104 protein-coding genes, 7 tRNA genes and 5 pseudogenes (2 of these 116 running past the window's edge) are annotated in these 115,343 nt (G+C 39.7%); 71 read left to right on the top strand and 45 right to left on the bottom strand.

The genetic code is table 11. From position 1 onward, the window contains the following. Positions 1–316, bottom strand: partial view of a YceI family protein gene (locus tag AYS37_RS06525; RefSeq protein WP_000709816.1) — the 5' portion only. It extends 233 nt beyond the left edge of the window; the window shows 316 of its 549 coding nt (coding positions 1–316); its start codon is at positions 314–316; the stop codon falls past the left edge of the window. Positions 317–440: 124 nt separating this feature from the next. Between AYS37_RS06525 and AYS37_RS06520 the strand changes: the two genes are divergently transcribed. The 3 genes from AYS37_RS06520 to AYS37_RS06510 all read left to right on the top strand — a co-directional run bounded on the left by AYS37_RS06520 (position 441) and on the right by AYS37_RS06510 (position 3,841). Continuing rightward, complete coding sequence (locus AYS37_RS06520) at positions 441–1,178, top strand: 5'-nucleotidase, lipoprotein e(P4) family (protein ID WP_001874750.1); 738 nt, start codon at positions 441–443, stop codon at positions 1,176–1,178. Positions 1,179–1,245: 67 nt separating this feature from the next. After that, positions 1,246–2,286 carry a glycosyltransferase family 9 protein gene (locus tag AYS37_RS06515; protein WP_000348228.1) on the top strand — a complete coding sequence of 347 codons (1,041 nt, stop codon included), beginning with the start codon at positions 1,246–1,248 and terminating at the stop codon, positions 2,284–2,286. Between the two features lie 97 nt (positions 2,287–2,383). Beyond that, positions 2,384–3,841: a glycosyltransferase family 9 protein gene (locus tag AYS37_RS06510; protein ID WP_000838768.1), complete on the top strand. Its 1,458-nt coding sequence runs from the start codon at positions 2,384–2,386 to the stop codon at positions 3,839–3,841. A gap of 73 nt (positions 3,842–3,914) precedes the next feature. Here AYS37_RS06510 and AYS37_RS06505 read toward each other — a convergent pair. Beyond that, positions 3,915–4,208: pseudogene (locus tag AYS37_RS06505) on the bottom strand (adenine specific DNA methyltransferase 2 domain protein); the annotation flags it as partial. A gap of 29 nt (positions 4,209–4,237) precedes the next feature. Between AYS37_RS06505 and AYS37_RS08345 the strand changes: the two are divergent. The 4 genes and pseudogenes from AYS37_RS08345 to AYS37_RS06495 all read left to right on the top strand — a co-directional run. Next, positions 4,238–4,399: pseudogene (locus AYS37_RS08345) on the top strand (site-specific DNA-methyltransferase); the annotation flags it as partial. A gap of 94 nt (positions 4,400–4,493) precedes the next feature. After that, entirely contained in the window at positions 4,494–5,060 is a 567-nt protein-coding gene (locus AYS37_RS06500; RefSeq protein ID WP_001874747.1) for a type II restriction endonuclease, read from the top strand. A 2-nt stretch (positions 5,061–5,062) separates the two neighbouring features. Next, entirely contained in the window at positions 5,063–5,335 is a 273-nt protein-coding gene (locus AYS37_RS08900) for a type II restriction endonuclease (protein WP_001874746.1), read from the top strand. Continuing rightward, on the top strand, positions 5,335–6,240 hold the full coding sequence (locus AYS37_RS06495; RefSeq protein WP_000978429.1) for a DNA adenine methylase: 906 nt from the start codon (positions 5,335–5,337) through the stop codon (positions 6,238–6,240). The genes AYS37_RS08900 and AYS37_RS06495 overlap by 1 nt, the downstream gene beginning before the upstream one ends. 216 nt (positions 6,241–6,456) lie before the next feature. On the opposite strand, the gene AYS37_RS06490 is transcribed toward AYS37_RS06495, so the two are convergent. Beyond that, positions 6,457–7,719, bottom strand: a complete 1,263-nt coding sequence (locus AYS37_RS06490) for a glycosyltransferase family 9 protein (RefSeq protein WP_000194124.1) — start codon at positions 7,717–7,719, stop codon at positions 6,457–6,459. A 161-nt stretch (positions 7,720–7,880) separates the two neighbouring features. Here AYS37_RS06490 and AYS37_RS06485 point away from each other — a divergent pair. The 7 genes and pseudogenes from AYS37_RS06485 to trpA form a co-directional block, all read left to right on the top strand. Continuing rightward, positions 7,881–8,144: pseudogene (locus AYS37_RS06485) on the top strand (glycosyltransferase family 9 protein); the annotation flags it as partial. Between the two features lie 232 nt (positions 8,145–8,376). After that, positions 8,377–9,879, top strand: a complete 1,503-nt coding sequence (gene trpE / locus AYS37_RS06480) for an anthranilate synthase component I (RefSeq protein WP_000609072.1) — start codon at positions 8,377–8,379, stop codon at positions 9,877–9,879. Then, the gene (locus AYS37_RS06475) at positions 9,876–10,460 is read left to right on the top strand and encodes an aminodeoxychorismate/anthranilate synthase component II (RefSeq protein WP_000688257.1); all 585 of its coding nucleotides are present in this window, start codon (positions 9,876–9,878) and stop codon (positions 10,458–10,460) included. The genes trpE and AYS37_RS06475 overlap by 4 nt, the downstream gene beginning before the upstream one ends. Then, complete coding sequence (trpD, locus tag AYS37_RS06470) at positions 10,457–11,464, top strand: anthranilate phosphoribosyltransferase (protein WP_000658911.1); 1,008 nt, start codon at positions 10,457–10,459, stop codon at positions 11,462–11,464. The genes AYS37_RS06475 and trpD overlap by 4 nt, the downstream gene beginning before the upstream one ends. Beyond that, complete coding sequence (trpCF, locus tag AYS37_RS06465; RefSeq protein WP_001141378.1) at positions 11,457–12,815, top strand: bifunctional indole-3-glycerol-phosphate synthase TrpC/phosphoribosylanthranilate isomerase TrpF; 1,359 nt, start codon at positions 11,457–11,459, stop codon at positions 12,813–12,815. Before trpD ends, trpCF begins: the two co-directional genes overlap by 8 nt. Before the next feature lies 1 nt (position 12,816). Next, on the top strand, positions 12,817–13,998 hold the full coding sequence (gene trpB / locus AYS37_RS06460; protein ID WP_001072035.1) for a tryptophan synthase subunit beta: 1,182 nt from the start codon (positions 12,817–12,819) through the stop codon (positions 13,996–13,998). After that, positions 13,995–14,783, top strand: a complete 789-nt coding sequence (trpA, locus tag AYS37_RS06455; RefSeq protein ID WP_001270382.1) for a tryptophan synthase subunit alpha — start codon at positions 13,995–13,997, stop codon at positions 14,781–14,783. The genes trpB and trpA overlap by 4 nt, the downstream gene beginning before the upstream one ends. A 250-nt stretch (positions 14,784–15,033) precedes the next feature. Here the strand turns inward: trpA and AYS37_RS06450 are convergent, their stop codons facing one another. The 22 genes from AYS37_RS06450 to secG all read right to left on the bottom strand — a co-directional run bounded on the left by AYS37_RS06450 (position 15,034) and on the right by secG (position 36,409). Then, the gene (locus AYS37_RS06450; RefSeq protein ID WP_000377994.1) at positions 15,034–15,408 is read right to left on the bottom strand and encodes a hypothetical protein; all 375 of its coding nucleotides are present in this window, start codon (positions 15,406–15,408) and stop codon (positions 15,034–15,036) included. A 212-nt stretch (positions 15,409–15,620) separates the two neighbouring features. Next, positions 15,621–16,997 (bottom strand): phosphomannomutase/phosphoglucomutase, encoded by a 1,377-nt coding sequence (locus AYS37_RS06445; protein WP_000355129.1) that lies wholly within the window; start codon positions 16,995–16,997, stop codon positions 15,621–15,623. Between the two features lies 1 nt (position 16,998). Beyond that, positions 16,999–19,404, bottom strand: coding sequence for a DUF7494 domain-containing protein (locus AYS37_RS06440; RefSeq protein WP_000266326.1), 2,406 nt, complete (start codon positions 19,402–19,404; stop codon positions 16,999–17,001). Then, complete coding sequence (nuoN, locus tag AYS37_RS06435; RefSeq protein ID WP_000904265.1) at positions 19,394–20,866, bottom strand: NADH-quinone oxidoreductase subunit NuoN; 1,473 nt, start codon at positions 20,864–20,866, stop codon at positions 19,394–19,396. Before nuoN ends, AYS37_RS06440 begins: the two co-directional genes overlap by 11 nt. After that, positions 20,853–22,391, bottom strand: coding sequence for an NADH-quinone oxidoreductase subunit M (locus AYS37_RS06430; protein ID WP_001159921.1), 1,539 nt, complete (start codon positions 22,389–22,391; stop codon positions 20,853–20,855). The genes nuoN and AYS37_RS06430 overlap by 14 nt, the downstream gene beginning before the upstream one ends. 3 nt (positions 22,392–22,394) lie before the next feature. After that, the gene (gene nuoL, locus AYS37_RS06425) at positions 22,395–24,233 is read right to left on the bottom strand and encodes an NADH-quinone oxidoreductase subunit L (protein WP_001200285.1); all 1,839 of its coding nucleotides are present in this window, start codon (positions 24,231–24,233) and stop codon (positions 22,395–22,397) included. Between the two features lie 2 nt (positions 24,234–24,235). Continuing rightward, complete coding sequence (nuoK, locus tag AYS37_RS06420; RefSeq protein WP_000579759.1) at positions 24,236–24,538, bottom strand: NADH-quinone oxidoreductase subunit NuoK; 303 nt, start codon at positions 24,536–24,538, stop codon at positions 24,236–24,238. Then, a complete protein-coding gene (locus AYS37_RS06415; RefSeq protein ID WP_000464199.1) occupies positions 24,535–25,083 on the bottom strand; it encodes an NADH-quinone oxidoreductase subunit J in 549 nt (182 codons plus the stop codon). Before AYS37_RS06415 ends, nuoK begins: the two co-directional genes overlap by 4 nt. Next, positions 25,076–25,738, bottom strand: a complete 663-nt coding sequence (gene nuoI, locus AYS37_RS06410; RefSeq protein ID WP_001118562.1) for an NADH-quinone oxidoreductase subunit NuoI — start codon at positions 25,736–25,738, stop codon at positions 25,076–25,078. Before nuoI ends, AYS37_RS06415 begins: the two co-directional genes overlap by 8 nt. Before the next feature lie 10 nt (positions 25,739–25,748). Further along, positions 25,749–26,738, bottom strand: coding sequence for an NADH-quinone oxidoreductase subunit NuoH (gene nuoH / locus AYS37_RS06405; RefSeq protein ID WP_001277281.1), 990 nt, complete (start codon positions 26,736–26,738; stop codon positions 25,749–25,751). Beyond that, on the bottom strand, positions 26,735–29,296 hold the full coding sequence (locus tag AYS37_RS06400) for an NADH-quinone oxidoreductase subunit G (RefSeq protein ID WP_000632157.1): 2,562 nt from the start codon (positions 29,294–29,296) through the stop codon (positions 26,735–26,737). Before AYS37_RS06400 ends, nuoH begins: the two co-directional genes overlap by 4 nt. Beyond that, entirely contained in the window at positions 29,293–30,279 is a 987-nt protein-coding gene (locus AYS37_RS06395) for a hypothetical protein (RefSeq protein ID WP_000012652.1), read from the bottom strand. The genes AYS37_RS06400 and AYS37_RS06395 overlap by 4 nt, the downstream gene beginning before the upstream one ends. Before the next feature lie 2 nt (positions 30,280–30,281). Further along, a complete protein-coding gene (locus AYS37_RS06390) occupies positions 30,282–30,512 on the bottom strand; it encodes an NADH-ubiquinone oxidoreductase subunit E family protein (RefSeq protein ID WP_000819168.1) in 231 nt (76 codons plus the stop codon). Further along, positions 30,509–31,738 carry an NADH dehydrogenase (quinone) subunit D gene (gene nuoD, locus AYS37_RS06385; RefSeq protein WP_000068229.1) on the bottom strand — a complete coding sequence of 410 codons (1,230 nt, stop codon included), beginning with the start codon at positions 31,736–31,738 and terminating at the stop codon, positions 30,509–30,511. Before nuoD ends, AYS37_RS06390 begins: the two co-directional genes overlap by 4 nt. A 1-nt stretch (position 31,739) precedes the next feature. Continuing rightward, positions 31,740–32,537, bottom strand: a complete 798-nt coding sequence (locus tag AYS37_RS06380; RefSeq protein ID WP_001874740.1) for an NADH-quinone oxidoreductase subunit C — start codon at positions 32,535–32,537, stop codon at positions 31,740–31,742. Continuing rightward, the gene (locus AYS37_RS06375; protein WP_001183508.1) at positions 32,537–33,016 is read right to left on the bottom strand and encodes a NuoB/complex I 20 kDa subunit family protein; all 480 of its coding nucleotides are present in this window, start codon (positions 33,014–33,016) and stop codon (positions 32,537–32,539) included. The genes AYS37_RS06380 and AYS37_RS06375 overlap by 1 nt, the downstream gene beginning before the upstream one ends. Continuing rightward, entirely contained in the window at positions 33,016–33,417 is a 402-nt protein-coding gene (locus AYS37_RS06370; RefSeq protein WP_001183540.1) for an NAD(P)H-quinone oxidoreductase subunit 3, read from the bottom strand. Before AYS37_RS06370 ends, AYS37_RS06375 begins: the two co-directional genes overlap by 1 nt. Before the next feature lie 104 nt (positions 33,418–33,521). Then, on the bottom strand, positions 33,522–34,211 hold the full coding sequence (locus tag AYS37_RS06365; protein ID WP_000793912.1) for an SIR2 family NAD-dependent protein deacylase: 690 nt from the start codon (positions 34,209–34,211) through the stop codon (positions 33,522–33,524). Continuing rightward, positions 34,208–34,663 carry an RDD family protein gene (locus AYS37_RS06360; RefSeq protein WP_000201667.1) on the bottom strand — a complete coding sequence of 152 codons (456 nt, stop codon included), beginning with the start codon at positions 34,661–34,663 and terminating at the stop codon, positions 34,208–34,210. Before AYS37_RS06360 ends, AYS37_RS06365 begins: the two co-directional genes overlap by 4 nt. Beyond that, positions 34,653–35,258 carry an orotate phosphoribosyltransferase gene (gene pyrE / locus AYS37_RS06355; RefSeq protein WP_000351566.1) on the bottom strand — a complete coding sequence of 202 codons (606 nt, stop codon included), beginning with the start codon at positions 35,256–35,258 and terminating at the stop codon, positions 34,653–34,655. Before pyrE ends, AYS37_RS06360 begins: the two co-directional genes overlap by 11 nt. A gap of 3 nt (positions 35,259–35,261) precedes the next feature. Beyond that, positions 35,262–35,819 carry a ribosome recycling factor gene (gene frr, locus AYS37_RS06350; RefSeq protein WP_000938331.1) on the bottom strand — a complete coding sequence of 186 codons (558 nt, stop codon included), beginning with the start codon at positions 35,817–35,819 and terminating at the stop codon, positions 35,262–35,264. Then, on the bottom strand, positions 35,819–36,409 hold the full coding sequence (gene secG, locus AYS37_RS06345) for a preprotein translocase subunit SecG (protein ID WP_001874739.1): 591 nt from the start codon (positions 36,407–36,409) through the stop codon (positions 35,819–35,821). Before secG ends, frr begins: the two co-directional genes overlap by 1 nt. A 121-nt stretch (positions 36,410–36,530) precedes the next feature. On the opposite strand from secG, the gene AYS37_RS06340 reads away from it, so the two are divergent. From AYS37_RS06340 to babB, 12 genes are all read left to right on the top strand, one after another. Then, positions 36,531–37,268, top strand: coding sequence for a methyltransferase domain-containing protein (locus tag AYS37_RS06340; protein ID WP_000376985.1), 738 nt, complete (start codon positions 36,531–36,533; stop codon positions 37,266–37,268). Positions 37,269–37,338: 70 nt separating this feature from the next. Further along, positions 37,339–38,319, top strand: coding sequence for a tryptophan--tRNA ligase (gene trpS / locus AYS37_RS06335; protein ID WP_001874738.1), 981 nt, complete (start codon positions 37,339–37,341; stop codon positions 38,317–38,319). Further along, on the top strand, positions 38,320–40,098 hold the full coding sequence (locus tag AYS37_RS06330) for an extracellular solute-binding protein (RefSeq protein ID WP_000697385.1): 1,779 nt from the start codon (positions 38,320–38,322) through the stop codon (positions 40,096–40,098). Continuing rightward, positions 40,095–41,141, top strand: a complete 1,047-nt coding sequence (locus AYS37_RS06325) for a microcin C ABC transporter permease YejB (RefSeq protein ID WP_000562622.1) — start codon at positions 40,095–40,097, stop codon at positions 41,139–41,141. The genes AYS37_RS06330 and AYS37_RS06325 overlap by 4 nt, the downstream gene beginning before the upstream one ends. A gap of 8 nt (positions 41,142–41,149) precedes the next feature. After that, complete coding sequence (locus AYS37_RS06320; RefSeq protein WP_000846038.1) at positions 41,150–41,737, top strand: SH3 domain-containing protein; 588 nt, start codon at positions 41,150–41,152, stop codon at positions 41,735–41,737. A 7-nt stretch (positions 41,738–41,744) separates the two neighbouring features. Next, positions 41,745–42,536 (top strand): shikimate dehydrogenase, encoded by a 792-nt coding sequence (locus tag AYS37_RS06315; RefSeq protein WP_000769588.1) that lies wholly within the window; start codon positions 41,745–41,747, stop codon positions 42,534–42,536. Continuing rightward, positions 42,536–44,470, top strand: coding sequence for an RNB domain-containing ribonuclease (locus AYS37_RS06310; RefSeq protein ID WP_001161376.1), 1,935 nt, complete (start codon positions 42,536–42,538; stop codon positions 44,468–44,470). The genes AYS37_RS06315 and AYS37_RS06310 overlap by 1 nt, the downstream gene beginning before the upstream one ends. Next, the gene (holA, locus tag AYS37_RS06305) at positions 44,460–45,482 is read left to right on the top strand and encodes a DNA polymerase III subunit delta (RefSeq protein ID WP_000285892.1); all 1,023 of its coding nucleotides are present in this window, start codon (positions 44,460–44,462) and stop codon (positions 45,480–45,482) included. The genes AYS37_RS06310 and holA overlap by 11 nt, the downstream gene beginning before the upstream one ends. Positions 45,483–45,828: 346 nt before the next feature. Next, entirely contained in the window at positions 45,829–46,251 is a 423-nt protein-coding gene (gene rpsF, locus AYS37_RS06300) for a 30S ribosomal protein S6 (RefSeq protein ID WP_001216689.1), read from the top strand. A 9-nt stretch (positions 46,252–46,260) separates the two neighbouring features. Further along, positions 46,261–46,806: a single-stranded DNA-binding protein gene (locus AYS37_RS06295; RefSeq protein ID WP_000482457.1), complete on the top strand. Its 546-nt coding sequence runs from the start codon at positions 46,261–46,263 to the stop codon at positions 46,804–46,806. 22 nt (positions 46,807–46,828) lie between these two features. Continuing rightward, complete coding sequence (rpsR, locus tag AYS37_RS06290; protein WP_000440196.1) at positions 46,829–47,086, top strand: 30S ribosomal protein S18; 258 nt, start codon at positions 46,829–46,831, stop codon at positions 47,084–47,086. 450 nt (positions 47,087–47,536) lie between these two features. Further along, positions 47,537–49,666: a Hop family adhesin BabB gene (gene babB / locus AYS37_RS06285; protein WP_000716301.1), complete on the top strand. Its 2,130-nt coding sequence runs from the start codon at positions 47,537–47,539 to the stop codon at positions 49,664–49,666. A gap of 661 nt (positions 49,667–50,327) precedes the next feature. Here the strand turns inward: babB and AYS37_RS06280 are convergent. Beyond that, the gene (locus tag AYS37_RS06280) at positions 50,328–50,558 is read right to left on the bottom strand and encodes an HP1242/YdcH family protein (protein ID WP_000468320.1); all 231 of its coding nucleotides are present in this window, start codon (positions 50,556–50,558) and stop codon (positions 50,328–50,330) included. Between the two features lie 119 nt (positions 50,559–50,677). On the opposite strand from AYS37_RS06280, the gene alaS reads away from it, so the two are divergent. From alaS to AYS37_RS08995, 4 genes and pseudogenes are all read left to right on the top strand, one after another. Continuing rightward, the gene (gene alaS, locus AYS37_RS06275; protein ID WP_000354717.1) at positions 50,678–53,221 is read left to right on the top strand and encodes an alanine--tRNA ligase; all 2,544 of its coding nucleotides are present in this window, start codon (positions 50,678–50,680) and stop codon (positions 53,219–53,221) included. A gap of 1 nt (position 53,222) precedes the next feature. Beyond that, positions 53,223–53,795: a septum formation inhibitor Maf gene (gene maf, locus AYS37_RS06270; RefSeq protein ID WP_000420270.1), complete on the top strand. Its 573-nt coding sequence runs from the start codon at positions 53,223–53,225 to the stop codon at positions 53,793–53,795. 112 nt (positions 53,796–53,907) lie between these two features. Continuing rightward, complete coding sequence (locus AYS37_RS06265; protein ID WP_000233336.1) at positions 53,908–54,384, top strand: hypothetical protein; 477 nt, start codon at positions 53,908–53,910, stop codon at positions 54,382–54,384. 146 nt (positions 54,385–54,530) lie between these two features. Beyond that, positions 54,531–54,782: pseudogene (locus tag AYS37_RS08995) on the top strand (hypothetical protein). Between the two features lie 79 nt (positions 54,783–54,861). Here AYS37_RS08995 and AYS37_RS06255 read toward each other — a convergent pair. The 5 genes from AYS37_RS06255 to AYS37_RS06235 form a co-directional block, all read right to left on the bottom strand. Continuing rightward, the gene (locus tag AYS37_RS06255; RefSeq protein WP_000534781.1) at positions 54,862–55,866 is read right to left on the bottom strand and encodes a formamidase; all 1,005 of its coding nucleotides are present in this window, start codon (positions 55,864–55,866) and stop codon (positions 54,862–54,864) included. Positions 55,867–56,031: 165 nt separating this feature from the next. Further along, positions 56,032–57,159: a glutamine-hydrolyzing carbamoyl-phosphate synthase small subunit gene (gene carA / locus AYS37_RS06250; RefSeq protein ID WP_000624824.1), complete on the bottom strand. Its 1,128-nt coding sequence runs from the start codon at positions 57,157–57,159 to the stop codon at positions 56,032–56,034. After that, a complete protein-coding gene (locus AYS37_RS06245) occupies positions 57,159–57,710 on the bottom strand; it encodes a DUF507 family protein (RefSeq protein ID WP_001237417.1) in 552 nt (183 codons plus the stop codon). The genes carA and AYS37_RS06245 overlap by 1 nt, the downstream gene beginning before the upstream one ends. 78 nt (positions 57,711–57,788) lie before the next feature. Continuing rightward, on the bottom strand, positions 57,789–59,036 hold the full coding sequence (locus tag AYS37_RS06240; RefSeq protein WP_001177334.1) for a hypothetical protein: 1,248 nt from the start codon (positions 59,034–59,036) through the stop codon (positions 57,789–57,791). Positions 59,037–59,039: 3 nt separating this feature from the next. Further along, positions 59,040–59,936 (bottom strand): DMT family transporter, encoded by an 897-nt coding sequence (locus AYS37_RS06235; protein WP_001246300.1) that lies wholly within the window; start codon positions 59,934–59,936, stop codon positions 59,040–59,042. Positions 59,937–60,301: 365 nt separating this feature from the next. On the opposite strand from AYS37_RS06235, the gene AYS37_RS06230 reads away from it, so the two are divergent. Continuing rightward, positions 60,302–60,763 carry an HP1233 family protein gene (locus tag AYS37_RS06230; protein WP_000301325.1) on the top strand — a complete coding sequence of 154 codons (462 nt, stop codon included), beginning with the start codon at positions 60,302–60,304 and terminating at the stop codon, positions 60,761–60,763. Between the two features lie 87 nt (positions 60,764–60,850). Here AYS37_RS06230 and folP read toward each other — a convergent pair whose 3' ends face one another. The 6 genes from folP to AYS37_RS06200 form a co-directional block, all read right to left on the bottom strand. Further along, positions 60,851–61,993, bottom strand: coding sequence for a dihydropteroate synthase (gene folP, locus AYS37_RS06225; RefSeq protein ID WP_000636091.1), 1,143 nt, complete (start codon positions 61,991–61,993; stop codon positions 60,851–60,853). Beyond that, positions 61,990–62,646 carry a DNA polymerase III subunit delta' gene (locus tag AYS37_RS06220; protein ID WP_000798414.1) on the bottom strand — a complete coding sequence of 219 codons (657 nt, stop codon included), beginning with the start codon at positions 62,644–62,646 and terminating at the stop codon, positions 61,990–61,992. Before AYS37_RS06220 ends, folP begins: the two co-directional genes overlap by 4 nt. Continuing rightward, positions 62,643–63,185 carry a DNA replication regulator HobA gene (hobA, locus tag AYS37_RS06215; RefSeq protein WP_000788302.1) on the bottom strand — a complete coding sequence of 181 codons (543 nt, stop codon included), beginning with the start codon at positions 63,183–63,185 and terminating at the stop codon, positions 62,643–62,645. The genes AYS37_RS06220 and hobA overlap by 4 nt, the downstream gene beginning before the upstream one ends. After that, a complete protein-coding gene (locus AYS37_RS06210; protein WP_000909649.1) occupies positions 63,182–64,399 on the bottom strand; it encodes an aspartate kinase in 1,218 nt (405 codons plus the stop codon). The genes hobA and AYS37_RS06210 overlap by 4 nt, the downstream gene beginning before the upstream one ends. Position 64,400: 1 nt before the next feature. Next, complete coding sequence (locus tag AYS37_RS06205; protein WP_000902567.1) at positions 64,401–64,868, bottom strand: RNA pyrophosphohydrolase; 468 nt, start codon at positions 64,866–64,868, stop codon at positions 64,401–64,403. A gap of 160 nt (positions 64,869–65,028) precedes the next feature. After that, entirely contained in the window at positions 65,029–65,319 is a 291-nt protein-coding gene (locus tag AYS37_RS06200; protein ID WP_000755869.1) for a c-type cytochrome, read from the bottom strand. Between the two features lie 95 nt (positions 65,320–65,414). Here AYS37_RS06200 and hemW point away from each other — a divergent pair, with 95 nt between their 5' ends. Next, complete coding sequence (gene hemW, locus AYS37_RS06195; RefSeq protein ID WP_001874728.1) at positions 65,415–66,452, top strand: radical SAM family heme chaperone HemW; 1,038 nt, start codon at positions 65,415–65,417, stop codon at positions 66,450–66,452. Between the two features lie 46 nt (positions 66,453–66,498). On the opposite strand, the gene crcB is transcribed toward hemW, so the two are convergent. From crcB to AYS37_RS06180, 3 genes are read right to left on the bottom strand one after another with little or no spacing between them, the layout of a single operon-like run. Then, positions 66,499–66,891 carry a fluoride efflux transporter CrcB gene (crcB, locus tag AYS37_RS06190; protein WP_001011992.1) on the bottom strand — a complete coding sequence of 131 codons (393 nt, stop codon included), beginning with the start codon at positions 66,889–66,891 and terminating at the stop codon, positions 66,499–66,501. A gap of 46 nt (positions 66,892–66,937) precedes the next feature. Further along, the gene (locus AYS37_RS06185) at positions 66,938–67,618 is read right to left on the bottom strand and encodes a uroporphyrinogen-III synthase (RefSeq protein WP_001209511.1); all 681 of its coding nucleotides are present in this window, start codon (positions 67,616–67,618) and stop codon (positions 66,938–66,940) included. A 2-nt stretch (positions 67,619–67,620) separates the two neighbouring features. After that, positions 67,621–67,953, bottom strand: coding sequence for a rhodanese-like domain-containing protein (locus AYS37_RS06180; protein ID WP_000888794.1), 333 nt, complete (start codon positions 67,951–67,953; stop codon positions 67,621–67,623). Between the two features lie 71 nt (positions 67,954–68,024). Here AYS37_RS06180 and AYS37_RS06175 point away from each other — a divergent pair, with 71 nt between their 5' ends. The 15 genes from AYS37_RS06175 (at position 68,025) to AYS37_RS06105 (ending at position 83,647) form a co-directional block, all read left to right on the top strand. After that, positions 68,025–70,865 carry an FAD-binding and (Fe-S)-binding domain-containing protein gene (locus tag AYS37_RS06175; protein WP_001874725.1) on the top strand — a complete coding sequence of 947 codons (2,841 nt, stop codon included), beginning with the start codon at positions 68,025–68,027 and terminating at the stop codon, positions 70,863–70,865. A gap of 39 nt (positions 70,866–70,904) precedes the next feature. Continuing rightward, positions 70,905–71,609, top strand: a complete 705-nt coding sequence (locus AYS37_RS06170; RefSeq protein WP_000370671.1) for a di-trans,poly-cis-decaprenylcistransferase — start codon at positions 70,905–70,907, stop codon at positions 71,607–71,609. Next, positions 71,603–72,289 carry an ABC transporter ATP-binding protein gene (locus AYS37_RS06165; protein ID WP_000959615.1) on the top strand — a complete coding sequence of 229 codons (687 nt, stop codon included), beginning with the start codon at positions 71,603–71,605 and terminating at the stop codon, positions 72,287–72,289. The genes AYS37_RS06170 and AYS37_RS06165 overlap by 7 nt, the downstream gene beginning before the upstream one ends. A gap of 313 nt (positions 72,290–72,602) precedes the next feature. After that, positions 72,603–73,877 carry a phosphoribosylamine--glycine ligase gene (gene purD / locus AYS37_RS06160; RefSeq protein ID WP_000654419.1) on the top strand — a complete coding sequence of 425 codons (1,275 nt, stop codon included), beginning with the start codon at positions 72,603–72,605 and terminating at the stop codon, positions 73,875–73,877. A gap of 48 nt (positions 73,878–73,925) precedes the next feature. After that, positions 73,926–74,405, top strand: a complete 480-nt coding sequence (locus tag AYS37_RS06155) for an RDD family protein (RefSeq protein ID WP_001257430.1) — start codon at positions 73,926–73,928, stop codon at positions 74,403–74,405. Position 74,406: 1 nt separating this feature from the next. Continuing rightward, a complete protein-coding gene (locus AYS37_RS06150) occupies positions 74,407–76,668 on the top strand; it encodes an LPS-assembly protein LptD (RefSeq protein ID WP_001874722.1) in 2,262 nt (753 codons plus the stop codon). A gap of 13 nt (positions 76,669–76,681) precedes the next feature. Continuing rightward, the gene (locus AYS37_RS06145) at positions 76,682–77,386 is read left to right on the top strand and encodes a phosphoribosyltransferase (RefSeq protein WP_001090682.1); all 705 of its coding nucleotides are present in this window, start codon (positions 76,682–76,684) and stop codon (positions 77,384–77,386) included. 2 nt (positions 77,387–77,388) lie between these two features. After that, the gene (locus tag AYS37_RS06140) at positions 77,389–79,455 is read left to right on the top strand and encodes a polyribonucleotide nucleotidyltransferase (protein WP_000345875.1); all 2,067 of its coding nucleotides are present in this window, start codon (positions 77,389–77,391) and stop codon (positions 79,453–79,455) included. Between the two features lie 132 nt (positions 79,456–79,587). After that, positions 79,588–79,905, top strand: a complete 318-nt coding sequence (locus AYS37_RS06135; protein WP_000669961.1) for a F0F1 ATP synthase subunit C — start codon at positions 79,588–79,590, stop codon at positions 79,903–79,905. 73 nt (positions 79,906–79,978) lie between these two features. Next, positions 79,979–80,065: transfer RNA gene (locus AYS37_RS06130), tRNA-Leu, on the top strand. Between the two features lie 53 nt (positions 80,066–80,118). Next, a tRNA-Leu gene (locus AYS37_RS06125) sits at positions 80,119–80,205 on the top strand. A gap of 290 nt (positions 80,206–80,495) precedes the next feature. Further along, positions 80,496–81,011 (top strand): serine O-acetyltransferase, encoded by a 516-nt coding sequence (gene cysE / locus AYS37_RS06120; RefSeq protein WP_000886351.1) that lies wholly within the window; start codon positions 80,496–80,498, stop codon positions 81,009–81,011. A 94-nt stretch (positions 81,012–81,105) separates the two neighbouring features. Further along, a complete protein-coding gene (locus AYS37_RS06115) occupies positions 81,106–81,792 on the top strand; it encodes an HNH endonuclease (RefSeq protein WP_001043203.1) in 687 nt (228 codons plus the stop codon). Positions 81,793–81,800: 8 nt separating this feature from the next. After that, on the top strand, positions 81,801–82,790 hold the full coding sequence (locus AYS37_RS06110) for a DNA adenine methylase (protein WP_001106556.1): 990 nt from the start codon (positions 81,801–81,803) through the stop codon (positions 82,788–82,790). A gap of 188 nt (positions 82,791–82,978) precedes the next feature. Further along, positions 82,979–83,647, top strand: coding sequence for an HAD family hydrolase (locus AYS37_RS06105; RefSeq protein WP_000242385.1), 669 nt, complete (start codon positions 82,979–82,981; stop codon positions 83,645–83,647). Positions 83,648–83,657: 10 nt separating this feature from the next. Here the strand turns inward: AYS37_RS06105 and AYS37_RS06100 are convergent, their stop codons facing one another. After that, the gene (locus AYS37_RS06100; protein WP_001074883.1) at positions 83,658–85,394 is read right to left on the bottom strand and encodes an ABC transporter ATP-binding protein/permease; all 1,737 of its coding nucleotides are present in this window, start codon (positions 85,392–85,394) and stop codon (positions 83,658–83,660) included. Positions 85,395–85,584: 190 nt separating this feature from the next. Here AYS37_RS06100 and AYS37_RS06095 point away from each other — a divergent pair. From AYS37_RS06095 to fusA, 17 genes are all read left to right on the top strand, one after another. After that, positions 85,585–85,661: transfer RNA gene (locus AYS37_RS06095), tRNA-Thr, on the top strand. Positions 85,662–85,688: 27 nt separating this feature from the next. Next, a tRNA-Tyr gene (locus tag AYS37_RS06090) sits at positions 85,689–85,773 on the top strand. A 16-nt stretch (positions 85,774–85,789) separates the two neighbouring features. Next, positions 85,790–85,866: transfer RNA gene (locus AYS37_RS06085), tRNA-Gly, on the top strand. Positions 85,867–85,896: 30 nt separating this feature from the next. Further along, positions 85,897–85,971, top strand: a tRNA-Thr gene (locus AYS37_RS06080). 126 nt (positions 85,972–86,097) lie between these two features. Further along, positions 86,098–87,297: an elongation factor Tu gene (gene tuf, locus AYS37_RS06075; RefSeq protein ID WP_001040574.1), complete on the top strand. Its 1,200-nt coding sequence runs from the start codon at positions 86,098–86,100 to the stop codon at positions 87,295–87,297. 33 nt (positions 87,298–87,330) lie between these two features. Continuing rightward, positions 87,331–87,489 (top strand): 50S ribosomal protein L33, encoded by a 159-nt coding sequence (gene rpmG / locus AYS37_RS06070; protein WP_000865159.1) that lies wholly within the window; start codon positions 87,331–87,333, stop codon positions 87,487–87,489. Positions 87,490–87,528: 39 nt separating this feature from the next. Further along, positions 87,529–87,604, top strand: a tRNA-Trp gene (locus tag AYS37_RS06065). A 142-nt stretch (positions 87,605–87,746) separates the two neighbouring features. Beyond that, entirely contained in the window at positions 87,747–87,926 is a 180-nt protein-coding gene (gene secE, locus AYS37_RS06060; protein ID WP_000362123.1) for a preprotein translocase subunit SecE, read from the top strand. A gap of 29 nt (positions 87,927–87,955) precedes the next feature. Then, positions 87,956–88,483, top strand: coding sequence for a transcription termination/antitermination protein NusG (gene nusG, locus AYS37_RS06055; protein ID WP_001874720.1), 528 nt, complete (start codon positions 87,956–87,958; stop codon positions 88,481–88,483). 21 nt (positions 88,484–88,504) lie between these two features. Then, positions 88,505–88,930 carry a 50S ribosomal protein L11 gene (rplK, locus tag AYS37_RS06050; protein WP_001085997.1) on the top strand — a complete coding sequence of 142 codons (426 nt, stop codon included), beginning with the start codon at positions 88,505–88,507 and terminating at the stop codon, positions 88,928–88,930. A gap of 44 nt (positions 88,931–88,974) precedes the next feature. Continuing rightward, on the top strand, positions 88,975–89,679 hold the full coding sequence (gene rplA, locus AYS37_RS06045; protein WP_001085840.1) for a 50S ribosomal protein L1: 705 nt from the start codon (positions 88,975–88,977) through the stop codon (positions 89,677–89,679). Positions 89,680–89,789: 110 nt separating this feature from the next. Then, positions 89,790–90,284 (top strand): 50S ribosomal protein L10, encoded by a 495-nt coding sequence (gene rplJ, locus AYS37_RS06040; protein WP_001171774.1) that lies wholly within the window; start codon positions 89,790–89,792, stop codon positions 90,282–90,284. A 47-nt stretch (positions 90,285–90,331) separates the two neighbouring features. Continuing rightward, positions 90,332–90,709 (top strand): 50S ribosomal protein L7/L12, encoded by a 378-nt coding sequence (gene rplL, locus AYS37_RS06035; protein WP_001018219.1) that lies wholly within the window; start codon positions 90,332–90,334, stop codon positions 90,707–90,709. 222 nt (positions 90,710–90,931) lie between these two features. Further along, positions 90,932–99,604 carry a DNA-directed RNA polymerase subunit beta/beta' gene (locus AYS37_RS06030; RefSeq protein WP_000037788.1) on the top strand — a complete coding sequence of 2,891 codons (8,673 nt, stop codon included), beginning with the start codon at positions 90,932–90,934 and terminating at the stop codon, positions 99,602–99,604. Between the two features lie 88 nt (positions 99,605–99,692). Beyond that, positions 99,693–100,100, top strand: coding sequence for a 30S ribosomal protein S12 (gene rpsL / locus AYS37_RS06025; RefSeq protein ID WP_001142321.1), 408 nt, complete (start codon positions 99,693–99,695; stop codon positions 100,098–100,100). Between the two features lie 15 nt (positions 100,101–100,115). Then, positions 100,116–100,583 (top strand): 30S ribosomal protein S7, encoded by a 468-nt coding sequence (gene rpsG, locus AYS37_RS06020; RefSeq protein WP_001254357.1) that lies wholly within the window; start codon positions 100,116–100,118, stop codon positions 100,581–100,583. Positions 100,584–100,594: 11 nt separating this feature from the next. Then, positions 100,595–102,673 carry an elongation factor G gene (gene fusA, locus AYS37_RS06015; protein ID WP_000101825.1) on the top strand — a complete coding sequence of 693 codons (2,079 nt, stop codon included), beginning with the start codon at positions 100,595–100,597 and terminating at the stop codon, positions 102,671–102,673. A 574-nt stretch (positions 102,674–103,247) separates the two neighbouring features. Here the strand turns inward: fusA and AYS37_RS06005 are convergent. Then, a complete protein-coding gene (locus tag AYS37_RS06005; protein ID WP_000867431.1) occupies positions 103,248–104,576 on the bottom strand; it encodes an RNA-guided endonuclease InsQ/TnpB family protein in 1,329 nt (442 codons plus the stop codon). Between the two features lie 36 nt (positions 104,577–104,612). Here AYS37_RS06005 and tnpA point away from each other — a divergent pair, with 36 nt between their 5' ends. Next, entirely contained in the window at positions 104,613–105,029 is a 417-nt protein-coding gene (gene tnpA / locus AYS37_RS06000) for an IS200/IS605-like element IS606 family transposase (protein WP_000717710.1), read from the top strand. A gap of 149 nt (positions 105,030–105,178) precedes the next feature. Here the strand turns inward: tnpA and AYS37_RS05995 are convergent, their stop codons facing one another. Further along, entirely contained in the window at positions 105,179–106,168 is a 990-nt protein-coding gene (locus AYS37_RS05995; protein WP_001187427.1) for an aldo/keto reductase, read from the bottom strand. Between the two features lie 216 nt (positions 106,169–106,384). Here AYS37_RS05995 and AYS37_RS05990 point away from each other — a divergent pair, with 216 nt between their 5' ends. Continuing rightward, positions 106,385–106,657, top strand: coding sequence for a hypothetical protein (locus AYS37_RS05990; protein WP_000744165.1), 273 nt, complete (start codon positions 106,385–106,387; stop codon positions 106,655–106,657). A gap of 192 nt (positions 106,658–106,849) precedes the next feature. On the opposite strand, the gene waaF is transcribed toward AYS37_RS05990, so the two are convergent. After that, positions 106,850–107,899 carry a lipopolysaccharide heptosyltransferase II gene (gene waaF, locus AYS37_RS05985; protein WP_000115530.1) on the bottom strand — a complete coding sequence of 350 codons (1,050 nt, stop codon included), beginning with the start codon at positions 107,897–107,899 and terminating at the stop codon, positions 106,850–106,852. Between the two features lie 61 nt (positions 107,900–107,960). On the opposite strand from waaF, the gene hisS reads away from it, so the two are divergent. From hisS to AYS37_RS05970, 3 genes are all read left to right on the top strand, one after another. Then, complete coding sequence (gene hisS / locus AYS37_RS05980; RefSeq protein WP_000632437.1) at positions 107,961–109,289, top strand: histidine--tRNA ligase; 1,329 nt, start codon at positions 107,961–107,963, stop codon at positions 109,287–109,289. After that, a complete protein-coding gene (gene asd, locus AYS37_RS05975) occupies positions 109,276–110,316 on the top strand; it encodes an aspartate-semialdehyde dehydrogenase (RefSeq protein WP_000860951.1) in 1,041 nt (346 codons plus the stop codon). Before hisS ends, asd begins: the two co-directional genes overlap by 14 nt. A 412-nt stretch (positions 110,317–110,728) precedes the next feature. Further along, positions 110,729–111,832: a DUF874 family protein gene (locus tag AYS37_RS05970; protein WP_000446614.1), complete on the top strand. Its 1,104-nt coding sequence runs from the start codon at positions 110,729–110,731 to the stop codon at positions 111,830–111,832. A 234-nt stretch (positions 111,833–112,066) separates the two neighbouring features. Here the strand turns inward: AYS37_RS05970 and AYS37_RS05965 are convergent, their stop codons facing one another. Next, entirely contained in the window at positions 112,067–112,810 is a 744-nt protein-coding gene (locus tag AYS37_RS05965) for a carbonic anhydrase (protein WP_001874719.1), read from the bottom strand. A gap of 277 nt (positions 112,811–113,087) precedes the next feature. Between AYS37_RS05965 and AYS37_RS05960 the strand changes: the two genes are divergently transcribed. Both AYS37_RS05960 and AYS37_RS05955 read left to right on the top strand, forming a co-directional pair. Beyond that, positions 113,088–114,263: a sugar transporter gene (locus AYS37_RS05960; RefSeq protein ID WP_000973630.1), complete on the top strand. Its 1,176-nt coding sequence runs from the start codon at positions 113,088–113,090 to the stop codon at positions 114,261–114,263. Between the two features lie 165 nt (positions 114,264–114,428). Then, positions 114,429–115,343: pseudogene (locus AYS37_RS05955) on the top strand (HP1184 family multidrug efflux MATE transporter) (it continues 464 nt past the right edge of the window).

Genomic DNA, 115,343 nt, shown 5'->3' with positions numbered 1-115,343 from the left:
CGTATTTGGTCATTTTAAAGCTCCCTTTGGGGTATTTCATGGCATCAAAAAACTCTGCTGTTTTTAGGTGGTCATCTCTTTTTTTGTTCCTAGTGTTAATGCTTTTAATATCAATTTTGCCTTCAAAAACATTGAGAGCCTTGGTATTAGGATCGGCATCAATTTTGCCATCAAAACTATCAAACACGCCTCTTGTTTCATTGAATTTGAAGTGTTTGACCTCAAACCACACGCTAGAGTTTGCCTTATCAATCGTATAAGGTTTTGCAAACGCCAGACTAACGCCTAAAAGAGTGAACATTAACGCTTTTTTCATTGTTTCCTCACTTCATTTTGAATTAAAAACGCCAACTATACAACAAATTGGTTAATGGTAAAACACTCCTAATCGTCTGTTTTTAAGGTATAATACAAAAAATCCCCATTAGGTAGGTGTTGTTATGGTAAAAAAGACCCTTGCATCAGTTTTATTAGGATTGAGTTTGATGAGTGTGTTAGACGCTAAAGAGTGCGTTTCGCCGATAACAAGAAGCGTTAAGTATCATCAGCAAAGCGCTGAAATTAGAGCCTTGCAATTGCAAAGTTACAAAATGGCGAAAATGGCGCTAGACAATAACCTCAAGCTCGTTAAAGACAAAAAGCCAGCCGTCATCTTGGATTTAGATGAAACCGTTTTAAACACTTTTGATTATGCGGGCTATTTGGTCAAAAATTGCATTAAATACACCCCAGAAACTTGGGATAAATTTGAAAAAGAAGGCTCTCTTACGCTCATTCCTGGAGCGCTAGACTTTTTAGAATACGCCAATTCTAAGGGCGTTAAGATTTTTTACATTTCTAACCGCACGCAAAAAAATAAGGCATTCACCTTAAAAACGCTCAAAAGTTTTAAACTCCCCCAAGTGAGTGAAGAATCCGTTTTATTAAAAGAAAAAGGCAAGCCTAAAGCCGTTAGGCGAGAATTAGTCGCTAAGGATTATGCGATTGTTTTGCAAGTGGGCGATACTTTGCATGATTTTGACGCGCTTTTTGCTAAAGACGCTAAAAACAGCCAAGAACAACGAGCTAAAGTCTTGCAAAACGCTCAAAAATTCGGCACAGAGTGGATCATTTTACCCAACTCTCTCTATGGCACATGGGAAGATGAACCCATAAAAGCATGGCAGAATAAAAAATAAAATTTATCCATCGCATAAGAACGATTTTTGCTAACATGACAAAAAATTTGATCTCTTAGGCGGAGTTATGGATTTTGTAGGGTTTGAAGATTTAAAATGTAAAGATAAAGAAAACTCTCAAAAAGTTTTTGTGATCCGTAACGATAAGTTAGGCGATTTTATTTTAGCCATACCCGCTCTAATCGCTCTAAAGCAAGCTTTTTTAGAAAAAGGCAAGGAAGTGTATTTGGGCGTGGTTGTGCCTAGCTATACCACCCCAATCGCTTTAGAATTCCCTTTCATTGATGAAGTCATTATAGAAGACAACCATTTGAGTGCTACTCTCAAAAGTAAACCCATTGACGCTCTTATCTTTTTATTTTCTAATTTTAAAAACGCCAGACTCGCTTTTAGTTTGAGGAAATTTATTCCTTATATCCTAGCCCCAAAGACTAAAATCTATTCTTGGCTGTATCAAAAGAGCGTGCGCCAAAGCCGATCGTTATGCTTAAAAACTGAATACGAATACAATTTGGACTTAATCCATGCGTTTTGTAAAGATCACAACCTCCCTAACGCTCAACTTAAAAAAATCGCATGGAAGCTTAAAGACAAATCCAAAGAGCGATCCATCATCGCTTCAAAACTCAACGCTGATGTTGGTTTGTTGTGGATTGGCGTGCATATGCATAGCGGAGGCAGTTCGCCCGTATTGCCTGCTTCACACTTTATCAAACTGATTGATTTTTTACACAACAATTTAAGTTGTGAGATCATTCTTATTTGCGGGCCAGGCGAGAGGAAAGCCACAGAAGAACTCCTTAAAAAAGTCCCTTTCGCCCATCTCTATGATACGAGTCATAGTTTAGTGGATTTAGCCAAATTGTGCGCGAATTTGTCCGTCTATATCGGGAACGCTTCAGGCCCTTTGCATGTGAACGCTTTGTTTGACAACCAATCTATCGGGTTTTATCCTAACGAACTCAGCGCCTCTATTGCCAGATGGCGGCCTTTCAATGAGCGTTTTTTAGGCATCACCCCGCCTAATGGCTCAAACAATATGGGTTTGATTGACATTGAAAAAGAGGGTGAAAAGATTGTGGGTTTTATCAATTACCGTAGGATGTAGCTTTGATAAGAGGCTTTTTGCTATAATTACACACTTGTTTATTCTTAATGTTTGCGTGAATTTTACATTATTGAACGCTAAAAAATAGGAGCTATTTTTGAAGTCTTTACTCTCTTTGTTTTTAAGATCAAAATTATCTTATCTTTATTATTACCCTTATATAGCTTTCGTTTTGATGGTTGCAACCATTGCAAAAATTCCTCTTATTCAAAAGATCCCTGTTATTAGAAGGTTCTTTAACAGTCGTTATTCCTTTCAAAAAGATAGCCTTATTCGCATCCAAAACCAACTAGACAGATTGCTCACTCTTACAAAGCCTACTCCTCCACCCATTCGTAAAAAAACCTTATGTTTTATCCGCTTGGACATTATTGGAGATTATATACTCTATCGCAATTTTTTACCTCTTTTTAAAAAATATTTTGAAGATTATGAAACCACCTTTATTGGAAACGTTACTATCAAGGATATGGCAACCCATTGCGATTCTCAATATATAGATAAGTTTATCTTTTTAGATAACATTTACTGGGAAAAATACTTGCGGATTGGTGTTAATGGATCACGCCTTTCAAAATTAAAAGAATTGTTATTTTTTCTCCCAAAGTTCATGAGAAAACGCTACGAAGATGTTTCTAATTTGAGAAAAGAAAGCTATGAGATATGCATTAATAGTTCTATGTTTTTTTTTTCAACTAAAGAAGACGCTATTATAAAGCACTTGATTGCCGAAAATAAAGTGGGGGTTTTTTGCACCCACCCAATAGAATCTTTCTTTAGGACCGATTATAGAAAGAGAGGGGAAATTAGAAAAAGCTTTTACACGCATTTATTCTATCCTAAAGAAGTGCCGCAATTTCTCTATGATTCCAATCAAGATTTTTTTCAGTCTTTTTTTAAGCATTTTAAAGGCGTGGATATAGGGTTTGTTGGACTTGAATTAAAACTCCCCATCGCTTTTGAATATGAAAAGTTTAAGAATATTCTAAAACCACCTTATGGCGTGTTGAATCTCGGAGCTAGCGATGATTTTAGAGTGTATAAACGCTTTGATGAGATGATCTATTTTTTAAATCCTGACTACCAACTCATTCTTTGCGGGAATTCTAAAAAAGATGAAAAGCTTGCCGATTCCATTCTAAAACGCCACAAAAATGCTATTTCTTTAGTCAATCAAACCGGTTTGATAGAATACCTCCATCTTTTAAAGAACGCTAGTTTTGCGATGGGCAATGAGTCTTCCATCACGCATTTAGCCGCTTGTTTGAAAATCCCTCATGCGTTCATAGTCTCTTCAGGTCTCTCAAGCCCAAGATTCCACCCCTACCCAAAGGAAATTGGCCCTAATATCCACATGATCTATCCAAGGGATTTTCAAAAAATAATTTCTAGGTCTAGCAACTGGATGTTCAAAGCCATGACTATGTCGCACCCGCCAGTGGATTTTGTGAACCCGCAAGATATTATTAGTGCCATTAAACGTTTTGCACCCCATCTCTTGAAAGAAGATGCACCATCTAATACCAACGAAACAACCTATTTTGAACGAGTTTGATTGCGTTACAAGTTTTTAGAAGATAACTTTAGCATTTAAATGGAGTAAATGGTTGATTTATGAGTGGTTTTTGCTATTCTAAACGATACAACAAAAACGCATAACTCCCCGATCCATTCACATGCAAATCACAAAGCATGCTCGTTACAAAAACATTAGAAATGGGGCTTACTTTAGAGCCTCTATCGCAAATGAGAGCGAGATTAGACAAGGCAGAATAAAGGGAAGACTGAACCCCCACCTCCGCAATAGATGTTAAGATCGCTTGCTTCTTTGCTGATGAATGCGGCATCAAAGTCAAGGTCTCCGATGGCTTTGGCTTGGCGCGATAAGATAAGGGCGATATTGGTATTAAATGGGGGGGCGATAACTTTGTAGCGAGTATTATTTGGAAACAATTTAAACGCGCTAGAAAAAATGGGCGTGGATATTAAAGAGACTTTAGAAAATTTATGGGGGGTTGGAGTGGAGTTTTTCAATGAAAAGGTGGTGAAATTTAAAGGGAATGATAAAGAAGTAGAGATTTTAAAAGCCTTAAAAGAAGCGCTCATTTGGTAAGGAAAAGCAAATCTTTACGACACTAAAAGCGATAATTTTCGTGTTATAATCAGTTGGATACATTTGATAGCAATTGCGTGTTTGAAAGGTGGTTATGGAGTCAGTCAAACAAAATTTTATTGAAAAACTTAAGGTTTTTGCAACAGAATTAACTGACCATGTTACAACTCAACTGGGAGATTGGAAAATTAAAGGATTTATTGATACAGATAAAAATATTTATACAATTCCATCAGATACTAAAATTATTTCAAAAATTCTTGAAATCCAGCTTTTCCCTAGGTTTAAAACATTTGCTAATGAAAATGGGTATGAAATTATTATTGCTGAAAAACAAAATTGGTATCCCGATCTATCTTTTGTGTGCGAGAAAAATCCAAACATAAAGTTTGCTGTAGACATAAAAACAACTTATCGCTTAGATGATTGCTTGGGTTTTTGTAATGGTTTTACATTGGGTTCGCATGGTGAATATTTTAGGAATCGCACTAGCACAAAAAATATCCAATTCTCTTATTCTCATTATTTGGCTCATATTTGTTTGGGTATTTTATACACACGATCTGCCTCTAGCGGTATAGACGAAACAGAAATTTTACAATTAGAAAAGTTGGATAATATTACTTCTGTTATCAAAGATTTTACATTTTTTGCTGAATAGAAATGGAAAATCGCAGCGATAAAGGCGGGAGTGGTAATACGGCTAATATTGGTAGCATTCAATATATTGATGATATTTTGCAAGGGAATGTCGTGTTTAAAAATCTTGGCGAACAAATTTTTGATGAATATTGGATCAATCAAGGCGTGTTAATGATACCTGATTTAAAAAATCAAGGTAGTTTTAAGAAATTGACAAAATTAGCTGATTTCCTTGAGTTTAAGGGAATTGATATTCAAAAAATCAATCCTGTAAAAAATAGGAGCAAATCTTAATGATGAAAACACTGATCCCACCCATAAAATCCCAAGGCATTAAGACGAAATTAGTAGATTGGATTAAAGGGATTTCAAAAAAGGTTGCATTTGAGCGTTGGGTTGAGCCGTTTATGGGGACAGGCGTTGTGGCTTTTAATATCCAACCTAAAAGAGCGTTATTATGCGATAGCAATCCGCATTTAATCCGTTTCTATCAAGCCATTCAAGATGAAAAGATCACCCCAAAGATTGTGAGGGAATTTCTCAACGAAGAAGGTTTGAAATTATTGCAAAGCAATGGAGAATATTACTATGAAGTGAGGGAACGATTCAATAAAGATTGTGATCCTCTTGATTTTCTATTCTTAAATTGCGCGTGTTTTAATGGCATGATACGCTTCAATCAAAAAGGGAAATTCAATGTGCCGTTTTGTAAAAAACCGCAGCGTTTTGCCCAAAGCTTGGTTACTAAGATTGTCAATCAAGTAGAAAATACAGCAAAAATGATTAAAAGCAATCATTATGAATTCAAGTGTCAAGATTTCCAACAAACTATTTTAGAAACGAACAAAAGCGATTTGATTTATGCTGATCCCCCTTATATTGGAAGAAATGCAGATTATTTTGATTGCTGGAATGAAGAAAATGAAGTTGCATTGCAACAAGTGTTGTCAAAATCCAGGTGCAATTTCATTCTTTCTACATGGTTTAGCAATAAATATCGTAAAAATGATTATATTCTTTCTATTTGGAAAAGTTACCCTATCGTAACTAAAGAGCATTTTTATCATGTTGGAGCTAAAGAAAATAATCGCAACATGATTTATGAAGCATTATTATCCAATATACAGATGAGCGATACAGATTTAAGTAGGGGCATTAAAGACGCATTGACGCACAGATTAGAGATTAGCGCTCTATAACATGCATGCTAAACTTCTAATAAGGTAATCATCGTTATAATCTTTCTCATGTTTTTTAAGGAGCGTTATAATGAAAACGAACGAAGTGCAATTTTATTTGGAACAGACCTAATTGCATAATTACAACCTCTATTTACACCCCTTATCTAGTTAGCCACCCTAAAAGCAAGGATGGAAAACGGCGTTAGAATAATAGATGGCGTTGTTTGGACTGCTTCACACTTCTTCTATGAAGTAATCTTTATCAATATCATCAGGAGTGTTCTCTTTTAATAAATGTGGGGCGTGTTCTTTGATGCTTGCTATCACGGCACTAGGTTTTATCGTATTCACATCTCGTTGTTCCCAAATTTTCTTTGATTCTCTAAGATTTGCAAATTCAATGGGATAAATCATATGATGGGTAGCGCAAAGCGTTTTAGGATAAGGGTGAAAGGTTGCATAAGAACTGCCATTGCTTAAAATAAAGATGTAAGGCACTTTAAGAGCCGCTGCAAAATGAGCGATACTGGATTCATTCCCTAATGCAAATTCAGCGCCCTTAATGATATAGGCGTATTCCAATAAGCTAGTTTTCCCTACTAACGATATGGCATTTTTATGAGCTTTTACCAATTTAGCAGCTTCTTTTGCTTCTGTGGGCGTCGTCCCGCAAATCACTAGCTGAATGTCTTCATTCAAATAACGCACAATCCTATTAAAATACCTATAACACCTAAAAAAATCGCTTGATCCCAAATTCAACACGCCATAGCGAGAACTCAAACCATTGAGTAAATTTTGCGAACTTTCTTTAAGAACTGAAGATGGTGGCAATTCCATGCCAAAAGATACAGGAGCTAAATCCACTCCTTTAAAAGTTTTGAAAAAAGCAGAAAATAAGTCTTGATGGAATTCAAATAAGAATTTGCTCACCTTAGGGATATTGAAAAGATGGGTGTAAAAATGACTGATTTTCCCATCGCTAACATAGACATAATGATGGCCCCTATCCACAAAAGGTTCATGCCTTACGCTAACCTTAAAAGAAGCGTCTAAGTGTTTCATCACTATATCATCTCTTAAAATGTCACCCCAAGGCAAAATGGGGCTAATGGCAATCTCATAATGCGTTTTTTTAAGCATCAACAATTCATTGTAGCGCTTGATGAAAAATTTGAGCAAATAACGCAGAAATCTAAAGGCATGTTGCCTGCTGTGAATGTATCCATTATATTGATTCCAAATGGAATGATCTAAGAAAATAAATTCATCAATATAAGGGCTATCGGCAACCACACTCAAATCTTTGATGATTGAATTGCCAATAAAAACAATTTTATAATCTTTGTAATACTCTTTGAAGGGGGCAAAAAAATTGCGCGTTAAAATATAATCCCCCACCACATCTAGTCTCACAATACACAAGGCTTTTTCTGTGGCGTTTTGGCGTTTAATGGGAGCGATAGAAAGCAGCTTGTCAATCAGGCGTTGCGTCATTTCAAAGAGCCTAAGAGGCCAATCAGAAGTCTTTCGGTTAAAATAAGCGTATAACAGCACAATAGGTAATAGTAGTATGCAAATATATATATATATATATATATATATAGTAGTTTCAAAATATTCATAAAATCCTCAAACCTAAAAATTTATCTTTTAGTATAACATGTTCTTTGTCCGTCTATATCGGGAACGCTTCAGGCCCTTTGCATGTGAACGCTTTGTTTGACAACCAATCTATCGGGTTTTATCCTAACGAACTCAGCGCCTCTATTGCCAGATGGCGGCCTTTCAATGAGCGTTTTTTAGGCATCACCCCGCCTAATGGCTCAAACAATATGGGTTTGATTGACATTGAAAAAGAGGGTGAAACCATCCTTGAATTTATCGCACCAAATCTTTCTTGCCACACGCAAGAAAGATAACGGCAACAAGCGCCACACAAACAACCTTAACAATACTCAAAAGTTTAATCTGATTAAAGTGGTTTTTCGCATTCCTAATTAAAATTTCTAATTTCCTCATAAATTGATCCTTGAAAAATCCAATTTGAGTTTAAGTTAGATTAGCCCTTGCAAGCTCTATAAGGCTATTAATTTATTTTCTATTTATTTATTTCTTGTAAAATGCAAGCTTATTTTTAGCGTAAAGAAATTGATGATCAATCTCATAGAAAAAGCCCCTTACATTCCCTATCCCCTAGCTCTTTATGAAAAATTAGAGCAACCACACACCTTGCTTTTTGAAAGTGCTGAGATTGAGAGCAAAGCGCACACCAAATCCCTTTTAATGGCTAAAGCCTGTTTGAAGCTCATTTGCAACCACAATATCGTAACTATCACTAGCCTAACACCTAATGGTGGGGCGTTTTTGCAAAAACTGAGCGCGTTTTTAAAAACGCCTATACAAGACAATGCCCTAATTTTAACCTACACCAAAAGTAAAAAAACGCAAGATGAGTTTTTAAAACTCTTTGAGCCTAGCCCTTTTGACGCTTTAAGGGGGCTTTTTAAAAGCGTTAAAACAAAACCCAAACACCCCTTTACGCTTTTAAGCGCGGGCGTTTTTTCTTTTGAAATGCTCAATTTTTTTGAAGACTTGCCTCACTTAAAAGCACAAGACAACACTGCGCATGACTTTATATTTTATGTCGCACAAAATTTGATCATCATAGACCATAAAGAAAAAAGCGCTGAAATTTTGGGGGCGTGTTTTGATGAACGCTTTAAAACAGAGATAGCCCAAGAATTACAAGACTTAAAAGAGTTGGCTAAAAGCATCAAAAGCGACTTTATCCCTAAAAAATCCAAGCAAAGCACAGAAGTTAGCGTTAGTTGTGATGATAGCGAGTTTGAAAAAAAGGTGCTATCCTTACAAGAAGAAATCAAAAAAGGCGAGATTTTTCAAGCGGTGTTGTCGCGCAGCTTTTATATGGAGTGCTTGGAGGGTTTGAGCGCGTATTATCATTTAAAACTAACTAACCCTAGCCCCTATATGTTTTATATTAAAGACAGCGATTTTATTCTTTTTGGGGCAAGCCCTGAGAGCGCCTTAAAATACAATGCCTTAACCAATACGGCTGAAATTTATCCCATTGCTGGCACTCGTTTAAGGGGTAAGGACAAACAAGGGAACATTGATTACGATTTGGATAGTAAAATGGAATTTGATTTGCAACACGACTATAAAGAAAGGGCTGAACACATCATGCTAGTGGATTTAGCCAGAAACGACATGGCCAGAGTTTCAAAAAAGCGCTATTGCGATAAGCTTTTAAAAGTGGATAAATATTCCAATGTCATGCATTTAGTTTCAAGGGTTGTGGGGGAATTGAAAAAAGGGTGCGATAGTTTGCATGCTTACAGGAGTTTTATGAACGCCGGCACGCTCAGCGGAGCGCCTAAAATCTCTGCGATCAAGCTCATTTACCAATTAGAAAAGCAAAGGAGAGGCTCTTATGGGGGGAGCGTGGGGTATTTAAACAGCGAGAGTTCTATGGATTCTTGCATCACCATCCGTTCGTGTTTTGTCAAAAACAATAGGGCCGTGATCCAAGCAGGAGCTGGTATTGTGTTAGACAGCGTGCCGCAAAACGAAGCGAATGAAACAAGAGCCAAAGCGCAAGCCCTTATTGATGCGATCAGGAAAACAAGCTTATGAAAATCTTTTTTATAGATAATTTTGATTCTTTCTCTTATAATTTGGTGTATGAATTAGAGTGTTTGGGTTATGAAGTGGCCGTTTATCAAAACGATATTGATCCGAGTTATCTTATGGGTTTAATGAATGAAGAATCAAAAACCCCTTTATTGTTCATCTCACCCGGGCCTGGTAGCCCTAATAGTTCAGGCAATCTTTTAAAAATCATTGAAATGGCTAAAAAGAAATTCCCTATTTTAGGGGTTTGTTTAGGCTTACAGGCTTTAGCGCAAAGCTATGGGGCTAAAATCATAAGGAGCAAAGAAATCGTGCATGGCAAAGCGACGACTATCGCGCTCAAAAAGCATGCCGTTTTTAAAGGTTTAGGGGAAAGCATGGTGGTGGGGCGTTACCATTCTTTAATGGCAAGCGGATTGCCTAAAAATTTAGAAGTGATCGCTGAGCATGACAATATCCCTATGGCTATTGTCAATGAAGAAGATAAAATTTTAGCCTATCAATTCCACCCTGAAAGCATCATGACTTTACAAGGGAGGGCGTTGTTAGAGCAAAGCGTGGGATTTTTAGAAGGGTTATTATGAAAGAGATTTTAAACGCTCTATACCATCAAAAAGACTTGAACGATGAAGAGGTCAAAAAGTTATTCACCCTCATTATCCACGAAAAAGTAAGCCCAGCGCAACTTGGGGCCATTTTATGCGCTTTAAAAATCAAGGGCGAGAGCTTTAAGGAAATTAGCGTTGCTGCAGCCACGCTTTTAGAGCATGCCCCTAAGCCTTTTAACAGCGGCTTGGATTTAATAGACAATTGCGGCACAGGGGGCGATGGGCTAAAAACGATCAACATCAGCACGATTGCTGCGCTCATTGCCAGCTCCATGGGATTACCTATGGCTAAACACGGATCAAGGAGCGTGTCCAGCCATAGCGGGAGCGCGGATTTGTTGGAAAATTTAGGCGTGAATATTGAAATGAACCCCACGCAGTTAGAAAATTGTTTCAAACAAACGCATTTTGGGTTTTTATTCGCGCCTTTATACCATCAAAGTTTTAAAAAATCCGCCCCTTTAAGAAAAGAGCTTTTCACTAAAACGATTTTTAATTGCTTAGGGCCTTTAATCAACCCCTTAAGGCCAAAAATCCAGCTTTTAGGCGTGTATGACAAATCTTTGTGCAAGACTATGGCGCTAGCGTTAAAGGCTTTGGGCGTTAAAAGGGCGATGGTGGTTAATGGAGGGGGGACAGATGAAATCGTGTTGCATGATATTACGCATGCGTGTGAATTGAAAAATAATGAAATTTTAGAGTATGACTTGAGCGCTAAAGATTTTGATTTACCCCCCTATGATTTGAAAGAATTACAGATTAAAAACGCACAAGAAAGCGTTCAAGCGTGCTTAGATATTTTAGAAAATAAAGGCAAAGATTCGCACACAATGGTGGTTGTGTCGAATGTGGCGAGTTTGTTGTATTTAAGCCATAGGGCTAAAGATTTAAAAGAGGGCGTGGGCATGACTTTAGAGCATTTAAAAACCAAAGCGCCTTATGCGCATTTGCAAAAAATCATAAGGTTAAGCCATGCCTAGCGTGTTAGAAAACATCCTTAAAGACAAGATCTTAGAAATCGCTACACTCAAAAAAAATCATGCTTTACCGGTAAACATAACCCCAAGCGATAGGGATTTTAAAAAAGCGTTACTAGAAAAAAAAACCAACTTTATTTTAGAATGCAAAAAAGCATCGCCCTCTAAAGGTTTGATCAGAAAAGATTTTGATCTGTTAAAAATAGCCAAGACTTATGAAAAATTTGCCTCTTGCATTTCAGTTTTAGCCGATTCTAAATATTTTTTAGGCTCTTATGAAAACATTAAGATTGTTTCGCAACATTCCAATAAGCCTGTTTTATGCAAAGATTTTATCATTGGTGCTTTTCAAATCAAACTCGCTAGAATGATGGGGGCTAATGCGGTGCTTTTAATGTTAAGCGTATTAGATGATAAAAATTATTTAGAGCTTTTTAACCTCGCTAAATCCTTAAACATGAGCGTGCTGACCGAAGTTTCCAATAAGCAAGAAATCAAACGCTTGCTCAAACTCCAATACGACATTATAGGTATTAATAACAGGGATTTGCACACCCTAACAACCGACATCAACAACACGCTCAAATTACGCCCCCTTTTGCCTAAAGACGCGCTCATTATCAGTGAGTCCGGTATTTATTCGCATGCGCAAATCAAAGCCCTAGCCCCTTATGTGAATGGCTTTTTAGTGGGCAGCTCTTTAATGAAAGAAAAGGATTTGAAAAAAGCGTGCACTAAATTGATTTTAGGCGAAAATAAAGTGTGCGGGCTTACAAGGATTAAAGACGCTAAAGCCGTTTATAAAAACCATTTTATTTATGGGGGTTTGATTTTTGAAAAATCTTCGCCCAGATACATCAAGCCTAAAAAAGCCCTAAAAATCACAAAAGCGGTTAAAAAATTGGATTTTGTGGGCGTGTTTGTGAAAGATAGCATTAAAAAAATTCAAAAAATCGCTAAAAAGCTTGATTTAAAAGCGGTGCAGCTTTATGGCTATTCGCAAAAAGAAATCGCTCAATTAAAAAAATCGCTCCCTAAAACTTGCGCGATTTGGCAAGTAATAAGCGTGATGAGCGCTAAAGATTTAGTGCCTAAAATTCAAGAAGCCTCTCTGATTTTATACGACACTAAGGGGGATAAAATGGGAGGCAATGGCGTGAGTTTTGATTGGGGTATTTTAGAAAATGTCAAAACGCCTTTCATGTTAGCTGGTGGGCTTAATTTGGATAATATTCAAAAAGCCTTGAAAGTTAAAGCGTTGGGATTGGATTTCAATTCCGGTTTAGAAATAAGCCCTGGGATTAAAAATAAGGATAAAATCAAGCGGTTAGCCCGCATTTTAAGAGAGTATTAAAATGAATCAAAAAGCGTATTTTGGGGAGTTTGGAGGGAGTTTTGTTTCGGAGTTGTTAGTGCCTGCATTAAGAGAATTAGAACAGGCGTTTGATGCGTGTTTGAAAGATGAAAAATTCCAAAAAGAGTATTTTCGTCTTTTAAAAGATTTTGTGGGCCGTCCCAGCCCTTTAACCTTGTGTCAAAATATCGTTTCTAACCCTAAAGTCAAGCTTTATTTAAAACGAGAGGATTTAATCCATGGCGGGGCGCATAAGACTAATCAGGCCTTAGGGCAAGCCCTTTTAGCGAAAAAAATGGGTAAAACAAGGATTATTGCTGAAACGGGTGCTGGGCAGCATGGCGTTGCAACGGCTATCGCTTGCGCGTTATTGAACTTAAAATGCGTGATTTTTATGGGATCTAAAGATATCAAGCGCCAGGAAATGAATGTTTTTAGAATGCGCTTATTGGGCGCTGAAGTGAGAGAAGTCAATTCAGGGAGCGCGACGCTTAAAGACGCCGTGAATGAGGCCTTGAGAGATTGGGCGAGCAGTTACAAGAACACGCACTATTTGCTAGGCACAGCCGCCGGGCCGCACCCTTACCCCACAATGGTTAAAACCTTTCAAAAAATGATAGGCGATGAGGTTAAAAGCCAAATTTTAGAAAAAGAAAACCGCTTGCCTGATTATGTGATCGCATGCGTTGGAGGGGGGTCTAACGCTATAGGGATATTCAGCGCGTTTTTAAACGATAAAGAGGTCAAACTCATAGGCGTAGAGCCAGCCGGTTTAGGGCTAGAGACTAACAAGCATGGGGCGACTTTGAATAAAGGGCGTGTGGGGATTTTGCATGGGAATAAAACCTATCTTTTACAAGATGATGAAGGCCAGATTGCAGAAAGCCATAGCATTAGCGCCGGGCTTGATTATCCAGGGGTGGGGCCAGAACACAGCTATTTAAAAGAGATTGGGCGCGCGGTTTATGAAAGCGCAAGCGATGCTGAAGCGCTAGAAGCTTTCAGTTTGCTATGCCAAAAAGAAGGCATTATCCCAGCACTAGAAAGCTCGCACGCCTTAGCGTATGCCTTAAAACTCGCTCAAAAATGTGCACAAGAAAGCATTATTGTAGTGAATTTAAGCGGTCGGGGGGATAAGGATTTAAACACCGTTTATAACGCTTTAAAAGGAGATTTAAAATGAGGTATCAAAACATGTTTGAAACCTTAAAAAAACAAGACAAAATGGCGTTTATCCCGTTTGTAACCTTGGGTGATCCCAATTATGAATGGAGTTTTGAAATCATTAAAACCCTAATTATTAGCGGGGTGAGCGCTTTAGAATTGGGCTTTGCTTTTTCCGATCCAGTAGCGGATGGCGTTACCATACAAGCGAGCCATTTAAGGGCGTTAAAACACGCTAGCATGGCTAAAAATTTCCAGCTTTTAAAAAAGATTAGAGGTTACAACCACAATATTCCCATAGGGCTTTTAGCGTATGCGAATCTCATTTTTTCTTACGGCGTTGATGGCTTTTACGCTCAAATCAAAGAATGCGGCGTGGATAGCGTTTTAATAGCGGACATGCCCCTAATAGAAAAAGAATTAGTCATCAAATCCGCTCAAAAACACCAAATCAAGCAGATCTTTATCGCCAGCCCTAATGCGAGCAGTAAAGATTTAGAACAAGTTGCTATGCATTCGCAAGGCTATATCTACACTTTAGCCAGGAGTGGGGTTACAGGGGCGAGCCATACTTTAAAAAATGACGCAAGCACTATTATTAAAACCTTAAAAACCTTTAGCTCTACCCCAGCTCTACTGGGCTTTGGCATTTCTCAAAAAGAACACATCACAAACGCTAAAGAAATGGGCGCTGATGGCGTGATTTGCGGCTCAGCGTTAGTCAAAATCATAGAAGAAAATTTAAACAATGAAAACGCCATGCTAGAAAAAATTAAAGGGTTTATAGGAGGAATGATTTTTTAAGGCTTTTTGGCTTTGTTGCGTCAAAAAATTAAAGATCACAGATTAACAATCATCAAGCTTTATTATATGCGCGTTATGGCGTTAGCGTAGGAAATACTGCCATAAGCCTAACAACAAGAGATAGCCTTGTAGTGTGGTTGATAGCGGCTAAAATCGCAGGTATTTTGATAATAAAAAAGCTAATTTTGATATATTAAGCCATAAACTCTTTATAATACTTTTAAAAAGAACTATTGGTTGCTTAGTCCTTTTAATCTTCGGGTTCTATGTCTATTGTGTCATCATGTTCAATTTTAGGTTTATTTTTTTGTGGTAAATAACCATTGTTGTAACAAATTTCTAGAATTTCTCTTTCAACTTGAAATCCTTTTTCCATGAGTTTCTTTTCTTCTTCAAGAGATTTTCGTTCTCTTTTAAAAGATTCTCGTTCTTTCTTCCTTGATTCTTCTTCTATTTCAGCCTGGATTTCCTTTTCTGCAAGTTGTTTTTTTCTTATATCATTCAGCTTATCTACCTTTTGTGTTATGAGAGCTTTCATGCTTGCCGTTTGAAGATCTCCATGGTTTTTTTTCATTTCGTGAGTGAGATGAGAAGCGTTTTTGTTGTTATTTTTGTTGCTATCCATTAAAATCCTTTACGATTAATTTAAAACTTTTCATTATAATAGGCTTAGGCTTAGGCTTAAATAGCGTTCAATTTTTGGATAACTAGGGGGCTTACTCACAAATCTTTTTAGAAAGACATGGCTGTTAGCTTTAAGTTATTTTGATCTTTTTTAAAACTTAAAGCGTTTATTAAGCCAAATAAGGCTTAATTGGTATTGACTGGTTTAGAGCCTTATTTTTCTAGCAAATTGAGCAACGCCCTTTTATATTCTAACGCCGTTATTTCATCCTTGCCTTCAAAGCGGCTGACTAAATAGGGGGTGGTGTTGCTTGCGCGAATAAGCCCAAAACCATGTTCAAAAACCACTCTCACGCCATCAATGCTGATGATTTCTTTGATTTTAGGGAAATGACTTGGCGGGTTTTTAAGCGCTTTTTGCATGTTATGAATGATTTCAAATTTTTCTTCTTCGCTCACGGCGATTTTTTCTTCAGGCGTGGTGTAGGAATAAGGGAGGTTTTTAATGGTGTTTTCCAAATCGCTTGGACTTTGTTCGAGCAATAACTCTAAAGCCCTTAAGCATGCATAAAGAGCGTCATCATAGCCAAAATAGCGCTCTTTAAAAAAGATATGCCCGCTCATTTCAGCCGCAAAATGCGCATTGGTTTCTTTGAGTTTGATTTTTAAATTGCTATGCCCGGTTTTATACATGAGCGTCTTGCCAAAAGTATTAATCGTGTTATACATCACTTGAGAGCATTTGACTTCGCCGATCACAAAGGGGGTGATGCCTTGAGCATGCAAGCGTTTAGCGAATAAAATCGCTAATTCATCGCCCGCATAAATATGATGAGAGCTTAGCATCGCAATCCTATCCGCATCGCCATCAAAAGCAAAGCCTATAGAAATAGCGTTTTCTTGCATGTGTTTTTCTAAATCTTGTAAGTTTTTCGCTTCGCTGGGGTCTGGGTGGTGGTTAGGGAAATTCCCATCAGGATCGCTATAAAGGCTGCTAAAATCAATGTTCAAAGCCTTTAAAATAGGTTCTAATCCTAACGCCCCCACGCCATTACCAAAATCCAATGCGATTTTGTATTTAAGGTTTTTCAAATGCTGAAAATCCTTGATCAAATAGCGCTGATACGCTTCTAGGGCATTGGCTTTCTCTGGTGTTTCTTTTAGGGGTTTTATTTCATGCTTGGCGTTTAAAAGCGTGTCTTTTAAAGCTTGAATGTCCTTGCCATAAAACGGGTTTTGGTTGAGCGTGATTTTAAAGCCGTTGTATTCTTTGGGGTTGTGAGATCCAGTAATCATGATAGAATTAGGGCATTTAATGCCATTGATTTCATTAAAGGCTGCAAAATACGCTACCGGTGTGGGGATTAGCCCTAAATCATACACTTTCAAGCCGCTTGATTGCAGCCCCGCGCTCAAAGCTTCAAACAAAAAGCGCCCATGCGTTCTCGCATCATGCCCTACAAACACGCTTTTATCGCATTCTCGCATGATTTTCCCCAACTCCACGCCAATACTAAAAGCGCTCTTCTCATCTAAAGTGGTGGGGTAAATGCCTCTAATATCGTATTCTCTAAAAATGCTAATGTCCATGTCATGACTCCTTGTTTTTGAATAAATTTAAACCCTGTTCGCATAAATTTTGCCATGCGTTTGTTTGATCTTTTTGTTTTAATTGAACGCATTTTTCTAAACTGGCTTTAGATTTTGCTTTTTGATTGGTTAGATCTAATAAGCTGGATTGCAAGTATAAGGCTTTTTGGTGATCTTCTAAAGAAAGCCTGCGATCTAAAAGTTTGTCTAGCATTTCTAACGCTTTTGAATAGTCTTTGGTGGTTCTGTAAGCGTCAATGAGAGCAAATTCGCTAAAGGGCGTGTAAGAATAGTCCTTATAAGCGTCTTGGAGTTTGAGCAAGCTTGTGGCATAAATTTTGACGCTTTTAGGGTCTTTTTCATTCTCTAATAATTTAAAATAAACCAACGCCATGCGTTTATCGTCTTTGAAATGCTTTTCTAAAAACGCATACAAATTGAGGGCCAATCCTTTTTCATTGTTTTGCATGTAATCTGAAAATAAAACAAAAGCAATATCATAGAATTCTTTTTTATTCAAGTTTTGAGCGAGAATCAAAGCGTCTTTAGAAGCCAGAGTGGAATTTTTAAAATCCCCTAAGCGGTAGTAATTGCGCCCCAAACGATAAAGCCATACCAATTTCTCGCTAGGGGTTTTAGCCGCTTTTAAAGCGTTTAGGGCAATAATTTGCGCTTTTTCTTTGAGCGATGCGAAATACAAGCAATCAAAGGCTTGGATTTCTTCTTGGGGGTTAAATTCAAAGGCGGTGATTTGGGATAAGTATTTTAAAGCTTCTTTGCAACGATGATCCTCTAATGGGGTTTTAGCAAGGACATTGAGCGTTTTTTGGATCAAGGGAGAATCTTTGGGTAAATTTTTTTGCATGCCTAAAACTTCAGCATAGCGCTTATTGTCAAACAAGAGTTGGGCTTTCAACTCTAAAGCTTTTTGGGCTTCATTAGAATTAGGGAAATTTTGAATGATTTTATCGTAGTGGGCGATTTTTTCTTGCGTGTTCCCCTCCATGGAAAAAAGGGCTTTTTCATCGCGCGCTCTAACGACAGAAGCCCGCTCCAATTCCGCATGGTCTTGCAAATATTGCAGGTTGTAAAGGTGGGCGTTCTTAAAATCCTTGATCCTTGCATACAACGCCCCTAAATCATAAAGCGCTTGCTCTTTAGCTTTCAAATCATCATCTTGATTAAAGAGCAAGTGAGCGATCTCAATCGCGCTTGCATTCATCTGGTTTTTTTTCAATAACTTGAGCAAGTCTAGGGCTGATTCGCTATGCGTAGAAATATAATCTGGGTTGGATTGGACCACCTTATCAATGAGGTATTTAGCGTTATTAAAGTTTTGATAGTTTATCTCTGCTTCAGCCCAATTAAGTGCGATTTCACTCGCGCTCTCTTTGTCTTTGGCGTTAGAAAAAGCTTCTTTGAAAAGCATGTTAGCGCTGCTCAAATCAGAAGCTTCAGCCGCTTCAATGGCTAAACGCATTTGGGCTAAGGGCGCGTAGCGGGAATTTTTGTATTCTAAAAGAATGCGTTTGTAATAGCGCATGGCCTGTTTGTAATTGTTGTTTTCATCTAAAGCTTTGGCGACATAGTATAACGCTTCAGGGATATTGGGGTCAGTCGGGTAATTTTTAATCCATTGGGTGCCAATATCTATGAGTAAGGATTTTTTAATGCCTAATTTACCTAATGCGATAATTTCCAATAAATACAAGTCTTTTTTAAACATCGTTTGAGGGTAGTTTTTAAACGCACGGCTGATCGTGCGTAAGGCGTCAAAATAGGCTTGCGAATCCATTTGTTTTTTAGCTTCTAAATAGGCGTTTAAATCATAGCCCTTTGTGGTGAGTAGGGGTTTGTTATTCACATCCAGCTCTTGAATGATAGGGGTTTGAGCGTCTTTAATGATAATGGGGAAATTCAAGCCTTTTTGAGCGTTGTCTTTTTCGCTCAAAAAAGGGATTTTTTGATCATAGCCTACGATTTGCCACATTTTGGCTTTAGAGTCGTTTTCCACAAAAAGGGGGACAGCCTTTTTATAATCCCTATCAAAAGAAAAAAGGGTGAGCCTTCGCATCACTTTGGGTTTGATGTGTAAAATGAATTGTTGTTGGCGCATGGAATAGGTGATATTGAAAAAAGCGTTTTCTAAAGGGGTAAAGCCCTCTTTAGGGATAGAGTCTATCACGCATTCTATGGGGCGTTTAGCATGCATGATAGATAAAGACGCTTCAATCCCGCTTGGCGGTTTTTCATTAACGTAAGAGCAAGAAAACGCCTTATTGTTTCGTAAGGTTAAAACCGAAAAATCTTCCCCCCCTTCTTTGCCTTGCGTGAGCGTGAGACTTAAAGCGTTGAGTGAATGGGAGAGCAAGCCCATTAAAAGAAAGAATTTTGACTTAAGCCACAAACTCTAAAAGCCCTCGCATCATAAACACAGAGAATAAGCACGCTAACGCCATAGCAATAATGACCGCATAAATGGGCATGGTAGCGTTTTGGGTGTAAATATCGTTTTGAGCGTAGCTTTGTAAGGGCTTATTGAAAAACATCGCCACGAGCCAACGGAAATAATAAAACGCAGCCACCGCGCTATTAACTAACATCACCACCGCTAAAAGAATGTGATTGCTCTCTAACGCGCTTTCAACGGCTAAAAATTTCCCCCAAAACACGCTAAAAGGCGGGATCCCTGCAAGCCCAAAAACAAAAATAGCGCCTAAGATCGCCACTAAAGGGTGGGTTTTGATAAGGCCGTTGAATTTGGAATAAGGGTGATCGTAGCGTTCATCCCATGTTTTTTCCCGGCTTTTTAAGAGCCATAAAAGGCCAAAAGCCCCAATGTAAGTGAAGGCGAACATGAACCAATAAACAAACATCGCTTGTTGGCTATCTTCAGTGTGGATGAACACGCATGCTAAAGCGAACCCAGAATGCGAAATGGAACTATAAGCGAGCATTCTTTTGACATCTTCTTGCCATAAAGCAATGAAATTAGGGATGGTGATAGTCATAAGAATCAAAACATAAAAAATGTCTTCTACCCAAGCGATGCGAGTGTCTATAAACGCCCCAAAAAGGCGAGTCGCTACCACAAAGCCAGCGATTTTAGGCACAATGGAAATATAGCTCGCAAAGACCGGATTATTGCCCTCATACACATCAGGCATCCAGGTATGGAAAGGCACTAAAGAGACTTTAAAGCCAATCGCTCCAATCAAAAAAATAGCACCCATCGCAAAGAGCATGGGGTTTGTGATACCTTCAGTGTGTAAGTATAGGCTAATGACTTCAAGATTCAAGCTCCCTGTGAGCAAGTAAAAAGCCATCGCGCCCATAGCAAAAAACGCGCTCGCCATAGCCCCCATAGTGAAATACTTGATCCCTGCTTCCAAGCCGTAGCGTTTATCGCTCAACGCCATTAACACGCAAAGGGGTAAGGACGCTGTTTCTAACCCAATAAGGATTAACAATAAATGGTTGCTTGAAACCATGAACTGAAAGCCAGCAACAATAAACAAGTATAAGGAATAAAATTCAGCGGTTTGAAATTCGTTGAAGCGCTCTTTTGAAAGGGCTAAGAAAATGAGCAAAAAGGCTGAAATCAAGACAATGCTTTGAGAGATGAGCGAGAGGGTATCCAAGCTCAAAAACCCAAAAAAGGCGTTTTCTTGCTCTTCTAATCCTAAAACCACCAAAAAATCCAAAACCAAAAAGAGCATGCATAAAAACACATTCAAATTGCGTGAAAACCTGGAAGTGAAAGCGTTGATTAGGAGCGTGAAAATCCCCCCACACACCAACACCAGCATGGGTAAAACGCTCTCAAAATTAAAGCTATCAAAAGAGATATGGAGACTATCTATTAACATAAGAGACCTCTTTTATCTTAGTATCCAATGAACCTAAAAAAGGGAGCGAGCGGATTTCTATCACCTCTAAAAGCTGCTTAGAGCCTTGCTCAATCGGTTTTAAAAGGATTTTAGGGTAAATCCCTAAAATTAAAATCAAAGCTAAAATCACGCTCAAAACCCCTACCTCACGAGCGTTCAAATCTTCAAACACGCTGATTTGATTGTTCCCGGCTTTCAAATTACCAAAGAAAACATCTTTATATGAAGTGAGCATGTAAATTGCTGAGAGAATGATGCTTGTCCCGGCAATGATAGCTAAAAGAGGGTAAGTGGCAAAAAACCCTAACAAGCTTAAAAACTCTCCCACAAAACCAATGCTTAAAGGCATGCCCACATTCGCCATTAAAACGATCATAAAAAAGGCTGCAAAAACAGGAGCGCTTTTAGCGATCGATCCAAAGCGAGCGATTTCTAAACTGCTGGCACGTTCTTCCAAGATACCAGCGAGCAAAAACAATCCCATGACGATAATACCATGCGCAAACATCATAAACACCGCCCCTGAAACCCCTTCAACATTGAAAGAAAAAACCCCAAGCACCACGACTCCCATGTGCGAGAACGAGCTATAAGCGATGAGAGTTTTTAAATCTTTTTGAGCGTAGGCTAGAAAACCTCCATAAATGATCATGCATAGCGCCACAATGGCTATAGGGGTTAAATAAATCTCTGAAAGCTCAGGAAAAAGCGGGAGCAAGAAGCGTAATAAAGCGTAAGTCCCCATTTTAGAAAGCAAAGCTGAAAGCATGACAGAGCCTAAAGTAGGGGCGTTAGAATACGCATAAGGCAGCCATGTGTGTAAGGGAAAGAGCGGGATTTTAACCGCAATCCCTATTAAGAAAGCCACAAAGAGCCAGGTTTTAACCCCGCTAGAAAAGTTCAATTGATACCAGTCTAAAATATCAAAACTCATCATGCCGTAATTGCTAGCGTAGTAATACCCAATGTATAAAATGCCTAAAAGCATGCATAACGACGCTAAAAAGGTGTAGAGAAAAAACTTCATGCCAGAATAGATCTTATTATTACGGCCAAAACGACCGATGAGGTATAAAACCGGCAAGAGCGAGATTTCCCAAAAAGCGTAGAAAAAGATCATATTGAGAGAAGAAAACACGCCCATTAAAATCCCCTCTAACAACAACAAACAAATCGCAAAGTCTTTACGACGCTCTTTGACATAAATCACGCACAATAACACCACGATAGCGTTTAAGAGCAACAAAAAGAGCGCGATGCCATCAACGCCCACATGGTAATTCACGCCAATTTGATAGACTAATTCCTTCATTTCTTCAAACTGCATGCCGGCTGTTTGAATATCAAACCCATGCCACAACAACAAGATTAATAACAATTCAATCAAAGCGATGACAATCGCATACGCCCTGCTCGCTTGATCGCTCATAAAGAACGCTAATAGCGCGCTCAGCATGGGGAAAAAGATCACCACACTTAAAAGATGCGCATGTAAAAACTGCATTTCTTATCTCCCAAAAAAAGCTACAAACGCCAATAAGATTAAAACCCCGGCCACCATGAAGCGCAGCATGGAGGTTAAATTCCCATCTTGACTGATTCTAAACACGCGCCCTATAACAAAAACGCTTCTTCCTATAGTATCCACTATCGTATCAATGATCCTTAATTCCACGACCTGGTGCAAGAATGAAGCGATGGCGCTAAAAACTTTTGCAATCCCTTGATAGAGTTGCGGGATATAGTATTGGTTGAGCAAGAGCTTGTATAAAAAGCCCCTCTCTTTTTTGGAAGTGATACCATTTTTATATTTAAATATGGCATAGGCGATGCTCAATAATACCACTATGGTGGTGATACTGATTAAAAGAGCGAGCGGGACTAGATACTCTCCAACGCTAGGGATTACTTGAGAAATAAAATGAAAAAACGGCTCTTCAAAAAACCCGGCAATGACCGCTAAAATCCCTAACGGCAGCATGCTTAAAAGCATGAAATTTTGAGCCTCATGGGGGTGGTTGATTTCGTGCTGTTTGGGTGCAAAAAACACCAGCATGATGAGCCTGAAGCTATAAAAAGCGGTAAAGATCGCTCCAATTAGAAGAACAAACCATAAAATGTGGTGGTGCATCCCAAAAGCCACTTCTAAAATTTTGTCTTTAGAAAAGTATCCTGCGAAAGGGTAGATCCCGCACAAAGCCACTGAACCTATAATCATAAAGATCGCTGTGATTTTCATAGGCTTGTATAAAGCGCCCATTTTAGTAATATCCAAATTGTCTTCCATCGCATGCATGACATTCCCTGATCCTAAGAAAAGGAGGGATTTGAAAAACGCATGCGTGAAGAGGTGGAAAAGCGCGATCGCATAGGCCCCAAGACCGGCCGCTACAAACATATAGCCTAATTGAGAAAGCGTGGAATAAGCCACAATGCGTTTTAAATCCTTATTGACTAAAGCCATGCTCGCTCCAAAAAGAGCCACAAACGCCCCTAAACATGCGATGAAATAGCCCACTTCAAACACCGCGCTATACAAGGGATTGGCTCTAATGACCAGATACACCCCAGCGGTTACCATTGTCGCTGCATGGATGAGAGCGGACACAGGGGTAGGCCCCTCCATAGCGTTGGCTAGCCATGTGTGCATAGGGAATTGAGCGCTCTTGCCCATAGCGCCAATGAAAAGAAACACGCTGATGAAAAAGAGCATGGAATAATCGGCGTTATTGAGCATGCTAAAGACTTCTTTATATTGGAGGGTGCCAAAATTCCAAAAGATCAAAATAATCCCCATGAGCATGCCTAAATCCGTGATCCGATTCATCACAAAGGCTTCAATAGAAGCGTTGTTCGCGCTTGTTTTATGATACCAAAAGCCAATGAGCAAGTAAGAACATAGCCCCACCCCTTCCCAGCCAATGAAAAGCCCTAAAAAATTATCGCTCAACACCAACACCAGCATGGAAAACACAAAGCCGCTGAGGTAGGAAAAATAGCGGTTAAACCCTGTATCATGCTCCATATAGCCTATAGAATACACATGCACTAAGAAAGAAACTAAAGTAACCACGACAATCATGACTGCATTGATATTGTCCAGCATGAGGGAAAAGCCGACTTTAAAATTCCCTACCACGATCCAGTCAAATAAATATTTTTCATAGCTTTGATGATGCCATGCTTGAATGAAAAGAACCACCGCACCAATGAAAGAAACCAGCACGCACAAAGAATTGAAAACGCCCACATGCAACGCTTTAGCTTTAGCCCCAAACAGCCCCGCATAAACTGCGCCGATTAAAGGCAAAAACAACACCACTGACAGCAAAGAAGAATACTGCATGCTCAACCTTTCATAGCGTTTAAAGAATCAATGTCTAAGCTCTTGTATTTCTTAAACCACAAAATCACCAAGCCCAAACCAATAGCCACCTCACTAGCGGCAATAGCGATAATAAAGAGCGCGAACATCTGCCCGTCTAAATTATGCGTGTATTTAGAGATCGCTACAAAACCGATATTGATCGCATTGAGCATGATTTCTGTAGAAAAAAAGAGTAACAGAATATTTTTGCGTTTCAGCATGCCCGCTAAACCAATGCAAAAGAGTAACCCTGAAACAATCAAATAGTGGTTTAACCCTATCATAGAGATTCCTTTATAAATTGCGTGTGATTTTTCCCATGGATTTTTTGAATCCCTGTAGCGATGCCTCCAACCATAGCGACTAAAAGCATTAAAGCCGCCGCTTCAAAAGGGATGAGGTAATTAGTAAAAAGCACATAACCAATCGCTTTAATGTTAGGGATTTGCGCATCAATAGCGTTAGAATTGACTTGATTAGAAAGGTTTTCGCCAATGCTAGGAGCGCTTAAAATCAAGGTGAGTAATAGCACCACGCCAAATGAAAGAACGCACAAGATTTTAGGGCTTTGCTTGCGTTCAATGACTTCTGCAGCGGAGTTGAAAAACATCATGCCAAACGCATACATCACAATGACCGCCCCCACATACACCGTGATTTGCACCACGCCCAAAAACTCAGCGTCTAGTAAAAAGAAAAAAGCGGAAATAAAAACCATGCTGCTAGCGAGAGCGGTAATGGCATAGAGAATATTCGTGGTGGTGATCACCACTAACGCCATGCTCAAAGTAAGGATCGCAAAGAAATAAAAGGCAATGGTTTCAAACATTTTCATCTCCCTTATGGCTTTCTGGGTTTGTTGGAGTTTCTTCTTGTGATTCTTCTTTTGAAGGCTCTTGGACATAATCTAAAGGGGTGGCTTGCATGCGTTCGTTGTAATTAGGGCTTACCGCACCAAAGCCTAAAAATTCGGCATGCGAGCAGTTTTTAGCGTCTTGTTCGTTCGTTAGAAACTCGCTTTTAGAGCCGTATTGGGAGCGTTGGGTGCTAGCGTTTTCAAATCGATTCCCCATAACAATCGCCAATTCTGGGCAAACTTCCGCGCACAACCCGCAATAAATGCAACGCCCCAAATTGATCGTGTAAGAATCGATCTTTTTGCGGTTGTCTTCGCCTTTATGCGTGATGATCCTTATGCAATTGCTCGTGCAAATCTTTTCACACAGCCCACAACCTATACACCTTTCAGAGCCTGAGTCTAAAAGCCGTTGCAGATTATGCACCGCGCGATAGCGTGGGCTTAAAGGGAGTTGTTCCATAGGGTAATGGATGGTTACGCTTGGGCTAAAAAATTCCTTGATCGTAAGCCCTAACCCTTTGAATAGATCCAAACCCAAGCTCGTTTTAACGGTGTCTTTAAACTGCTCGGTCGTGCTATGGACTTCGGCTCGTTTAGGAAGTTGCTTGTATTCTTGTTTGGCCATAAAACCTCCTTTAAATTAAAATGATAATGCCCGTTAGCACAATGTTCAATAACGCTAAAGGCAGCATGATTTTCCAGCACATATCCATCAGTTGGTCTGGGCGCACATGCGGATAAGTCGCTCTAACCCACATGGATAAAAAGACAAAAAAGCCCGCTTTAATCAAAATCGCTAAACCTCCAGGGATAAAGCCCCATGCGTTAAACCCGCCAAAAAACACAATAGAAATCACAAAAGAAAAAGCGAATAAATGCGCGTATTCCGCTAAAAAGAACATGCCCCATTTCAAGCCGCTGTATTCGGTGCAATACCCTGCCACGATCTCGGCTTCATGCTCTAACAAATCAAAGGGGGTTCGATTCAATTCAGCGTAGCTTGCGATCAAAAACAAAACAAACGCTAGAGGCTGCTTAAACACAAGCCAGTCTAAAAATCCACCGCTTTGGTAATGATTGATTTCCACTAAAGAGAGCGATCCTACCACCATTAAGGGGGCTAGAATGGTTAAGGTGCTGACCACTTCAAAGCTGAGAAGTTGGATTGTCGCTCTTGCGGAGCCAATTAAAGAGTATTTGTTATTAGAGGCAAGCCCGGCTAAAATAGGTGCATAAATCCCTGCTGAACCCACGGCTAAGAAAAACAAAAAGCCAATGTTGATGTCAGAAATAAGGGGCTTGATCTCATAGCCAAACAGAGTGAAATTAGGGAAAAAAGGGATGGGTGCCATGGACACAAACGCACTTACCATCGCAATAATGGGCGCTAGCGTGAAAATGAATTTATTTGCGCCTTGGGGGATAATGTCTTCTTTGGTGAAAAGCTTAATGCCGTCTGCTGCGACTTGCAAAAGCCCAAAAGGCCCCACATAGCAAGGCCCTAAACGGCGTTGGAAATAGGCTAACACTTTCCTTTCAATATAAGTGGCAAAGCCTCCTAAAGCCGAAAATACAGCGATTAAAATCAAAATTTTAATCAGGGTTTCAATGATATAAGCGCTCATGCTTGCTCCTTTAAATCCACGCTATCAAACACACCCTCTCTAAAAAAGCTAGAATGGTTTTTCAAAAGAGAAGGCGAGATGACAAACACTTCCTGATCCAAGCTTTCATCAAGATACAAAACGCCTGTTAATTCCTCTTCTTCTTTAAATAAAGTGATGTTTTGCCCCACTTCTTTATCCAATTTTTTTAAGAAAGCTTTAGACACATAAATACCAGTCTTTAATTGCAAATTCTCGCTTTTATGGGTAGCGTTATTGAATTGCGTTTCTGGGTATTTTAAATACGCGTTGAAAACGATTTTTTCTTTTAAAGGCTTGATAGGCTCGCATTCTGTGGTTTCGCATTCTTTAGCGCTTTTTTCAAAATGGCTTGTTCCTAATAAATAGCCTCTGTGATTGACTCTGTCGTTAGTGAAATAGTTGGTTAGATAATCAAATTCTATGGCTTTAAAGCCTGCTTCTGTAGGGAGTTTGTGGGTGCATTCTGTGAGATTTTCTTCCACAAAACCAAAGCCTTGCATAATATCGCTCAAGTCATAGCCCTCAAACCTCAAAGCCGGTTTTAAGGGCAACACACGCCCTTCAACATTAGTGATCGTGCCTTCTATCTGGTTGAGACTGGGCAAAATAAAATCCACTTTGCTGACAGCGTCTTTCCCAAAAACCCTATCGTCGCTATTGATAGTGAAATCCCCTTGAGCGCGAATGCCTACAATTTTTTCATGTTCAAAAATTTCTTCGCTCAATTCGCAAATAGAAGCGATGCCTAAAGCGTTCGCGCTTGGAGGGATAAGAATGAGTTTAATAGCGCTTTTTTGGGCTAACAAACGCAACATTTTAGCGATGTTATGGGCTTGTTTGTGGCTATAAATTTCTTCGCCAACCACTAGCAGGGTGTTATTTGACTTTTGCAAAAGAGCGAGAATTTTTTCATAAGTTTCTAAATTGATGCCCGCTTCTTCAAGCAACAAATAAGTGGTTTTGGTAGGGACTTCAATTTTTTCTTCTTTAACCTCTGTCTTGTTTTCTGTTTGATTTTCTTTTGGAGTAGTTGCTTCTTCTTGATTTTCTTTTGGAGTAGTCGCTTCTGTTTTATCCTCTTCTTGATTTTCTGCCTTATTTTCTCCAATACTGCACCCTTGTTCGGCTTGTTCTAAAGCTTTTTTTCGCTCTTCTTCTAAGGCTTTAAGAGCCGCTTCATCTACAATGCTTTGTTTGGAATCTTCTAAGCTTTTTAGAGCCGCGCTTTCAATGTTAAGCATTTTTAAAAGCATGCCTAAAAGGATTTCTTCAGCCCCCACTTCATGGGTGATGCAAAAAGAGCTTCGGCACAAATTCGCTAGCGCGTTATCCTTAATAGGGTGCATAGCGATCAAAGAAGCTTTATTGAGTTTGAGAGCGTTATTAATGGCATAGCGCACCAAAGGGTTTTCTGTTTTGATAGAAGATCCTATCGTAACGACCAAATTGGAAGTTTTAATCTCTTCAATGCTGGGGCGTTTAACTTCACCCAATACTTTTAAGAATTGCTGGAAATGATACGCTTCTTGATTGTAGATTTTAAAATCAAGCTCTTTCCTCAAACGCTCTATTAAAAACGCCTCTTCATTCGTAATATCCCCACCTATTCGCACCGCTTCGCATTCTTTGAGGGCGTTTTGCGCTTCTTTAAGATTAGCGCTGCCTTTAGGGCTAGAGCTCACGTCAAAAGCGAAACGGCCTGCCCCACAAATAGGGTTATGGTAAAAATCATTAAGCACCCTAAAAATCTTAGATTCTTCGCCTAGAGTATCAAAATGGCGCACATCATAAGAAATCAAACACCCGGCTGAGCAATGCGAACAGGTAGAATGGATCTTTTTGAGTTCCCATGCGTTAGCCGTGTAAGCGAAATCTTTATAGCTCAAAGCGCCCACAGGACACACCGCAATGCATTCCCCACAATCATAGCAAGGCACGCTGCCAACAAAAGAAATAATGCCTTTTTGCTTACGACTCCACACGCTAAAAGCGTCTTTGGACATGCTGTCTTTAAATTTATCCGGAGCATGCAAATCGGCTTTAGTGGCTTTAAGGTTGTTTTCGCCCACATTGTCCTTACAAGTGGTTACGCACCTTTCGCACATGATGCACAAATTAGGGTCATACAAGGCTTTTGCCCATGAATCTAGCGCTTTAAAATCATCAGCCACCGCATAGGGTTGGTGCTCCACGCCGGTTAAATGCGTCATGTCTTGCAATTCGCACTCCCCGCTCTTATCGCACACGCCACACTCTAGGGGGTGGTTGACATCATAAGTTTGCATGATGCTTTTTCTTTCATCCATGAGCGTGGGGGTGTTAGTGAGAATGGTGGCGTTATTTTTGGCTTTCGTGTTGCAACTATAAACCCGTTTGCCATCCATTTCAACCATGCACATTTTGCATGCGACTGTGGGCGAGCAACCGCTTAAATAGCAAATGGTAGGGATGTAGATCCCAGCGCTCCTAGCAGCCTCTAAAACGCTTTGTCCCTCTTGGCATTCAATCGTTTTGCCATTGATATTCATTGTGATCATGAAATTCCTTGAGAGTGGGATAAAATAGGGATATAAGGGTAAGCGTCAAAAAACGCCCCTTCTAAAATCGCAATCAAACCCTTCAAATGGGGGCTTTCTTCTAACTCGCATTCTAGCGTTTTATTGGAGATTTGAAACCCCGCTTTAGAATGCTGGATCTTATTAGCGATCTTAAATTGTTTGGAAAAAGATAATTTGGGGGTTTCAAGGCTCTTGTAAGAAACATAGACAAACGAGCCGTTAGCCTCACCCATTCGCTCTAAAAACTCTAAATCTTTTGATTGGAGTTGTGATTCAAAAGGCAAAATGCCCTCTTTAAAGGCTGTTTCTAGCAGCCATTCTTGATCTTTAAAATCATAAAAAGCGGTTGTTGCGTTTGAATCGTTGCAAGGGATATGCAAAATTTCTAGGTAATTTTGCAACTCGCTTAAAAGGGTGTATAAAAAGGCGCTATCCGCATGCTTAGTGATTTCTCTATTTAAAACAAGCACCCTTTTTTTTGCTTTAACAATAAGTGCGATGAGATCTTGTAATTCCTCTTCGCTCATGTTCGCTTCAGAGCTTAAATACCCCACATCTATTTTTTCTAAAACATGCCCTTTTAATCGGGAAGTTTTTTCTAAAATGCCCCTTAAAATCAAAGCCAAAATTGCCGCTTCCGTGTTGATTTCATACGACGCAAAAAGGCAATTTTCTTGCAAGTCTCTTGTATCTTGTAAGGGTCTTAATAGAGCATAGGGGCGTTTTGATTGGTTAATGCTTCCTAAAATCCATCGTTCGTTTTCATTCAAACAAGCGTTTGAAAAACCCCCAAACAAAACGCACAAATCGCTTTTTTCTAAAAGGTTTAAGCTATCTTTTGTCATTTTGTAATGGATTTTAAACCCTTTTTGAAGAGATAATTTTTCTAAACAATAGGCTTCTTTCAAGCTAATTGAAGAGCTTGCGATTAAGGGAGAATTTAAGGGGTTAAAGCCGCTCAAAATCAAGCCTTTTTTCTCACGACAATCGTCCAATCCGCTTGATTGAAACGCAAAGAATTGAGGAGCTCATGCCCTTTAGATTGGATAAATTCAGCGCTCTTAGGGATATTAGAAAAATCCCCCACTTCAAACATGAAAATAGCGACTTCATTAGGTTGCATTTCTTTTTCAATCAATTCTTCCAAGCGTTCAAAAATACCCGCTTTTAAGGGGCGTAAATCAAAGCGTTTCATCTATCCACCTCGCCAAACACCGCATTGGTTGATCCAATCACGGTTACCGCATCCGCTAAATATTGCCCCACTAAAATATCGCTCAAAGCCCCAATGTGATAAAAGCTAGGGGCTCTGATTTTTAATCTATGAGGGTAAGGCTCGCCCTCTGAATGGATAAAAAACCCTAATTCCCCTTTAGGGCTTTCTGTGGGGGCATACACTTCCCCAACGGGCGGGCGCATGCCTTGAGCCACTAAAACAAAATGCTGCATCAAGGCGTAGTTTTGCGTCATTATATCTTCTTTTGGGGCGGAAATGTAATGCGGGTTTTGGGCCATGATAGGCGTATCGGTTTTAGCATACATGGGAATGAGTTGCTCAATGATGCGAATGCTTTCATCAATTTCTAACATATACAAACAATACCGATCATAACTATCGCCATAATTGCCCACCGGCACATCAAAATCAAGCTCTTTATAAAGCTCATAAGGTTCTTCTTTCCTAATATCATAAGCGATCCCAGTCCCTCTTAACATGATACCGCTCATGCCCCAACTTTGCGCCATTTTGGGCGTTACAACGCCCACATTTTCCAAGCGCATCCGCCAAATGCGATTCTTATCCAATAAGCCTTGAATGAGTTTTTTGCATTCCCTCATTTCGCCTAAAAACTTTTTCAAGCCCTCCAACCAATTAGGGGGTAAATCCAAAGGCACGCCCCCAATCCTTATAGCGTTATGCGTGAGCCTAGCCCCGCAATAATCCTCCATCAAATCCAACCCGTATTCCCTCGTTTTAAACGCATACAAAAACACGCTCATCGCCCCCACATCTAAAGCATGCACGCTGATAAAAAAGATGTGTGAAATCATGCGGTTAAGCTCTAGTAAAATCGTGCGGATCACTTGCGCTCGGCGAGGGATTTCTAAGTTGAGTAAGGTCTCTACCGCATAAGCGTAAGCGTAATTATTGCTGGTAGAAGAAGTGTAATCCAACCTGTCAGTAGTGGGCATGTATTCGTTATAGGTCATGTTTTCGCCTAACTTTTCACAGCCTCTATGCAAGTAGCCAATTTCAGGGGTAGCTTTAATGATTTTTTCGCCCTCTAATTCCAAAATCAAGCGCAATTGCCCATGACTACTGGGGTGTTGGGGGCCAAAGTTTAAAATCATTTGGTTGTCGTCATGTTCAAAAATGATGTTTTCAAACTGGGGGTTGAGTTTCGTGAAATTTTGAGCCATTTTATAGCCTCTTTTTTAAGATAGTGGGGGCGATTTTGTGCAAATCTTTGACAAAAGGGATTTTCTTAAACGCATGCTTTTCTTCTACTTCTTTTAATTCTTCACCCTTGCCCTGCTCATAGCCAATTTTAGCGAAATTGAAAGTGTCTTTTTCATCCACTCTCGCGCTGTCTCTCTGCTCTTTACCCACCACTTCTCGGTATTCTTTGCCAAAAATTTTATCCACTTCATACCATTGGGCGAATTCATCGCCTTTGAGCGGGTAAGAGCGCAATAAGGGGTGGCCTACCCAATCATGTGGCATGATAAGGCGTTTCAAATAGGGGTGTTTGTCAAACACAATACCAAGCATGTCATACGCTTCCCTTTCGCTCCAATTAGCCGAGCGGTATAAAAAACTCAAAGAATCCACGCTCTCATTAGGCAACAAAACGCACTTCATGCGCACCCTACGGCGGTTCTTACAGCTATCGCTAAAGCCCACGAATTGATAAAACAATTCAAAATGCCCTTTTTTAGCGCACAAATCTATCGCGCTCATTTCGCTCAAACACTCATAACCCAAATGCCTTAAAGTCGTAGCGACAGAAAAAATATCGTCTTTTTTGATCCAAAACACAGCCGTGTTAGTCTCTATGTATTTGTCTAAAATCTCATGTTTGTAAGAAAGGTGGTTGTAAATGACCTCATAAGCGCTGCCCTCTAAGTATTTTTTAGGGGTGGGTTCTATGATTTTATAGGGGTCATGCTGGCGCGATTGTTTTTGCACATCTTCATAGGGGGATTGTTTTCTTACCATCACACTAACCTTTTGGGAGCGTCTTGTTTGATCGCTTTAGAGCGTCTGATTTTATCTTGCAAAACCATAAGAGCGTATTGTAAAGTTTCTGGGCGCGGTGCGCAACCGGGCAAGTAAATATCCACAGGAACGATCCTGTCTGCTCCTTGAACGGTCGCATAAGTGTTGAACATCCCGCCCGTGTTAGCGCAACTCCCCATAGAAATCACCCATTTAGGTTCAGGCATTTGATCATAGAGCCTACGCATGAATTCGGCATGCTTTTTAGTGAGCGTGCCAGCGATGATCATCACATCAGATTGCCTAGGGCTCGCTCTAAAAATCGTGCCAAATCTGTCAAAATCAAACCTTGAACCCCCTGTTGCCATCATCTCAATCGCGCAACACGCCAAGCCATAAGTTAAGGGCCAGAGCGAATTAGAACGCCCCCAATTCAATAATTTATCCAAAGTGCTTAGAACAACCGGTGCTTGTTGCATTATTTCACCTCTAATTTCTGCCAGCTCAAAGCGTTTCGCTTTAAAGCGTAAATAAAACCAATGGTTAAAAAGAAGACAAAGCCTAGCATTTCAACGAGCCCAAACAAGCCTAATTTTTTAAAATCAATCGCCCAAGGGAACATGAAAACGATTTCTACATCAAATAAAATAAAAAGCATGGCCATGATATAGAAATGGTGCGACACTCTATTAGGCTGCTTGAGAGCCACAGGCCCGCATTCATAGGGAGCGAGCTTGAGCTTTTCGCCCTTTTTTTGAGCCATTTTACGGCTTAAAAACCTTTGGATCCTTAAGGTTAAGTTAAACACCCAAAAGGTGAATACCAACAAAACAAAAACGCCAAAATAGGGGTGATTCAATGCTTCTGTGGCTTGTTGCATTAGGCTCTCAAACTCCTTTAATTATTCGCAAATAATGATGAAGCCAATTAAACCATGTTTTTGCTAATCGTTAGCTGAAAAAATAAAAATTATTTTAACATCTCTTAAGAGGCCATTTCTATGAGTTTGGGCATTAAATCTTGCATGGCATGCACTGCACTTTCATTAATGCATTGGATATTTTGGGGCAAATGGGCGTTTTTAGCCTTAGGGTCAATGTAATAAATGAGGGTGTCTTTGCTCGCATGCGTGTAGAGACTAGCGGCCGGATAGACTTGCAAAGAAGTGCCAATGATGATTAAAAGGTGCGCTTGTTTGACTAAAGAAATCGCTTCCTTAAGCAAAGGCACCTCTTCGCCAAACCACACAATATCAGGGCGTAATTGCGATTTGTCTTTAGCCAAGTCGCCTAAATTCAAGTCCTTTTCCCACCTATAAATTAAATTAGGATCTTTTTCGCTGCGAACGCTTAACAATTCCCCATGCAAGTGCAAAATGCGAGAAGAACCCGCCCTTTCATGCAAATCATCTACATTTTGGGTGATGATATGGACTTGATAGTGTTTTTCCAATTCCGCTAAAGCCTTATGGGCCTTGTTAGGATAAACTTCAAAAAGCTGTCGGCGCCTTTGGTTGTAAAAATCCAACACCTTTTGCGGGTTCTTTTTCCAACCATAAGGCGAGGCAACTTCCATGATGTCATGCCCTTCCCACAAGCCATCAGCGTCTCTAAAGGTTTTAATCCCGCTTTCTGCTGAAATGCCAGCCCCGCTTAAAATCACTAAATTTTTCATGTTTCCTCCTTGATGAGTTCAATATGAGTGCCGCTGAGTTTGTCATGCAAAAAAAACTTAAAAATAAAAGGTGCAACAAACCCTATGAGTAACCCCATGCTCAACACCCACAAGACAAAGCGCCACAACGCTAAAAAAAAGCCCACTTCTTCACCATTATTTTTGACCAATTTAAACTGAGCGTAACGCATTCCAGGGCTTTGGGATTTAAAAGCGATAAAAAAGCTGTGCGTTAGGGCATAAAAAAGCAGGCATAAAAAAATCGCGCTCTGGTTTTCCCTAAAATCCTTCGCGCTCCCTAAAATCGCATAAGTCATTATGTAAAGCATGGGGGTATAAATCATAAAAATATCGGTGATAAAGGCCTTTAAGCGTAAAGAGAGATTCAACCCTTTTAAAGGGCTTTCTAAAGTGCGTTTTTTTTCTGGGGTTTTATTTTTTTTAGTTGCCACGACTTCCTGGCTTGATAGCAACGCTAGTAGCGCATAAAGGGCAAGAACTAGGCTTGTGCATGTCAAAAACAAAATCTTCTAAAGCAAATAAGGGCAAATGGCTAGGCAAACATGCACCCTCTTGGGCTTTCAAATGAGAATGGGTGCGTTTGCAAATGCCCCGATTGGCTAAAGCGCCAAAAGCCACGATTTGAGCGCCCTTTTCTTCTAAAACTTTAGCGCATTCCATGGCGGATTTTCCTGTGGTGATGATGTCTTCACACACTAAAATTTTTTCGTTTTTTTTGACTTCAAAACCACGCCTTAATGTCATGGTATTATCCACCCTTTCAGTGAAGATAAAACGCACGCCCAAAGCCCTTGCAAGCTCATACCCAGCCAAGATCCCTCCAATCGCAGGCGAACACACGCATTCAATATTCAAATGGGCTTCTTGAATTTGTTTGGCTAATTCTTTAGCTAATTGTTCGGCTAGTTTGGGATCTTCTAAAACTTTAGCGGATTGCAAATAACAATTGGAATGAAACCCGCTGCTGAGCAAGAAATGCCCCTCTAATAGCGCTTGAGCGTTTTGATAACATGCCTTAATATCCATGGTTTAGACCTTTAAAATCGCATCTTCTTTGTTTTTCACGCTTTCATCAATTTTTTTAATGGCTTCATCGGTGATTTTTTGGATCTGTTCTTGGGCTTTTTTGCTTTCATCTTCGCTGATTTCCTTGTCTTTTTCTAATTTTTTTACCTTGTTGTTAGCGTCTTGGCGGATATTCCTTACAGCCACTTTAGCCTTTTCGCCCATCGCTTTGGCGTCTTTTGCGATGAGTTTTCTTTGCTCACTTGTCATGGGCGGGAAAAAAAGCTTGATCGTTTCGCCGTCGTTATTAGGATTGACGCCAATATTGGCTTCTTGAATGGATCGTTCAATTTCTTTGAGCAGGTTTTTTTCCCACGGGCTGATTTGAAGGGTGGTCGCATCCAAGCTCATCACGGATCCAACTTGATTTAATGCCGTGGGCGTGCCGTAATAATCCACTTTGATGTGATCTAAAATATTGACTGAAACTTTCGCGCTCCTTAGAGTGGAAAAATCCCTGTTTAAAGCTTGAATGCTTTTTTGCATTAGATCTTTGGTTTCGTTATAAATGGCCTGTAACATTATTTTTCATCCTTTTTTTGGTTTGTATGGGCGTTGGTTGTCGCATGCGTTTTAGGCTTTTGGTGGGTGGTTGGGGGCGTTTTTGCACTCTCTTTGGTTTTTTCAACACCCTTTATACCATTCTCTTTGGTGTCATTTTTTTCATTTTTTTCATTCTGTTTGGGGCTTTCAACAGAAGGTGCATTTAATGGCTCTTTAGGGAGTTCGTTAGGCGTTTGTTGTGGCATTAAAGGGTTAGTGGGGGCTTGCTCTAAAGGATTGAGCGTTGGGTTTAATGTGGGATTGAGCGTAGGGTTAAGCGTGCCGGTGGCAGGGACTAAGGGCGAAAGCTTAGTTTTAGTTTCATCTAAAATGCTTTTGCCGTATTCTTTGTTGTAAAAATAGCCCAAAGCGATGGTGTTGATGACGAATAACAGCCCTAAAAACATGGTCAATTTCGCCATAAAGCTTGCGGGCCCTTTAGCGCCAAATAAAGAATCGTTGCTCCCGCTATAAGCCCCTAAGCCGATGCTAGAACTTTTTTGCAACAAAACCACCACCACAATCAATACCGCTAAAACAATTTGTAAGCCTAACAGAGCGCTTGTCATAAACACCGATTCCTTAAATCCCTAAAATTTAGAAAAAATTATGCTTGATCCTATCTAAAATTTGCTAAGAATACACTAAAATTTAGTTTTAATTTTAAGGTAGTGCGTTAAGGCGGTGGTGTTGGACTCTTTTTATTCATTCAATCAGCTTGCATTCAATCAGCATTCATTCAATAAGCATGCCAAAACTTATCACCTCTTCGCTCATATCCAGCAGCAAATCGCTATCTGTCTTGTTCAATTTTTAAAACAAAAACGTTACGCTAAAGTTTTGGATCTAGGATCGGGGAGTGGGGCTGTTTTTAACGCTTTAGAGCGGCAAAATATTGTGATTGAAGACTTTATCGCTTTGGATAATTCCATAAACATGCTCAAATTACACCCCACGCATTCTATCAACATTCAAAAAATCTCTTTAGAGCATGCGGATTTTGAAGAACATGTTTTTTGCGATTATGATTTGGTTGTGTCCTCTTCATCTTTGCAATGGGCAAGGGATTTAAAAAGCGTTTTAGAAAAAATCGCTCTTTCTAGTAAGGAAGCCGCTTTAGCTATCCATACGGATTTTAGTTTGCATGAAGTGCATGAGTTTTTAGGCACGCCTTCGCCTTTAAGGGATCTCAAAACGCTCAAATCCTTGATTAAAAACGCCTTTAAACATTTTCAAATAGAATTAGAAAACAAGCGCTTTTCCCTTTATTTCAACCGCAAACAAGACTGCTTGAATTACCTTAAAAAATGCGGTCTTTTGGGGGGTTCAACGCTGAGTTTCAAGCAAAAAAAACATTTTTTTCAAAACATGGCGTTTGAAAAATTGAGCTATGAAGTGTTACTCTTTTCTGGGATCAAGCGTTCTTAAAAACCAAGATAAATTAAAATATTAAAATTAGGTGGTTACAATAACACTAACTAAACCAACGAGAAACAACATGCACAAAAAACGAGTCTTTTCAGGCATCCAACCGACCGGGCAAATCCATTTGGGCAACTATTTAGGAGCGATCAAGCATTGGGTAGAGATGCAAGATGAGTATGAAAACCTTTTTTGTATCGTCAATTCGCATGCGATCACCCTACCCATAGATCCTACATTTTTAAAATCCCAAACCTATGAGTTAGTCAAATTGCTTTTAGCTTGCGGGATTAATCCTAGTCAATCGGGGTTATTCATTCAAAGTGAAGTGGATGAGCACCCGGCTTTAGCATGGCTATTAAATTGCCAGGTGTCTATGGGAGAAATGCAACGAATGACGCAATTCAAAGACAAGTCTTTAAAAAACCCTAAAAGCGTGAATGTGGGGCTTTTCAATTACCCTATTTTAATGGCGTCAGATATTTTGTTATACCAAAGCGATTTAGTGCCAGTGGGCGAAGATCAAAAACAGCATTTAGAGCTCACGAGAAATGTTGCAGAAAAATTTAACAGGGATTTTGGGAACTGCTTTAAAGTGCCAGAGCCTTTGATCGCTAAAGTGGGGGCAAGGGTTATGGGGCTAGACGATCCAAAAGTGAAGATGAGTAAATCGCATCAAGGGGCTAACCATGCGATTTTTCTTTTAGATGAGCCGGACATTATTGTAAGAAAAATCAAAAAAGCGGCCACGGATTCTATAGGCGTTATTGCATTTGATGAAAAAAGAGAGGGCATTTTTAACCTTTTAAATATCTACATGCTTTTGAGCGATGAAAGCCCAGAAAAGATAGAGGAGCGTTTCAAAAATAAGGGCTATGGGGATTTTAAAAAGGAATTAGCTGAAGTAGTGATCCAATCTTTAAAGCCTATCCAAGAAAGATACAAAGAAATCAGCGACGATGAGGTGAAAGCCGTCTTAAATTGCGGCACTAAAAAAGCCAGGCCTTTAGCGAGAGCGACTTACCAAAAGGCTAAAGAATTGATGGGGTTGATTTAGATGAAAATTTTAGGCTTATGGTTAGGGGTGTTTTGTTTCCTTAAGGCTACGCCTTATTTATACTTGGGCGAAGAGCCTAAATATAAAGACAATTTCACGCATTTTGAATACGCTAACCCTAACGCTAGAAAGGGCGGTGTTTTAAGGAATGACGCTATAGGGACTTTTGATAGCCTTAACCCTTTTGCGCTTAAAGGCACTAAAGCCGAAGGCTTGGATTTGATTTATGACACTTTAATGGTGCAAAGTTTGGACGAACCTTTTGCAGAATACCCCTTAATCGCTAAAGACGCAGAAGTGGCTAAGGATAACAGCTATGTGATTTTTACCTTAGACAAAAGAGCGAGATTCAGTAATAACGCTCCCATTTTAGCGAGCGACGTGAAGTTTAGCTTTGATACGATCATGAAATTGGGATCGCCTATTTATAGGCAGTATTACCAAGATGTTAAAAAGGCGGTGGTTTTAGACAAACACCATGTTAAATTCATTTTCAAAACCACTGAAAATAAAGAGTTGCCCCTTATTTTAGGGCAGTTGCAGATCTTTTCCAAAAAAGCGTTTCAAAAGGATTATTTTGAAAAAAACCCCTTACTCATTCCTGTTTCTAGCGGCCCTTATGTGATCGCTTCTTTTGATGTGGGCAAGAAAATCACCTACCAGAAAAACCCTAATTATTGGGCGAGGAATTTGCCTAGCAGAAAGGGACAATTCAATTTTGATGAGATCAAATTTGAGTATTATAAAGATGAAACCATTGCTTTACAGGCTTTTTTAAGCGGGGCGTATGATTGGCGCCTTGAAAGCACGGCTAAAATTTGGGCTAGGGGTTATGTGGGGAAAGCTATGGATAATAAAAAAATCACTAAATACCTCATAGCCCACAAAATGCCAAGCGGCATGCAAGGGTTTTTCTTCAACACGCGCCGGGAAATTTTTAAGGATAAAAGGGTGCGTGAAGCCTTATTTTATGCGTTTGATTTTGAATGGGCGAATAAAAATTTGTTTTTTTCGCAATACAAGCGCACCACCAGTTTTTTCAGTAACTCTGTTTATGCGTCCCCTCCACTCCCAAGCCCTGAAGAAAAAGCCCTGCTAGCCCCTTATGAAAAGAGTTTGGATGAAAGGGTTTTTAAAGAGCCTTATATCGTGCCTAGAACCGATGGGCCTGATGTTTTAGGCTATAATTTGAGGGAAAATTTAAAATACGCCCAAAACCTTTTAGAGAGTGCGGGCTTTTCTTACAAAAACATGCGTTTAGTGGATAAGAATAACAAGCCTTTCAGTTTCACTTTGCTTTTAAACAGCCCGGCATTTGAAAGACTGGCCCTAGCTTTTGCTAAAAACTTAAGGGTGTTAGGGATTGAAATGAAAATCCAAAGAGTGGATTTAAGCCAGTATGTCAATCGGATCAAAAGCTATGATTTTGACATGATTGTAGGGGTGATTGGCCAATCGTCTTTCCCAGGTAATGAGCAGCGCTTTTATTTTGGCTCTTTGAGCGCGAAAGAAAAAGGCACAAGGAATTATGCGGGAATCTCTAGTAAAGCGGTAGATGATTTGATTGAAAAAATCATTAACGCTAAAGATTATAAGGAGCAATTGGCCGCCATTCAAGCGATGGATAGGGTGTTGTTGTGGGGGTTTTATGTGATACCGCATTTTTATTTGCCTAATTACAGGATCGCAGCGTATAATTACATTGGCATGCCTGAAATCAGCCCTAGCTATGGATTTTCGCCGTATTTGTGGTGGATAAAAGAAAAGGATCTTCAATGATTGCTTACATTCTTAAACGCTTGCTTTTGATCATCCCCACTTTATTAGCCATCATGACGATTAATTTCTTTCTGATCCAATCGGCTCCTGGAGGCCCTATAGAGCAGATGATGGCTAAAATCAATAACACGCAGTCCAAAGAGATTCAAGGCGTTGTTAAAGAGCGTTCGTATAGGGCGTCTCAAGGGTTGGAGAGCGATTTGTTAGAAAATTTAAAAAAACTCTATGGTTTTGACAAGCCTATAGGGGAGCGCTATCTTCTCATGCTCAAAAAATACCTGCAATTTGATTTTGGGGAGAGCTTTTATCGCCAGATTAAGGTGATAGATTTGATTAAGGAAAAATTGCCGGTATCCATTTCTTTAGGGCTTTTTAGCACGCTTTTGATCTATCTTATTTCTATCCCTTTAGGGATTTTTAAAGCCAAACGCAATAACGAGCCTTTAGACGTGCTAAGCAGCGTGGTGATCATTGTCGCTAACGCTATCCCGGCCTTTTTGTTTGCGGTGGTGTTGATCGTGTTTTTTGCTGGAGGGAATTATTGGCACTGGTTCCCTTTAAAAGGGCTAGTGAGCGATAATTTTGAAAGTTTGAGCGCGTTAGGTAAAATCAAGGATTATTTATGGCATATCACCTTGCCCGTTCTTTGCATTTCTTTGGGGGGTTTTGCAAGCCTCACGCTTTTAGTGAAAAACTCCTTTTTAGATGAAATGGGCAAACTTTATGTGGTGAGCGCTAAGGCTAAGGGCTGTTCAGTGGGGCGTATTTTTTATGCACATGTGTTCCGCAATGCGATTTTGTTAGTGGTGGCGGGTTTTCCGCAAGCTTTTTTAGGCATGTTTTTTAGCTCAAGTTTACTCATAGAGATTGTTTTTAGCCTGGATGGGTTAGGGCTTTTAGGGTATGAAAGCATTGTGAGTAGGGATTATCCTGTCGTGTTTGGTTCGCTTTATATTTTCACGCTTTTGGGTTTGGTAGCGAGTTTGATAAGCGATTTGCTCTGCGTGGTGATTGACCCTAGGATTGATTTTGAAAAGCGTTGAGGGCAGGAATGAAAACTGAGATGAAATCTTCTTTAAAACTTTTTATGCGGCCTTTTTTGGTGGTTTTAGCGTTCATGTTGTTGTATGCTTTAGCGCATGCTACGCTTGGTTTTTATGTGAAAAAAGACAGCGCTCCAATAAGCCCAAATGCAGAAAAAACCGAGACAGAGTCTCAAAACAGCGCGCTTTCGCCTAAAGAAGAATCCAACGCAACCACAACCGCCACAGAAGAAAACCCTACCAAAGACCCTCCTTTGCCTTTAGAAACGACCGCACAAGAAAAAGAAACTAAACAAGAAACTAAACAAGAGCAAGAAAAAGAAAACGAGTCTAAACAAAACAGCGTCCCGCCCGTTCAAAACAACCAAAAAGCCCCTACAATCTCTACAATGGGAAAAAAACCTTTAGAGTATAAAGTCGCAGTCAGTGGCGTGAATGTGCGTGCTTTTCCTAGCACAAAAGGTAAAATCTTGGGATTGCTTTTAAAAAATAAAAGCGTGAAGGTTTTAGAAATCCAAAACGATTGGGCTGAAATTGAATTTTCTAATAAAACAAAGGGTTATGTGTTTTTAAAACTTTTAAAAAAGGCTGAATGAAAGAATAATGAAATTAAAATCTTTTGGGGTTTTTGGAAATCCCATTAAACATTCCAAATCGCCCTTAATCCATAACGCTTGTTTTTTAACTTTTCAAAAAGAATTAGGGTTTTTGGGGCATTACCACCCCATATTACTCCCTTTAGAAAGCCACATCAAAAGCGAGTTTTTGCATTTGGGATTGAGTGGGGCTAATGTAACCTTACCCTTTAAAGAAAGGGCGTTTCAAATTTGCGATAAGATCAAAGGTATCGCGCTTGAATGCGGAGCGGTCAATACGCTTGTTTTAGAAAATGATGAGCTTGTGGGTTACAATACCGACGCTTTAGGGTTTTATCTTTCTTTAAAGCAAAAAAACTATCAAAACGCTTTGATTTTAGGCTCTGGGGGGAGCGCTAAAGCCCTAGCGTGCGAATTGAAAAAACAAGGCTTAAAGGTGAGCGTGTTAAACCGCTCTTCTAGGGGATTGGATTTTTTCCAACGCTTGGGCTGTGATTGTTTCATGGAGCCTCCTAAAAGCGCTTTTGATTTGATCATTAACGCCACTTCAGCGAGTTTAAATAACGAATTGCCTTTGAATAAAGAGGTTTTGAAAGGGTATTTTAAAGAGGGCAAGCTCGCTTATGATTTAGCGTATGGGTTTTTAACGCCCTTTTTATCTCTGGCTAAAGAGTTAAAAACCCCTTTTCAAGACGGAAAAGACATGCTCATCTATCAAGCTGCTTTAAGTTTTGAAAAATTCAGCGCTTCTCAAATCCCTTATTCAAAGGCGTTTGAAGTCATGCGAAGTGTTTTTTGATGCAAGGGTTTTTAAGAAGCCTGTTTTTTGGGGTTAAAAAGATCCCTAAGCGATTCGCCCCCCTAGTAGAAAAGGGTGTTTTAAAAGAAGCGCTTCGATCAAACAAGGATCGCTATTTTTTAAAAGAAGGCTTTGATATAGGCAAGATTGAAAGGGTAAAAAATAAGGCGTTTTTCATTTCTTTAGCGAAAAATTACCCCAAAGACCCTTTAATCAAAAATTTACCCCCATCTTTTAAAACAGACGCTTTGATTTTATGCCAAATAGAATGTTCTAAAAAACGCCCCATAGCCTTTTTTAAAGCCGCTCTTTTTGATACACAAGACACGATGATAGCTTACTTGGCTAAAGAAAAAAACCAGATTGTGGCTATCCCTTTTAAAGAGCCTTTTAAAAAACCTGTTTCTTTAAAGCACAGCCAAAAATCCTTATTAGAATTGCCTAGGCATTGCGTGGTGAAGATCGATCTTAAAAAGCGTGAAATCAGCGAAATTTTAGGGGCTTTAGAAGACCCTTTAATAGATGAAAACCTTTCTTTGAGCCTTTTTGACAGGGTGAAGGATTTTTCAAAAGATTGCTTGAATTTAGCGCAATATTACGCACAACTCAAAGCGAGCGATTTTAAAGACAGGATCAATTATTCTCACATCCCTTTTATCACCATTGACCCCAAAGACGCTAAAGATTTTGACGATGCGATCTTTTATGACCAAGAAAAAAGGGTTTTGTTTGTGGCGGTTGCTGATGTGAGCGAATTTGTGCCGAAACATTCCAGTTTGGATAAAGAAGCTAGGCTTAGGGGCTTTAGCGTGTATTTCCCTAACAGCGTCTATCCCATGCTTCCTTTGAGTTTGTCTCAAGGGGCATGCTCATTAAAAGCGTTTGAAAAACGCCTGGCTTTAGTGTATGAAATCCCTTTAGACGATTTGAAAAACGCCCGATTATTTCAAGGCGTTATTGAAGTTAGGGCTAATTGCGTTTATGAAGAAATCAATCATTTTTTAAATACCCGACAAAGCTCGTTGGATAAAGATTTGCAACAAAGCCTTTTGGGGTTTTTAGAGGTGGCTTTAAAGTTAAAAAAGGAGCGTTTAAAAAAAGGGTTTAATTTCAATTCGTTTGAAAACAAGCTGTATTTAAACAAAGAAGGGCGTATAGAAAAAATTGAAACAGAAAAAGAAAGCGATGCGCACACCCTTATAGAAGAAGCCATGCTCTTAGCCAACCAATCTAGCGCGAGGTTATTAGATGAGCATTTTCACAATAAGGGGATATACCGCACCCACAAAGAGCCAAGTTTGGAGCAGCAAAAACGCCTTTGCGACAAGCTTTTTGATTATGAGATTGTGCACCCTAAAAACATGGGCTTTTTTCCTTTTTTAGAGCATGCTTTAAAGACAGCCAAAGAAAAGAGTATAGAAAGAGAAATTTCACGCTTAATCATCAAGTCTCAAAATTTAGCCCTTTATAGCCCCATACAAGAAAGCCATTTTGGTTTGGGGTTTGCCAGCTATACGCATTTCACTTCGCCCATTAGACGATACAGCGATCTAGCCTTACACAGGCTTTTAAAAGAATTGTTGTTTTATCAAGCTAAAGGCTGCTCGTATTTGTTAGAAGAAACGCCTGAATTATGCTCTGAATTGAACGCTTTACAAAAAAAGACCGCTTTGATTGAAAGGGATTTCATCAAGCGCAAATTCGCTCGCTTAGCTTTAGAGTTTTTAGAAAAAGAATTTTTGGGCGTGGTTTTAGAGGTTAAAGATTGGGTGGTGGTGGGGTTAAAAGAATTTATAGGGCTTAAAGTTTTAGTCAAAACGAACAAGGTTTTTAAGCCTTTAGAAAAAGTGTGCGTTACAATCACGCATGCGGATTTGATTTTAGGGCAAGTTAGGGGCGAAATCACAGAAAGGATTAAAGAGCATGTATCGTAAAGATTTGGATAATTATTTGAAACAACGACTCCCCAAAGCGGTGTTTTTGTATGGGGAGTTTGATTTTTTTATCCATTATTATATTCAAACGATTGGCTCGCTTTTTAAACGCAATAACCCTGACACAGAAACTTCGCTTTTTTATGCGAGCGATTATGAAAAAAGCCAAATTGCGACCCTTTTAGAGCAGGATTCTTTATTTGGAGGGAGCAGTTTAGTCATTTTAAAACTGGATTTTGCGCTGCATAAGAAATTTAAAGAAAATGATATCAATCTTTTTTTAAAAGCTTTAGAGCGGCCTAGCCATAACAGGCTTATCATAGGGCTTTATAATGCTAAAAGCGACACCACCAAATACAAATACACTAGCGATGCTATCGTTAAATTTTTCCAAAAAAGCCCCTTGAAAGATGAAGCGATCTGCGCGCGCTTTTTTACCCCTAAAGCTTGGGAGAGTTTGAAATTCTTGCAAGAAAGGGCTAATGTTTTACATTTAGACATCAGCAGCCATCTTTTAAACGCTCTTTTTGAAACCAATAACGAAGATTTAGGCATTTCGTTTAACGATTTAGACAAGCTAGCGGTTTTAAATACACCCATCACTTTAGAAGACATTCAAGAATTAAGCTCCAATGCGGGGGATATGGATTTGCAAAAGCTCATTTTAGGGCTTTTTTTGAAAAAAAGCGTGCTTGATATTTATGACTATTTGTTAAAAGAGGGCAAAAAGGATGCGGATATTTTAAGGGGGTTAGAGCGGTATTTTTACCAGCTTTTTTTATTTTTCGCCCACATTAAAACGACCGGTTTAATGGACGCTAAAGAGGTTTTAGGCTACGCTCCTCCTAAAGAAATTGCTGAAAATTACGCTAAAAACGCCCTGCGTTTGAAAGAAGCCGGCTATAAGAGGGTTTTTGAAATTTTTAGGTTATGGCACCTTCAAAGCATGCAAGGGCAAAAGGAATTGGGCTTTTTGTATTTGACCCCCATTCAAAAAATCATTAACCCTTGAAAAATGCTGAAAGGTATTTTTTATAATCTAACAATAAAAGAGCTTGCGTCAAGCAAGCGATAACTTTACTAAAAAAGCGGTATTCTTGGGTTAGGGGATACTTAAGGGGGTTAAGGGGGAGAGTTATTTCAAAATACCCCCTATCCCCTTAAGAGAATGAGTTTTGTTATAAAAATTGAAGTTAAAAACCCCATTTTTTAAAAAATTAAGAATAAAGTTTTGAGTTTCAATATTTGATGAGAAACATTTAATCCAAAAACAAGCGAAAGCAAGGTATAATTGAAAGTTTTTTAGACCTTGCTCTTTTTTAGTAAAAAAAAGGGCTATACAACCACAAGGAGAATGGATGAGGCATTATGAAACGATGTTTATTCTCAAACCTACTTTAGTAGAAGAAGAGATTAAATCCAAAATTGAGTTTTATAAAGAAGTGATCACTAAGCATCACGGCGTGATTGAAACGAGCCTGGATATGGGCATGCGTAATTTAGCTTATGAAATCAAAAAGCACAAAAGAGGCTATTATTATGTGGCGTATTTCAAAGCAGAGCCGTCAATGATCTTAGAGCTTGAACGATTGTATCGCATCAATGAAGATGTGTTGCGTTTCATTGTGATCAAATACGAAAGCAAGAAAGAAGTAGAAGCGTGGCATGCGTTAGTGGATAGGGCTAATAAAAAGCCATCACACGCCAAAGAAAAACACGAAAAAACCGCGCATTCCCACCACACAGAGGAAGCAGAAAGCGTAGAATCTCATAGCGAATAAGGGCTTATCATGTTTAATAAAGTGATTATGGTAGGGCGTTTGACCAGGAATGTGGAGTTGAAATATTTGCCTAGCGGTTCGGCTGCGGCTACAATAGGTTTAGCCACAAGCAGGCGTTTTAAAAAACAAGACGGCACGCTAGGCGAAGAGGTGTGCTTCATAGACGCTCGTTTGTTCGGGCGAACGGCTGAAATCGCTAACCAGTATTTAAGCAAGGGCTCAAGCGTTTTGATAGAAGGGCGTTTGACTTATGAGAGCTGGATGGATCAAACGGGCAAAAAAAATTCCCGCCACACTATCACAGCGGACTCGTTGCAATTTATGGATAAAAAGTCAGACAATCCCCAAGCAAACGCCATGCAAGATAGTGTAATGCATGAGAATTTCAACAACGCTTATCCCGCTAATCATAACGCTCCTAGCCAAGATCCTTTCAGCCAAGCCCAAAGCTATGCGCAAAACGCTTACGCTAAAGAGAATTTACAGGCACAGCCGTCCAAGTATCAAAACAGCGTGCCTGAAATCAATATTGATGAAGAAGAAATCCCCTTTTAAGGGTTAAAATTAAGGAGACATTATGGAAAGAAAACGCTATTCAAAACGCTATTGCAAATACACTGAAGCTAAAATCAGCTTTATTGACTATAAAGATTTAGACATGCTCAAGCACACGCTATCAGAGCGCTATAAAATCATGCCAAGGAGGTTGACAGGCAATAGCAAAAAGTGGCAAGAGAGGGTGGAAGTGGCGATCAAAAGAGCCCGCCACATGGCTTTAATCCCCTACATTGTGGACAGGAAAAAGGTCGTGGATAGCCCTTTTAAACAGCACTAAATTTTTGATTAGGGCTAATAGGGGGCATGCCCTTTAATCTTATTTAATCTTGGCTTGGCTTTTATGGAGCGCTAGCGGTAAAAACGACAAAAAGCATTTTTTAAAACAAAATGAAAAAGCTTGATTTTAGCGGTGATTTCTTAAGCGTTATTAGTGGGAATGTTATTTTAAAATACCCCCTTAAGAGTCTTGCAGCCAAATCTAAAACGATCCCACCGAGTAACTAAACTCTTATTTTTACCGCTATCCCTATTAAAACAAATTTTAAAACCTTTTTAATAATTGAGAATGGTTCCAAAACACCAAAAAACTTTTTTTTTGAAACAACAAAACGCCCCATTAGCGCAAAAATCTTATCAATTCATGTTATATTAACGAAATCTTGCGATAAGATCTCATGTTTTTATAGGACTTAGGACTTACCTAACAATTCAATTTAAAAGGAGAAACATGAAAAAACACATCCTTTCATTAACTTTAGGCTCGCTTTTGGTTTCCACTTTGAGCGCTGAAGACGACGGCTTTTACATGAGTGCGGGCTATCAAATCGGTGAAGCCGCTCAAATGGTAACAAACACAGGAGAAATACAAAAGCTTTCGGATAAGTATGAAAGTTTGAACAATCTTTTAACCAGATACAGCACCTTAAACAACCTTATCAAATTATCCGCTGACCCGAGCGCGATTAACGACGCAAGGGATAATCTAGGCTCAAGCTCTAGGAATTTGCTTGATGTCAAAACCAATTCCCCGGCTTATCAAGCCGTGCTTTTAGCGTTGAATGCAGCGGTGGGGTTGTGGCAAGTTACAAGCTACGCTTTTACTGCTTGTGGTCCTGGCAGTAACGAGAGCGCGAATGGAGGTATCCAAACTTTTCATAATGTGCCAGGACAAAATACGACGACCATCACTTGCAATTCGTATTATGAGCCAGGACATGGTGGGCCTATATCCACTGCAAATTATGCGAAAATCAATCAAGCCTATCAAATCATTCAAAAGGCTTTGACAGCCAATGGATCTAATGGAGATGGGGTTCCCGTTTTAAGCAACACCACTACAAAACTTGATTTCACTATCAATGGAGACAAAAGAACGGGTGCCAGACCAAATGAACCTTTAATATACCAATGGAGTCATGGGAAAGCTATTTCAACCTCGTGGAATGAAGGAACATCAACACCAACAACAGAAAATATCAACACAGAAAATAACGCTCAAGAGCTTTTAAAACAAGCGAGCATCATTATCACTACCCTAAATGAGGCATGCCCAAACTTTCAGAATGGTGGTAGCGGTTATTGGCAAGGGATAAGCGGCAATGGGACAATGTGCGGGATGTTTAAGAATGAAATCAGCGCTATCCAAGGCATGATCGCTAACGCGCAAGAAGCTGTCGCGCAAAGTAAAATCGTTAGTGAAAATGCGCAAAATCAAAACAACCTGGACACTGGAAAACCATTCAACCCTTACACAGACGCTAGCTTCGCTCAAAGCATGCTCAAAAACGCTCAAGCCCAAGCAGAGATTTTAAACCAAGCCGAACAAGTGGTGAAAAACTTTGAAAAAATCCCTAAAAATTTTGTATCAGACTCTTTAGGGGTGTGTTATGCAGTGCAAGGGGGTGAGCGTAGGGGCACCAATCCAGGTCAGGTAACTTCTAACACTTGGGGGGCCGGTTGCGCGTATGTGCAAGAAACCATAACGAATTTAACCAACAGCATCGCTCATTTTGGCACTCAAGAACAGCAGATACAGCAAGCCGAAAACATCGCTGACACTTTGGTGAATTTCAAATCCAGATACAGCGAATTGGGCAACACCTATAACAGCATCACTACTGCGCTCTCTAGCATCCCTAACGCGCAAAGCTTGCAAAATGCGGTGAGCAAAAAGAATAACCCCTATAGCCCGCAAGGCATAGAAACCAACTACTACTTGAATCAAAATTCTTACAACCAAATCCAAACCATCAACCAAGAGTTAGGGCGTAACCCCTTTAGGAAAGTGGGCATCGTCAGCTCTCAAACCAACAACGGCGCGATGAATGGGATCGGTATTCAAGTGGGCTACAAACAATTTTTTGGCCAAAAAAGAAAGTGGGGCGCAAGATACTACGGCTTTTTTGATTACAACCATGCGTTTATTAAATCCAGCTTTTTCAACTCAGCTTCTGATGTGTGGACTTATGGCTTTGGAGCGGACGCCCTCTATAACTTCATCAACGATAAAGCCACCAATTTCTTAGGCAAAAACAACAAGCTTTCTGTGGGGCTTTTTGGAGGCATTGCGTTAGCCGGCACTTCATGGCTTAATTCTGAGTATGTGAATTTAGCCACCGTGAATAATGTCTATAACGCTAAACTGAATGTGGCGAATTTCCAATTCTTATTCAACATGGGAGTGAGGATGAATTTAGCCAGATCTAAGAAAAAAGGCAGCGATCATGTGGCTCAGCATGGGATTGAGTTAGGGCTTAAAATCCCCACCATTAACACGAACTACTATTCCTTCATGGGGGCCGAACTCAAATACCGCAGACTCTATAGCGTGTATTTGAATTACGTGTTCGCTTACTAAAAGCTCGCATTAAACCCCTTTGTGAAACTCCCTTTTTTAAGGGGTTTCTTTTTTAAACCCTTTGTTTTGGAGGGGTTTAATTTTTTTGAAGCCTTTGTTTTTGAATTCTCTTTTTAATGGGTTTCTTTTTTAAATTCTCTTTTTTTAAGGGATTTCTTTTTTAAACTTTCTTTTTTGGGGGGTTTGATCTTTTTCTTTTTGCTGATCCCCACTGCTTTCGCTTTTTAATCTTTGAGTTTTTTTGGGGATTTTGATGAAAAATCCTTTTTAGCGTTTTTAGTGATTATTTAGTAGAAAACTTGACGCTAAGTTAAGGTTTTTAAAAAAGCGTTCTTTAGGGGGATTTAGTAGGGTTAAAAGGGGGAGAATGATTTCAAATACTTCCTATCTTTTTAAGAAAATAAAATAAAACTTTAATAAAACAAAACTTGAGAAAATGATTTTTACAACAAAATGAGAGCTAGAACGATAAAACAAAGTTTTAAAACCCCATTTTTTAAAAATGTAAAGAACATTAAAATTAATAAAGCTTATGGTGGAAATAAAGTTAAAAACAACCTAACGCTTTAATCAAAATCAAAGCGTTAAATCTAACCAAGCAGTGAAGCTAGAACGCTCTTTTAAAAGCATTTTAGCGTGTTTTTACAAAGATGACTAAATCTTAAACATGATCGGATTTTTGCTTTTCTCTATATTCTATGATCATGCCATGGATTTCATCTTTTAATTTTAATTTTTGTTTTTTCATGTGGCTGATTTCAGCGTCGCTAGCGTTTTGTTGCTCGGCGGTTTTGATGTCGTCATCAAGCTGGTTGTGTTTCTCAAAAATCTTATCAAAATGCGGATTATTCGCTTTTAACACGCTGATTTCGTCTCTAAATTCATGGAACATGGTTTTCTCCTTTAATTTTGGATGTTTAAAGTATAATAAACTATCTTTTTAAAAAAACAACTTAAAAGAGCTATAAAATGGCTTTAAAGCGTGCGATAAAACGACAAAAAGGAATACCCATGGACATTCGCAACGAATTTTTACAATTTTTTAAAAATAAAGGGCATGAGATTTATCCCAGCATGCCTTTAGTGCCTAATGACGCTACCTTGCTTTTTACCAATGCCGGCATGGTGCAATTTAAAGATATTTTTACCGGTATAGTGCCACGCCCTAGTATCCCTAGAGCGACAAGTTCGCAATTGTGCATGCGTGCAGGCGGCAAGCATAACGATTTAGAAAATGTCGGTTATACCGCAAGACACCACACGCTTTTTGAAATGCTAGGGAATTTCTCTTTTGGGGATTATTTCAAAGAAGAAGCGATCTTGTTTGCGTGGGAATTTGTAACCAAAAATTTAGGGTTTAAGCCTAAAGATTTATACATCAGCGTGCATGAAAAAGACGATGAAGCCGTTAAGCTATGGGAAAAGTTTGTGCCTTTTGACAGGATTAAAAAAATGGGCGATAAAGATAATTTCTGGCAAATGGGCGATAGCGGGCCTTGCGGGCCTTGCAGTGAAATCTACATTGATCAGGGCGAAAAACACTTTAAGGGGAGCGAGGATTATTTTGGGGGCGAGGGCGATAGGTTTTTAGAAATTTGGAATCTGGTGTTCATGCAATACGAACGCTCTAGTAATGGCGTTTTATCCCCCTTGCCAAAGCCTAGCATTGATACAGGCATGGGATTAGAAAGGGTGCAAGCGCTATTAGAACATAAGCTCAATAATTTTGATTCTTCATTATTTAAGCCCTTGATGGAAGAAATCAGCGAGCTTACAAGTTTGGATTATGCGAGCGAATTTAAACCAAGCTTTAGGGTAGTGGCCGATCACGCCAGGGCGGTAGCGTTTTTGCTCGCTCAAGGGGTGCATTTCAATAAAGAAGGCCGTGGCTATGTTTTAAGGCGCATTTTAAGGCGCGCCTTAAGGCATGGGTATTTAATGGGCTTAAAAGAAGCGTTTTTATATAAAGTCGTGGGCGTGGTGTGCGAGCAATTTTCTAACGCGCATGCGTATTTGAAAGAGTCTAAAGAAATGGTGATGAAAGAATGTTTTGAAGAAGAAGAGCGCTTTTTAGAGACTTTGGAATCGGGCATGGAATTGTTTAACTTGTCTTTAAAGCATTTGAATGAAAATAAAATTTTTGATGGCAAGATCGCTTTCAAGCTTTATGACACTTTTGGTTTTCCTTTGGATTTAACAAACGACATGCTAAGAAGTCATGGGGCGTGTGTGGATATGCAAGGCTTTGAAAATTGCATGCAAGAGCAAGTGAAACGCTCTAAAGCCTCATGGAAAGGCAAACAAAACAACGCCGATTTTAGCGCTATTTTAAACGCTTATACACCCAATGAATTTGTGGGGTATGAAACGACAGAATGTTCTGCTAAAGCTTTAGGGTTTTTTGATAGCGATTTTAAAGAAATAACAGAAGCAAATCCTAACCAAGAAGTTTGGGTGTTGTTAGAAAAAACCCCTTTTTATGCAGAAGGTGGGGGGGCTATAGGCGATAGGGGTGTGCTTTTAAAAGACAATGAAGAAGCGGCTTTGGTGCTAGATACAAAAAACTTTTTTGGGCTTAATTTTTCGCTTCTTGAAATCAAAAAAGCGCTAAAAAAAGGCGAACAAGTGATCGCGCAAGTGAGCGATGAGCGCTTAGAAATCGCCAAACACCATAGCGCGACGCATTTATTGCAGAGCGCTTTAAGAGAGGTTTTAGGCTCGCATGTGAGTCAAGCAGGGAGTTTAGTGGAATCCAAACGATTGCGCTTTGATTTCTCGCACCCTAAAGCGCTCAATGATGAAGAGCTAGAAAAAGTAGAAGATTTAGTCAACGCTCAAATTTTCAAGCACCTAAATAGCCAGGTGGAGCATATGCCTTTAAACCAAGCCAAAGATAAAGGAGCGTTAGCGTTATTTAGCGAAAAATACGCTGAAAATGTGCGGGTGGTGAGCTTTAAAGAAGCGTCCATTGAATTGTGTGGGGGCATTCATGTGGAAAATACCGGGCTGATTGGGGGGTTTAGGATTGTAAAAGAAAGCGGGGTGAGTAGTGGGGTCAGACGCATTGAAGCGGTGTGTGGGAAAGCCTTTTACCAACTGGCCAAAGAAGAAAGTAAAGAGCTTAAAAACGCTAAGATTTTATTAAAAAATAACGATGTGATCGCCGGCATCAACAAGCTTAAAGAGAGCGTGAAAAACAGCCAAAAAGCCCCCGTTTCTATGGATTTACCGGTTGAAAAAATCCATGGCGTGAATTTGGTGGTGGGCGTCGTGGAGCAAGGCGACATTAAAGAAATGATTGACCGATTGAAAAGTAAGCATGAAAGATTGCTCGCTATGGTGTTTAAAAAAGAAAATGAGCGCATAACTCTCGCATGCGGGGTGAAAAACGCGCCCATAAAAGCGAACGCATGGGCTAATGAAGTGGCGCAAATTTTAGGGGGCAAAGGGGGCGGAAGAGATGATTTTGCGAGCGCTGGGGGCAAGGATATTGAAAATTTGCAAGCCGCGCTCAATTTAGCGAAAAATACCGCTCTTAAAGCTTTAGAGGGATAGCATGGAGCTTATTTTAGGCTCTCAATCCAGCGCTAGGGCGAATCTTTTAAAAGAGCATGGGATTAAGTTTGAACAAAAAGCACTCTATTTTGATGAAGAAAGCCTAAAAACCACAGACCCTAGGGAGTTTGTCTATTTGGCGTGCAAGGGGAAATTAGAAAAAGCTAAAGAGTTACTTGCGAATAATTGCGTTATTGTGGTGGCTGATAGCGTGGTGAGCGTGGGTAATCGCATGCAACGAAAAGCTAAAAACAAGCAAGAAGCCCTTGAATTTTTAAAACGCCAAAATGGCAATGAAATAGAGGTTTTAACCTGCTCGGCATTGATTTCTCCTGTGTTGGAATGGTTGGATTTATCGGTTTTTAGAGCGCGTTTAAAGGCGTTTGATCCTAGCGAGATAGAAAAATATTTAGAGAGCGGATTGTGGCAAGAAAGTGCAGGCTGCGTGCGGTTAGAAGACTTTCATAGGCCCTATATTAAAAGCTCAAGCAAGAATTTAAGCGTGGGGTTGGGGCTGAATGTGGAAGGCTTGTTAGGGGCGCTAAAATTAGGGGCTAAAATTGCATCGTTATAAACGCTATTATTTTATTTTAAAACACTCAACAATACTATTTTCTAGCCAACCCCCCCTTGACAAACAAAAAAAACGATACACTCCAGCATTTGATGTTTAAAGGGTTTCTCGCATGGTGCATTTTATTTTTTCTGTTGTTGTGGTGCTTTTATGGTTGGTTGCGTGGGGCATATATCTCGTGTTTGGGAAGAACTTAAAAAGAGAGATGGAAGAGATAGAAAATTCTGATCCCAACCAAAACAATCCTTTCATTACTGCTGTTATGGGTATTGGAGGAGTGGCTATCAGTATTTTTTTCCCAGATACCAAACCAATCGTTGATGGCGTCAAGCCGTTGGCTGAGAAAGGTTTGCAAGAGGCGTTTAGAAAAGACAAGCTCACAGAGAGGCAAAAAATTTTAATCTCTTTCTTAAGATTCATTTCGTTATGTTCCATTGTTGCTGCAGCAATGATAGGCTTGTGTCTTATTTGGAGTTTTAATGGGTGGTCTTTTTGGAAAGTAACGGGTTATTTTCTTCTTTATGTGTTTTTTTGCTCCGCTCCAACATTTCCAAGTATACCTATTAATGGTATATTAGATGACCGATAATTGGTTCATGATAAAAAGCAATGTTTTTAGGCTTATCCCTAAAAGATAAATATTAAAACACCATTCACTAACTGATAAACCTCCTTGACAAACAAAAAAAAACGATATACTCTAGCATTTGATGTTTAAGGAGTTGTCATGGGGTCTTGGTCTCGTATTCTTTTATCAATCTTGGTGGTGGTTTTGGGATTAGCGCTTACTGCCATGCTCATAAATTGGCATGTTTAGCGGGAATGATCTATTGTGGCCATTATTATGGATTTTAGCGCTCTATCATCTACAATGTGGTGGTGGTCTTTATCAAAAATAACATGGTTTTGCATAGGCTATGCGCTTTTTTGGTCGCTTACGCTTATTATGGGTTTTTTACATGTTCTACAATAGAAGACTATTCGTAAAAATTGATTGAAAAAATTAAAATAGGGGAGAAACTAGAACCTTTAAAAACAGGTTCTAGCAAAAATATAAGGTTAGGGATTATTTCCCAAAACGCCCACCAGTGGTAGGGTAGCCATAAACAGAGCCATCTTTGATTTTCATGTGATCTTCCCAAGGCAATTTGTATTTACCAGCGGCTAAGTCTTTGATGTAGGTTAAGCCTGCGTCATGTTCTCCGCCCGGTTTAGCCACATACCCTCTATGGCCTAGGTTGTAAATGTTGTTTTCTAAGCCCCAGCTTAAGCGAGCGTTATCAGCCATTTTAGGATAGATTTCCCCAGTTACAATCTCCCAAGGGTTGCGGTGTCCTTGAACAAGAGTCGTGCCATCAAAGTTACAGATTTGCCCTTCGCCAAAGTAGTAAAAGACATTGTCATAGCCGGCTAAATTCACGCTCACGGTATACATCAAATTGTGCCACGCATTGGAGCGGTTGGTCAAAATCCATTGATCATTGACTTGAGTGCTATAGCCTGAAATGCGGATATACACATTGCACCCTTTATAGGCCGCTTCTCTAGCGAGCTCTGGAATCATGCCGTCATGGCAAATGCACACGGCTAATTTTGATCCGCCCGGACCCTCGCACACAGGCATTCCTAAATCCCCAGGATACCATGGCTCAATGGGATTCCATGGGAATAGCTTGCGGTATTTTAAAACGATTTTACCTTGCGGATCAATGATGATGGCGGTGTTGTAGGGGTTTTTGTTGGAATCAGGATTGCGTTCCATGATTGAAAAAACACCATAAACTTTCGCCTCTTTACACGCTTTAGCGTATAGTTCTGTTTCTTTACCCGGGACATCTAATAAAAACTCTTCGCTGAGCCACTTAGCGGTATTCAAACCTTGCGTGCTATACTCAGGGAAAATGATAAGTTCCACTCCCGGATACCCCGCTTTAGTCGCATGCAAGGTTCTAATAATGCTTTCAATATTGTGATCAATATCCTTACGGCTATTGACAATTGGCACAGGAAACTGAATGGCTGCCACTAAAAACCCTTCAATAGGTTTGCCCATACTACCGATACTTCCCATAATAACTCCTTCTAAAAGTTTTGTCGCAATAACAATAATAATTATTGCGAGAGAATGCTATTGCAAGAGAACTAATTTAGAGTAAATGCGAGATTTTTTGATAAAAAGATTTAAATCTATTTTTAAAGCGCTTTTCAATCTCTATGGGTGTTGTTTTAAAAACCTCTAAAAGCCCTCTAGCAATTCCACAAATTCTTTAAAAATATAGTGGCTCTCTTTGGGGCCGGGGCTGCTTTCTGGGTGGTGCTGGACAGAAATAATGGGAGCGTTTTTATAACGCACGCCCTCAATGGTGTTGTCAAAAAGATTGCGGTGCGTGATAATGGCGATTTCTTCAATTTCTTCAGGGACGCAATAGTTGTGGTTTTGCGCGGTGATTTCAACGGCGTTTGTTTTTAGGTTTTTAACGGGGTGGTTGCTCCCATGATGGCCAAATTTGAGCTTGTAAGTAGGGTAGCCTTGAGCGATAGAGAGCAATTGATGCCCTAAGCAAATGCCAAACATGGGGATTTTAGCGTTAATGAGTTGTTTGATTTCGCCAATTTCTTGCTGCAAACTCAAAGGATCGCCAGGCCCGTTAGAAAGGAAAATCCCGCTAATTTCTTTTTTTTCATAGGCTTTAATCAGCTCGCTAGCTTTAGTGTGGTGCGGGTAAATAAGGGCTTTTAACCCCACATTTTGAAGCTCGTTTAAAATATTGCCTTTAGCCCCAAAGTCTAGCACGGCGATAATTTTATGCGAAGTTTTTTCATCAAAAGGCTTGTAATCTAGGGTTTTGAAATCAAAAGTGGCGCGTTGGTGCGTGATGATTTTTGGCGTGGAAACGCTAGACACTAGGGGGGAGTGAGAAATTTTAGGGGCGTTTTTTAAAACCTCTTCAAGCTTGTTTCTGTCATGCTCTATCGTGGAAGCGACCATCATCAAGCACCCATAATGGCGTAAGGTTTTGATCAAACTCCTGGTATCAACCCCACTAATCCCTAAAACGCCGCGCTTTTTCAAATAAGCGCTCAAGCTAGAATCCGCCCTTGAATTAGAAAAAAATTCGTTGTAATGGCGCGCTAAAATCCCTGCACATGAAAAAAAGGATTCATCATCTTTAGAATTAGCGCCCACAACCCCAATTTCAGGCATGCTAAAAACCACAAATTGCCCCTTATAGCTAGGGTCGCTAATGACTTCTTGATAGCCGCTCATAGAAGTGTTAAAAACAAGCTCGCCCACTTGCGTGCCACCAGCCCCAAAACTTTGCGCTTGCAAAAAAAGCCCGTTTTCTAAATAGAGAGAAATCATTATAAAAAGCCTTTACGCCTTAATTCTTCTTCATAGAGCCTTTCAAACACCAGCTCGTATTCATCGCTCCCTATGGGCAGTTTGCGTTTGTAATGCTTGATTTTTTCATGCACTTCATTTTCAATGCTTTCATACGCTTTAGAATAGGTGTCAATGGATTTGTAAATCAAATTCCTTATCAAATTCTCTGATACGCTAAACATGATCAAATCCTCATCTAAGATTTTATTCAAAATCTGGTGCGATAAATCGTTGCACCTTTCTTCCCAAAACAAATGGAAGCCCTCTTTTTGAGCGATCTGTCTTTTAATCATCCAAAAAAGCTGCCTTTCATCCATCCGCATGAATTCTATTTCATCGGTGTTTTCTTCTAAAAGCTCTCTGGCTTGCTCATCTATGGCGTTTTCTTTTTTAACGCTTTTTTCCAAAATCCCTTCTATCAATTCGCACAATAATTCTCTAGGGGCTTTTAATTCTAATAGCTTTGAATGGATAAAGTCGTTGGCAATCTTATGGCTTATATGGTTTATATGGGTTAGTTTGAGTCTCATGATTTTTCTCGCATATTTTATTTATTTTTAGAGTGTATTTTATCGTTTTTTAGATAAAACGCTTTTTAAAGAATTAATTTAATGGCGCACCAAACTATAGGATTGTAGAATTTTATCAGCGTAGATGATTGTAATATCAGGGCGTTTTTTAGAAATTTTAGTGTTAATGAGCCTTAACCTCCCCCCCTCTTTAATGCCATAGAATTGGAGCCTTAAAGCGAGTTGTTTATCGTTAGTGCGGATTTGATGGATTCCCCTTAATTGCAAGGCTGTAGCGACTTCTTTGGCTAAGAAATGCCGATTCAATAATTTTTCATTAGCACCAGAAATTTTACTCCCCCATAAAAAAAGCGTTTCAGTGAGCATTAAAAGATACAAACTAAAAACGCGCAAATAATACTGCCCCCTGAATTCCTTTAAACGCACCCTAAGGCTATTTAAAACGCTTTTAACAAACAAAGGCAAACCGATTAACGCTAAGGGGGCGAAAGTTCTTAAATCTATCTCTTGGCGCATGCTCAAAAGCAAAGGGAAAAGCCAACCGCTCGCGCTCATAAAGGCTAGTAACGATGGCTTTTTATCCAAAAGGGCTTTATAGAGCGTATAAGGGTAGTAGAGGAACAATAAGGGCGAATATAAAAGCATGAGTTCTAAGCATGTGTCTATAAAATACCCGCTAGGCAAGCCCTTATTGAAACTCCCGCTAAAAAGAGCGGTATTCACAATTAAAACCACCAAAATAAAGATCGCGCTCTTAAAATAGCGTTTTCTTAAAGCGTAGGCAAAAACCCCTAGTAAAAGTGGGATGAACGCGCCGTCTAAAAACGCACAAGCGCTAAGGGTTAAATAAGGGATTTTTTGGGTTTTGATATACAAATAGCTAACCAAAAGCCCAAGGCTTAACACCAACACGCTTTTAGCCAGTAAAATCGCAAAGAGATTCACTCCAGGCAATAAAGCGTAAGTCAATACCACATAAAGAGTGTCTTTAGGCTTTTTTAAGATCTTTCGCCCTATCAAATAAAATAAAAACATGTTGATGATATGAGCGATCAAAAAAGGCAACCTCAAAGCCAAATCGTTTTGGCCTAAAATGGCTACGCTTTTTTGAGCGATTTGAACAAACCATGCGCTGCTATAAAAAAAGTCTTTCGCTTCATTGTAGCTGATAGAAATTTCTTTACTCATCAACAGCCCCAAAGCCAGGACTAAAAAAACCATGATGATAAAGACTAAATCGCTTAAATCAAAGCTTCTTGTTTTTTTCTCTGGATAAATAAAATAGCGGAAATATAACAGAGCGCTTTGTAAAGGGCTTAGCTGCATGGCTTAAATTTTTTTTAATTCTTTTAAAAGAGCGGGCAAGGCAATGAGTAAGCCTGAACATAAAATCAAAGCCACCCCTAAAGAGCTTTTAAGATCCAAAAATGTATCGCCCAAATACAGCCCAAACAACAGCCCCCAAACAATGCGGGTGTATTCAATAGGGGCAATGATCCCAGCAGGAGCGTTCATGTAAGCATAAGTTAAGAAATATTGCCCTAAAGTCCCGCTAATCCCTATTAAAGAAATCCACAAAATGTCTTCTTTTCTAGGGATATGAATGCCTGTGGATAAAAAAGGAATATCAATAAACATGCCCGCTAATCCAAGAAGGCTCATGCCAAAGGCGAACGCTAAAATCACGGCTTGTTTGTCATAATATTCCCTCAAATCCCTTAAAGTGATATACGCTAAAGACACAAAGATCCCGCTCAATAAGCCCATAATAATTTCAACCGGCCCCACATTTTCCACGCTAGGATCGGAGATCAACACCACCCCCACTAGCCCGATGCATGCAGAAATTAACGCGCTTCTTTTGAGCTTTTCTTTCAAAAGCAAAGGGGAAAGAAGCACCGTATAAATCGGCGCGCATTGCGAGAAAGCCGTCGCTGTAGCGAGCGAAATTTTTTCAATATTATAAAAAAACGCTAGCATGGCCAAGCCCCCTACAACGACCCTAAAAGCGAGCTTTTTAAAACCGCCTTGTTTGTAACTCTTCAAGCGGTAGGGTTTGAAAGGATAAATAAATAAGAGTAAGAGCGTCATGGTAATGGAGCGGTAAAACACATTCTCCATAGGGGAAAAATAATCCGCTGTGATTTTAACAAACGCGCTCATGATCCCAAAGCATAAATTCGCCAAAAGTATCATTGAAACGCCAAATAAAATGGTATTACGCATGCCCTTTACCCATAAAGATTTTAGGGTAGTTTAACCTAAAATCTCTAATTAAGACTTAAAGTTTTTAAGCTCTAAAAGCATAAAAGTTGCATTGATTGGTAAAATCATGCTATAACAATGTCCTAGGAGTTTTACCTTTTGTTTATCCATTTTAAGCTCCTTATAGAAATATGAAAACATAAAAACACGAATCCTTTTTGAAAATAAACTCCTAGACCCTTTTTAAAGGGTTTGAACACCACTAAGAAAACTCTTTTAAGCTTTTTAAGTCTCTTGTTTTGTTAAAACCCCATGCTATGAGGCTTATCTCATTAGGGAATGGATTTTGCTTAATTTAGCGTAAAATTCAATTTCAGGAAATTCGCATGGCTGTTTCTTCTATCAATCAATTTGATTCTAACCTCTATGGGCTTTTAAACGCTAAAAGCGCTCCTAAAGAAGACCTGGCTCCTGTTGAAAACACAGAAAAAATAGAGCGAGAAAAAAAGGACGCTCCAACAGAAAACCTCCCCTTTAACCCTGACAAGCGAGAGACTTACGGCTTTTTGGTTTTAGAATTGATGAGCGATAGAGAGTATGAGGCTTTTTTAAGGGCTACGGCCGGAATGGATGAGAGCCAAAAACGCCTTGCTGCTCAGTCGCTTTATAGTTTGACGGATTTTTATAACGGGAAATTCTCTAAAGAAGTGGAAAACGCCCCCAAACAGCCGGTGAATGGCTTGCACAAAAAAGCCTTTCAAACCTTTAACGCTACCAACCATAACGCTTTTTTGCAACGCTATCAAAACGCTTACAACAACCCTTCAACGATGGATGTGATCCTTTGAATATTGGGGTTAATCAAGGATTGATCATCAAAAATAGCGTTTTGATGATGACCAACACCTAGTGGGATCAAAGCTAAAAATTTTGGTTCAATCCGTTTCTTCCAAACTCTTAAACACCTTGATGAGATCGATATGCTCATCAATGTCATGCGCTCTTAAAATACTCGCTCCGTTTTGCAACGCCATTAAATGCAAACTCAAAGTGCCAGCGAGCCGGTTTTGAACTTCACGCCCGGTGATAAGCCCGATCGTGTTTTTACGGCTCGCTCCCACCAATAGGGGTTTTTTGAACTTAAGAAAATGGCTTAAATGCTTGATTAAGGCTAAATTATGCTCTTTTAATTTAGCGAATCCAAACCCAATATCTAAAATAATATCTTGGAGTGCGTATTTTTCTAAAACCTCTAATTTTTCCTTAAAGAAGCGATCCATTTCATCAAATAAATTGTGGTAAAAAACATTTTCTTGCATGTCTTTGGGGGTTTTTTGAGCGTGCATTAAAATGCAAGTGGGCTTATAATCTTTGGCGACTTCTAGCATTGCAGCGCTATTAAAACCGCTCACGTCATTAAGGATGGAAAAATAATGCTCCAAAGCCATTTGGGCCGTTTTGGCATGGTAGGTGTCTATGCTGAATTGAGTGCATTGGTAGAGTTTTTGGGATTTGATTTCTAATAAAATTTCTTTTAAGCGATTTTGCTCTATTCTTGGGTCAATGATTTCACTCTGCGGTCTTGAACTGGCCGCGCCTATATCAATGAGCGTGATACCCTTTTCTAGCAATTGGTAGATTTCTTCAAGCGCTTTTTTGCTATCAAACCGGCTCTTTTCATAGAAACTATCCGGCGTGAGATTCAAGATTGCCATGATCTGAGGAGCGTTAGGCTTTTTAGCTTTGAGGTGGCTTTTTAATTCTTGCGCTAAATGTTTAAGCCCAAAGGGTTGGGAATGGCACTTCACAATCAGGCGTTCTAATTGGTTAGCGCTCGCAATCAGCACCCCATCATAAAAAGGCTCTTTGGCTAAAATGCAATCTCTTGGCGTGGCAAAATCGCCCCCAACGCTTATGGCCTCTTGCTTTAAAATGAGGGCAGCGCTTAAGGGCAGGTGTTGGATTTCAAAAACAAAGCTAACGCCTTTTTGATACATATGGTTTTGTGCGATCTTTTCTGGCCCTATTTTTTGCAGAGCGCTTTTGAGCGCATCAGGGTTAAGGCGTTTTACAATCATGGCGTTTTCTTTTTGGATAAAAGGCTTAAAAGCAGGGGTAAAAGATTATAGCTGAGCTTGTAATAAGAGCTGTTAGCCTTGATCGCTAAATCAAAGGCTTGCAATTCTTGCTCGTTTAAGGGGATCTTATGCCTGTTAACGCTCTCTAACAGGCTTTCAATTTTTTCCCTCTGATTTTCTCTGGAATCAAAATTTTCTTTGTCTAAATTTTTTAAAAACGCATAAACATCTTTCAAATCCAGCTTGGATAAATCCAAATCTAAAGGTTTTAGGGGGATTTTTTGGCGTTTGTCTTCTTTGATTAGGCGGGATTTAATGGTGGCTAACACATGGTTTGGGCTTTTAGCGAACATGATAAAACAAACGTTATTCGGGGGTTCTTCTAAGATTTTTAAGAGCGCGTTTTGGGCTTCTATACCATAACTAGGAGCGGCGATTAAAAAAGCGTTCAGTTCGCTGTGTTTGAGATGGGCCTTTGAAATGACTTCTTTAGCATGCTCTATTTTAAAATCCTTGTTAAAAGTTTTGATCACCTTTTTGTCTTTTTCAATAATTTCCGTGTAGAATTTAATGTGGTGTTCAAAAAGGCTTGCAGTCTCTTCTAGGCTCTCTTCAAGATTGTCCGTATAAATAAGGCGGTTGGAGTTTTTCACAAAGTAACCTTATTGTATAGTGCGCTAAAAAGCGCGTTTTCAAAGAGTTTGAATAGCTGCAATAATTTATAATCCAGCAAGCTGTCATGCTCTTTTAAAAGCAAACAATCTTCTTTAAGCTCTTCAAAAAGCCATAAAAAACTAGGGATTTTGCTCAGTAGTATCGTTTTCAAACCTTCATTTTCAATTTTCCCAACATGCCAAAACATGGGGTTTTGATAAGTCAGCTCTATGGTGGCTAGAGAGAGATTCGCATCGTTTTTGGGGTAGAAAGAAGAAGCGTTAAAATCAATGACGGACAATAAGGGGCGCTCTTTTAAATCTTTAGGGTTGAGATTAGAAAGAATGTAGTTTAAAAACCAGCGTCTAGAAGAATCCGCACTCACCAACAGCGATCCGCCATTAAGCACATGCGAAATGGTTTGCGCGATGAGCTTTGCATAGCTTGATCGCTCTAATTCCAGCCACCCGCTTTGCTGAGCGATAAACTCCCCTTGATTGCGTACAAATTCTTTGATCCAGTCGTAGAAATTTTTCATTGATCTAATTGATACACCGCATGCAAAGTTCTAACCGCTAATTCAGCGTATTTAATGTCAATCAAAACCGAAATTTTAATCTCGCTTGTGGAAATCATCATGATATTAATATTGTCTTTGGCTAGGGCTTTAAAAGCGATGCTCGCCACCCCAGAATGCGACTTCATGCCCACGCCCACTATGGAAACTTTAGCGATATTTTCATCATAATCAATGGAATCCATTTGCGCTAAAAAAGGCTTTAAGGCTTGCTTGGTTTCTTCTATTTGGGTTTTAACGATCGTAAAATCCAAATCGGTTTTGCCATCTCTGCCGATCGTTTGGACGATCATATCCACGTTAATGCGATACTCCGCTAAAGCGCCAAAGATTTCAGCGGCAATGCCTGGCCGATCTTCCACGCCCTCCATGCTCACACGAGCCTGATTTTTATCCAATGCGATCCCACTCACTATAGGGGTTTCCATGCGTTCTCCTTTAAAGTCTTTTTCAGCCACAATGAGCGTGCCTTCGCTATGGTTAAACGAATTGCGAGTCACTAACTTCACGCTGAGTTTTTTAGCTAATTCTACCGAGCGGTTTAATAAAACTTTAGCCCCCATAGAAGCCAGTTCAAGCATTTCATCATAGCTGATTTGCGCGATTTTTTGAGCCTTTTCTTCAATGCGCGGATCGGTGGTATAAACGCCATCCACATCCGTATAGATTTCGCACAGATCCGCTTTTAAAGCCCCGGCCAAAGCGACCGCGCTCAAATCGCTCCCCCCACGCCCTAAAGTCGTTGTTTCGCCTTGAATATCAGCGCCTTGAAACCCAGCGATCACCACAATGTAGTTTTTTTCTAAAAGCTCTGTGATGCGTTTGGTGTCAATGGATTGGATCACGGCGTTTTGAAAATGCGAGCTGGTTAAAATGCCCGCTTCTTTCCCGCTCAATGAAATGGCTCTATGCCCGTATCTCTCTAACGCCATGCTCAAAGCCGCGCTTGAAATCCATTCTCCCGTGCTCACAATCCTGTCCATTTCTCGCTTGTTAGGGTTATGGCTAAAATTCTTGCCAAATTCTAAAAGCCTATCGGTTTCGCCGCTCATCGCCGAAACCACCACCACCACCTGATGCCCTAATTTAACGCTTTCTAAAACCCTTTGAGCGACATTGTGGATCCTTTCTATGCTGCCCATGCTCGTGCCGCCGTATTTTTGAACGATTAACACCCTATAAATACCCCTCTCTTTTGAAATAAGCGATGACTTGGCGGTACACTTGGCGTTTGAAGGGGACGATTTTTTTAAGCAAATCCTTAAGATGGATGAATTGATAAGCCCTAAATTCTGGCGTGTGTTTGTTCAGATCAATGTTGTTAACATGCTTTAGGCGCACTAAAAAATAGCGCTGCTTTTGCCCGTCAAACGCATAGAATTTATGCTCCATGTTGCTTGGGAAATCATAGGCGATCCATCTAGGGTATTGCGCCAAAATCTCTATTTCATTCGTGCCAATTTCTTCTAATAATTCTCTATAGAGCGCTTCTAAAGGGGTTTCGCCCTCATCAATGCCCCCTTGGGGGAACTGCCACGCCCCTTCAATGTCTATGCGCTCAGCGATAAAAACTTCGCATGCGTTAGGGTAGTCTGGCGACATGATAATGGCCGCAACATTAGGACGATATTTTTTATGTAGCATAGGTCTTTATTTTAGCTCTTTCTTGTTTGATTAAGATGGTATTATAGTGTATGCTGGCTTTAAGTAGGGTTAAGAATGCCATTAAAATCAAAAATTAAGAAAAAAGGGTTTGAAACTCATTTTAATAGCACCCAAATAGTGCTATTAAAACTGGGAGGGTTTATTTGAGAGTGGGGATGTATTTGGCTAAAGCTTTGATGTCTTCATCGCTTAATTTTTTAGCTTGGGCGGTCATGACAGGATTCTTGTTGGCACCGCTTTTAAAATCCATAAGATCTTTTTCAATTTCTGCTTCACTCATCATGTTAACGATTTTGCTTTTGCCTAAAGCTTTCTTTTCAAACTTAACCCCATGGCAAGCGGCACAACCTTTTGCAAGAGCTTTAACATCGGTTGCCATTAAAGCGTTTGCGAACGCCAAAACGCCTAAAGCCATAATAACCTTTTTCATCGTTTGTCTCCTCTACTTATCAAAATGATCTTAAAATGATACAATTACAAGTTTAAGTTTTGCTTAAAAATGAAGTGAAAATGAGAGAAATAAATATGATTTTATACATTCATATCCCCTTTTGTGAAAATAAATGCGGCTATTGCGCTTTCAATTCCTATGAAAATAAGCATGGGTTAAAAGAAGAATACACTCAAGCGTTATGCTTGGATTTAAAGCATGCGTTAAAGCAAACTGACGAACCAATTGAAAGTATTTTTATTGGCGGAGGCACGCCCAACACTTTAAGCGTGAAGGCTTTTGAAAGGATTTTTGAAAGCATTCATCAACATGCGTGCTTGAGCTCAGATTGTGAGATCACCACTGAAGCTAACCCTGAATTGATTTCTAAAGCTTGGTGTCAAGGCTTAAAAGATTTAGGGATCAACCGCTTGAGTTTAGGGGTGCAAAGTTTTAGGGAAGATAAATTATTGTTTTTAGAGCGCCAACATTCCAAAAATATCGCCCCTGTGATAGAAACTATTTTAAAAAGCGGGATTGAAAATATCAGCATTGATTTGATTTATAACACCCCATTAGACAATGAAAACTCTCTAAAAGAAGAACTAAAACTCGCTAAAGAACTCCCTATCAACCACTTGAGCGCTTACGCTTTGAGTATTGAAAAAAACACGAATTTAGAAAAAAACGCCAAAAAACCCTCATGTGCTCATTTTGACAATGTGGTGAGAGAGGTTTTAGAGGGCTTTTCTTTCAAGCAATACGAAGTGTCTAATTACGCCAGAAATTACCAAGTCAAACATAATTTGGCTTACTGGGGGGCTAAAGATTATTTAGGGTGTGGGGCTGGGGCTGTAGGCTGCGTGGCGAATGAGCGCTTTTTTGCAAAAAAACTCATAGAAAACTACATTAAAGACCCCCTAAAACGCCAAGTTGAGACGCTTAATAAACAAGACAAGCGCTTAGAAAAGCTGTTTTTAGGCTTAAGGTGTGAATTGGGGGTTGAGCTTAGTTTCTTAGATAAAAATAAAGTAAAGTTTTTGATTGAAGAAAATAAGGCTTTCATTAAAAATAACCGATTGGTAGCGAGCGATTTTTTCATGGCCGATGAAATAGCTTTGTGGCTATTGTAAGGCTCTGCTTTAATCAAGCGTCAATAAAAACGCCAAAAAGCGTTTTTTAATTAATACCTATAAAATTTTTAGCCAAAAACCAACCAATGGCTACCCCAATAAGCCCTAAAAGGTTAGTGCCTAAGACATAAGAAATGGCTTCAATGTATTGGGATTTTTGCAAGAGTTTTAAAGTGTCTAACCCATAAGAAGAAAAGGTCGTAAAACCCCCTAAAACCCCGGTTACAAAGAAAATCCCAAAATCATCGCCAAAAACCTTTTTAGCGGCCAAATGCCCCATAAAGCCGATGACAAAACACCCTATGAGATTCACGCTAAAAGTCCCTAAGGGGAAACTTTCAAACATTAAAAATTTACTGGGCATCATTTTGCCCACAAAATACCTTAACGAACTCCCTATGGCCCCCCCTAAAGCGGCCCATAAAAAGACAAAATTCATGCATCATCCTTTAAAAATCAATAGAGAGCATTATAATAAGATGTTTTTAACATTCCTTAATCCTCAAACTTAAAGCCAGTTCTAAGCACGCTTCTAAGGAGGGCTTTTGGGCAATATAGCTTGGAATGCCTTGTTCTTGTAAATAAAGAGCGGTCGTGTTGCCAATGCTTATAGCGGTGTAATTTTCTAAAAATTCAAAATAGTGTAAAAAGGCTTTTGCGTGGCTTATAGCGGTAAAAATAAGAACGCTCTTTTCTTTGGGTTTTAAGGCGTTTTGTTCGTTTAAAGTCAAATGTTTGAGCTTGTTTTCATAAACAACGGCTTGTTGGAAATTGATGCCATGCTCTAAAAGAATGGTGTCTAAAGAAGAGGCAATTTCTTTTGCCCTAAGATACAAAACGCTTTTTTTTTCCAATAAAGGAAGGATTTCTTTGGCGAACTTCTTGCCATGGGCTTTTTCCCCTATAAAGGCGACTTTAAAATGGTGATCTTGTAGAGTTTTGGCGGTGGGTTCGCTCAAAGCGTAAGCAGGAATATTTTGTAAAATTTTGAGTTTGGGGCTGTCTTTTAGAGTTTCTAGCAAGGAAAACACCGCATTTTTAGAAGTGAAAATCAGGGCGTTAAAAAGGGTTGGATCTAATTCTAAGGGATAGTAGCAAAATTCATTTAAAATGAGAGTCTTATAAGGGGCGATTCTTTGAGAATGCACCCATACAACCTCCCTCATGCCTAGTTTTTTTTAGCGCAAGTGTCATCATAAACCATTCTAAAGCCGTATTTTTCAAAATCATAGACATTGCCCTCCAAATAATAGGGCGTATAGCCTAATTCATGCATGCTTTTAGCCGCATCTAAAGCCCTGCGACCAGCCCTGCAATGGAGCAACACTTTTTGATCTTTGTGCTGGGCTAAAAAATCAGCGAGCTTTTCTTGGTCATTGACGCTAATGAGCGTAGCGTTAGGCAAATGCAATTCTTCATATTCGTCCAATTCGCGCACATCCACCACGATAAAATCATTGAAATTGACTTCTTCTAAACTGATCGCATAATCTTCAAGCATGTTTATCCTCAATTTTTAAAGTAAGGTTATATTACAATGATTTGATAAATAGGAATGTTTAAGGAGTGCGTGTGGAAGAAAATTATCATGCTTTTTTTACCGAAGCGAGCGGGTTTTTAAACGAGCGGATCTTTAAGGATTATTTACGCCGTTTGGCTTATGGCATTGATGCGTCATGTTATCGTTATATCCCTAAAATAGTCGTTTGGGTGAAAAGTGAAAAAGAAGTCCAAAAGCTTTGTGTTTTAGCCAAAAAGCATGGCGTTACATTGACTTTTAGAGCGGCTGGGAGTTCCTTATCAGGGCAGGCGAGCTGTGATGGGGTGTTAGTGGTGGTGGCGCATTTTTTCAAAGACGCTCACATTTTAGACAACGCTCAAAGCATTCAGCTCTCATGCGGAGTCATAGGAAGCCATGCGAACGCTTTATTAAAACCTTACCATAAAAAAATAGGCCCAGATCCCGCTACGATAAACACCGCTATGATAGGGGGGATTGTCGCTAATAACGCTAGCGGGATGTGTTGCGGGGTGGAGCAAAACAGCTACAAAACCCTAAAATCCTTAAGAGTCATTTTAGCTGATGGCACGCTTTTAGACACAGCTAATCAAGAGAGTATTGAGGGTTTCAAAAACGCGCACAAAGATTTGATTGAAGGGGTTTTGAATTTAAGAAAAGAGATCTTAAAAGATAAAGAATTGCATGCCTTGATTAAGAAAAAATACGAGATCAAAAACACCACCGGCTATAGCTTAAACGCTCTCATTGATTTTGAAGATCCGATTGAAATCATCAGCCATTTATTCATAGGCTCTGAGGGGACTTTAGGATTTATTTCAAGCGTGGGATTAGAATGCGTGAAAGACTACGCTTATAAAACTTGTGCGTTATTGTTTTATGAAAATTTAGAGCAATGTGCTAAAGCCGCTCAAATCTTAGCCGCTTTAAAAGCCAAACAGCCTGAAATGATTTCTTCAGCAGAGCTTATGGATTATGCGTCTTTAAAGAGCGTGAAAGGTTTAGAGGGCATGCCTAGCGTGGTTTTAGAAGTCAAAGAGCCTAACGCATGCTTACTCATTCAAAGCGAAAGCGATGATCCTTTAATCTTAGAAAACAACATGCAAACGATTTTAAACGCCTTGAATGCGATACCGGTCGTTTTAGATTCTCAAATCAGCAGCGATCCTAATGTTTATCAATCGTGGTGGAAGATCAGAAAAGGCATTTTCCCTATCGCAACGTCAAAAAGAAAAAGCCAAAGCTCTGTGATCATTGAAGACGTGTGCTTCAGCAAAGAGGATTTTGTAGAAGGGGCAAAAGCGATTGAAGGGCTTTTAAAAAAACATGGCTTTAAGGATAATGGCATTATTTTTGGGCATGCGTTAAGCGGGAATTTGCACTTTGTCGTTACGCCGATTTTAGAAAATGAAACCGAAAGGAAGGCGTTTGAAAATTTAGTTTCTGAGATGTTTTTAATGGTGAGTGAAAGCTCTGGCTCTATTAAAGCCGAACATGGCACAGGCAGGATGGTAGCCCCTTTTGTGGAAATGGAGTGGGGAGAAAAAGCCTATAAAATCCATAAACAAATCAAAGAATTGTTTGATCCTAATGGCCTTTTAAACCCTGATGTGATCATCACAAACGATAAAGAAATCCACACTAAAAATTTAAAGAGCATTTACCCTATTGAAGAGCATTTGGACATGTGCATGGAATGCGGGTTTTGTGAAAGGATTTGCCCCAGTAAAGATTTATCCTTAACGCCACGACAACGCATCGTTATCCACAGAGAGGTAGAGCGTTTGAAAGAAAGGGTAAGCCATGGTCATGATGAAGATCAAGTTTTATTAGATGAGCTTTTAAAAGAGTCTGAATATTTAGCGCACGCCACTTGCGCGGTGTGCCATATGTGTTCTACCCTATGCCCTTTAGAAATTGATACCGGGAGCATCGCCCTAAATCATTATCAAAAAAACCCTAAAGGCGAAAAGATCGCTTCAAAGATCTTAAATCACATGCAAACGACCACAAGTGCGGCTCGTTTTTCTTTAAAAAGCGCTTTCGTGGTTCAAAAACTCATAGGCCCTCACAACTTGGTGAGCCTAACTAAAGGGATTAAAAAATTCATCAAGCCCTTCCCCAAAGCCTTTCATTACATGCCCAAAAACAACGCCTATCCTTTAGAAAATAAAACGCTTAAGGGTGGAGAAAAAGTCATTTATTTCAGCACCTGCATCAACCGCTCGTTCGCTCCATCAAACAAAATGGCGGATAAAAGATGCATTCAAGAAGTGTTTGAATCCCTATGCCAAAAAGCCAAGGTTTCTGTAATGTATCCTAATGGATTGGATGCGCTTTGTTGCGGGAAAGCTTTTATTAATTACACCGAATTAACCAAACAAAACAATGAAAAAAACCATGCGATTTTTTTACAATTAAGCGATAACGGCAAGATACCGATTGTTTTAGACCATAGCGCATGTTCGACGCATTTTATCAAGCAAATGAAAGCTTATAAGGATTTGAAAGTCTATGATTTGAGCGTCTATATTGAAGAAGTTCTAAGCCCAAAATTAAAATTCAACCCCATTAATGAAGACATAGGGTTATACACGATGTGCGCTTTAAAATTAGAAAATAAAGAAGAGTTGTTATTCAATTTGGCTAAAAAATGCACTTTGGGCGAGATTGTCATCCACAAAGAGACGGGTTGTTGCGGTTTTGCGGGGAATAAGGGCTTTTTCACCCCTGAATTGAACGAGAGCGCTTTAAACGGCTTTCAAGAATTTTACCAATCCTATGATCTTAAAAGAGGCTTTTCCACTTCTAGCACTTGCGAAATTGGTTTGAGTGAAAAAACCCAATTCGCTTGGCAGCATATCGCTTATTTAGTGGATGCTTGCACGCTTTAATGGTGTATAATTGAAGAATTTCTTTAAAGGGTAAAGGCATTGGATAACACTCTCAAACATCTTGCCATTATTATGGATGGTAATGGCAGGTGGGCCAAATTAAAGAATAAAGCTAGGGCTTATGGGCATAAAAAGGGCGTAAAAACCCTTAAAGACATTACGATCTGGTGCGCTAACCATAAATTAGAATGCTTGACTTTATACGCTTTTTCTACGGAAAATTGGAAACGCCCCAAAAGTGAAGTGGATTTTTTGATGAAAATGCTTAAAAAATACCTTAAAGATGAGCGATCCACTTACTTGGATAATAGCATACGCTTCAGGGCGATAGGGGATTTAGAGGGCTTTTCTAAAGAGCTAAGGGATACGATTTTACGGCTTGAAAACGATACTAGGCATTTTAAGGATTTTACGCAAGTTTTAGCCCTTAATTACGGATCTAAAAACGAGCTTTCAAGGGCTTTTAAAAGCTTATTAGAAAGCCCGTCTAGCCATATAAATAATATAGAAAGCCTAGAAAATGAAATTTCTAATCGTTTAGACACGCATGATTTGCCTGAAGTGGATCTATTGTTACGAACAGGGGGGGAAATGCGCTTGTCTAATTTTTTATTGTGGCAGTCCAGTTATGCGGAATTGTTTTTCACGCCGATTTTATGGCCTGATTTCACCCCTAAAGATTTAGAAAACATCATTAGCGATTTTTACAAAAGAGTGCGCAAATTCGGGGAATTAAAATGCTAGTAGAAATAGAGAATTTGACTAAAACTTATGGGAGTTTAAAAGCGTTAGACAATATCAATTTAAAACTACCCAAACAGCAATTTATAGGGCTTTTAGGCCCTAATGGGGCGGGTAAAACCACTCTGTTAAAAATTTTAGCCGGATTGAATTTGAACTATCAAGGGGAAGTGAAAATTTTAAATCAAAAGATCGGCATAGAGACGAAAAAAAGCGTGGCGTTTTTAAGCGATGGCGATTTTTTAGATCCTAAATTAACGCCTTTAAAAGCGATCGCTTTTTACAGGGATTTTTTCAGCGATTTTGATGAATCAAAAGCCCTAAATTTGTTAAAACGCTTCAGCGTGCCTTTAAAAAGAGAGTTTAAAGCCCTTTCAAAAGGCATGAGGGAAAAATTACAGCTGATTTTAACCCTATCACGAAACGCTTCTTTGTATCTTTTTGATGAGCCGGTGGCTGGGATTGACCCTATTGCAAGAGAAGAAATTTTTGAACTCATCGCTAAGGAGTTTAGCCAAAACGCAAGTTTGCTAGTCTCTACGCATTTGGTGGTGGATGTGGAAAAGTATTTAGACAGCGCGATTTTTTTAAAAGAAGCTAAAGTAGTGGCTTTTGGGGGTGTGGGAGAATTGAAAAAAGGGTATAGCAGTTTGGAAAGAGCGTATAAAGAAAGGTTGAAATAAATCAGTCAGTTTCTCTTAAAACGCCTAAACGCCAATCAAAACTATCACAGATTGTTGGAATATTTTTGCATGGAATTTCTTTAAAATTTAAGTATAATTGTAAGCATCGCCTGGGTGATTTGCGTTTCTTATTTGATGGCAAGTTCGTTGAAAAAATAAGTTAGGCTAAGGTAGTGGTTTTTGTGTGATGGCATTTTTTAAATCTGCCCCTAAGAAAATCCTCCTAGCCTTATTAGTGTAGGTTTGTTGAACTTATGCGCATGTAAAAGTAGCGGTCATCTGGGTTTAAAAACAACCACATTTTAGGGAAGACATGAAAGATAACAATAACTATAATGTTTTAATTGTGGGGAATAAGGGGCGAGAGTATGCTTTGGCTCAAAGGCTTCAGCAAGATGAGCGAGTGAATGCTTTGTATTTTTGTTTGGGTAATGGTGGCACTCAAGATTTAGGCGAAAATCTGGAATGCGAACATTACGAGCATATCGTGGAATTAGCCCTGAAAAAACAGATCCATTTAGCCATCATTTCAGAAGAAGAGCTTTTGGTTTTAGGGCTTACAGAGATGCTAGAAAAAGCGGGTATTTTAGTGTTTGGGGCTTCTAAAGAGGTGGCTAAGTTAGAGGCTTCTAAAAGCTATATGAAAGCTTTTGTTAAAGAATGCGGTATCAAAAGCGCGTCTTACTTTGAAACAAACGATTTAAAAGAAGCTTTGAGTTACATTCAAAACGCTTCTTTCCCCTTAGTGATTAAAGCGTTGAATAAAAACACAAGCATTGTCCATCAACAAGAAGAAGCGATAAAAATCCTTGAAGACGCTTTCAAACAAAGCAATGAGCCTGTGATCATAGAGCCTTTTTTAGAGGGGTTTGAGCTTTCAGTTACAGCGCTCATAGCCAATGATGATTTTATCTTGTTGCCCTTTTGCCAAAACTACAAACGCTTATTAGAGGGGGATAATGGGGTCAATACAGGAGGTATGGGGGCCATCGCTCCTGCAAACTTTTTCTCTAATGAATTAGAAGAGAAAATAAAAAATCATATCTTTAAACCCACTTTAGAGAAACTTCAGGCTGACAACACGCCTTTTAAAGGGGTTTTACTCGCTGAAATTGTAATCATAGAAGAAAAGGGCGTTTTAGAGCCGTATTTATTGGATTTTAGCGTGCGTTTTAAAGACATTGAATGCCAGACGATTTTACCCCTTTTAGAAAGCTCGCTTTTAGATTTGTGTTTGGCTACAGCTAAAGGGGAATTGCATTCTCTTGAATTGGTGTTTTCTAAAGAATTTGTGATGAGTGTGGCGCTTGTTTCTAGGAATTACCCCACTAGCTCTTCGCCCAAACAAACCCTTTATATTGATCCGGTTGATGAAAAAAAGGGTCATTTGATTTTAGGGGAGGTGGAGCAGGATAATGGCGTGTTTGAAAGCAGTGGGGGGAGAGTGATCTTTGCCATTGGCAGAGGAAAATCCTTATTAGAAGCCAGAAACCATGCTTACGAGATCGCTCAAAAGGTGCATTTTGAAGGCATGTTTTATCGCAAGGACATTGGTTTTAAGGTGTTGGATTTGAAAGAATATTCTTAAGGGTTAAAGTTTAAGACAAATGAAGGGGGTTTGTCTTGTTTGTTTTGAATGCGCTCTCCAAATTTAGAAAAAGAAGAAACTGAAATCATAGAAACACTTCTTATGCGTGAAAAAATGCGTTTATGCCCCTTGTATTGGCGCATCTTAGCGTTTTTAACCGATGGTTTGTTAGTGGTGTTTTTATTGAGCGATCTTTTAGGCGCGTGCGATTTTTTGCATTCTTTATATTGGCTGACTAACCCCATTTATCACAGCGTGTTTGTCATAGTGAGTTTTATCATCTTGTATGGCGTTTATGAAATCTTTTTTGTGTGTTTGTGCAAGATGAGTTTGGCTAAACTGGTTTTTAGGATTAAGATCATTGATATTTATTTAGCGGATTGCCCCAGTAGGGCTATTTTATTGAAGCGTTTAGGGTTAAAAATTGTGGTTTTTCTATGCCCCTTTTTATGGTTTGTGGTGTTTAAAAACCCCTATCATAGGGCATGGCATGAAGAAAAAAGCAAAAGTCTTTTGGTGTTGTTTTAAAATGATTCGTTGGTTTTATGTGGTGTTTTTTTTGTTATTGAGCGTATCAGACGCTAAAGAAATCGCTATGCAACGATTTGACAAACAAAACCATAAGATTTTTGAAATCCTTGCGGATAAAGTGAGCGCTAAAGACAATGTGATAACCGCCTCAGGGAATGCGATCTTATTGAATTATGACGTGTATATTCTAGCGGATAAGGTGCGTTATGACACCAAGACTAAAGAAGCGTTATTAGAAGGCAATATCAAGGTTTATAGGGGCGAGGGTTTGCTCGTTAAAACCGATTATGTGAAATTGAGTTTGAATGAAAAATATGAAATCATTTTCCCCTTTTATGTCCAAGACAGCGTGAGCGGGATTTGGGTGAGTGCAGATATTGCCAGTGGGAAGGATCAAAAATATAAGATTAAAAACATGAGCGCTTCAGGGTGCAGCATTGACAACCCCATTTGGCATGTCAATGCGACTTCAGGCTCATTTAACATGCAAAAATCGCATTTGTCAATGTGGAATCCTAAGATCTATGTCGGCGATATTCCTGTATTGTATTTGCCCTATATTTTCATGTCCACGAGCAACAAGCGCACCACTGGGTTTTTATACCCTGAGTTTGGCACTTCCAACTTAGACGGCTTTATTTATTTGCAACCCTTTTATTTAGCCCCCAAAAACTCATGGGATATGACCTTTACCCCACAAATCCGCTATAAAAGGGGTTTTGGCTTGAATTTTGAAGCACGCTACATCAACTCTAAAAACGACAGGTTTTTATTCAATGCGCGCTATTTTAGGAATTACACCCAATACGTCAAACGCTATGATTTGAGGAATCAAAATATCTATGGTTTTGAATTTTTAAGCTCCAGTAGGGACACTTTACAAAAATACTTCCATCTTAAGTCTAATATTGACAACGGGCATTACATTGACTTTTTATACATGAACGATTTGGACTATGTGCGTTTTGAAAAGGTCAATAAGCGTATCACAGACGCCACGCACATGTCTAGGGCGAATTACTATTTGCAAACAGAAAACAATTATTACGGCTTGAATATCAAGTATTTTTTAAACCTGAATAAAATTAACAATAACCGCACTTTCCAATCTGTCCCTAATTTGCAATACCATAAATATTTAAATTCTTTGTATTTTAGGAATTTATTGTATTCAGTGGATTATCAGTTTAGAAACACCGCGAGAGAGATCGGCTATGGCTATGTGCAAAACGCTTTGAATGTGCCGGTGGGTTTGCAATTTTCTTTGTTTAAAAAGTATTTGTCTTTAGGGCTTTGGAATGATCTCCAATTGTCTAATGTGGCTTTAATGCAATCTAAAAATTCCTTCGTGCCTACGATCCCTAATGAATCAAGAGAATTTGGAAACTTTGTGTCTTCGAATTTTTCCATGTATGTGAATACGGATTTGGCTAGAGAATACAACAAGCTTTTCCACACGATCCAACTAGAAGCGATTTTCAACATCCCTTATTACACCTTTAAAAACGGCTTATTTTCTCAAAACATGTATGCTTTAAGCGCGCAAGCCTTAAACAGCTACACTTCGCCTTTATTGAGAGATTACGATTATCAAGGGCGCTTGTATGACTCCGTGTGGAATCCTAATAGCATTTTACCTAGCGATGCGAGCAATAAGACGGTGAATTTAACCCTAACGCAATACCTTTATGGCTTAGGGGGGCAAGAGTTGTTGTATTTTAAAATATCGCAACTCATCAATCTTGACGATAAAGTTTCGCCCTTTAAAATGCCATTAGAGAGCAAGATCGGGTTTTCGCCCTTAACGGGATTGAACATCTTTGGGAATGTTTTTTATTCGTTTTATCAAAACCGCTTAGAAGAAATCTCTGTGAACGCCAATTACCAACGCAAATTTTTAAGCTTTAACCTCTCTTATTTTTTAAGGAACAATTTTAGCAGTGGGATTAACAGCATTGTAGAAAATCCTGCGGATTATTTAAAGGCGGGTTTTAGCAATGACTTTGGTTACTTTTCCATGAGCGCGGATGTGGGTTATGATATTAGAAATAACGTGGTTTTGAATTGGAATGTAGGGATTTATAAAAAAATCCGTTGTTTTGGGATTGGCTTTCAATTCGTCAATCAAAGACGCCCTATCCTCACCGGCGATCCCAACCAACCTATAAGAGTGTTTGAAAATAACTATGTTAAGCTAGAATTAGACTTTTCACCGATCACTAAAACCAATGTAACTTACCGCTCTTTACAGCGTAAGTAAAAAAGGAATAGATTTGAATACGGACTTTAGCCATATCACCGATATTGAGAGCATGCGTTTTATCAATGAAGAAGACGCTTTAAATAAATTGATTAATGAAATCCACACGCGCCACATTGATTTAAAAGATTCCATCATGCTCGCTTTGAGTTTTAACGCCTTGTATTTAGCTAACGCTTTAGCGCAAAAATTTGGGGCGACTTATGATATACTTTTTTTAGAACCTATCTTAGCCCCTTTAAACTCAAAGTGTGAAATCGCTTTAGTGAGTGAAAGCATGGATATTGTGATGAATGAAAGTTTAATCAATTCCTTTGACATCGCTTTAGACTATGTTTATGGGGAAGCCAAGCGGGCTTATGAAGAAGACATTCTGTCTCACATCTATCAGTATCGCAAAGGCAATGCGATCAAAAGCTTGAAAGATAAAAATATTTTTATCGTAGATAGGGGGATTGAGACCGGGTTTAGAGCAGGGTTAGGCGTGCAAACTTGTTTGAAAAAAGAATGCCAAGACATTTATATTTTAACCCCCATTCTCGCGCAAAATGTCGCTCAAGGCTTAGAAAGTTTGTGCGATGGGGTGATTAGCGTGTATCGCCCTGAATGTTTTGTCTCTGTGGAGCATCATTATAAAGAACTCAAGCGATTAAGCAATGAAGAAATTGAAAAATACTTAGGCGCTAACAACGCACCCAATTTAAAAAAGGAACATTAAATATGGATTTTATCACCATCAATTCTAGTAACAAAACCGAAGAATTCGCTCTCAAACAAGTGGCCAAACAAGCCACTAGCTCTTTAATGTATCGCTTAGGAAAAACTCTTATTTTAGCGAGCGTGTGCGTAGAAAGAGAGCCTGTGAGTGAAGATTTTCTGCCTTTAGTGGTGCAGTTTTTAGAAAAATCGTATGCAGCCGGTAAAATTCCGGGCGGTTTTGTTAAAAGAGAAGGCAGAGCGCAAGATTTTGAAATCTTAACCTCTAGGCTCATAGACAGGACTTTACGCCCTTTATTCCCTAAAGATTACCGCTACCCTACGCAAATCACTTTAATGGTTTTAAGCCATGATATTGAAAACGATTTGCAAGTTTCTGCTTTAAACGCCGCTTCAGCCGCCCTCTTTTTAGCCCATATCGCTCCCCTTAAAAGCGTGAGCGCTTGCAGGATCGCTAGGGTAGATAACGAATTTATCATTAACCCTAGCACAAGCCTTTTGAATCAATCCAGTTTGGATCTGTTCGTGTCCGGCACCAAAGAGAGTTTGAACATGATAGAAATGCGATCTTTGGGGCAAAAATTAAACGCTTTAGAAGAGCCTTTAATGTTAGAAGCTTTAGAATTGGCTCAAAAAAGTTTGAAAGAAACCTGCACGCTTTATGAAGAGGCTTTCACGCCCTATCAAAACGAGTTGCTTTTTAAAGAGGGCGAAGGGATAGCCCTTAATGAAAGGCTGTTGGATTTATTAACAAATCAGTATTTTGATGAAATCATCAAAGGCATTGAAAGTTCTGCTTTGAGCGAGCGAGAAAATGTTTTCAATGAAATTGCTAAAAAAATCAGTGAAGCCCACTCAGAATTCAGTTTAGAAGAAATTGAATTGTCTTTAGAGAAGGTGAAAAAAACTGAGATCAGACGCATGATTATTCAAGATAAGATCCGCCCAGATAAGCGTGCGTTAGAAGAAGTGCGGCCCATTTCAATAGAGAGTAGCTTGCTCCCTATGGCGCACAGCTCCATTTTATTCACTAGGGGGCAAACTCAAAGCTTAGTCGTAGGGGTCTTAGGCACGGATAATGACGCTCAAACCCATGAGAGTTTGGAGCATAAAACCCCTATCAAAGAGCGCTTCATGTTCCATTACAATTTCCCTCCTTTTTGCGTGGGCGAAGCGAGCTCTATTGGCGCGACTTCAAGGCGCGAATTAGGGCATGGGAATTTGGCTAAAAGAGCCTTAGAAACGAGCATTAAAAATAAAGATCAGGTGATACGATTGGTTTCTGAGATTTTAGAAAGCAATGGTTCAAGCTCAATGGCGAGCGTGTGCGCAGGGTCTTTAGCCCTTTATGCAAGCGGTGTGGAAATTCATGATCTAGTCGCTGGGGTGGCTATGGGCATGGTGAGCGAAGGGCAAGATCACGCCATTTTAAGCGATATTAGCGGTTTAGAAGACGCCGAAGGCGATATGGATTTTAAGATTGCCGGGAATGTAGAAGGCATTACGGCTATGCAAATGGATACCAAAATGAGCGGTATTAGATTAGAGGTTTTATACCAAGCTTTACTCCAAGCCAAAAGAGCACGCAAACACATTTTAAAAATCATGCATGAAGCGAAAGAAAAGATCGTGATCAATTTTTCCCATTTGCCCACAACTGAAATTTTTAATGTCGCGCCAGATAAAATTATAGAAATTATCGGTCAAGGGGGGCGTGTGATTAAAGAGATAGTGGAAAAATTTGAGGTTAAAATTGATTTGAACAAACCGAGCGGTGAAGTGAAAATCATGGGGAATAAAGAGCGCGTTTTAAAGACTAAGGAATTTATTTTAAACTACTTGCATTCTTTAGATCAAGAATTGGAGCAATACGCTATTGATGAGGTGCTAGAAGCTCAAGTGAAACGAATTGTGGATTTTGGGGCGTTTTTAAGCTTGCCTAAGGGGGGCGAAGGCTTGTTAAGAAAACAAAACATGGACAGGTGTCAAGTGATCTTAAAAGAAGGCGATAGCATCAGGTGTAGGGTGATTAGTTTCAATAAGGGTAAAATCGCTTTGGATTTGGCTTAAAATTTTAAAAAGCGTTTTTTAAAAGCGTTTTTAAGCTAGTTTATATTAAAATAAATCCTTGCTTGTATTTTTGAAAGTAGAGGAACGATTCGAAATGAAAATCAAGCCCAATTTTTGAAACGGAGTGCGAAAATGAAATTTTTAGCGTTATTTTTTCTGGCTTTAGCGGGCGTTGCTTTCGCTCATGATGGTGGCATGGGTGGGATGGATATGATTAAATCCTATTCTATCTTAGGGGCGATGATCGGTCTAGGGATTGCCGCTTTTGGTGGGGCGATCGGTATGGGGAATGCGGCCGCAGCGACCATTACAGGCACAGCGAGAAACCCAGGAGTGGGCGGTAAATTGCTCACAACCATGTTCGTGGCCATGGCGATGATTGAAGCGCAAGTGATTTATACTCTAGTGTTTGCTATTATCGCTATTTATAGTAACCCATTCTTAAGTTAAGGGTTTTTGATGAGCTAAATTATTGCTTAAAAAGCATGATTTAGCTATAATATTTCCTTATTTTGAATTTTTAGCACTGGTGGTGGAATTGGTAGACACGCCATCTTGAGGGGGTGGTGGGAGCAATCTCGTGCGAGTTCGAGTCTCGCCCAGTGCACCATTAAGTTTTTTTAAGGAATAAGTGGGTATAATCTCACTCTTTGCTCTATATACGCCGAAGTGGTGGAATTGGTAGACACGCTAGACTCAAAATCTGGTGGGAGCAATCCCGTGTCGGTTCGAGTCCGACCTTCGGCACCATTAATAGTTGATAGTAATCTTTTTCAGTCTGCTTTTTATTTTTTTTCATTCAAATAGTTTTGTTCCCAATGGATTAGCGGGTTTTTAAGCCTTTTTAAAGGATTGTTTAAGCGAATTTGAAGGGATTAAAAGAGAGAGTGTTTTTACTCTATTAATTTTTTTACTCCATTTAAAGGAGTGTGAGTTTGGGTATAATAGCAAAAAAATTTGTATCAAGTTTTATTGGAATAGATGAGAAAAATCTGCTTAAGTCATGTTGATCCAAATATATTTTAACCGGAGACTCTGTCATGCTAGATCTGTCTTATAGCCTGGAGCGTGTCTTGCAAGAAGACCCGGCAGCTAGGAATAAGTGGGAGGTTCTCTTGCTTTATCCGGGCATTCATGCGCTGCTTTGTTACCGCCTAGCGCATGCGTTGCACAAGCGGAGGTTTTACTTCATCGCTCGCGCGCTTTCTCAGTTAGCACGCTTTATCACTGGGATAGAAATCCACCCGGGCGCTAAGATTGGGAGAGGGCTTTTTATTGATCATGGCATGGGTGTGGTGATTGGCGAGACTACAGAGATTGGAGATGATGTTACCATTTATCATGGCGTAACTCTAGGTGGCACGGGCAAGTTCAAGGGCAAGCGCCACCCTACTTTAGGCAACCGAGTGGTAGTGGGGGCAGGGGCTAAGGTCTTGGGCGCGATTTGCGTGGGCGATGATGTGAGGATTGGGGCTAATGCGGTGGTGCTTTCAGATTTGCCCACGGGTTCTACGGCTGTAGGCTCTAAAGCCAAAACCATCACAAAGGATCGTTAATTTTAGACAAGCGGTTGAGCTAATTTGCACGATGCGGGTTGTTTTGAAATAAATTGATTAGAATTGATGAAATTTTATAGAGAGAATTTTAAAGATGAATAAAAGTAAAAAAGAGTTATTTTTGGAACTCGCACAACCTGATGAAAATGGGGTGAGTCGTTGGGTAAGCATTAGAGAATTTGTAGGAAAATATCAAGGATTGCAGCTAGGTAACGGGGGGAGTTGGTGCAGGGATAACTCATCTTTGGCTAAAAAATTTAATTTGGAGTTTGATAAAGGGCAAACTCTGGGAAACCCTATTGATAGAATACGCTTGAATGGCTATAATACCGAATGCGTTTTTAACCAAAATATCCGTCAAGACATTAAAAATCACTATAAGCAACAATGTTGCGCGATGTGCGGTGCGCGTGGCAACTCTGAAAACACTCAAATAGAAGTGGATCATAAAGATGGCCGCAAAAATGATCCAAGAGTTTCTGATTTAAATACACAGACTTTTGATGATTTTCAGGCTTTGTGTAAAGCTTGCAATGATAAGAAACGCCAGATTTGTAAAAAATGCAAAGAGACTGGCTATAGATTTGATGCAACAAAAATTCCTGGCAATTATTATTCTTTCTATGAGGGGGAGGCTGAATATGATGGTTGTGTGGGCTGTTATCAATATGACCCCATACAATACAGGAAAACTTGTAATGATAGGATATACAATGAAGGGTATCAAAAAGGTTATGATGAGAGGTATCAAATTGGATACCATCAAAAAACTACTTTGTAGCGGTTGCAATGAACTACATCGGCTCTAAATACAAGCTCATTCCCTTTATTAAAGAAAATATCCATGCGGTTGTGGGCAATGATCTCTCTGGTGCGATTTTTTGTGATCTATTCGCTGGGACGGGCATTGTGGGGCGCGCGTTTAAAAAGATTGTCCATAAAATCATCGCTAATGATTTGGAATATTACAGCTTTGTTTTGAATCAAAATTATATCGGCAACATTCAAGAAATCCCTAATCAAGAAGAGCTTATTAGTGAGATTAATAGCGTTGCTTTAAAAAAAGGCTTTATCTATTCGCATTATTCTTTAGGGGGGGGTTCAAGGCAGTATTTTAGCGAAACAAACGCTCAAAAAATTGATGCGATGCGTTTAAAAATTGAAGAGCTTAAGCTTTCTCAAAACATTGATAATTGCGCGTATTATTTTTTGCTCGCATCGCTATTAGAGAGCGCAGACAAGGTGGCTAACACCGCTTCAGTTTATGGGGCTTTTTTAAAACGCCTTAAAAAAAGCGCTCAAAAAGAACTCATCTTAAAAGGCGCTCATTTTGATGTGAGTTTAAACGCTAATGAAGTGTATCAGCAAGATTCTAGCGAGTTGATCGGAAAGATTTCAGGGGATATTTTGTATTTAGACCCTCCTTATAATGCGAGGCAATACGGGGCGAATTACCATTTATTGAACACGATTGCTATTTATACGCCCTTTGCTCCAAAAGGCAAAACCGGCTTGCCCAGTTACCAGAAATCATCGTTTTGCTCTCGTTCTCAAATCTTAAACGCTTTTGAAAACTTGATCAAAAAAGCGCGATTCAAATATATTTTTTTAAGCTATAACAATGAAGGGCTTATGAGCGAGACAGAGATTAAAAATATTTTAAAAAAATACGGCGCTTACTCCTTAATGACCAAAACCTACATGCGTTTTAAAGCAGATAACAAACGCACCCATAAAGCTGCGCACACCAAAGAGTGTTTGCATGTTCTTATCAAATAAGAGTCAAAATAACCCAACCTTTAAAAAGGGGCTTTAAGTTAAAAATCTAAAGAGCGTTAGAGTTTTTAAATAAGGCTTTAGCGGGCGGTATTTGATTAAAACCAATCCAAACACTTGAATGATGGCAAAAATGATCGCTTAAATAAGGTAAAATGAAGCTAAAATAAGCCTATAAAAAAGGGGAAATCATGGTGCTTGAAGTGGTTTTATGGGATTTTGATGGCGTGATTTTTGACAGCATGCATTTAAAATATGAAGGGTTTAAGGCGTTGTTTCAAAAGCATGGCAACGATAGTAAAGAGGGTTTGAAACAATTTGAAGTTTATCACTATCAAAGTGGGGGGATTTCAAGGAATGAAAAGATCCAATACTTTTATAATGAGATTTTAAAAACCCCTATCGCTCAAGAAGAAATAGAGGAATTAGCCCTAGAGTTTGGCACTATTATAGAACAGAAGCTTTTTGATAGGGGGCATTTGAACAGCGAAGTGATGGCGTTTATTGATAAGCATTATCAAAATTATATTTTCCATATCGCTTCAGCGGCTTTGCATGGCGAATTGCAAGTGTTGTGCGAGTTTTTAGGGATCATTAAGTATTTTAAGAGCGTTGAAGGGAGTCCGCCCAATAAACCCAAAATCATTGCTAATATCATTCAAAAATACGCCTATGACCCAAGCCGCATGCTAATGATAGGCGATAGCGTCAATGATTATGAAAGCGCTAAGGCTAATAAAGTGGCGTTTTTGGGTTACAACAGCAAGGTTTTGAAAAATTTAGTGGGGCAAGATGGCTATCAAGGGAAGTATTTGGAGAGCTTTAAGGGGTTTGATTTGCAAAACTTCAAGCAAGAGTAAAGCCAACTGATTAGCCGAGATTGTCTTTGTGTTGGCTCATGTCAATGATGACTTCACAGCGTTCAATCGTGCTTAAGCGGTGGGCGATAACGATTAGGGTTTTATTTTTAGCGATTTGATAGATTTCATCCATGATTTTACTCTCGGTCTCATTGTCTAGGGCTGAAGTGGCTTCATCTAAAACCAAAATTTCTGGGTTATCGTATAAGGCTCTTGCGATGCCTATGCGCTGTTTTTGACCGCCACTAAGCTTAGCACCCCCTTCGCCCACTTGGGTTTTAAGGCCCTCATGCTCGCATAAAAAATCATAGATATGAGCCATTTTACACACCTTAATCAAGCGTTTTTCATCAATCGCGCTCCCAAAAGCGATATTATCCCCCACAGTGCCATCAAAAAGGTAAATATTTTGGGGGATATAGCCTATTTTTTTACGCCATGATCGTATATTTTCTTTGGTTAAAAGGGTGTTGTCAATAAAAATTTCCCCACTTTTAGGGTAGGTAAGCCCCATAATAATATCCGCCAGCGTGGATTTCCCGCACCCGCTATGGCCTATGAGAGCGATTTTTTGACCTTTTTGAATGGTGAGGTTGAAATTCTTTAGAACCGGGTGTTTTGACTTGTAAGCGAATGAAATGTTTTGGAGAGTGATTTTTTCATTAAAGTTTAAAGGGACTAAATCCTCTTCAACGATGGTTTTAGAAAGGCTTTTAAAAACAACATTGGTCGCAAGCTGGTTGTAAGCGATTTCATTATAATAGTTGATCACTCCAGTCACAGAAGGGAGTATGCGATAAAGCGCTAGGGCATACATAGAAATGGTAGGGAGCACCATTCTAGCTTCGCCGTATTTGAATAAGATGTAAGCGACCGCTAAAATCAACAAACTAAAGCCCACGGTTTCTATTGAATACCTGGGGACCACTTGCAAAGTGGAGTAAATGATCTCAGTGTCATGGGCTTTACGGCTATTTTCTCCAAAAAGTTTGTGGGCTTCTTCGTGGTTGTCTTTGAGTTTAGTAATCTTAAAATTGCTGAAAAATTTTGAAAAGACTTTAAGCGTTTGCGCTTTGGATTTGGCGGCCATCTCACCCTTTTTTTTGATAAGGACGGTAACTTTTTTGACAATAAAAAAAATTTGTAAGGCGAGAATCGTGGTAAAAACGAGCGTTATTTTCCAATTGGTCAATATGAGCGTGGAATAGAAAAAAACGATCACGGTTATCTCGGTCAATAAACTCAAAAAAGCGTTAAAGCTCATAAACATGCCCTCCGCTTTATTGTTGATAATGTCTCTTAAAGAATCCAGGTTGTGGTTGAGGTGCGATAAATAGTTGTTTTTGATGTGTTGCAAGAAGAGTTGTTGTTTGATTTGATAAGCCTTCTTGTTTGAAAAACGCCCTCTTAAATAGGTAAAAAACACCCCATAAAACATCCTAAACAAATAAATCCCCACCAAACAGAAACTAAAGAAATACATGAGACGAACGGGAGATGAAAAATGGAAAAAATCATAGACCATTTTCCAATCTTTATCGTCTAAAGCCCTGCTAGGATCGGAAGCGAGAGTGATAAAAGGCATCAGAAGAGTTAGGGACATCACTTCCACAAAAGAAGAAAAAACCGCCATCAGCACAAGCAGGAAAAAAATCATTTTTTCCTTGAAAGTGATGAGCCTATAGATTTGCTTTAAAGAACGTAAAAAATATTTTAAAGTAGGAATTTTATGTTTTTTTTTCGCCATAATTTAAGTGTCCATAAATTCTTTTATATGTAATAAGTTTGAGCTGTGTTAAGCCAAATTGAGCTAGATTATAGCTAAAATTTTAACCATGCTCTGTGCCATACGAATAATTTAGCTTTCTGTCATCATTTCTTGACAAATTAAGTATAAAACTGCTATAATCCCAAATCTTTGGTTATTTAATTTAGTCGCTGGCTTAGCTCAGTTTGGTAGAGCAGCTGCCTTGTAAGCAGCAGGTCGGGGGTTCAAGTCCCTTAGCCAGCTCCAGTTAAAATGTTATTTTGCAAAGTTTTTGGTGAGATACTCAAGTGGCCAACGAGGGCAGACTGTAAATCTGCTGACTATGTCTTCCGTGGTTCGAATCCACGTCTCACCACCATGTTTGTTTTATAGATGCGGGAATAGCTCAGTTGGCTAGAGCATCAGCCTTCCAAGCTGAGGGTCGCGGGTTCGAGTCCCGTTTCCCGCTCCATTTTTAGGACAACGTTTTAGTTTTTGAGACGCCTATATAGCTCAGAGGCAGAGCACTTCCTTGGTAAGGAAGAGGTCGGCGGTTCAATTCCGCTTATAGGCTCCAGTTTATAATCTCTTGAATGGCGATAAGACAAAAATGTCTTAAATTTTGTGGTAGCATTTAGGAATACTTAGGATTTTGTTTAGTATAATTCTAAAATCCATTTCAAAAAATTAAGGAGAAATACAAATGGCAAAAGAAAAGTTTAACAGAACTAAGCCGCATGTTAATATTGGAACCATTGGGCATGTAGACCATGGCAAAACGACTTTGAGTGCAGCGATTTCAGCGGTGCTTTCTTTGAAAGGTCTTGCAGAAATGAAAGACTATGATAATATTGATAACGCCCCTGAAGAAAAAGAAAGAGGGATCACTATCGCTACTTCTCACATTGAATATGAGACTGAAAACAGACACTATGCGCATGTGGATTGCCCAGGACACGCTGACTATGTAAAAAACATGATCACCGGTGCGGCGCAAATGGACGGAGCGATTTTGGTTGTTTCTGCAGCTGATGGTCCTATGCCTCAAACCAGAGAGCATATCTTATTGTCTCGTCAAGTAGGCGTGCCTCACATTGTTGTTTTCTTAAACAAACAAGACATGGTAGATGACCAAGAATTGTTAGAGCTTGTGGAAATGGAAGTGCGCGAATTGTTGAGCGCGTATGAATTCCCTGGCGATGACACTCCTATCATAGCGGGTTCAGCTTTGAGAGCTTTAGAAGAAGCAAAGGCTGGTAATGTGGGTGAATGGGGTGAAAAAGTGCTTAAGCTCATGGCTGAAGTGGATGCCTATATCCCTACTCCAGAAAGAGACACTGAAAAAACTTTCTTGATGCCGGTTGAAGATGTGTTCTCTATTGCGGGTAGAGGGACTGTGGTTACAGGCAGGATTGAAAGAGGCGTGGTGAAAGTAGGCGATGAAGTGGAAATCGTTGGTATCAGACCTACACAAAAAACGACTGTAACCGGTGTAGAAATGTTTAGGAAAGAGTTGGAAAAAGGTGAAGCCGGCGATAATGTGGGCGTGCTTTTGAGAGGAACTAAAAAAGAAGAAGTAGAACGCGGTATGGTTCTATGCAAACCAGGTTCTATCACTCCGCACAAGAAATTTGAGGGAGAAATTTATGTCCTTTCTAAAGAAGAAGGCGGGAGACACACTCCGTTCTTCACCAACTACCGCCCGCAGTTCTATGTGCGCACGACTGATGTGACTGGCTCTATCACCCTTCCTGAAGGCGTAGAAATGGTTATGCCTGGCGATAATGTGAAAATCACTGTAGAATTGATTAGCCCTGTTGCGTTAGAGTTGGGAACTAAATTTGCGATTCGTGAAGGCGGTAGGACCGTTGGTGCTGGTGTTGTGAGCAATATTATTGAATAATATTAGCAAAAAGAGTTACCATAAAGGGTCATTATGAAAGTTAAAATAGGGTTGAAGTGTTCTGATTGTGAAGACATCAATTACAGCACAACCAAGAACGCTAAAACTAACACTGAAAAACTGGAGCTTAAGAAGTTCTGCCCAAGGGAAAACAAACACACTCTTCATAAAGAAATCAAATTGAAGAGCTAGTTCTTTCTTTTGTGTTGTGATTGAAAAGGAGGGGAGATTAGGTCAGTAGCTCCAATGGTAGAGCGTCGGTCTCCAAAACCGGTTGTTGGGGGTTCGAGTCCCTCCTGGCCTGCCATCTACTAATTTATTCTATCAAATTTTTGTTTCAATTGGATTGTTTTTGAATTTTTTAATTTTAGTTTAAGCTATTTTGGATAAAATTGAAAATTCTTTTAATGTATAAATGTATTAAGTTTAAGTGAGGGCGAAAAGAAACTATGGATAAATGGCTCATGCAATATAAATTAGCTAGAGAAGAGCTTTCTAAAGTGATATTTCCTATTAAGGAGCAGATACGCAATGCGCTTGTTTCTGTTTTGGTGGTGGTGAGTGCTATCACGCTGTTTTTAGCTTTGTTGGATTTTTCTCTGGGGGCTTTTATCTCTAGTGTTTTATAGGTTGGTGGCTTTAAATAAGGAGAATAATGATGGATTGGTATGCTATACAAACTTATTCAGGGAGCGAGCAGTCCGTTAAGAAAGCGATTGAGAATCTAGCGGACGATCATAATATAAGAGATAGGATACAAGAGATCATTGTGCCTACTGAAGATATTATAGAGGTTTCCAAAAAAAGCAAGACGAAAGTAACGGAACGAAGCCTTTATCCTGGATATGTTTTTATTAAGGTGGATTTAGATACGGTTTTGTGGCATAAGATACAATCTTTGCCAAGAGTGAGCCGTTTTATTGGAGAAAATAAAAAGCCAACCCCATTGAGTGAAGCGGATATTGGGCATATTTTAGAAAAAATGAATAACCGAGCAGCCCCCAAGCCAAAAATCTTTTTTGAGCAAGGCGAAGTGGTGCGTGTGGTGGAAGGCCCTTTTGCGAACTTTACCGCTACGGTGGAAGAGTATGATGTGGAACACCGCAAGCTCAAGCTCAATGTTTCTATTTTTGGCAGGAACACTCCAATAGAGATTTTGCATTCGCAAGTGGAAAAAATTATATAACTTTTTAAGTAAGGAGAAAACATGGCTAAAAAAGTAGTCGGAGAAATCAAACTTCAAATCCCTGCCGGTAAGGCAAACCCTTCACCTCCAGTAGGGCCAGCGTTGGGTCAAAGAGGGGTTAATATCATGGAATTTTGTAAGGCTTTTAATGAGAGAACTAAAGACATGGGGAGTTTTAATATCCCGGTGATTATCACGGTTTATCAAGACAAAAGTTTTACCTTTATCACTAAAAAGCCTCCGGTAACGGATTTGATCAAAAAAGCTTCTGGGGTTGAAAAAGGTTCTGACAATCCGCTCAAAAATAAAATTGCAAAGCTCACCCACAAGCAAGTGGAAGAGATTGCACAATTGAAAATGGAAGATTTAAACACAAGCACCATGGAAGCGGCCAAAAAAATCGTTATGGGCAGCGCTAGGAGCATGGGCGTAGAAGTTGTGGATTGATTGGGTTTTGTTGGAATTGAAAGAAATTTTTAAGGATTAGAATCGTGGCAAAAAAAGTATTTAAAAGATTGGAAAAACTTTTTTCTAAAATTCAAAACGATAAAGCGTATGGCGTAGAGCAAGGCGTAGAGGTGGTTAAATCTCTCGCTTCAGCCAAATTTGATGAAACCGTGGAAGTAGCGTTAAGGCTAGGGGTTGATCCAAGGCATGCGGATCAAATGGTGCGCGGTGCGGTGGTGCTTCCTCATGGAACAGGGAAAAAAGTAAGAGTGGCTGTTTTTGCAAAAGACATCAAGCAAGATGAAGCCAAGAACGCTGGGGCTGATGTCGTTGGCGGAGACGATTTGGCTGAAGAAATCAAAAACGGCCGTATTGATTTTGACATGGTGATCGCAACGCCTGATATGATGGCAGTTGTCGGTAAAGTGGGTAGGATTTTAGGCCCTAAAGGTTTGATGCCAAACCCCAAAACCGGAACCGTTACGATGGATATTGCTAAAGCGGTTAGTAACGCTAAAAGCGGTCAAGTGAATTTCAGGGTGGATAAAAAGGGCAATGTTCATGCCCCTATTGGTAAGGCGAGTTTTCCTGAGGAAAAAATCAAAGAAAACATGCTTGAGTTGGTTAAAACGATCAACCGCCTAAAACCCAGTAGTGCGAAAGGCAAGTATATTAGAAACGCCGCTCTCTCGCTCACCATGTCGCCTTCAGTGAGTTTGGACGTGCAGGAATTGATGGATATTAAATAGCGTTAGGGGAGTTTTTAATCTTAGGCTGAAGATCGTAAGAGCTAAAAAGCTTAAAATTTCTTTTTTAAAAAGATAATCTTGCAGAGGTCTAGTCTAGAAAGGAGGAAAAGATGCAAAAACAACATCAAAGGCAGCATAAAGTAGAGCTAGTCGCTAACTTAAAGTCGCAATTTGTAGATGCCAAAGCCCTTTTAATTTGCGATTATAAGGGTCTTAGCGTGAAAAAGTTGGAAGCTTTAAGGAATAAGGCTCGCAATCAAGGCATTAAAGTGCAAGTGATTAAGAACACTCTCGCTCATATTGCCATGAAAGAGGCCGGCTATTCTGATTTGGATTTGAAAGAAACCAATGTGTTTTTGTGGGGCGGTGATCAAATCGCTCTCTCTAAACTCGTGTTTGATTTCCAAAAAGAGCATAAAGATCACTTTGTGTTGAAAGCGGGCTTGTTTGATAAAGAAAGCGTTAGCGTAGCTCATGTGGAAGCGGTTTCAAAACTCCCAAGCAAAGAAGAGCTTATGGGAATGTTGCTTTCTGTTTGGACGGCTCCGGCGCGTTATTTTGTGACCGGTTTAGACAATTTGCGTAAAGCGAAAGAAGAAAACTAAGAGCCTGTGATGGCTTTAATTTAAAAAAAAATTTGAAGGATTGGATTATGGCAATTTCAAAAGAAGAAGTGTTAGAGTATATTGGTTCATTGAGCGTTTTAGAGCTTGCTGAATTGGTTAAAATGTTTGAGGAAAAATTTGGCGTGAGTGCGACTCCAACGGTCGTAGCGGGTGCGGCTGTAGCTGGCGGTGCAGCGGCTGAGAGCGAAGAAAAAACCGAATTTAATGTGATTTTGGCTGATAGCGGTGCTGAAAAAATCAAGGTGATTAAAGTGGTTCGTGAAATCACTGGACTTGGCCTGAAAGAAGCTAAAGACGCTACCGAAAAAACCCCTCATGTGCTTAAAGAGGGCGTGAATAAAGAAGAAGCTGAAACCATCAAGAAGAAACTTGAAGAAGTAGGCGCTAAGGTTGAAGTCAAGTAAGACTTAAAAACAGAAAGGCCTTTGTGCCTTTCTCTGATCTAGTGTGGCAGATGATTTTGCTCCATGATTTTGTTTGTGAGCGTGTGGCCTAAAGTGGTTAGTATTGCAGGTGGGTTTTGGTATTTTTATCATGGATGGTTCTAAAGTTTAAAGATCCTTTTGCAATGCTTACTTGAATTAATGCATTAAATAACTCAAAATTTTTGATCAAAGGCTTGAAATATGTCAAAAAAAATTCCCCTAAAAAACCGCTTGAGAGCTGATTTTACAAAAACCCCGACAGATTTAGAAGTTCCTAATTTATTATTATTGCAACGAGACAGCTATGATTCTTTCTTGTATTCCAAAGATGGCAAAGAGAGCGGGATTGAAAAGGTTTTTAAATCCATTTTCCCTATCCAAGATGAGCATAACCGCATCACTTTAGAATACGCAGGTTGCGAATTTGGCAAGTCTAAATACACTGTTAGAGAAGCGATGGAGAGAGGCATTACCTACTCTATCCCCCTCAAAATTAAAGTGCGCTTAATCTTGTGGGAAAAAGATACCAAAAGTGGCGAAAAGAACGGCATCAAGGATATTAAAGAACAAAGCATTTTCATTCGTGAGATCCCTTTGATGACAGAACGCACTTCATTTATTATCAATGGGGTGGAGCGTGTGGTGGTCAATCAACTCCACAGAAGCCCCGGTGTGATTTTCAAAGAAGAAGAATCCAGCACTTCTTTAAACAAGCTCATTTACACAGGGCAAATCATCCCTGATAGGGGTTCGTGGCTGTATTTTGAATACGATTCTAAAGATGTTTTATACGCTCGTATCAACAAACGCCGTAAAGTGCCTGTTACTATTTTATTCAGGGCGATGGATTATCAAAAACAAGACATCATCAAAATGTTCTACCCGCTTGTGAAAGTGCGTTATGAAAACGATAAATATTTGATCCCGTTTGCTTCACTAGACGCCAATCAAAGAATGGAATTTGACTTGAAAGACCCGCAAGGCAAGATTATCCTTTTAGCGGGCAAAAAGCTCACTTCAAGGAAGATTAAAGAGCTTAAAGAAAACCATTTAGAATGGGTGGAATACCCTATGGATATTTTACTCAATCGTCATTTAGCTGAGCCTGTTATGGTGGGGAAAGAAGTCTTATTGGACATGCTCACTCAGCTAGATAAAAACAGATTAGAAAAAATCCACGATTTAGGCGTGCAAGAATTTGTGATCATCAACGATCTAGCGTTAGGGCATGACGCTTCCATTATCCATTCTTTTTTGGCCGATTATGAGTCTTTGAAATTGCTCAAGCAAACTGAAAAAATTGATGATGAAAACGCTCTAGCGGCGATTCGTATCCATAAGGTTATGAAACCAGGCGATCCTGTTACGACTGAAGTGGCTAAGCAGTTTGTCAAAAAACTTTTCTTTGATCCAGAACGCTATGATTTGACCATGGTGGGCCGCATGAAAATGAATCACAAGTTAGGCTTGCATGTGCCTGATTACATCACGACTTTAACGCATGAAGATATTATCACCACCGTTAAATACCTCATGAAAATCAAAAACAATCAGGGCAAGATTGATGACAGGGACCACTTAGGCAATCGTAGGATCAGAGCGGTAGGGGAATTGTTGGCCAATGAATTGCATTCAGGCTTAGTGAAAATGCAAAAGACCATTAAAGACAAGCTCACTACCATGAGCGGGGCTTTTGATTCGCTCATGCCCCATGATTTAGTCAATTCTAAAATGATCACTAGCACGATCATGGAATTTTTCATGGGCGGTCAGCTCTCGCAATTCATGGATCAAACTAACCCTTTGAGTGAGGTTACGCACAAACGACGTCTTTCAGCGCTCGGTGAAGGGGGATTGGTGAAAGACAGGGTGGGGTTTGAAGCCAGGGATGTGCACCCCACGCATTATGGCCGAATTTGTCCCATTGAGACCCCAGAAGGTCAAAATATCGGTCTGATCAACACCCTTTCCACTTTCACAAGAGTGAATGATTTAGGCTTTATTGAAGCCCCTTATAAAAAGGTTGTGGATGGCAAGGTCGTGGGTGAGACGATTTATTTGACCGCTATTCAAGAAGACAGCCACATCATCGCTCCCGCAAGCACCCCTATTGATGAAGGGGGTAATATTTTGGGCGATTTGATTGAAACGCGTGTGGAAGGCGAAATCGTTTTAAACGAAAAAAGCAAAGTTACCTTAATGGATTTAAGCTCTAGCATGCTAGTAGGGGTCGCCGCATCGCTCATTCCTTTCTTAGAGCATGATGACGCCAACCGCGCTTTAATGGGGACTAACATGCAGCGCCAAGCGGTGCCCTTATTAAGAAGCGACGCCCCCATTGTAGGCACAGGGATTGAAAAAATTATCGCTAGGGATTCTTGGGGAGCGATCAAGGCTAATCGCGCAGGCGTTGTAGAAAAAATTGATTCTAAAAATATTTATATTTTAGGCGAAGGCAAAGAAGAAGCCTATATTGATGCGTATTCTTTGCAAAAAAACTTACGCACCAACCAAAACACCAGTTTCAATCAAGTCCCTATCGTTAAGGTGGGCGATAAAGTAGAAGCCGGGCAAATCATCGCTGATGGCCCTAGCATGGATAGGGGCGAGTTAGCGTTGGGGAAAAATGTGCGCGTGGCGTTCATGCCTTGGAATGGCTATAACTTTGAAGACGCCATCGTGGTGAGTGAGCGCATCACTAAAGACGATGTTTTCACTTCCACCCACATTTATGAAAAAGAAGTGGACGCTAGGGAGCTTAAGCATGGCGTGGAAGAATTTACCGCTGATATTCCTGATGTGAAAGAAGAAGCGCTCGCTCATCTTGATGAAAGCGGGATCGTTAAAGTCGGCACTTATGTGAGTGCTGGCATGATTTTAGTGGGCAAGACTTCTCCTAAAGGCGAGATTAAAAGCACGCCTGAAGAGCGGCTTTTAAGGGCTATTTTTGGGGATAAAGCCGGGCATGTGGTCAATAAGAGTTTGTATTGCCCCCCCAGTTTGGAAGGCACGGTGATTGATGTGAAAGTCTTCACTAAAAAAGGTTATGAGAAAGACGCGCGAGTTTTGAGCGCGTATGAAGAAGAAAAAGCCAAGCTTGATATGGAGCATTTTGACCGCTTGACCATGCTCAATAGAGAAGAATTGTTGCGCGTTAGTTCGCTCCTTTCTCAAGCGATTTTAGAAGAGCCTTTCAGCCACAATGGTAAGGATTATAAAGAAGGCGATCAAATCCCTAAAGAAGAAATCGCTTCAATCAACCGCTTCACTTTGGCTAGTTTAGTCAAAAAGTATTCTAAAGAAGTGCAAAACCACTATGAAATCACTAAAAACAATTTCTTAGAGCAAAAGAAAGTTTTGGGTGAAGAGCATGAAGAAAAGCTTTCTATTTTAGAAAAAGATGATATTTTGCCTAATGGCGTGATCAAAAAAGTCAAGCTCTATATCGCTACAAAACGAAAGCTTAAAGTGGGCGATAAAATGGCAGGAAGGCATGGGAATAAAGGGATTGTGTCTAATATCGTGCCGGTTGCGGATATGCCTTATACCGCTGATGGCGAGCCTGTGGATATTGTCTTAAACCCTTTGGGTGTGCCAAGCCGCATGAATATTGGGCAGATTTTAGAAATGCATTTAGGCTTAGTGGGGAAAGAGTTTGGGAAACAAATCGCTCGCATGCTAGAGGATAAAACCAAAGATTTTGCCAAAGAATTGCGCGCTAAAATGCTAGAAATCGCTAACGCTATTAATGAAAAAGACCCTTTGACAATCCATGCGCTTGAGAGTTGTTCTGATGAAGAACTTTTGGAATACGCTAAAGATTGGAGCAAGGGCGTTAAGATGGCTATCCCTGTGTTTGAAGGCATCTCGCAAGAAAAATTTTATAAGCTATTTGAATTAGCTAAGATTGCTATGGATGGCAAAATGGATCTGTATGATGGGCGCACAGGCGAGAAAATGAGGGAGCGCGTGAATGTGGGCTATATGTATATGATCAAACTCCACCACTTAGTGGATGAAAAAGTCCATGCCAGAAGCACAGGCCCTTATAGCTTAGTAACGCACCAGCCTGTTGGGGGCAAAGCGCTCTTTGGGGGTCAAAGGTTTGGGGAAATGGAAGTGTGGGCGCTAGAAGCTTATGGTGCAGCGCACACTCTAAAAGAAATGCTTACCATTAAATCCGATGATATTAGAGGCAGAGAGAACGCTTATAGGGCTATCGCTAAAGGTGAGCAAGTGGGCGAGAGTGAAATCCCTGAGACTTTCTATGTTTTGACTAAAGAATTGCAATCGCTCGCTTTGGATATTAATATTTTTGGGGACGATGTGGATGAAGACGGAGCGCCTAAACCCATTGTCATTAAAGAAGATGACAGGCCTAAAGACTTTAGCTCTTTCCAGCTCACTCTAGCCAGCCCTGAAAAAATCCATTCTTGGAGTTATGGGGAAGTTAAAAAGCCAGAAACGATCAATTATCGCACCCTAAAACCTGAACGAGACGGCTTGTTTTGCATGAAAATCTTTGGCCCCACTAAAGATTATGAATGCTTGTGCGGTAAATACAAAAAGCCTCGCTTCAAAGACATTGGCACATGCGAAAAATGCGGCGTGGCGATCACGCACTCCAAAGTCAGGCGTTTTAGAATGGGGCATATTGAATTGGCCACTCCTGTAGCGCATATCTGGTATGTCAATTCCTTGCCTAGCCGTATCGGCACGCTTTTAGGCGTTAAGATGAAAGACTTAGAGCGCGTGCTGTATTATGAAGCTTATATCGTTAAAGAGCCAGGCGAAGCCGCTTATGACAATGAAGGCACTAAGCTTGTGATGAAATACGATATTTTGAATGAAGAGCAGTATCAAAATATCTCACGAAGATACGAAGATAGGGGATTTGTAGCGCAAATGGGTGGCGAAGCGATCAAGGATTTGTTAGAAGAAATTGATTTGATCACCTTATTGCAGAGTTTGAAAGAAGAAGTGAAAGACACTAATTCTGATGCGAAAAAGAAAAAACTCATTAAGCGTTTGAAAGTGGTAGAAAGCTTTTTAAATTCTGGTAACAGGCCTGAATGGATGATACTCACGGTTTTACCGGTATTGCCACCGGATTTAAGGCCTTTAGTTGCGCTAGATGGCGGGAAGTTTGCGGTCAGCGATGTGAATGAATTGTATCGTCGTGTCATCAATCGTAACCAACGCTTGAAACGCTTAATGGAGCTTGGGGCGCCAGAAATCATTGTGCGCAATGAAAAAAGGATGTTGCAAGAAGCCGTGGATGTGCTTTTTGATAACGGCCGCAGCACCAATGCGGTTAAAGGGGCTAACAAACGCCCTTTAAAATCGCTCAGCGAGATCATTAAAGGCAAGCAAGGGCGTTTCAGGCAAAACCTTTTAGGTAAGCGCGTGGATTTTTCAGGCAGAAGCGTGATTGTGGTTGGGCCTAATCTCAAAATGGATGAATGCGGGTTGCCCAAAAACATGGCGTTAGAACTCTTCAAACCGCATTTGTTATCCAAGCTTGAAGAGAGAGGCTATGCCACCACGCTCAAACAAGCTAAACGCATGATTGAACAAAAAAGCAATGAAGTGTGGGAGTGCTTGCAAGAAATCACAGAGGGGTATCCGGTGCTACTCAACCGCGCTCCTACCTTGCACAAGCAATCCATTCAAGCGTTCCATCCAAAGCTTATTGACGGCAAAGCGATCCAATTGCACCCGTTAGTGTGTTCAGCGTTTAACGCCGATTTTGACGGGGATCAAATGGCAGTGCATGTGCCTTTAAGCCAGGAAGCGATCGCTGAATGCAAGGTGCTGATGTTAAGCTCTATGAATATCCTTCTGCCCGCTAGCGGTAAAGCCGTAGCCATTCCTAGCCAGGATATGGTTTTAGGGCTTTATTATCTTTCTTTAGAAAAGAGTGGGGTCAAGGGCGAACATAAGCTTTTTTCTAGCGTGAATGAAATCATCACCGCTATTGATACGAAAGAATTAGACATCCACGCAAAGATTAGGGTTTTAGATCAAGGGAATATTATCGCTACGAGCGCGGGGCGCATGATCATTAAATCTATTTTGCCTGATTTTATCCCTACGGATTTGTGGAACAGACCCATGAAGAAAAAAGATATTGGCGTGCTTGTGGATTATGTGCATAAAGTCGGCGGTATCGGTATTACTGCAACCTTTTTGGATAATTTAAAAACGCTTGGCTTTAGGTATGCGACTAAGGCTGGTATTTCTATCTCTATGGAAGATATTATCACGCCAAAAGACAAGCAAAAAATGGTGGAAAAAGCCAAAGTAGAGGTTAAAAAAATCCAGCAACAATACGATCAAGGGCTACTCACTGACCAAGAGCGTTACAATAAGATCATTGACACTTGGACTGAAGTCAATGACAGAATGAGTAAAGAAATGATGACCGCTATTGCAAAAGATAAAGAGGGCTTTAACTCTATTTATATGATGGCAGATAGCGGCGCAAGGGGGAGCGCGGCACAAATCCGTCAGCTTTCAGCGATGAGGGGTCTTATGACAAAGCCGGACGGCAGTATCATTGAAACGCCCATTATTTCTAACTTTAAAGAGGGGTTGAATGTCTTAGAATACTTTAACTCCACGCATGGCGCTAGAAAGGGCTTAGCGGATACAGCACTAAAAACAGCCAATGCGGGGTATTTGACAAGAAAACTCATTGATGTTTCGCAAAATGTCAAGGTGGTGTCTGATGATTGCGGCACGCATGAAGGGATTGAAATCACGGATATTGCAGTGGGGAGTGAGTTGATCGAGCCTTTAGAAGAGCGTATTTTTGGGCGCGTTTTATTAGAAGATGTGATCGATCCTATTACGAATGAAATCTTGCTTTATGCGGACACTTTGATTGATGAAGAGGGCGCTAAAAAGGTGGTTGAAGCCGGGATTAAATCCATTACAATCCGCACCCCAGTAACTTGTAAAGCGCCAAAGGGCGTGTGCGCGAAATGCTATGGCTTGAATTTAGGCGAAGGCAAGATGAGCTATCCGGGTGAAGCGGTGGGCGTGGTAGCTGCACAATCTATTGGGGAGCCTGGAACGCAACTCACTTTAAGGACTTTCCATGTGGGCGGGACAGCGAGCAGGAGCCAGGATGAGCGTGAAATTGTAGCGAGCAAAGAAGGTTTTGTGCGTTTTTATAACCTTAGGACTTACACGAACAAAGAGGGTAAAAACATTATCGCTAACCGCCGTAACGCTTCTATTTTAGTGGTAGAGCCTAAGATTAAAGCGCCTTTTGATGGGGAATTACGCATTGAAACGGTTTATGAAGAAGTCGTTGTGAGCGTGAAAAATGGCGAGCAAGAAGCTAAATTCGTTTTAAGAAGAAGCGATATCGTCAAACCGAGCGAATTAGCCGGCGTTGGCGGTAAGATTGAGGGGAAAGTGTATTTGCCTTATGCTAGTGGGCATAAAGTGCATAAGGGAGGGAGTATCGCTGATATTATCCAAGAGGGCTGGAATGTGCCTAATCGCATCCCTTATGCGAGCGAATTGCTAGTCAAGGATAATGACCCTATTGCGCAAGATGTGTATGCCAAAGAAAAAGGTGCAATCAAATACTATGTTTTAGAGGCTAACCATTTAGAGCGTACCCATGGGATCAAAAAGGGCGATATTGTGAGTGAAAAAGGCTTGTTTGCGGTGATAGCTGATGATAATGGTAGGGAAGCCGCTCGCCATTATATCGCTAGGGGTTCTGAGATCTTGATTGATGATAATAGCGAAGTGAGCGCTAATAGCGTGATTTCTAAACCCACGACTAACACTTTCAAAACGATTGCCACATGGGATCCTTACAACACCCCTATCATTGCGGACTTTAAAGGTAAGGTGAATTTTGTGGATGTTATCGCAGGGGTTACGGTCGCTGAAAAAGAAGACGAAAATACCGGTATCACAAGCTTAGTGGTGAATGATTACATTCCAAGCGGATACAAACCAAGCTTGTTTTTAGAGGGGGCTAATGGCGAAGAGATGCGTTATTTCCTAGAGCCAAAAACTTCTATCGCTATTAGTGATGGCTCTAGCGTGGAGCAAGCTGAAGTGTTAGCGAAAATCCCTAAAGCGACCGTTAAATCCAGGGATATTACTGGGGGTCTCCCAAGGGTTTCGGAATTGTTTGAAGCGAGAAAACCCAAGCCTAAAGATGTGGCGATCCTTTCTGAAGTGGATGGGATAGTGAGTTTTGGCAAACCCATTCGCAATAAAGAACACATCATCGTAACCTCTAAAGATGGCCGTTCCATGGATTATTTTGTGGATAAAGGCAAGCAAATTCTAGTGCATGCTGATGAATTTGTGCATGCAGGAGAGGCGATGACGGACGGAGTAATTTCAAGCCATGATATTTTAAGGATCAGTGGCGAAAAAGAGCTTTATAAATACATTGTGAGCGAAGTCCAGCAAGTGTATCGCAGGCAGGGGGTAAGCATTGCGGACAAACACATTGAAATCATTGTGTCTCAAATGTTAAGGCAAGTGCGTATTTTAGACAGCGGGGATAGCAAGTTTATTGAAGGGGATTTAGTCAGTAAAAAACTCTTCAAAGAAGAAAACGCTCGTGTGATCGCTTTAAAAGGCGAGCCAGCGATCGCTGAACCGGTGCTTTTAGGGATCACTAGAGCGGCTATTGGGAGCGATAGCATCATTTCAGCGGCCTCTTTCCAAGAAACGACTAAAGTTTTAACAGAAGCCAGTATCGCCATGAAAAAAGACTTTTTAGAGGATTTGAAAGAAAATGTGGTGTTGGGGAGGATGATCCCTGTGGGAACAGGCATGTATAAGAATAAAAAAATCGTGCTGAGAGTGCTTGAAGATGACCCTAAATTTTGATATAAAAAATCGGTTAAGATTTTTAAAAGAAAAATTAGGGTAAAATGGGGGAACTTTTAGTTTTAAATTTTTAGAATAAGGAAAAATAGTGCCTACTATCAATCAGTTGATTAGAAAAGAAAGGAAAAAGGTGGTTAAAAAAACGAAATCACCTGCATTAGTGGAATGCCCTCAAAGAAGAGGGGTTTGTACTAGAGTTTATACGACTACTCCTAAAAAGCCTAACTCGGCTTTAAGAAAGGTCGCTAAGGTTCGTTTGACCAGTAAATTTGAAGTGATCAGTTATATCCCTGGTGAAGGGCATAACTTGCAAGAACACTCCATTGTGTTAGTGCGTGGGGGTAGGGTTAAGGATTTACCCGGTGTGAAATACCATATCGTTCGTGGTGCTTTAGACACTGCAGGGGTCAATAAAAGAACGGTTTCACGCTCTAAATATGGGACTAAAAAAGCTAAAGCGACCGACAAGAAAGCAACAGACAACAAGAAAAAATAAGAGGAAAACAAAAACATGAGAAGAAGAAAAGCACCCGTTAGGGAGGTTTTGGGCGATCCTGTTTATGGGAACAAAGTGGTTACCAAGTTTATCAATAAGATGATGTTCGATGGCAAAAAAAGTGTAGCGGAAAAAATCATCTACAAAGCTTTTAATAAGATTGAAGAAAAAAGCGGTGAAAAAGGGATTGAAGTGTTTGAAAAAGCCCTAGAAAGAGTGCGTCCTTTAGTGGAGGTGCGCAGCAGAAGAGTGGGTGGGGCTACCTATCAAGTGCCGGTAGAAGTGAGAGCGAGTCGCCAACAGTCGCTATCTATCCGTTGGATTTTAGAAGCGACCAGAAAACGCAATGAAAGAATGATGGTGGATAGATTGGCTAACGAACTTATGGATGCGGCTAGCGATAAGGGTGCGGCTTTTAAGAAAAAAGAAGATGTGCATAAAATGGCAGAAGCGAATAAAGCGTTCGCGCACTACCGCTGGTAATTGGAGTTAGAATGGCTAGAAAAACCCCATTAAACAGGATCAGAAATATCGGTATCGCCGCTCACATTGATGCCGGGAAGACCACCACTTCTGAAAGGATTTTATTCTATACAGGCGTGAGCCATAAGATTGGCGAAGTGCATGACGGCGCGGCGACAATGGATTGGATGGAGCAAGAAAAAGAAAGAGGGATCACTATCACTTCTGCGGCAACGACTTGTTTTTGGAAGGATCACCAAATCAATTTGATTGACACCCCAGGGCATGTGGATTTCACTATTGAAGTGGAACGATCCATGCGCGTGCTGGATGGCGCGGTTTCGGTGTTTTGCTCGGTGGGGGGCGTTCAGCCTCAAAGCGAGACCGTGTGGCGTCAAGCGAATAAATACGGCGTGCCTAGGATTGTTTTTGTCAATAAAATGGATAGGATTGGGGCGAATTTCTACAATGTAGAAAACCAGATTAAGCTTCGCTTGAAAGCTAATCCTGTGCCTATTAATATCCCTATTGGGGCTGAAGACACTTTCATTGGCGTGATTGATTTAGTCCAAATGAAAGCGATTGTTTGGAATAATGAAACCATGGGAGCCAAATACGATGTGGAAGAAATCCCTAGCGATTTGTTAGAAAAGGCTAAACAATACCGAGAAAAGCTTGTAGAAGCCGTAGCCGAGCAAGATGAAGCCTTAATGGAAAAGTATTTGGGTGGTGAAGAATTAAGTATTGAAGAAATCAAAAAAGGCATTAAAACAGGTTGTTTGAACATGAGCCTTGTCCCCATGCTTTGTGGTTCTTCTTTTAAAAATAAAGGCGTACAGACTTTATTAGACGCGGTCATTGATTACTTGCCAGCACCCACAGAGGTTGTGGATATTAAGGGGATTGATCCAAAAACCGAAGAAGAAGTTTTTGTGAAATCCAGCGATGATGGCGAGTTTGCCGGTTTGGCGTTTAAAATCATGACGGATCCTTTTGTGGGCCAACTCACTTTTGTGCGCGTGTATCGCGGCAAGCTAGAATCCGGTAGCTATGTGTATAACTCCACCAAAGACAAAAAAGAGCGTGTGGGAAGACTCCTTAAAATGCACTCCAATAAGAGGGAAGACATTAAAGAAGTTTATGCGGGCGAGATTTGCGCGTTTGTGGGCTTAAAAGACACGCTAACCGGGGACACGCTTTGCGATGAAAAAAATGCGGTGGTTTTAGAGAGAATGGAATTTCCTGAGCCGGTCATTCACATCGCTGTGGAGCCTAAAACGAAAGCAGACCAAGAAAAAATGGGCGTAGCGTTAGGCAAGCTCGCTGAAGAAGATCCAAGCTTTAGGGTGATGACTCAAGAAGAAACCGGGCAAACCCTCATTGGCGGTATGGGTGAATTGCACCTAGAAATCATCGTGGATAGGTTGAAAAGAGAATTTAAGGTGGAAGCTGAAATCGGTCAGCCGCAAGTCGCCTTTAGAGAGACTATCCGTTCCAGCGTGAGCAAAGAGCATAAATACGCTAAGCAAAGCGGTGGTCGTGGGCAATACGGGCATGTGTTTATCAAGCTTGAACCTAAAGAGCCTGGCAGTGGGTATGAATTTGTGAATGAAATTTCTGGGGGCGTGATCCCTAAAGAATATATCCCTGCGGTGGATAAGGGTATCCAAGAAGCGATGCAAAACGGCGTTTTGGCGGGCTATCCGGTGGTGGATTTTAAAGTTACCCTTTATGATGGGAGCTACCATGATGTGGATTCTTCAGAAATGGCGTTTAAAATCGCTGGATCTATGGCGTTTAAAGAAGCGAGTCGTGCGGCTAACCCGGTTTTACTAGAGCCTATGATGAAAGTGGAAGTGGAAGTCCCTGAAGAATACATGGGTGATGTGATTGGCGATTTAAACAGAAGAAGAGGGCAAATCAATTCTATGGACGATAGATTAGGTTTGAAAATCGTGAACGCTTTCGTGCCGTTGGTGGAAATGTTTGGCTATTCCACGGATTTGCGTTCAGCGACTCAGGGGCGTGGGACTTACTCTATGGAGTTTGACCACTATGGCGAAGTGCCTAGCAATATCGCTAAGGAAATCGTGGAAAAACGCAAAGGTTGATTTTGCAATAACGCTCTCTTGTGAGAGGGCGTTGTAGGTGCTATTTAAACTTTTTCTCTTTTGGGTTAAAAAGACTTTTTAGGTGGTTTATCCCCTTAATGAGTCTTTCTTCATTTTAATTTGCTATAAAATTGCTTTTTAGCTTTGTTCTCATCAAATAAGGAGTAACTAAAACTTTTTAATTTTTAAAAAATGGGGTTTTGGTTATTTTGTTTAATCGTTTTAGATTTTATTTCATGGTGGAATTCGTTTTCTTAAGGGGATAGGGGGTATTTTGAAATAACTTTTCCCCCTAACACCCATAAGATCGCATTATAGGAAATTCCGCTTGACTAACGACAAGCTCTTTTGTATTCAATCTTAAAAAACGCTTTTTGGTATTTTTCAAATTTTTATAATCAATTTTTTATTAAAACAAAGCCTTGTTAAAATGCCTTAAAAAGTTTGTTAGGGGGATAAAAACACACTAACAAACAGAAAATAACGCTCAATCTCTTTTAAAAGAGCCAATGCAATTGTGAAACCACCCCTTGCTAAAGCAAGGAGCTTCCTAACTAAAGCATTCTATTGAACGCTAACACGAAAGGCTTTGTTCTTTAAAGTCTGCATGGATATTTCCTACCCCAAAAAGACTTAACCCTTTGCTTAAAATATTGTTCGCAGCGTTGATGTCTCTGTGTTCTCTATACCCGCATTCTAAACACCAATATTGCCTATGATTTAATTTAAGCTTGTGGTTGATATTCCCACAACAATGGCAAGTTTTACTCGTATATTGTGGGGGAGCTTTCACTAACAATTTGCCATTATGCTGTTGTTTGTAATCTAAAAAAGAAATGATTTGATAGAATGAAGCGTTTAAAATAGATTGATTAAGCCCACTCTTTTGTTTAACATTTTTGAGTTTAGCTCTTTTAGTCATGTTTTTTACTTGCAAATCTTCAACTACTATCAATTCAAATTGCTTTGAAAGTTCGCTTGTGATTTTATGGTATCTGTCTGTTTTTTGATGACTAGACTTGTCAAAAGCTTGGTTTAATTTCTTTTGGGTTTTGTAAAAATTACCTCCTAATTTGGTTTTGTTTTGTTTAGACTTTAACACCCTACGGCTTTGTTTTCTTTGTAATCTTTTAAATTTTTCAGAGTATTTTTTTAAAGAATACAATTTGGAATAAGTAGGGATAAGTCGTTTAGTATCCAGCTTTTCATCTATTTCTATCCCTAGTAATTCTTTCATGTCTGTTTGGTATTGCTTAAAGTCCGTTAGTTTTTCATGGTTGTTTATGCCACAAGAACAAGCTATATCAAGGATATTCAAATCTAGCCCCAAACAATCTTTAGGGTTTTTGATGGGAGTAATGTCTTGTTCGTATTCCACGCTAAAGCTAACGAAATATTTTCTATGGCTGCAAGAGATACTAATTTGTTTCACTTTAAAATTAGGGGGGAAGTCTCTATGCATGCGCATCATTAAGGGCATTTTCATTAAAGTGAATATCTTAAAGCGTTCCCCATCGCTCTCTTTAATAGAAAAACCTTGATTGTTCCACGAAAAAGATCGTTTAGCGGATTTAGAGTTTTTGAATTTAGGAAAGCCCCTGTTTTTAACTTTAAAAGCATCTCTTAAAGCCCTTTCAACATTCATGCGTGCTTGTTGGGCTATCACACTACTAAAGCTTAACCCCCTAGCGTTCAAGTGGTGTTTAATCGCTTTGTCTAACTCGCTTGATTTTTTCCACTTTCTTTCTTTGGGAGGTGAATCTTTGTTTGTTTCATATTGCTCTTGCAGTAAATTCAAGCCAATATTATAAGCTTGATTATAGACAAAAAAGCAGTGTTGCAACTTATCTTGTTGTTCTTTAGTGGGATACAAGCGGAATTTAAAACCCTTATTGACTTTCATAGAAGTATTTTAACCTCTTTTTGTTAAAATAGGTCTATGAAAAAAATTGATGATATGAGACACGGAAGACATTGTGTTTTTTTAATGCATGTGCATTTGGTATTTGTTACTAAATACCGGCGTTCAGCGTTCAATAAGGAAGTGATAGATTTTTTAGGATCGGTGTTTGCCAAAGTGTGTAAGGACTTTGAGAGCGAATTGGTAGAATTTGATGGGGAGAGTGATCATGTGCATTTGCTTATCAACTACCCTCCAAAAGTGAGCGTGAGTAAGTTAGTTAATTCTTTAAAAGGCGTTAGCAGTCGTTTGACTAGACAACACCATTTCAAAAGCGTTGAAGCTAGTTTGTGGGGGAAGCATTTATGGTCGCCTAGTTATTTCGCTGGGAGTTGTGGGGGCGCACCTTTAGAGATGATTAAGCAATACATACAAGAACAAGAAACACCGCATTAAATTAGCTAACTTTGATTTTTAAGTAGAATGCGCTAAAAAGCGAATGGATCTAGGTGAAACAATGTTCAAATAGCCTAACGGCTAAACGCTTACATCTCCGCCCTAAAGGACGGAGTTTTTCGCGCTAGTTGGATAAATACCCAATCCTTTTATTGATTCACCATTTTATTGATTCTTTCAGGGTAGCGGGCCCCTTCTATTTTGATTGCAGTCAATTCTTTTTGGAAAATCTCCAATTCTTTTTGACTCCAAGAAACCTGCAAAGCCCCTATATTTTCTATGAGCCTGGATTCTTTGGTGGTGCCAAAGAGAGGGACAATGATTTTTTGCGTGTGCAAAATCCATGAGAGAGCCAGTTGGGCTGGTGTAACGCCTTTAGCGTGTGCATGATCTTGGATTAATTCCACCAAGACATAATTTTTGGCTAGATTTTCTTGATTAAACCTAGGAGAAACGCTTCTAAAATCCCCACTAGCGAAGGTGGCATTTTTTTCAAATTTCGCACCTAAAAACCCCTTACCCAAAGGCGAAAAAGCGACAAAGCCAATTTTTTCTTTTTCTAAAAAACCTAAAATCTCTTTTTCAGGTTCGCGCCACCACAAGGAATATTCGCTCTGCAACGCGCTTAAAGGGCAAATTTGATGGGCTTTTTGGATGCTAGATAACCCTGCCTCACTCATCCCCCAAGCTTTAATTTTTCCTTCTTTAATAAGAGCTTGCATAACTTCTGCCACTTCTTCTATGGGCGTGTTAGTATCCATGCGGTGTTGGTAGTATAAATCAATGCATTCTACTTTTAAGCGTTTCAAACTCCCTTCAATGGCACTCTTAATGCGGTTAGGACTGGAGTCTAAAAACATGGTTGCGTATTTGTCATTAGGATCTGCGTAGTAAATCCCAAACTTGCTCGCTACCACAACCTTGTCTTTAAAAGGCTTGATCGCTTCGCCTAAAAGTTTTTCATTATCTTCCCCGTAAGCCTCTGCAGTGTCAAAAAAGTTAATACCCAATTCCAAAGCCTTATGGATAAGTTTAACCATCTGCTTTTTATCATGGACTTCCCCATACCCATAAGTCATGCCCATGCACCCTAGAGCTAATGCACTCACTTTTAAAGGGCCTAAATGACGCTGTTGCATACAAACTCCTTGATTTCATATTGTTTTTTCAGTATAACCGCAATCTTAATTTTTGTCAAACTTTCTAAAACCAAAGATAATTTATCAAGTTTTTTGTATTGTAGTTTTTTTAAGGTAGCAAAACCACCAAACCAATCAAAAATTTGATTGGTTTCTATTCGTTTACTTTTGAGAAATATAATTCTCTCGCTTTTAAGATCATCACAAGGAGTTCGTATGAAAAAGCAAATCTTGACAGGTGTTTTATTATCAGTTTTGGCAGTGAGTTCTGCATACGCTCACAAAGATAAAAAAGACGCCAAAAAACCTGAGTTAAGCTCTCAATTAGTGGCTCACAAAGATAAAAAAGACGCCAAAAAACCTGAGTTAAGCTCTCAATTAGTGGCTCACAAAGATAAAAAAGACGCCAAAAAACCTGAGTTAAGCTCTCAATTAGTGGCTCACAAAGATAAAAAAGACGCCAAAAAACCTAAAAACTCAGTGGCCTAATGGCTTTGACTCAAAAAAGCGTTTTTAAAAACGCTTTTTTGGATATTATCCTATAATTTCCTACCATTTTTTAAAACCTTTGATGGGATTTATCGCTCTTCTCACGCTTTCAAAAGTAAAGTTTAAATCTTTTATATACTTACTGGAATTTTGTCAATATGGCTGTGTTTTTTAAAAAGTGCATAAAGGGCGTTAAGGCTTTTCTAAAAGAGTGCGAGCGGCTTCTAGGACTTCAAGGGGCGTGATAGATCGCATGCACAAATGGTTTTTTTCATTCTTTAAAGGGCAAACTCGTTTCTTGCAAGGCGCACAGCTTAAATGGTGGTTTAATACGATCGCTTTTTGAGCTTTATAGGGGCGAGTCTCTTTTTCATCAGTGGGGCCAAAAAGAGCGATTAAGGGGGTTTTCGTGCTAGCGGCTGCATGCATAGGGCCGCTATCGTTAGTGATGAATAAATCCAAAACAGCGATGCGTTGTATCAATTCTTCAATGCTTGTTTTCCCGCACAGATTGTAAGCGTTATGGGATAATAAGGGGTTTTTCAATAAGCTTTTAACGGATTTTAAAATTTCTTCAGAAACGATAGCGTCTTCTTTAGCCCCAAAAAAATAAATTTCATGCCCTTTTTCTAACAAAACAGCAGAAACTTCAGCGTAATAAGAAGCTGGCCATCTTTTAGCGCTCCCATAGCTTGCGCTAGGGTTAAAGCCGATTTTTTTAGGGGTGTTTGGGGTGTGAGTGGGGAGGCTAAAGGCTAATTTTAAGGGTAAAACGCTTTTTTTATCCAATTCTTTTTCTAAAAATTGCGAAAACAAAAAGCAATACTTTTCCACTTGGTGATACTCTTTAGGGGCAGCAGTTACCGCATGGCTGAGAAACAAAGAACGGAAAAATTGAGCAAAACCGATGCGAACGGGCGTTTTTGTCACATAGAGCAAAAAAGCGGAATAAAAATGGTTGTTTAAGGTGATCGCTATATCGCAACGCCCTATTTTTTGAGCGAGTTTGTGAGTGGCTAGCAGCCTGAAAAAGGATTTTTTGGTGTCGTCTATAAAAACGGCTTCTATTTTTTCATCTTTTTTGAAAAGTTCGCACGTAATGGTTGGGCCCACTAAGACAAAATACGCATTAGGGTAGTGGTGTTTAAGGGTGTAAAAAAGCGAGCTTGCCATCACCCCATCGCCTAGCCAATTAGGCAAACGCAATAAAATACGCATGCGTTTGGGCGCATTTACGCTCATCAATAGCCCTTTTTTAAAGATTTTAAGCTAAAATTTTAGCATACAAATACAAGGAAATGGAATGATTACCCCTAAAGTGTTGAGCGGGTTTAAAGACCGCTTGCCTAAAGATGCGATACAAAAAGCCCAATTGCTTGCGAAAGTTTCAGTCGTGTTTCAAAGTTTTGGTTTTGTGCCGATTGAAACCCCTCATTTGGAATACGCTGAAGCGCTACTACCTGATGCGAGCAGTGATATTCAAAAAGAAATTTATCGTTTTAAAGACCATGGGGATAGGGATGTGGCTTTAAGGTTTGATCTGACCGTGCCATTAGCCCGCTTTGTTTCTTTGCACCACCAAATATTAGGCATGCCCTTTAAACGCTACGCCATAGGCAATGTTTTTAGGGGCGAAAGGGCTCAAAAAGGGCGTTATAGGGAATTTACGCAATGCGATTTTGATTTTATAGGGAGCGAGAGTTTGGTGTGCGATGCTGAGATCATTCAAGTGATCATCGCTTCTTTAAAAGCCCTAGATTTAGAAGATTTTTGCGTTTCTATCAACCACAGAAAAATTTTGAACGGGATATGCGAATATTTTGGAATCTCTCAAGTGAATGCAGTGTTGCGCATTGTGGATAAATTGGAAAAAATTGGCTTGAATGGGGTTGAAGAAGAATTAAAAAAAGAGTGCGATTTGAATTCAAACACCATTAAAGAGCTTTTAGAAATGGTTCAAATCCAACAGAACGATTTAAGCCATGCGGAATTTTTTGAAAAAATTGCTTATTTGAAAGACTATAATGAAAATCTGAAAAAGGGCATACAGGATTTAGAAAGGCTATACCAGCTGCTAGGGGATTTGCAAATTTCTCAAAACCTGTATAAAATTGATTTTTCTATCGCTAGGGGATTAGGGTATTATACGGGGATTGTGTATGAAACCACGCTTAATGAAATGAAGTCTTTAGGGAGCGTGTGTTCAGGGGGGCGTTACGATCATTTGACTAAAAATTTTTCTAAAGAGAATTTACAAGGAGTGGGGGCTTCTATTGGGATTGACCGATTGATTGTGGCTTTGAGTGAAATGCAATTATTAGACGAGCGTTCCACCCAAGCTAAAGTCTTAATCGCTTGCATGCATGAAGAGTATTTTTCTTACGCCAACCGCTTAGCGGAGTCTTTAAGGCAAAGTGGGATTTTTAGCGAAGTCTATCCAGAAGCTCAAAAAATCAAAAAACCCTTTTCTTATGCCAACCACAAGGGGCATGAGTTTGTGGCTATTATTGGCGAAGAAGAATTTAAAAGCGAAACTTTAAGCTTGAAAAACATGCATTCAGGCATGCAGTTGAATTGCTTGAGTTTTTTAAAAGCCCTTGAAATCATTGGAGAAAACGATGAAGACTTATAATGTCGCTATTGTTGGGGCCAGTGGGGCGGTAGGCCAAGAGCTGATTAAGGGTTTAGAAAATTCTTCTTTCCCGATTAAAAAATTTGTCCCGCTCGCTAGCGCTAGGAGCGCTGGTAAAAAGATTAGAGCTTTCAATAAAGACTATGAAATTTTAGAAACCACGCATGAAGTTTTTGAAAGAGAAAAAATAGACATCGCTTTTTTTAGCGCTGGGGGGAGCGTGAGCGAAGAATTTGCTATAAGCGCTTCAAAAACGGCCTTAGTGATTGATAACACGAGCTTTTTTAGATTGAATGAAAAAGTGCCTTTAGTCGTGCCTGAAATCAACGCTAAAGAAATTTTTAACGCTCCCTTAAATATCATCGCTAACCCTAATTGCTCCACCATTCAAATGACGCAAATCTTAAACCCCCTACACCTCCATTTTAAGATAAAAAGCGTGATTGTTAGCACCTATCAAGCCGTGAGTGGGGCAGGGAACAAGGGCATAGAGAGTTTAAAAAATGAGCTAAAAACCGCATTAGAATATTTGGAAAAAGACCCCGCTATTGATTTAAACCAAGTCTTGCAAGCCGGGGCTTTCGCTTATCCGATCGCTTTCAATGCGATCGCTCATATTGATACTTTTAAGGAGAATGGCTACACGAAAGAAGAGCTAAAAATGGTGCATGAAACCCATAAAATCATGGGCGTGGATTTCCCTATCAGCGCGACTTGCGTGCGCGTGCCGGTATTGAGGAGCCATAGCGAGAGTTTGAGTATCGCTTTTGAAAAAGAATTCGATCTTAAAGAAGTCTATGAAGTTTTAAAAAACGCCCCTAGCGTGGTTGTTTGCGATGATCCTAGCCACAATCTCTACCCCACGCCCTTAAAAGCGAGCCACACGGATAGCGCCTTTATTGGGCGCTTGAGGAAGGATTTGTTTGATAAGAAAACCTTGCACGGCTTTTGCGTGGCGGATCAATTAAGAGTGGGGGCAGCCACCAACGCGCTCAAAATCGCTCTGCATTACATTAAGAACGCTTGATTTTACTCAAAGATAACAAAGATGAATGTGCATGCGCTTGAATTAAGGATAAGGATCAATCTAGCCTAATCTCTCAAAAAGAGCTTTAAGTTACTAGGCTTGCGGTGTTAAACAAGGGTGTAATTGAATTTCTCAAGGCTTGATTGAGAGAAATGCTAATATTTGGTAGGTCAAAAGGAATATAAAGGCTTACACTCAAGCAGAGAGTGAATGTTTAACTAGCGAGTTATTGCCTATTATTCCCTTTAAAAGGGTGTGAGTTTAAGGTATAAGGAAAACTTGTATCAAGTTTTGTTGGAATGGATTAGAAAAATCCGATTGGATTGACCCTTACAATTTTTCAAACCAATTGTTTAATAACGATTAAATATGGCTATATACACTACAATAATAAGATTTTGAAAGGTTGGTAATGGAATCAGTAAAAACAGGAAAAACAAATAAAGTTGGCAAAAACGCAGAGACAGCTGACACAAAGGCAAGCAAAGAGACTCATTTTAAACAAGCGAGCGCCGTTACAAATATGATCAGATCAATTGGTGGGTTTTTTACAAAGATCGCAAAGAAAGTTAGAGGACTTGTAAAAAAACACCCCAAGAAAAGCAATGCGGCATTAGTAGTGTTGACCCATGTTGCGTGCAGGAAAGCGAAAGAATTGGACGATAAAGTCCAAGATAAATCCAAACAAGCTGAAAAAGAAAATCAAATCAATTGGTGGAAATATTCAGGATTAACAATAGCGACAAGTTTATTATTAGCCGCTTGTAGCGTTGGTGATATTGATAAACAAATAGAGTTGGAACAAGAAAAGCAAAAGACAAGCAATATAGAGACTAACAATCAAATAAAAGTAGAACAAGAAAAACAAAAGACAAGCAATATAGAGACTAACAATCAAATAAAAGTAGAACAAGAAAAACAAAAGACAGAACAAGAAAAGCAAAAGACAATTAATACACAGAAAGATTTCATTAAATACGTAGAACAAAATTGCAAAGAAAATCATGGCCAATTCTTTATTAAAAAAGGAGGAATTAAGGCTGGTATTGGTATAGAAGTAGAAGCTGAATGCAAAACCCCTAAACCTGCAAAAACCAATCAAACCCCTATCCAGCCAAAACACCTCCCAAGCTCTAAACAACCCCGCTCTCAAAGAGGATCAAAAGCGCAAGAGCTTATAGCTTATTTGCAAAAAGAGCTGGAATCTCTGCCCTATTCACAAAAAGCTATCGCTAAACAAGTGGATTTTTATAAACCAAGTTCTATCGCTTATTTAGAATTAGACCCTAGAGATTTTAACGCTACAGAAGAATGGCAAAAAGAAAATCTAAAAATACGCTCTAAAGCTCAAGCTAAAATGCTTGAAATGAGAAACCCACAAGCCCACCTTTCAACCTCTCAAAGCCTTTTGTTCGTTCAAAAAATATTTGCTGATGTTAGTAAAGAAATAGAAGCAGCTGCTAATACCGAGAAAAAAGTAGAAAAAGCGGGTTATGGTTATAGTAAAAGGATGTAGGCATAAGAAAACACCATAAAATCGTTTTTAGATTATTTATGGTATTTTAAAGAATCTATATTACCCAATTAAAACAGAGCCTTTTTTAAACTCCTTAGTAGGAATCCCAATCGTCTTTAGCGTTTGAGCGTTTCACAAAATACAAGCGGTTGCAATTTTTAGCGTTGTTTTTTTATGAAGAATGATTTTTATCTCCCTCTTTTTAAAAGAGAGAGTTTTCATTTTAGCGGATCTTTAGCGGGTCTCAGCTGAGCTTTTAATGATCACGGTGTTGTAGTCAGGTTGGACGGGGCGTTGGTTAGGCGAATTTTTCATGCGTTTTTTGATTTCAGCCAATTGTTTGGCGGAGACTTCCAAAGGCTCTTCTATGACAAACCATGCCACCCCTTCTGTGCAAGGAGGAGCGGTGAGAGAGCCGTTAAAATGGTAGTAATTGATAGTTTTAGGCAAGAAAGCGTCTAAAGCCACCTCTTTAAAATTTTGTTTCTTTTGAATGTCTTCTAAAATAGGATCAAGGTTGGGGTTTTCTTTCCCTTCTTCAAAACCAATCGCTAAGACTAATAAGCGCCCTTTAGCGTCTTTATGCACGAAATGCGCGCTCAAAGGCCTGGTTTTATTATTGATTAAAAATTCCATAGGGGCGTGGAAATGCACATTATCCAGCACATAATCATGCCCTCTATAATTGATGTGGTTAGTCGGCTCAAACGAAGCCTTTAAAGTGTGGTGGGTGAAAAAGACCGCTTTAGGTTTGGAAGCGGCGTATTTGAATTGCAAATCGGTTTTATCTTGCGTGTGGTAGTAATGCTCAATGTTAATGGGTGATTGGCTTTTACCGCTTTTACACACTTCAAAATCTTTGTGCAATTTGTCCCAGCGGTGCGGGCCGTTTTCTTTATTCTTATAATCCCATTTGGTGTTTTCAGCGCCTATAAGAGAAGCCGCTAGCGCTAAAGCGATCAAAAAAGTTTTTTTCATTCTAATTATCCTTTATTTTAAAATTCTAAAATTATTAAAAAGGCAATAGCTTAATTTTAGCGCTTAATCAACAATGACCGCAGTTACAAAAAATAGATTGGTTAAAAGTTGGAAATGGTTTTAAATTCTGTTTTATATGGTAACAACCCCATTGGATTAATGCGCCTATAGAGCGGGAATATTTGTTTTAACCAACCCCAAATTTACAAGCGATTAAAATTTTTGTCTTATACTCCAAGTTTTCAAATTGAATAAAATTTAACCCCTTAAGATTTAAATGATGATAACCAAACAATCGTATCAAAGATTCGCCTTAATGCGGGTTTTTGTGTTTTCGCTTTCGGCGTTTATTTTTAACACCACGGAGTTTGTCCCTGTCGCGCTTCTGTCAGACATTGCAAAAAGTTTTGAAATGGAGAGCGCAACAGTGGGGCTTATGATCACTGCTTATGCATGGGTGGTGTCTCTTGGCTCATTGCCCTTGATGTTGCTTAGCGCTAAAGTTGAAAGGAAACGCTTATTGCTTTTTCTTTTTGCCCTTTTTATTGCTAGTCATATCCTTTCAGCGCTAGCGTGGAATTTTTGGGTGCTCCTTATTTCTCGTATGGGTATCGCTTTTGCCCACTCTATTTTTTGGTCCATCACGGCTTCTTTAGTCATTCGTGTCGCGCCAAGAAATAAAAAACAACAGGCCTTAGGGTTGTTAGCGTTAGGGAGTTCGTTAGCGATGATTTTAGGTTTGCCGCTTGGGAGGATCATTGGGCAAATCCTGGATTGGCGATCCACTTTTGGCGTGATTGGGGGCGTTGCGACTCTTATAATGCTGCTTATGTGGAAATTGCTCCCGCCTTTGCCGAGTAGAAACGCCGGCACGCTCGCAAGTGTCCCTATATTAATGAAACGCCCGCTTTTAATGGGGATTTATTTGCTTGTGATCATGGTTATCTCTGGGCATTTCACCACTTATAGCTATATTGAGCCTTTTATCATTCAAATCAGCCAATTTTCTCCTGACATTACGACACTAATGCTGTTTGTGTTTGGGTTAGCGGGCGTGGCGGGGAGTTTTTTATTCGGCCGTTTGTATGCAAAAAACTCAAGAAAATTCATCGCTTTTGCAATGGTTTTAGTCATTTGCCCGCAACTCTTGCTTTTTGTGTTTAAAAACTTGGAGTGGGTGGTTTTCTTGCAAATTTTCTTATGGGGGATTGGGATCACTTCACTCACCATTGCGTTACAAATGAGGGTGTTACAGCTCGCGCCCGATGCCACGGATGTTGCGAGCGCGATTTTTTCGGGGAGCTATAATGTGGGGATTGGATCAGGAGCGCTGTTTGGCAGTATTGTGATCCACCAATTAGGGCTAGAATATATTGGCTTTGTGGGCGGGGCTTTAGGTTTGTTGGCGCTGTTTTGGCTTAGATTCATTACGATAAAGTTTAAAAAAACTTAAAGGGCGTTAATGGACTACCCAATAAAGGAAAATCCCTTTTGCGTTAAAAACCATTTTTAAAATTTAATGATACGGCTTGAATCCAACCGCACTAACGGATAGATTGCCTCTCTTTTTATGTTAAAATAGAAAAATTTGTCATAAATTTTAAGCGGTGTGTTTTAAATGCTCAAAAAAAAGATTGATTTGCATAAAGATTCTATTAGGAAGCTCTTTTTTATTATTTTATCCCTTTAGCTTTTTCTATGATCTCACTTTCCACTTACTCTATGGTAGATGGCATGTTTGTGGGCAAGAAACTGGGTAAAGAAGCTATCGCTGCAGTCAATATCGCATGGCCTATTTTTCCAGGGCTCATTGCGTATGAATTGCTTTTTGGTTTTGGGGCAGCGAGTATTGTGGGGTATTTTTTAGGTCAAAATAAAACCCATAGGGCTAGGCTTGTGTTTAGCAGCGTGTTTTATTTTGTCGCTATAAGCGCCTTTATTTTGAGCATGGCGTTATTGCCTTTTAGCGAAACTATCGCGCGTTTTTTTGGGAGCAATGACGCTTTATTGAGCATGTCCAAACGCTACATTGAAATCATTTTAATGGGTGCGGTTTTTATGGTCCTCCACCCTTTAGCGGATGTTTTTGTGGTGAATGACAAACGCCCCATTTTAGCGATGGTAGCGATGCTGATTGGCTCGTTAGCGAATATCTTTTTCAACTATTGGTTTATTTTTGTGTTGGAAGTGGGGGTTCAAGGCAGCGCGATAGCCACCGTGATAGGGCATGCGATAGGGGTTTTAGTCTTAATGCAGCATTTTTGGCGCAAAAAAGGGCAATTGTATTTCATCAAACGATTTTCCTTGTATTCAGTCATTTCTTCAGCTAAAAGCGGCGTGCCTCAAAGCACGGCAGAATTTAGCGCTTCTATTATGATTTTATTGTTTAATACCGCTATCATGCACACGGCTGGGGAAAGGTTTGTGAGCATGTATGGGATCGTTATGTATAATGCGATTATCTTTTTTACGACTTTGTTTGCGATTTCTCAAGGCATCCAACCGATTGCGAGCTTTAGCTATGGGGCTAGAA

The organism is Helicobacter pylori NQ4053 (assembly GCF_000274605.1).
In the GTDB taxonomy this organism is placed as follows: Bacteria; Campylobacterota; Campylobacteria; order Campylobacterales; family Helicobacteraceae; genus Helicobacter; species Helicobacter pylori_CV.
Note: the sequence above shows the minus strand (reverse complement) of the source record. Positions and strands in the feature narration are given on the sequence as shown.

What these genes read in the sequence shown, in the direction of transcription:
- AYS37_RS06520 (WP_001874750.1), top strand. Translation starts at nt 441, where the DNA reads ATGGTAAAAAAGACCCTTGCATCAGTTTTATTAGGATTGAGTTTGATG.
- AYS37_RS06515 (WP_000348228.1), top strand. Translation starts at nt 1,246, where the DNA reads ATGGATTTTGTAGGGTTTGAAGATTTAAAATGTAAAGATAAAGAAAAC.
- AYS37_RS06500 (WP_001874747.1), top strand. Translation starts at nt 4,494, where the DNA reads ATGGAGTCAGTCAAACAAAATTTTATTGAAAAACTTAAGGTTTTTGCA.
- AYS37_RS08900 (WP_001874746.1), top strand. Translation starts at nt 5,063, where the DNA reads ATGGAAAATCGCAGCGATAAAGGCGGGAGTGGTAATACGGCTAATATT.
- AYS37_RS06495 (WP_000978429.1), top strand. Translation starts at nt 5,335, where the DNA reads ATGATGAAAACACTGATCCCACCCATAAAATCCCAAGGCATTAAGACG.
- AYS37_RS06490 (WP_000194124.1), bottom strand. Translation starts at nt 7,719, where the DNA reads ATGACGCAACGCCTGATTGACAAGCTGCTTTCTATCGCTCCCATTAAA.
- trpE (WP_000609072.1), top strand. Translation starts at nt 8,377, where the DNA reads ATGATCAATCTCATAGAAAAAGCCCCTTACATTCCCTATCCCCTAGCT.
- AYS37_RS06475 (WP_000688257.1), top strand. Translation starts at nt 9,876, where the DNA reads ATGAAAATCTTTTTTATAGATAATTTTGATTCTTTCTCTTATAATTTG.
- trpD (WP_000658911.1), top strand. Translation starts at nt 10,457, where the DNA reads ATGAAAGAGATTTTAAACGCTCTATACCATCAAAAAGACTTGAACGAT.
- trpCF (WP_001141378.1), top strand. Translation starts at nt 11,457, where the DNA reads ATGCCTAGCGTGTTAGAAAACATCCTTAAAGACAAGATCTTAGAAATC.
- trpB (WP_001072035.1), top strand. Translation starts at nt 12,817, where the DNA reads ATGAATCAAAAAGCGTATTTTGGGGAGTTTGGAGGGAGTTTTGTTTCG.
- trpA (WP_001270382.1), top strand. Translation starts at nt 13,995, where the DNA reads ATGAGGTATCAAAACATGTTTGAAACCTTAAAAAAACAAGACAAAATG.
- AYS37_RS06450 (WP_000377994.1), bottom strand. Translation starts at nt 15,408, where the DNA reads ATGGATAGCAACAAAAATAACAACAAAAACGCTTCTCATCTCACTCAC.
- AYS37_RS06445 (WP_000355129.1), bottom strand. Translation starts at nt 16,997, where the DNA reads ATGGACATTAGCATTTTTAGAGAATACGATATTAGAGGCATTTACCCC.
- nuoN (WP_000904265.1), bottom strand. Translation starts at nt 20,866, where the DNA reads ATGTTAATAGATAGTCTCCATATCTCTTTTGATAGCTTTAATTTTGAG.
- AYS37_RS06430 (WP_001159921.1), bottom strand. Translation starts at nt 22,391, where the DNA reads ATGCAGTTTTTACATGCGCATCTTTTAAGTGTGGTGATCTTTTTCCCC.
- nuoL (WP_001200285.1), bottom strand. Translation starts at nt 24,233, where the DNA reads ATGCAGTATTCTTCTTTGCTGTCAGTGGTGTTGTTTTTGCCTTTAATC.
- nuoK (WP_000579759.1), bottom strand. Translation starts at nt 24,538, where the DNA reads ATGATAGGGTTAAACCACTATTTGATTGTTTCAGGGTTACTCTTTTGC.
- AYS37_RS06415 (WP_000464199.1), bottom strand. Translation starts at nt 25,083, where the DNA reads ATGTTTGAAACCATTGCCTTTTATTTCTTTGCGATCCTTACTTTGAGC.
- nuoI (WP_001118562.1), bottom strand. Translation starts at nt 25,738, where the DNA reads ATGGCCAAACAAGAATACAAGCAACTTCCTAAACGAGCCGAAGTCCAT.
- nuoH (WP_001277281.1), bottom strand. Translation starts at nt 26,738, where the DNA reads ATGAGCGCTTATATCATTGAAACCCTGATTAAAATTTTGATTTTAATC.
- AYS37_RS06400 (WP_000632157.1), bottom strand. Translation starts at nt 29,296, where the DNA reads ATGATCACAATGAATATCAATGGCAAAACGATTGAATGCCAAGAGGGA.
- AYS37_RS06390 (WP_000819168.1), bottom strand. Translation starts at nt 30,512, where the DNA reads ATGAAACGCTTTGATTTACGCCCCTTAAAAGCGGGTATTTTTGAACGC.
- nuoD (WP_000068229.1), bottom strand. Translation starts at nt 31,738, where the DNA reads ATGGCTCAAAATTTCACGAAACTCAACCCCCAGTTTGAAAACATCATT.
- AYS37_RS06380 (WP_001874740.1), bottom strand. Translation starts at nt 32,537, where the DNA reads ATGGTAAGAAAACAATCCCCCTATGAAGATGTGCAAAAACAATCGCGC.
- AYS37_RS06375 (WP_001183508.1), bottom strand. Translation starts at nt 33,016, where the DNA reads ATGCAACAAGCACCGGTTGTTCTAAGCACTTTGGATAAATTATTGAAT.
- AYS37_RS06370 (WP_001183540.1), bottom strand. Translation starts at nt 33,417, where the DNA reads ATGCAACAAGCCACAGAAGCATTGAATCACCCCTATTTTGGCGTTTTT.
- AYS37_RS06365 (WP_000793912.1), bottom strand. Translation starts at nt 34,211, where the DNA reads ATGAAAAATTTAGTGATTTTAAGCGGGGCTGGCATTTCAGCAGAAAGC.
- pyrE (WP_000351566.1), bottom strand. Translation starts at nt 35,258, where the DNA reads ATGGATATTAAGGCATGTTATCAAAACGCTCAAGCGCTATTAGAGGGG.
- frr (WP_000938331.1), bottom strand. Translation starts at nt 35,819, where the DNA reads ATGTTACAGGCCATTTATAACGAAACCAAAGATCTAATGCAAAAAAGC.
- secG (WP_001874739.1), bottom strand. Translation starts at nt 36,409, where the DNA reads ATGACAAGCGCTCTGTTAGGCTTACAAATTGTTTTAGCGGTATTGATT.
- trpS (WP_001874738.1), top strand. Translation starts at nt 37,339, where the DNA reads ATGCACAAAAAACGAGTCTTTTCAGGCATCCAACCGACCGGGCAAATC.
- AYS37_RS06330 (WP_000697385.1), top strand. Translation starts at nt 38,320, where the DNA reads ATGAAAATTTTAGGCTTATGGTTAGGGGTGTTTTGTTTCCTTAAGGCT.
- AYS37_RS06325 (WP_000562622.1), top strand. Translation starts at nt 40,095, where the DNA reads ATGATTGCTTACATTCTTAAACGCTTGCTTTTGATCATCCCCACTTTA.
- AYS37_RS06320 (WP_000846038.1), top strand. Translation starts at nt 41,150, where the DNA reads ATGAAAACTGAGATGAAATCTTCTTTAAAACTTTTTATGCGGCCTTTT.
- AYS37_RS06315 (WP_000769588.1), top strand. Translation starts at nt 41,745, where the DNA reads ATGAAATTAAAATCTTTTGGGGTTTTTGGAAATCCCATTAAACATTCC.
- AYS37_RS06310 (WP_001161376.1), top strand. Translation starts at nt 42,536, where the DNA reads ATGCAAGGGTTTTTAAGAAGCCTGTTTTTTGGGGTTAAAAAGATCCCT.
- holA (WP_000285892.1), top strand. Translation starts at nt 44,460, where the DNA reads ATGTATCGTAAAGATTTGGATAATTATTTGAAACAACGACTCCCCAAA.
- rpsF (WP_001216689.1), top strand. Translation starts at nt 45,829, where the DNA reads ATGAGGCATTATGAAACGATGTTTATTCTCAAACCTACTTTAGTAGAA.
- AYS37_RS06295 (WP_000482457.1), top strand. Translation starts at nt 46,261, where the DNA reads ATGTTTAATAAAGTGATTATGGTAGGGCGTTTGACCAGGAATGTGGAG.
- rpsR (WP_000440196.1), top strand. Translation starts at nt 46,829, where the DNA reads ATGGAAAGAAAACGCTATTCAAAACGCTATTGCAAATACACTGAAGCT.
- babB (WP_000716301.1), top strand. Translation starts at nt 47,537, where the DNA reads ATGAAAAAACACATCCTTTCATTAACTTTAGGCTCGCTTTTGGTTTCC.
- AYS37_RS06280 (WP_000468320.1), bottom strand. Translation starts at nt 50,558, where the DNA reads ATGTTCCATGAATTTAGAGACGAAATCAGCGTGTTAAAAGCGAATAAT.
- alaS (WP_000354717.1), top strand. Translation starts at nt 50,678, where the DNA reads ATGGACATTCGCAACGAATTTTTACAATTTTTTAAAAATAAAGGGCAT.
- maf (WP_000420270.1), top strand. Translation starts at nt 53,223, where the DNA reads ATGGAGCTTATTTTAGGCTCTCAATCCAGCGCTAGGGCGAATCTTTTA.
- AYS37_RS06265 (WP_000233336.1), top strand. Translation starts at nt 53,908, where the DNA reads ATGGTGCATTTTATTTTTTCTGTTGTTGTGGTGCTTTTATGGTTGGTT.
- AYS37_RS06255 (WP_000534781.1), bottom strand. Translation starts at nt 55,866, where the DNA reads ATGGGAAGTATCGGTAGTATGGGCAAACCTATTGAAGGGTTTTTAGTG.
- carA (WP_000624824.1), bottom strand. Translation starts at nt 57,159, where the DNA reads ATGATTTCTCTCTATTTAGAAAACGGGCTTTTTTTGCAAGCGCAAAGT.
- AYS37_RS06245 (WP_001237417.1), bottom strand. Translation starts at nt 57,710, where the DNA reads ATGAGACTCAAACTAACCCATATAAACCATATAAGCCATAAGATTGCC.
- AYS37_RS06240 (WP_001177334.1), bottom strand. Translation starts at nt 59,036, where the DNA reads ATGCAGCTAAGCCCTTTACAAAGCGCTCTGTTATATTTCCGCTATTTT.
- AYS37_RS06235 (WP_001246300.1), bottom strand. Translation starts at nt 59,936, where the DNA reads ATGCGTAATACCATTTTATTTGGCGTTTCAATGATACTTTTGGCGAAT.
- AYS37_RS06230 (WP_000301325.1), top strand. Translation starts at nt 60,302, where the DNA reads ATGGCTGTTTCTTCTATCAATCAATTTGATTCTAACCTCTATGGGCTT.
- folP (WP_000636091.1), bottom strand. Translation starts at nt 61,993, where the DNA reads ATGATTGTAAAACGCCTTAACCCTGATGCGCTCAAAAGCGCTCTGCAA.
- hobA (WP_000788302.1), bottom strand. Translation starts at nt 63,185, where the DNA reads ATGAAAAATTTCTACGACTGGATCAAAGAATTTGTACGCAATCAAGGG.
- AYS37_RS06205 (WP_000902567.1), bottom strand. Translation starts at nt 64,868, where the DNA reads ATGCTACATAAAAAATATCGTCCTAATGTTGCGGCCATTATCATGTCG.
- AYS37_RS06200 (WP_000755869.1), bottom strand. Translation starts at nt 65,319, where the DNA reads ATGAAAAAGGTTATTATGGCTTTAGGCGTTTTGGCGTTCGCAAACGCT.
- hemW (WP_001874728.1), top strand. Translation starts at nt 65,415, where the DNA reads ATGATTTTATACATTCATATCCCCTTTTGTGAAAATAAATGCGGCTAT.
- crcB (WP_001011992.1), bottom strand. Translation starts at nt 66,891, where the DNA reads ATGAATTTTGTCTTTTTATGGGCCGCTTTAGGGGGGGCCATAGGGAGT.
- AYS37_RS06185 (WP_001209511.1), bottom strand. Translation starts at nt 67,618, where the DNA reads ATGAGGGAGGTTGTATGGGTGCATTCTCAAAGAATCGCCCCTTATAAG.
- AYS37_RS06180 (WP_000888794.1), bottom strand. Translation starts at nt 67,953, where the DNA reads ATGCTTGAAGATTATGCGATCAGTTTAGAAGAAGTCAATTTCAATGAT.
- AYS37_RS06165 (WP_000959615.1), top strand. Translation starts at nt 71,603, where the DNA reads ATGCTAGTAGAAATAGAGAATTTGACTAAAACTTATGGGAGTTTAAAA.
- purD (WP_000654419.1), top strand. Translation starts at nt 72,603, where the DNA reads ATGAAAGATAACAATAACTATAATGTTTTAATTGTGGGGAATAAGGGG.
- AYS37_RS06155 (WP_001257430.1), top strand. Translation starts at nt 73,926, where the DNA reads ATGCGCTCTCCAAATTTAGAAAAAGAAGAAACTGAAATCATAGAAACA.
- AYS37_RS06150 (WP_001874722.1), top strand. Translation starts at nt 74,407, where the DNA reads ATGATTCGTTGGTTTTATGTGGTGTTTTTTTTGTTATTGAGCGTATCA.
- AYS37_RS06140 (WP_000345875.1), top strand. Translation starts at nt 77,389, where the DNA reads ATGGATTTTATCACCATCAATTCTAGTAACAAAACCGAAGAATTCGCT.
- AYS37_RS06135 (WP_000669961.1), top strand. Translation starts at nt 79,588, where the DNA reads ATGAAATTTTTAGCGTTATTTTTTCTGGCTTTAGCGGGCGTTGCTTTC.
- cysE (WP_000886351.1), top strand. Translation starts at nt 80,496, where the DNA reads ATGCTAGATCTGTCTTATAGCCTGGAGCGTGTCTTGCAAGAAGACCCG.
- AYS37_RS06115 (WP_001043203.1), top strand. Translation starts at nt 81,106, where the DNA reads ATGAATAAAAGTAAAAAAGAGTTATTTTTGGAACTCGCACAACCTGAT.
- AYS37_RS06110 (WP_001106556.1), top strand. Translation starts at nt 81,801, where the DNA reads ATGAACTACATCGGCTCTAAATACAAGCTCATTCCCTTTATTAAAGAA.
- AYS37_RS06105 (WP_000242385.1), top strand. Translation starts at nt 82,979, where the DNA reads ATGGTGCTTGAAGTGGTTTTATGGGATTTTGATGGCGTGATTTTTGAC.
- AYS37_RS06100 (WP_001074883.1), bottom strand. Translation starts at nt 85,394, where the DNA reads ATGGCGAAAAAAAAACATAAAATTCCTACTTTAAAATATTTTTTACGT.
- tuf (WP_001040574.1), top strand. Translation starts at nt 86,098, where the DNA reads ATGGCAAAAGAAAAGTTTAACAGAACTAAGCCGCATGTTAATATTGGA.
- rpmG (WP_000865159.1), top strand. Translation starts at nt 87,331, where the DNA reads ATGAAAGTTAAAATAGGGTTGAAGTGTTCTGATTGTGAAGACATCAAT.
- secE (WP_000362123.1), top strand. Translation starts at nt 87,747, where the DNA reads ATGGATAAATGGCTCATGCAATATAAATTAGCTAGAGAAGAGCTTTCT.
- nusG (WP_001874720.1), top strand. Translation starts at nt 87,956, where the DNA reads ATGGATTGGTATGCTATACAAACTTATTCAGGGAGCGAGCAGTCCGTT.
- rplK (WP_001085997.1), top strand. Translation starts at nt 88,505, where the DNA reads ATGGCTAAAAAAGTAGTCGGAGAAATCAAACTTCAAATCCCTGCCGGT.
- rplJ (WP_001171774.1), top strand. Translation starts at nt 89,790, where the DNA reads ATGCAAAAACAACATCAAAGGCAGCATAAAGTAGAGCTAGTCGCTAAC.
- rplL (WP_001018219.1), top strand. Translation starts at nt 90,332, where the DNA reads ATGGCAATTTCAAAAGAAGAAGTGTTAGAGTATATTGGTTCATTGAGC.
- AYS37_RS06030 (WP_000037788.1), top strand. Translation starts at nt 90,932, where the DNA reads ATGTCAAAAAAAATTCCCCTAAAAAACCGCTTGAGAGCTGATTTTACA.
- rpsG (WP_001254357.1), top strand. Translation starts at nt 100,116, where the DNA reads ATGAGAAGAAGAAAAGCACCCGTTAGGGAGGTTTTGGGCGATCCTGTT.
- fusA (WP_000101825.1), top strand. Translation starts at nt 100,595, where the DNA reads ATGGCTAGAAAAACCCCATTAAACAGGATCAGAAATATCGGTATCGCC.
- AYS37_RS06005 (WP_000867431.1), bottom strand. Translation starts at nt 104,576, where the DNA reads ATGAAAGTCAATAAGGGTTTTAAATTCCGCTTGTATCCCACTAAAGAA.
- tnpA (WP_000717710.1), top strand. Translation starts at nt 104,613, where the DNA reads ATGAAAAAAATTGATGATATGAGACACGGAAGACATTGTGTTTTTTTA.
- AYS37_RS05995 (WP_001187427.1), bottom strand. Translation starts at nt 106,168, where the DNA reads ATGCAACAGCGTCATTTAGGCCCTTTAAAAGTGAGTGCATTAGCTCTA.
- AYS37_RS05990 (WP_000744165.1), top strand. Translation starts at nt 106,385, where the DNA reads ATGAAAAAGCAAATCTTGACAGGTGTTTTATTATCAGTTTTGGCAGTG.
- waaF (WP_000115530.1), bottom strand. Translation starts at nt 107,899, where the DNA reads ATGAGCGTAAATGCGCCCAAACGCATGCGTATTTTATTGCGTTTGCCT.
- hisS (WP_000632437.1), top strand. Translation starts at nt 107,961, where the DNA reads ATGATTACCCCTAAAGTGTTGAGCGGGTTTAAAGACCGCTTGCCTAAA.
- asd (WP_000860951.1), top strand. Translation starts at nt 109,276, where the DNA reads ATGAAGACTTATAATGTCGCTATTGTTGGGGCCAGTGGGGCGGTAGGC.
- AYS37_RS05970 (WP_000446614.1), top strand. Translation starts at nt 110,729, where the DNA reads ATGGAATCAGTAAAAACAGGAAAAACAAATAAAGTTGGCAAAAACGCA.
- AYS37_RS05965 (WP_001874719.1), bottom strand. Translation starts at nt 112,810, where the DNA reads ATGAAAAAAACTTTTTTGATCGCTTTAGCGCTAGCGGCTTCTCTTATA.
- AYS37_RS05960 (WP_000973630.1), top strand. Translation starts at nt 113,088, where the DNA reads ATGATGATAACCAAACAATCGTATCAAAGATTCGCCTTAATGCGGGTT.